Raw genomic sequence first — 115343 nt, 5'->3', positions numbered from 1 at the left:
CCGACGCTTGCGGGATCAATCACCGCGACGGTTTTGCGGATGATGCCCGATTGGCGAAGCTTCGCCACCCGACGCAAACAGGCTGAAGGCGAAAGCCCGATCCGGTCGGCCAGCTCGGCATTGGGGATATCGGCGTTTTCCTGTAATTGGCGCAGGATTTTGGTATCGATCCGATCCAGCTCGGGCATTTTGCGCAACTCCACAGCGTCATCTGGCAATATAACGCCGCCATATTGCACGAAGATGCACAAATACGCTGCACGAAAATCGAGAACCCGTGGCATGATCGCGCTCCTCGACAGACTTGGGCGGCCACGCTAGACGTTGCGACCAAGAGCTGCTTGGCCCCGGCGCCCCACGCCGTGTTGCCGATGAGAACCGACGATTTTAAAGACGCCAAAGACGGATTGCCGCCCCATGCTTCGCTATGCCTTTGATCTGATCAACCGCAGCCAGAAGCTTTTCATCACCCTGATCAAGGTGATGTTGCCGGTGATGGTGATCGCGCGGATTGCCGAGGAATTCGGGGCGGTTGATCTGGTGTCCGCTTGGCTGACCCCGGTGATGGCGCTGATCGGTTTGCCGCCCGAGGCCGGGCTGATCTGGGCGACCTGTATGCTAGTCAGCATGTACGGCGCGGTTGGCGCCTTTGTCGGGTTGGCAGCCCATCTTGATATGACGGCGGCACAGCTAAGCGCGCTGTGCGCAATGATGTTGTTTGCCCATGGACTTCCGGTCGAGCAGGCGATTGTCAAACGCGCCGGGGCGAGTTTCTGGGCAACCACCGCCCTTCGCGTGGGTGCGGCGATTGCCTATGGCGCGCTGGTGACCTGGATCAGTGACATGACCGGCTGGCTGTCCGAGCCGGTTGATTTTTCCTGGATGGTTGCTGGGGAACCCACCAGTGCCGCCAGCGGTCTGGCAGGATGGATCGACTGGTCGATGCAGATGGTCAAATCGCTGTTGGTGACGTTTGGCGTGATTGTCGGGTTGCTGGTCCTGCTGGATATCCTTGAGAAAACCGGGATCACCGCCCGCATCACACAGGCGATGATGCCGATGCTGCGCATTTCCGGGATCTCGCGCGATGTGGCACCGGTAACCACGATTGGGGTGTTACTCGGCATTACCTATGGCGGGGCGCTGATCATTGATGAGGCGCGCAAGAACAATTATCCGCCACGGACACTTTTCCTGTCGCTCAGCTGGTTGTCGCTATCGCATTCCCTGATCGAGGATACGGCGATAATGCTCGCCCTCGGGGCAGATATCTGGGTGGTGCTGGTGGGACGGGTGATCCTGACCCTGATCATCATCGCGCTGCTTGCCCGCCTGACGCTGCGCTGGGCGCCAGAGCGGGCGCAACTTGCCACAGAAAGTGCGGAGTAGGCAGCAGCCGTGGTTCCATTTTAGAAGCAGGCTTGTCGCGGTTCTTTGCATGTGTAGAGTATTCAAAGCTTTATCCATCAGGGTCGCATCACACAGCCATGCCGCATGACAGCTATATCCGCGCCATCCTGCCGGTCCAGACCGGCCACGCGCAGGGCATTATTCAGATGGCGGTGCCGGGCTTTGATATTGGGCCAAGCGGCGCGCTTGGGATGGATTTTGCGCGCTGTAAGGCCGCGATCCGCGACCTTCGCCATCATCAGGCGACTCACTATGTCTGCCTGATGACCGATGATGAGGTCGGGGCGGATGCAATTGTGGATATCGCCGAACTGGCCCGGCAATCAGACATCGCCTTTCATCATCTTGCCGTTGATGATTATGCCGAACCCGATGCCAATTTCCTGCGCGGTTGGGAAAAGATTTCGCCACAACTTCATGCCAGCCTTGACCAGGGCAACAGCATTGTTTTGCAATGTCTGGCTGGCTATGGGCGTAGTGGGACGATCGCAGCGCTCCTTCTGATCGAGCGTGGCATGGCAGCGGAGATCGCCATTGAGACCGTTCAGGCGATCAATAGTGAGTCCATTGAAAGTGATGAACAGAAACGTTTTTTGCTGGCGCGCGTTGAAAGCTAAGACGCCCTGCCCGACATCGACCTAGTGCCCGTCTTTGAGGTCCAACAGATCACAGAAGGTCAGAAGCGTTTCGGACTGCACCCGGAAGAATTCCTTGAAGTCGCCCTTTTCAATCGGATCGACCAGACGATCAAATTCTGTCCGGATCAGGCTGGTGGCGAGCTCCGGGAATTGTGCGGCCTGGCGGACCAGTCCGGGCACAGTGCGATAAAACAGCATGTCATCGGTGCGCTTAAGGACATCATCGGCGATCAGGCTTGCGGTCAGGTGATGGACATCGCGCAGGATGCTCCAGAATTTTTCCCGTCCTGCCCCGGCTGACAAGCGTGACACCCGGTAATAAAGCGGTGCGACGGAGGCCTCGATATCCGCGGGCGTTTCGGTGATGGCAAGATCATCGACAATACGATAAATGCCCGCGCGGATTTTAAGACCCTGCACTTGGGCTGCAAGCGGTTGGTCCTGCACCGTGGTGCCAACCCCCACCTTGACCACGGCGAGCTTTTCATAAGCGAGACGTTGAAGCACCTGACGGATCGGCGTGCGGCTGACCTCGAACTCCTTGCCCAGTTCCCCTTCATAGAGAACATCGCCACTGGCATAGACGCCAAGGCAAATGCGTTCACGGATGGCTTCGTAAATAATATCAACGCCGGATTTCTGTGAGGTGCTCATAGGTTCTGTTCTTGTTTTGGAAACCGGCAGAAACCGGAGTCGATGACCCAAAGTGCCGTAAATTTGGCACCCGTTCGGACGCAGACCGCCCGAAGGAGGTGTACATGTATGCATCCATAAAGGCAATGACAAGAGTTTTTATTTCCCGCCAGAACCGCTGATAACTGCGATTTTCCGTCCCACAACATCCCGCCACAGGTCCCTATCCCTGCGGAATGTCATAGAAAAGTCATTTACTGTATAGCTGTATACAAGCATACTGGTTGCAATGCACAAAACAATTGCATCAGGGAATGGATACACGCATGCGTGTTCTGAGATCACAGTTTTTCTGGCAGGCCGTCGTCGTCGGCACCCTCGTCTGGCTGGGCTATGTTCTTGCCAGCAATATCGAGGCGAACCTGGCGAAATCGAATATCAAACTGTCGTTTGATTTCCTGTCGGGTCAGGCCGGATTTGATATCAGCGAAAGCCTGCTGTCGGTGTCATCGGAAAGCAGCTATGCCAGCGTGATCCTTGCCGGGGTGATCAATACCGTAACGCTTGCGATCTGCTGCATTATCGGTGCGACAGTGATCGGGGTGCTGATGGGGATCCTGCGATCAAGCGGCCATTATCTTGGCGAGCGGGTCGCGGCCTTTTACATCGAGATCACGCGCAACCTGCCCAAACTTCTGATCCTGCTCGCCCTTTATCTGGCGATGGTGACGGCCCTGCCGGTAGTGCGCGAAAGCTGGTCGCTATTTGAGATTATCCATATTTCAAACCGGGCGATTTACTTTCCGATTATCACCCAAGGCGTCGGCCTTTACTGGTTGCTTCTGGTGATTGCTGCCTGGCCGATTGCCATTGTTCTGCTGGGTCAGGTGGCAACACGGGTGCAGGACAAAACCGGCAAACGTTTTCCCGTTTTCTGGCCAGTGACGTTGGGCGCAGTGCTTTTGATTGGCACCCCCGCCCTGCTGGGCACCACGAGCTATCCGCTGTCATGGCCAGAGCTTAAGGGATTTGACTTTGCCGGTGGTGGGCGGATTTCGGTGCAGTTCTGTGTATTGGTCCTGGCCCTTTCGATCTATCACGGTGGTCAGGTTGCCGACATCGTCCGCGGCGCGATCCAGTCGGTCCCGGTCGGGCAATTTGAAGCCGCCAAGGCATCGGGGCTCAGCTTTGCGCAGATGACGCGGCTGGTGATTTTGCCGCAAGCCATCCGGGCGGCGGTGCCATCCATGGGCAACCAGTATCTCAACATCACCAAGAACACATCGATCGCATTGGCTGTCGGTTATTCCGATCTGGTGTCGGTGATGACGACATCGATCAATCAGACCTTCCGCCCGATCGAACTGATGACGGTTTCGATGTGTGTGTATCTGGGCATCTGCCTGATCGTGTCGTGGCTGGTCAATGTCTATAACGCCCGCGTCATGGCAGTGAGGGCGTGAGCATGGAACAGACCGTCCTGACCCCGCAAAAATCACCGCCGAAAATCAGCCGGGTAAACAAGCTGCGCAATCGCCTGTTTGGCTCGGTCCGGGACAGTTTGCTGTCGGTGATTCTTCTGATCCTTATCGCCACGCTTGGCTGGATCGCGATTGACTGGTTGCTGCTAAGCGCCGTCGGACCATGGGGGAATCGCGATGCCTGCAATGCGGCAACCGGGGCCTGCTGGCCGTTTCTGGTCGAGAAACATCGTCTGATCCTGTTTGGCACCTATCCGTGGGACGAACAGTGGCGGCCGCTTGTTGCCAGCATGTTGTTGCTGGGCGGGGTTGGGGCATCGATGGTGCCGCGTTGGCAGGACACACGTCTAGTCTGGCTTTGGGTGGGGCTTTCGATTGCGTTTACGCTTTTGATGCGCGGCGGGGTGCCGGGGCTTGAATATGTGCAGCCGGAACGCTGGAACGGGCTGCCGGTCTTGCTGATGTTGTCGATCTTCGGGTTGGTCTTTGCCTTTCCGCTGGGCATCGTGCTTGCGCTTGCACGCCATCAGGATCAACTGCCGGCGGTGCGCGCGATTGCCGTTTTGTGGATCGAACTGGTGCGCGGTGTGCCGATGATCATGGTGCTGTTTCTGGGGTTGTTTGTTGTGCCCCTGACACTGCCCGATGACATCACGCTGAACCCGCTGATCACCACCATGATCGCGCTGGTGATTTTCCATTCTGCCTATTTTGCCGAGTCCATTCGTGGCGGTCTCCAGACCGTACCCACGGGACAATATGAGGCGGCGGACAGTCAGGGGCTTAACTGGCTGCAAAAGACGCGGCTGATCATTTTGCCGCCGGCGATCAAGGTCGCCATGCCCGAGATCCTGAACACGGTTCTTGGCGCATACAAGGACACCTCACTCGTCGTCATCATCGGCATTCACGACATCATGGCCACTGCGAAAATGTCATTCAGCGACCCTGTCTGGCAGCGCTACGGCCTGGAAGCACATCTGTTTGTAGGGGCTTGGTTCCTGGCGACCTGCTGGTGCCTGTCTGCCTATAGCAGATGGTTGGAGAGAAGAACTTCGTAGGGCATTTTAACAGGGAGCCTAACAATGAAAGTGCGTTTCGTCTTGCCGGCTGCGTTTGCAGTTCTCGCGGGTCTTGTGACCCAGGTTCATGCTGGTCCGGTCATGGACCAGATCAAAACCGATGACAGTCTTATCTGTCTGGTCAACACCAACTCGCCGGGCTTTTCGGTTCCGGACAGCCAGGGTGTCTATCAGGGCTTTAACACCGACTTCTGCCGCATGGCGGCGGCGGCCATTCTTGGTGACGCCGAAAAAGCCGACATTCGCGGCATCGGTTTTTCCGACAGCATGAAAACCATTGTGGCCGAAGGCGCGCATATCGCATCGCGCAGCATCACGCGCACCGGCACACGTGATGCCAACCCGGGCATGCGGTTTGTTGCCACGACCTTCTATGACGGTCAGGGCTTCATGATCCCAAAGAAACTTGGTGTCACGAGTGCGGCCGAGCTTAATGGTGCAACCGTTTGTGCCGAGGAAGGCTCGACCACGCTTTTGAACATTGCCGACTGGTTTGGTGATCGCGGCATCGAATACCGCGTTGAAAACATCGCCGACAAATCGGCCCGACTGCAGGCCTTCTTCTCGGGCAAGTGCGATGTGATGGCAAGCGACCGCACGGCACTAAGTTCCGACCGACTGCTTTCGGAAAATCCGGGTGATTACACCATCCTTCCGGAAGTAATTTCCAATGAGCCGCTGACCATCCTGTCGCGTCCGGACGCATCGCTTGAGACGGCAATTTATTGGGCCTTCCAGGTGATGCTCAATGCCGAGGCAATGGGCATTACCTCGGAAAATGTCGATGCCATCATGGCCGATCTTGAAAACCAGCCGAAGGGTGTTGTCCGCCTTCTCTCAGCTGAATCAGCTGCCGGTGAAATGGCTCAGCAGATCGGCCTTCCGGCGGATTGGAGCTATCAGGTGATCAAGCAGGTCGGCAACTATGCCGAGGTCTATGAGCGCCATCTGGGTACGGAAACCACCTTTGGCATGGATCGCAGCGGCACGGTGAATGCGCTGAGCAAGGATGGCGGTCTGCTGTACCCCGATCCGATCCGCTAAGCGCCTGTGGAACCGGCACGACGACAGTTGCCTCCCCGAAACTGTGTGCTGTGTGCGTGTCGGTTCCACATCACTCCCCAAAAAGATTAAAAGCCCGCCTGCCTTGGGCAAGCGCCAACAGGGATGAAAACGACTGTGAATGCGATAGCACACCCAAAAACAACCACCCATTCAGACATGATCGCCATCCGCGACATGAGCAAATGGTTTGGCGAGTTTCAGGTTCTTAAAGACATCTCGCTTTCGATCCCAGAAGGCGAACGTCTGGTGATTTGCGGCCCGTCGGGATCGGGAAAATCGACCTTGATACGTTGCATTAACGGGCTTGAACGCCATCAGGCAGGACATATCGAAATCGCTGGCACCCCGATCCGCGAGGATGGCAAGGGATTGGCTAAAATCCGCAAATCGACCGGCATGGTGTTTCAGCAATTCAATCTTTATCCGCATCTCAGCATTCTGGAGAACTGCGTTCTCGCACCGATGTGGGTGCACAAGATTGCGCGCAAACAGGCCGAGACCACCGCCCTGGAATATCTCGAGCGGGTCAATATCGCAGCCCAGGCCAACAAATATCCCCACCAGTTATCAGGCGGCCAGCAGCAGCGTGCAGCCATCGCCCGCACGCTCTGTATCGGCCCCAAGATCATGCTGTTTGATGAACCGACATCCGCCCTTGATCCGGAAATGATCAAGGAGGTGCTTGATGTCATGGTCGATCTCGCGGCCGAGCAGATCACCATGATCTGTGTCACCCATGAGATGGGCTTTGCCCGCCGGGTGGCTGATCGAGTGGTGTTCATGGATCGCGGCGAGATCGTCGAGGCGGCCGCCCCCGATGCCTTTTTCGATGATCCGCAATCCCCGCGCAGCAAGGCCTTTCTGGCCAAAGTGTTCAGTCACTAGAAAGGCCGATTGATGTTTACCGTTCTTTTTGCCTGTACGGGCAACACATGCCGATCCCCAATTGCCGCAGCTGTGGCGCGCCATTATGTGCGCCTGCATGGCCTGCCGGTACGTGTTTTGTCAGCGGGTATTCATGCCCGCGAAGGGGATGCGATCACCCCGGAAGCCGAAGTGGCGCTGGCGCAAATCGGCATTACCGACAGTCACGCCAGCCAAGGGGTCACGCGCGAGCTTCTGGAAAGCTGTAATCTGGTGTTTGTCATGGAAACCTGGCAGGGCGAAGCGATTGCCGAAAAGATCCTGCACTGGGCGCTTGAGACCCCGCCCGAGGTCATGATGCTTGATCCCGACGGCAACATTGCCGACCCGCTGGGTCATGGGCAGCAGGCTTATAACGAGCTGACTCACAAGATGCTGGGTCTGATCCCAAACCGCCTTGGCACAATCAGCGCGCCGTTTGCACCAGAAGCACAGTCGCGCGGTTAATCCTTTTTCGCCAGCCAGTCGGCGACCGGCTTCCAGGTGGATTTTTCCGCGCGCGATCCGACCATCATGCCGATATGCCCCGCGGACGGATGGAGTTCCTCGCGCACGTCTTCGGGGCAGGCATCAAACAGGGCCTGCGCACTTTCGGGCGGGACGATGCGATCATTTTCCGGGATCACGGTCAGCACCGGGCAGGACAAATCGGCCGGATTGATGTCTATGCCATCGATCTGCCACTGCCCCTTGGCTGGGCGGTTTTCGACATACCAGCCGATCAGACAGTCGACCGCAACCCGGCGCGGCAAGGGCACGCCATCATTGAGCCAGTCTTCAAGGGCGACGAAATCATGGGCCTTGGCGGAATCCATCGCCATGGCCTGAAACCGGCGGAACTTTTCGCCAATCATGAAGGGATCAAGGCTGGCAAACAGGCTTTGCAACACATCCACAGGCAGCGTGTCATGGATCGCCAGCATTTGCGGCAATGAAGGCGCGAAGGCGGCCGCAATACGCGACTGGGTCGGGCCGGCCGCCATGAAGTCCCATGGGGTTGCCAGCAGGACAAGCTTTGAAACCTGTGCGGGATCGAGAAGCGTTGCGGCAAGGGCCAAGACCCCGCCCATGCAATAGCCAACCACCGGCACCGGCCCGCCATTGATATCCGCCACGTCCTGAAGGATCGTCACCAGTCGACCGGCAACATAATCATCCAGACCAAAATTGGCCTCATCCATGCCGGGATAGCCCCACTCGACCAGAAGCGGGCGATAGCCAGATTTCGCGAGATAGCGCGCAAAGCTGCGTTTCTCATTGAGATCAAGGATGTAGCCGCGATTAACCAGCGACGGCACCAAAAGCACGACCTTGCCATCCTCATCAGCCTTGTCCCCGGCAGTCGGGCCATAATCATAAACCCGTGTTGAGCCCTCTTCCCATATGATCGGCAGGTCTTCGCGATCCTGATCGCGCGGGCGGCGATAGGGATGGCGTTGATACGACCGCACGCCGTCATGGAACCCGGCATGGCGATCAAAGGCGACACGGTCCAGCGCCTGGGCGACATCGTCTGGATGATAGGCTTCAAGTTCCGTCAGAAGACGTTCCGCCTGATCCTTCAGTTCCGGCTTCCAGGGCAGCAATTGTTTCAGAAAGATCGGCAATGCGGCGCGCGAGCTGAGCCAGCTCGTCATCTCGACTGCCATGTGCATCGGAAGCGGCCTTGGCCCCGCCCGCCTCTGATTTTCGCGTTTTGGCGGAAGCGGCTTTTGTTTTGGCGGACTGATCATTCTTCCCCTGCCCCTTTGCAGCATTTTTTGCAGCACGTTTGGTTTTGGAAGTCTTCTTTGGCTTGTCGGCCGTGGATGTTTCCGCGCCGTCTTTATCGGATGCGTCTGCGGCCGCCGCATCAGAACCCCCGGCCGCAGGCGCCTGTTTGGCTTTGGTGGCACCCGGCTTTGGCGCCATCCCGCTCATGCCGGCCATCGCCGACATATCGGGCGCGAACGGCATGCCGGCAAAGGGGGACGCCGGCAATTCACGCGCGGCCTTTGCCATCTGATCCATCATGGCTTGCAGCGGGTTGGCAGCGGCCATGGCATCACCCATCGGGTTGGTGACTGGATTTCCGGGGCTGGCAGCCGGGTGCTGGCCCATCGCCATCTGACCGATCAGCTTGCCCCAGGCTTCAAACCCCTCGCCCATGCGGGTGGTGTCCGCCCCGAGCGATGCATAAAGACGCCCGATGGCGCTGGCCGCGGTTGCGCCGTCGGCGGTCGCGGCGACCTGTTCACGCCAAAGCTCCAAGAACTGGCGGGCAAGCTGGTCGAGCCGTTCGTCATCGGCCTCTGATGACGCAGCACTTTCGTTTTCGGATAGGTCCGGGCCGTCTGTTCCGCCGTTCTTCCTTTGGGCCATCGGCGACACCTTTATTGTTCCCTGATGCAAAGCATTTGTCTTGCAGACCACTATAGAATGTTGGCGGGCCAGGGAAAACGAATTCCCGTGCTGTATTGCAGCAAACGACATCCGGAGTTGTTTTTCGCACTGCACTTCGCGTTGAATACTGGACACATTGGAAAAATCACGGCACTCTCTTGGTCTTCTGAGCGAATGCAAAATCGAAAATGCTGCGCAACATCGTAAATTCGATCACGTGATTTATCGGGGCGCAAAGCAGGTGGAAAGACACCACCGAATGTTCGCCAGACAAACGTCCGGGAAACAGGGAAGCAGGAAAGACGCCATGACCACCAAGAAATCAGATGATCAGGACCGCATCGTTATCAAGAAATATGCGAACCGCCGCCTGTATAACACGGCGACCAGTTCCTATGTGACGCTTGATCACCTTTCGCAGATGGTCAAAGACAATACCGACTTTGTTGTCTATGACGCGAAATCGGGCGAAGACATCACCCGTCCGGTCCTTACCCAGATTATCGTCGAGGAAGAAAACAAGGGGCAGAACCTTCTGCCTATCAGCTTCCTGCGGCAATTGATCGGCTTTTATGGCGACAGCCTTCAGGGGTTGGTGCCAAGCTATCTTGAACAGGCGATGCGCGCCTTTGGCCATAACCAGGAACAGATGCGCGAATATATGCAGGGTACCATGCAGGGCATGTTCCCGTTCGGCCAGTTCGAGGAAATGAACAAACAGAATATCGCGCTGTTTGAGCAGACGATGAAAATGTTCTCGCCCTTCATGCAGGATGAAAACGGCGAACCCACCGGCGAAGGCCCGCAAAAGCCGACTGCGCCAACAGGTGCGAAATCGGATGCCTCGCTCGATGAGCTTAAAAACCAGCTTGAAGCCATGCAGGCGCAGCTTAACAATCTTGCTGGCGGCGGCAAATCCGACAAAAAATAAGACAGCCCCGATCCACATCCCGGGGACAGGATCAAAAAGGCGAAGCGTAAAAATGCGCTTCGCCTTTTTTCATGCCTGCCTGCACCGCACAGACATTCGGGCAAATGATGCCCCAACGCCGCGGCACCAATCCTGCATAAACTTTTCGTTAACTCTTTTAGAACGCCCGGCACCGCCGAAAGGCGGCAATTTTTGCCGGGTTACTGCCATGACCAATGACCGAAACGCACGGAGTCCCGAAATACACAGGCAACAATGACCCAATAGACCGAAAAACACATGACCGCGATCACACCGATTTCCATGCTCCCGGCCCGCAGGACCGAGACTGCGAGCAGTGGAACCGATGGTCCTGCCGGGATCGGGATCGATCAACTTGCACAAATTTCGCCTGTGGAAAAAATTGTGCAGGATGGTGGCGCGTGGCTGCAACCCCATGATCTTGGGGGCAGTGCAGCATTTTGGACCCAGCTTCTGGGCCAACTCTTACCTCAGGAAAACCTTTTGCAACCACCGGTCATTCAGACAGTGCATGCCAGCTATGCACAACATCACAAACCATACAGCGTAGAAACGAACGTCTTTTTTTCGCCTTCTGCACTAGACAAAGACAGCTCGATTGACCTATATAGCTAGCTTCTGGCGGAAAGCTGCAATGATTATCTGACCAATGTTCAGGTACAAGCCATTAACTTGCGACGCTTGAAAGGTGTCGTGATCGATGGTTCATCGGGCAAAAACAACAAGCTCGACAGCATCCGAAGTGGGGAATAATAACTGGCGGTTGATAACGGATTATAACATGACTGAGAACACACAAACCGAAGAACCGAAGCGCGCAAACCGCGCGACAGACACTGACCGTTATGTTGGTCAGCGTATCCGTGAACGTCGCATCATGCTGGGCCTTTCCCAGCAGCAGATGGCAGACCTGATTGGCGTTACCTATCAGCAGGCTCACAAATATGAGCGCGGCATTAACCGCATCTCTGCTGGTCGCCTTTACGAGATCTCCCAGGTGCTGGGCGTTCCGGTAAGCTATTTCTATGAAGGCCTGGAAGGCAATCAGGAAACCGAGCTTAATGCGCGTCAGCGTATGTGCCTTGAACTTGCCCGTAACTTCGCAAGCATCAAGCATGAGAAGCATCAGGAAGCACTGAGCCAGATGGCCCGTGCCCTTGCCGATCAGGCTGCTTAAGTCCGCCTCACGGACCATAGTGCCACTTATAAAAGGCTGCTCTTCAATCCGAAGGGCGGCCTTTTTTAATGGCCGATCGTAACACGCATATCGCAGATGCGAAAAAGGGGACGCGAACGTCCCCTCAGAAATTCCATCCAATACAGGCCTGAGTGCGCTTAGCCTTCGGTCATCACCAGATCATCAGAATGAATGATGGCGTTGCCGCGCGTAAAGCCAAGGGTGGCTTCGATATCGCCCGAGGCATGGCCCATCAGAAGACGGGTTTCTTCCGCGCCATAGGCGGTGATGCCACGTGCGAGCTGCGCCCCGTCTGGACCAAGTACTCGCACGGCATCCCCATGTTTGAAACGGCCATCAACGCCGGTTATACCGGCCGCCAGAAGGTTCTTGCCTGCCGCCATGGCCTTGGCCGCCCCGGCATCGACCACAATCGCTCCTGACGCCTTGAGCGAGGTCGCAATCCAGTGACGACGTGCGGCAAGCGGGCTTTCACTTGGCAGGAAGACGGTATTGGGTGCGCCTTCGAGCTGGGCCTTGAGCGGATGATAGATGGTGCCGCGCGCAATGATCATGCGACAGCCAGCCTTCATGGCGATTTCGGCGGCCTGCAATTTGGTCACCATGCCGCCGGAGCTGTACATGGTCGGCGCGACACCGGCCATATCAAAGATGTCAGCGGTCAGCTCGCGCACTTCCGGAACCAGATCGGCATCCGGGTTCTTGCGCGGATCGGCGGTATAAAGACCATCGATGTCAGAGAGCAGCACCAGCGTGTCAGCCGAAATCATGTGCGCGACTTTGGCGCCCAAGCGGTCATTGTCGCCAAACCGGATTTCCTCGGTCGCGACCGTATCGTTTTCATTGATCAGCGGAATGGCGCCGCGGGCGAGAAGCGCATTCAATGTCCCGCGGGCATTCAGATACCGCCTGCGGCCTTCCATGTCCTCAAGGGTAACCAACACCTGCGCCATGGTCAGGCCATTGCGCCCAAGGGCCTCCTGCCAGACCTGTGACAGGCTGATCTGTCCGGTGGCGGCGGCGGCCTGTTTATCGGCCAGACTGATCGTGCGGTGATCAAGCCCCAGCAAACGGCGCCCAAGGGCGATGGCGCCACTTGAAACCACAATCACCTCGACCCCGCGTTCACGCAGAAGGGCGATGTCATCGGCCAGTGCTTCCAGCCAGGCACGACGCAGCTTGCCGGTATTTTCATCAACCAGCAGGGCCGAGCCCACCTTGATGATCAGGCGCTTTGCATCCGCCAGGGCGTGGTTTGTCACGGCTGGAAGCCCTCTTCTTCGCGGCCTTCCATGGCGCGGCGTTCACGTTCGCCCTCGATATGGGCACGGATCTCACGATGGATTTCCTTAAGCCCTTCGTGGGTGGCACCTGATACGACATAGACCTTTTTGCCGATACCCTTTTCAAGGATCTCACGCTGTTCCTCGACCATTTCCGGCAGGAGCTGATCGGCCTTGGACAGGGCGACGATTTCGGGCTTTTCGACAAGTTCCTCGGCATAGCCTTCGAGTTCTTCGCGCACCGTCTTATAGGTCGCGACAGGATCCTCTTCGGCGCAATCGATCAGATGGATCAGAACTTCGCAGCGCTCAATATGGCCAAGGAAACGGGTCCCGATGCCCTTGCCCTCGGATGCACCTTCGATCAGGCCGGGAATATCGGCCAGAACGAATTCGTGATCATCGACATTCACCACACCAAGCTGCGGATGCAGGGTGGTGAAGGGATAATCGGCAATTTTCGGACGCGCATGCGACGAAGCCGCCAGGAAGGTCGACTTGCCGGCATTCGGCAGGCCGACAAGACCGGCATCAGCGATCAGCTTCAGACGCAGCCAGACCCACATTTCTTCCGCCGGCCAGCCTTCTTCGGCACGACGCGGCGCCTGGTTGGTGGAGGATTTGAAATGCGTGTTGCCGCGTCCGCCATCGCCGCCGCGACAAATTATATAGGTCTGGCCCGGTTCGATCATATCGACAATCAGGGTTTCGCGGTCTTCGGCGAGCACTTGCGTTCCGACCGGGACCTTGATCGTGATGGATTTGCCCGAACGGCCGGTGCGCTGCCGACCCATGCCGTGCATGCCGACTTCGGCCTTGAAATGCTGCTGATAGCGGAAATCGATCAGGGTGTTGAGGTTTTCGACCGCCTCAAGAATGATGTCGCCACCCCGGCCGCCATCGCCACCGTCCGGTCCGCCATACTCGATATATTTTTCACGGCGGAAGCTGACCGAACCGGCACCGCCGCGGCCACTGCGCACATAAATCTTGGCTTCATCGAGAAACTTCATAACCGGTCCTTCGGGCGCACCCGTTTATCATTTTGTCTTGGTCCCCGGCGCGCGATCACCGCGCATCAACGAGGTCCGAAATTCTATATCACATAAAACAAGGGAGGAATGATTGCTCATTCCTCCCTTGCAGAATTCGGTACGTACAATCGTACCCGACGGGAGGCTTACGCCTCGGCCGGAACGACGGTTACGTAGGTACGACCCTTGAAGCCCGACTTGAACTGGACAGAACCGTTCACAGTCGCAAACAGGGTGTGGTCTTTGGCGAGGCCAACATTGTCACCGGCATGGAACTTGGTGCCACGCTGACGAACGAGGATGTTGCCTGCAACAACTGCCTGACCACCGAATTTTTTAACGCCGAGACGGCGACCTTCGGAGTCACGACCGTTACGCGAACTACCACCAGCTTTCTTATGAGCCATGAAACTCTCCTAAAACTGCATCTTGACCTGATAAATCAGGCTTTGATGTCCTTGATGCGCAGAACAGTCAGGTTCTGGCGATGACCATTTTTGCGACGGTAGTTATGCCGGCGCTTTTTCTTGAAAACGATCACCTTGTCGCCCTTGGCCTGCTCGAGAACTTCTGCGGTAACAGAAGCACCTTTGACCAACGGAGCACCAACCTTCGGCGCACCGTCGCCAGCAACCATGAGAACTTCTTCAAGTTTCACGGTTTCACCAGCCTGGGCAGCGATCTTTTCGACTTTGATAACGTCGTTGGCGGCAACTTTATACTGTTTGCCACCAGTTTTGATGATTGCGTACATCTAAAAGTTCCTGAAAAACATTCTGGAAACACAAACGCGCGCTTCGGTGCCGCTGCTAACAGATACCGAACCGCTGCGAAGAACGGGTGAATTACCGCTTTTGGCCCGCAGAGTCAACTACAGAGTGACCTTTTGCACCACCCGGACCCACATGCCAACACCGCCGTTTTGCCACCGCACACGCCCGTTTCAAAACCGGCCAATCCCCGCCCCGGGAAAGCGCACACAAAAACACAGACAAAAGAGTCCAATAAATTTGAGATTTCCCTCTTGCAATCTCGCGCTCATCCCGGTAAACACCGCCTCGAACGCCAAGACCACACATGCGGAGAGGTGCCGGAGTGGTCGAACGGGGCGGTCTCGAAAACCGTTGTACTAGCAATAGTACCGTGGGTTCGAATCCCACCCTCTCCGCCATTTTCCTAAGCAAATATTTTATCCACAAACCAAGTGTGTGACGCTTGGTCGAACTCGGCTACCCCGCCGAGCTCTCCTTCCAACGAACGACCTCGCCAGTAATCCTGTCGACTTCGTCAGAAGTTAGATACGGGTGTATCGGAAAACTAAGCACCTCATTGCTCGCCCGCAAGGAATGTTCAACCCCACTGGACACGACCGGATAATGGCAGAATCCAGTCTGAAGATTAAGTGGTTTGGGATAATACACCGCCGTCGGAATACCTGCCGAACGCATATGCTGCTGCAGAGAAGAACGCCTTTCAACATTCTCGAGACGAACTGTGTATTGCGCCCAACTTGATTGATTTTCCGGTCGAATTTTCGGTGTCTCGACTATCTCAGCCAACTGACGATCATAAGCTTGTGCGATCTGCTGGCGCACATCCAGTTCTTCCGCAAATATTTCAAGCTTGCACAACAGAACTGCCGCTTGAACGGTGTCAAGTCGGCTGTTCATACCAATCCGAATGTTATCGTATTTTTCCGAGCCTTTACCATGTTGAGCGATTGATTTAGCCAAGTCTGCTTGAGCCCCTGTACGACATAAAATTGCCCCACCGTCCCCATAGCACCCCAAAGGTTTTGCGGGAAAGAAACTTGTTGTAACCCAATCCGCAAAACCAAGCCTTGAACGTCTTCCAGCTTGGACCGCGCCAAAGGCCTGTGCAGCATCCGAAACGAGAACAAGATCATGCTTGTCGGCTATGGCACGCAGCTCTTGATATCGTGCCGGTTGACCAAACAAGTCAACAGCAACGATCATCGCAGGCTGCAAGCCTTGTTTAACAGCATCCTCTACCGCGACTTCCAAGCTCTTGGGGCATATATTAAAGTCGATTGGGTCTATATCGACGAAAAAGGGTGTTGCTCCAAGCAACGCCAAGGCACCGGCAGAAGCAACAAAAGTGAATGCCGGCACAAACACCGCTTTACCGGGGCCAACCCCCTCTGCCATACCAACAATAGTCAGGGCATCAGTGCCATTCGCGCACGCGACCGAAAACCCGCCCTCGTTGAATTCGGAGAGCGCACTCTCAACCTTTGCGACCTCTGCTCCCCCGATAAACTGCGCCTCGCCTAAAATTTCAAAGATGGCTTGAGCCACACGATCACCGAGCCGGACCCTTTGTCTTTCAAGATCAACAAATTCCATTCCTGATGCCCAAAATTTTGCTTACCACAGTTTTTCCGAGTTGGTTACTGGTAGCAAACCGGTTGACTGATAGACCTACTCGCCTTTCCCGCAAGCTTGCCCTCACACAAATATTCAGCAGCTATATCATTGTTATGCCTGCACATCGATTACTGGCGCTACATAGTAATACTCGTAGATTTCTGTAGTCGATCCTCTGGTCACCATCGCATTCAAGGGATCCGGTGTTCGGTTCATAAGTTTCCAGTCTGCAGGAACTGGATACTCAGTATTGATCAGAGAACTCTCTCCATTCTCGAACCGATACTTGTAAGCTTCGTGGTTCATATGCCAAAATGACTTTGCCCGTTTGCAGCATTCTTGTACAAAATACCGGGCTGTGTCTGGAGCCATTTCACCCAAACTATTCTTATTTATGAAAACATCAGCAAAGTTGATTGGTATTTTTTTCAACTCCCAACCAGGTATCAGTATTATGTCAGCTTCAGGCAAGAACTCGGTATCGGAGGCGTATTCACCGTACAGAAGCAAGCTGCGTTCTGGGAAACACTTCGCCAAGTAGTAAGCGCAGCAACAAAGAACCTCAGGCAAATCAATATCAATATAACGTTTAAACTGCTCACCTAATGCCCTGCTGATGAAGTAGAAAAGCTTTCCATAACCACCACCAACTTCTAGGATTTTCGGCTGATCAGAGTTTAAGTTGTTCGCGATGGTCCGGGCAAAATAGTCATTTCCCATCGACCCAAGCCCAAGAAAACAACCATCCACTCTCATTCCCGACTGGTTTCCAAAGCGAGGATAAGAAATGTCGGCGAAAGAGCGGTCATTCCTTTCGCACTTATCCCACCAATCTAGGTGCAACCCGAAATTATGCATTAATTGATGACGCGTGGAGGGGAACCTAGCAGCTCTCCGCAGCAAACTCCCGCTCTCAATTCCGATGTATTCAGGCCACCCGCCGAAATTGGTGAGAAAATATGAAAAGTCGGTTACATCATCTGCTTGCAATGAAGCTTGCAATGGGGCAAAGGATTTGTCCAACTGACGCTGCCACTCAGAAGAAGGCAAGAATATAGGATCCGCAGTCAGCTGATCTTTCTTCATCTTCTTAAATGAATTAAATATCCTCTCGAATAATTCCTTATCATCTGGGACTGGTTGCTGTTCTGGGGGAACATCTATTTTTATATCTATTTCTTGAGGCTCCAGTTTTTCTTCGAACAAACTGCGTACGACAGCATTATGAAAGCGACGTCCCCCAAGTAATAACGTCCCCGCAAAAGTTCTAGCAACAAAGTGGCAAATTCTGTCCTTAGCACCTACAGGTAACACGACCAACTAATCTCCAAACATCGTAATTTTTTCAGTCACCACTGTGAACGTAACAAAGTCTATATGCCAAACAGCAAACTTGCATCCACTAAATCTCGCTATCCGTTTTCAGGTTAGTGGTTTGCAACTTCTCATCCAACAGAAACTAATAAAAGATATCCTCCCAACTACGATAGCAGAGCACGCATCAGCAAGGCCTCTTGACGATCGCAAATAATTAAATGCGATAGCGACGTAAGGTCAGCAACAGTCGCCCCTTAGTCAAAAGTGCAATCTGCACATAATCTACGCCACATTTTCATTCTGAGGAGTTATGATTGATTTGATACTTTCCAACCTGCACAAACGAACTCACTCACTAGAAAATAGATTTCAAGTGTATGCATTGAACTAAAAACTGGGCCTTCACCAGCTTGCTTTTGACAACTTGCTTGACGACGGGGTTCCCACAACCGCGAATAGTCGGCCGCAAGGCCATCAAATGATCAAGCTAACTATTGTTATCGACACTTTTCCAGCCACGACCCTTCTCCTTCAACCGATTAGAGAGGAGAATCTATAGACGTCTACTGATCAGACCCCGTAGAAAAAGACTGCTAACATCAGGTAATTAGCTTGTTGGACCGATCGATAAGCTAACGAGAATTGTGTAACACATGCCCAACAATCCAACTGTCGCCTGTAAAAGCATAAAACATCTCGATAACTGCCCCTCAAAACAAGCCATAAGCTTTGCATAAGCAGCTTGGTTAGTCGTTTAGGATCTTGGAGCTTAGGCTTTCGCCTGAGTCTTAAGAGTCAGAAGACGGTCCTCGCACCCATATCTGATTGCGGGTGTCTGCTCTTGACCATGCAAGCTTAAAGTCCGCTTCGAGGAGCAACTTCTCACACAGCCTCTCGGTTTCTTTTTTGGGCGGCATTTCGATCACAATACTACGCAGCGCTTCGTTACCAAGCGTTTTAGCTCCACCAGAAAGTATCTTTCCTTCGTTTCCGTCAGTATCAATTTTGATGGCGTTTGGTACGACACCTAAACGTTCAACGATTGTATCAAGAGTTGAAGCAGCAACACCTTCTCGCCAAATAACTTCGTAACCCTCGTCAGTAAGATCAATATCAGCTTCGTTCTCCGAGTGGACAGCGGATCCCGGCGTCGTATCCTGGATATGCAACATGCTTAGTGCGTCAATATCACTGACCGCTACTGAATAGATACTCGCTTGGCCCATGAGTCCATTCGCAAGAATATTCTCTTTCAAGTAATGCAGGTTCGAATATTCTGGCTCAAAGCAGAACACCTTGAGATCACGGTGTTTTTTGCAGGCATATACTGAAAACACGCCAATATTTGCACCAATGTCAAAAAACACATCTCCGTCATTTACGTAGTTGTCAATGTACTCCCTTACCTCTACTTCCTTACTACGGAACAGATACCAACGGAAATGGGTGATCCAATTGTCGCAGGGAAGAGTAAAACTGATATTGCCAGAACGCACCTTCCTGCGACGTGTCAGTGTTCTTGCAATCCACCAAAAAACGGGCAGATAAATGTATCGCCAGTCACCACTGGAGCTTTTCCAGTAACGATAAAACGATGATGCAAAAAACTTTTTAGCGTAGGGTTTCAGGAACCCCTTTAAGGCGCTTTGATGGTCCAACACAGGCATCAGAAACTCTTCTTTATTTCATCGGGATCAGCAGGAGCGAAGAGGGTTTTTGCATATTCCCGCAACTTCGGCAATATTTGCGTGATTTGCTGAACCGGATCTTTTGAAAATTTATCAAGTAAACTCCTTAGATCTTCTGGACCTTCACATATAGGAATAGGCCCGAACAGATCGAAGCATGGGTTCATCAAAAATAGATCGTTCAAATCCGCGTAGGCCGCTGGACAACCCATTTGAATTGCCTCAATACCAGCGCTGGTTCCGCAGAATAAAGCAAGGTCACTTCTTTCAACGTCATCTGCAAGACTAGAGTTCGATACAATCAAGTCCCGTTTCAAGCTCCGAAGAAGCCTCATTTCAAGATCAAAAAATTCTTCTTCGACCGCTCTGTAAGGACGCACCAACAAAGTCCATCCATCTAGGCAACTTGGATCCAGTTGCAGCCAAGAACGAAATATCTTCAGCTCTTCAGGATGACTTAACAATAACAGCAAACTCAATTGCTGCCCTGCATTGTTTAAATACTTGTCGCGCCGGTCCACTGAAGCAAATCCGCCTTTCGCAGTTCCCCAAACTGAAATATTCACACTGCCCTTGCCGCATTCGTTTCGAAAGAACGGTATATAGGCAGGGCCACATACAGCATATTCGTTAGGTTTTGGGCAAGTGGACGACGCCAAATCGGTCAGACAAATTGCAAGTGAGTGCTGCGGGTGAGGAGTATAGCCTATAAGATTTAATTCGTGGTTTGCGGCCTCCATCGAGATAGCTCTCTCGATCCCTTTTTCTTCATAAGGAACCAAAACAGACCAGACGTCACAGTTCTTGGCCAACGATTTGATCGCTTTACGACAAATGTACGCGTACAAAACAAAGTTTCTGCCAATCCCGCTTTGGCGGAAATTTCGCCAAAAGCTCGGACAGGCTACGTGATCAACTTGTAAAGCTGGTACCGGGATCAAACGACACATCCAATCGAGCCACAAAGAGCGCAAGGCAAACCACACCTTCCATCCGCTACCGCAGAAGTCAATCGCAGCAACACCAGACACCGATCCGCCAGGCAAACGATCACCCAAATTTCGCGCACCACCTGGCACCCGACCATTTGCCAGAAAGAGTAAATTCGCGTCCTCTAAGCCATCAAACAACGTGGTAAAATAGTATCTGTAGCCATCCGTCAATCTGTCGCCATGCAACAAGTCATAGCAAATTACATGAACTGGCCTTGTTCTGCGTTCTGAACTCAGCACTGTTGAGTTATGAGAAATCCGTTTTCTAGGCTGGCTGTCCTTAACAGCATGAAACAACTGACGTGCTATCTCTGGAACACTCTTTACACAGCTGACAATCAAAGGCCATTTTCGAAACTTCTGGTCATCCCGCTTCCGAAAAGAGCATTCCAAACCTTCTGCACTGCTTATTTCACGTATGTAAGTAAAGAATTCTGGTGGACAGCCAACACAGTACACCTGATGACAATCAGGGTTTTGTTGTATCCATCTCCGAAAACCCAATGCAATCATTAGGGGCTTGATTACTTGAGCCTGAGCCCAAGGACGTGCGTCCAGTCGACTTAAAGGATGAAACCAGACAGAACGGTCAATTAAGTGCAGTCGGTTTATCCATTGAGCATGAGACACTGCCAAATCATTAAGCCATTGTACCTCATGCTGACGGCAAATCTCGCGGATGGGGATAACGTCATTTCGCGCAGCCCTGACCGCGCTATAATCATAGAATAGCCAACTGGAGGAACTATCTTCATTCTCGGGAAGTTCCGATGCATCGCATTCAATTAGGCGCATTTTAAATGTAGTCCAACTGAAAATATCGCCAGACCTCAGGCGAAAAGGACTGAGACAACTTCTCTATGGCTGCAGTCGAACCGTCAACACAAGCTATTCGCCCTTCATAAATTCCTACGTGAAGGTTCAACCTACACCACAACAATCTCATGAAATCCTGATCCGACAACTCTATCGAAAGGCTCAAAGCATCTTCCTTGTTGCCAACAGTCCACAATCCCAAACTTGGGGTCGCAATGCTGAGACTTAACTTTGACCTTTTGAGGCAGCGTTTAATCAACTGCTTAGGAGACAACGCGCTGGCCATGATGTTTGTTCGGCGTTGCCTACTCGTAAAACCAAGCTTAACAAACAAATCTTTTAGTGGGTCGTTCCCAGAAAACTGCACACGTAATTCTCCAAGCCCTCTCTTCTGAGCCGAAACTTCAACCGCTTCCAATAGCCTTTTAGCTGTTGAGTTGTCCGGCGCCGAGAACTCAAATAACTCATAGCGATCAATACCATCACGCATTGAAGTTTTCGCCAAAAACGCAAAAGCTAATATCGGCTCCTCTGGGCTGATGGCCCCTTCAGCATGAATAGCAAGAAGAATGTATTTGTCTATATCGTCGCGATAATAATGAAAACATGTGCTTCTCTGCCAAAAATGGTTATCTCTGGCGGGAAACCCGCCAACCAGTGCATGGCACCTTGCAAAACATTCTTGCAACCTGACGCCCATCGACCCTATTTGCTCAGAGTTCGAAGTCTCTATCCATTTATCAGTCGTTTGAAGCTGGTCAGATGAAATATCCTTTTTATATGCCAAAATCGGCATAAGGGGTACGTAGCCTTGGCGCGCATACCACCGATATGCTGGGCTTGTCTCGTCCTCCCGATAAACCATAAAGCCGTCGAGGTTACCAGCAAAAGCCTCGCGTGCCTTTGCGTCCAAACGTGAGCCTAGCCCCTTAGAACGATAGGCTTCGTCGACATGGGCTGCAGATATCCAACCCACCTTCCTTGTCTCTCCCGGTTTCACAAGGAAGTCACGGACTTCCATAGGTAACGCCCCTACGAGCTTCCCATTATCCCGGGCGAGAACCGCAGTCATCGGATTCCCCTGCCAGGTTTCCCCAGTTCTATTTGTCGAGATCGACCTTTCTATCAGTCGCAGCACATCTTCTTGATCAGAGGGAGTGAATATGCTGAACTCAACCATGGATCATACCGGACGTCCCGAAACAGTCCAGTCTTCAAGCGCGGCGAAAAACCGCGCCATCAGCCTAGAAGGTCCGATACTTATGCGAACGCAAGCATCCCAAGGCTCCTCGAAAGAACCACGGATATAGATTTTTCGATCTCTCATCCATTTTACGAGCGCCTTGGACTCATCTGCACTTTCAAGAAAGATGACCATACCATTGGTGTAATCACCACCATGGAACTCGTATCCGAGGGAGGCCAATTTTTGCTTGATCCAAGTTACCCCCTCTTTAACCTCTGCAACATGATCATCATGCAGATGTCGCGTCTGGATAGCGTATCGCGCGATCTCCATTGACATTGCATTGGTTTCAACAAGTGACCTAGTCTTTGAGAGGTACTCGATATTCTCAGCTTGGCTGATCATATAACCAAGTCGTATCGCAGGTAATCCCCATGCCTTAGAAAAAGTTCTCATCACGACAAGGTTTGAGTATTCCTCAACAAGGGGAAGGGCCGACCAAGAGCCGAAACCGTGATATGCCTCATCGACAACTAGGACGATATCTTTTTGCTGACAATAATCAGCAAGTTGACGAACGGCCTCCTCATCAAAGGCACTTTCGATTGGCAAGTTTGGGTTAGCTATGACAACCATCGACGTATTATCGTCGACATTACGATAAAGGCTCTGCCAATCAGGCAAGCGATTTCTACCGTATGTGAAGCGCCGATATTCCAACTGGAACATTTCCGCATATATCATATACATCGGATATGTCGGATCCAGAACAACAACATTTTGTCCCGGTAGAGTAAGCGTTTCGTATAAAAAACGGGAACACTCTGTTATACCCTGAGCGATGTAGAGTTGTTTTCGATCAATACCGTGATACTCAGCGATGTCTTCGTATAGTGGGCCAATATCCGGAGTGACATGCAAGATGTGCGGTGGCATTCGTTGCCACAACATATCTAAAAATGACTGCTCAGCATCCGCAACACGCTCATTTCTGTCAAGACGCAACCCAGCCTCAATATCTCGACCGGTTGATGTCTGATAACGCCGCATTTTTGAAATGTGGTCTTTGAAATGTGATTTCATCTAAAATTTACCGGAAGCTTGAATTGAGAATCAAATATCTGCCGCCTCGGGAGGAAGGTTCGCGTCAAATTCTTTTCCTTCTGGCCTGCGAGGTGGGCGCACTGGCAACTCAAGGTATTCATTGATCAGCCCCGCATAACTACAATTTGTGTTATTAATACAATTGTAGCAAATCGTATTCTCTGTATTGCCATCGAGATGCATCTGGCGGAAGTTTTGATAAACTTGGTTGTTCCACGCATCTTTCATGCTGGTTGTATTTAGATCAGCAACCACAAGTGCCTTGTGATAATCTAGCACACAAGCTGACATAAGACCTTCTGGCGTAACCGTAAAACTTGTAAAAGGCTGGAAACAAACATCGCTGTGATCGCGCCCTCGAATATTGTTTGCTTCAATTTCACCAATCTCATTGTTTTCGGGCATCGTCCCACAGGAATTGTTCAACAAATGTGGGTCCCATTCGTCGATATAGGGTTTGACCAAGTCATGCAGCATCTCGACCTCATTCACGGTCTCATCAGTCTGCACCATGGTCACATAAAGCTTGAACTTCTTCCCAGATTCAGCACGATAACCTGAAATCCATTTCAAGTTATCCATCACACGATGAAAATCATCTTTGCCATGCACGCGGAGATAGCTTTCCGATGTTGCGGCATGAACGGAAAACTTAATGCTGTCAATTCCGGCATCAATAACCGCTTTTGCCCGCTTGGGAACCGCGCCTGCACCGTTCGTCGTTATATATACATAGCGGTAACCGATGCGTTTGGCTTCGGCGACAAATTCGGGCAATTTTTTAGCGACGAATGGCTCGCCGGTCGCATAAAGGCCGACCTCTCTAGCACCGGCATCGAACCCCTCCTGTAGCAACCGAAACACCAATTCCGGTGGCATAATTGTCTTCGTAGCCATGCGAGTGTTGGAGCAAAATGTGCACGCATGATTGCAGTGAGAGGAAATATCCAGAAGGATTTCGTTCGGGAATGCTGGAGTGAGGGAATATTCCGCTTGTTTGGCTTCTTCTTTCCGCTCTTTGATTGATTTATCCATAATACCTTCCTGAACAAGGTTAGCCAATGCCAACCGGTACAAATTTGCTTACGCCTCGTATGCCAAATTTTATCGCTGAATACAACACGTGCCTTTATTCGCAATCGAGATGATTATCGCATCCAGTGAAAGCACACGCCATACCGCCCCAACACTTGAATGTTGTCTGAGAATACAGCACACAGGAACGGAGACCCTGATTAAGAATTTGAACGTGATTGTCGGTTGCAAACTTAGCATTAAGGTATTTGGACCACCAACTGCCAGCAGGACCAATAGGAGCAGCATACAACTTTGGGCGCTTTGGATGTATATGTTTTTTGCACGTTAAAGACCAACCTCCGCACACAACTTAACTAGAATGAATCCGATTAGAGTCCTGCGAGCTGATCATATACTTTTTATTTTCACCGAGCGGCATAATCTCTAAAAGGTTCTATTTAGTCACATAACTAAACCAAACAGCCTAACCTCGCTGGATTTTAGAAATCAAATTGCTCACTGAGTTACTCATTGTCAGATCAATTAAGCATGGGAATTATTGATGCCAACTCCATACGCAGCGGCGCTAAAGCAAACTTTGCAAAGAAAACAGCCAACGATCGGCTCTTGGCTGTCCCTTGGAGACTGCGATGTTTGTGAGATGATGTGCAAAGCTGGTTTCGACTGGCTGGTAATTGACCAAGAACATTCCGCAATTGGTCTCCGCGAAATGCGGAACTTGATACAGATTATTGATTTGGCAGGCTTACCGGCCTTAGTCCGAGTTGCCAATAACGATGCAACAATGATTAAGCAGGCTCTTGACTGTGGCGCATCCGGCATCATCATACCTATGATCAAGACAGTTCCCGAAGCGATGGCAGCTGTCTCTGCGGCTCTCTACCCGCCTGCAGGGAATCGTGGAGTTGGCTTATATCGAGCCCAGAGCTTTGGTCGCAGCTTTCCGAGTTACAGGAAGTCTGCAGAACAAAACACGGTTATTATTGTGCAAATCGAACACCATGAAGGTGTTAAAAACCTTAACGAGATTCTTGCTGTCCCCGGAGTAGACGGGTTTATTGCGGGCCCATATGATCTATCAGGATCTTATGGAAAACCGGGAGATTTTGAATCAGAAGAATTCACCTCTGCGATTTCTCAACTCGAAACCGTTGCGAAATCAGACACACATGTAGCAGGACTTCATGTTGTACATGGCAAGGATGATGCGTTGGCAAACGCAATGAACAAAGGCTATACCTTCATCGCCTATGGAAGTGACATGCTTTTCCTAAACGAAAAGCTTGAGCAAGAGAGCGAATTGGTCACTTTGATTAGAGAACAACAATCTGTTCCGAAAGCCTGAGATGAAAAAAATCTGTGTAATCCCTGCCCGTATGGCATCTAGCCGCTTTCCGGGGAAACCGATGAAGCCGGCCCTTGGAATGCCGATGATTGAACATATTTGGCGTCGCTGCAGTATCAACAATCTGTTTGACGAGGTTATTGTGGCGACCTGCGATGAGGAAATAAGAGACCACATTTCGACATGTGGCGGCACTGCAGTAATGACCGCCGACACACACGAACGTTGTACAGACAGAGTTTCCGAGGCAATCAATTTAAGTGAGCCCAACCTTTCGGATGACGACCTCGTTCTTATGGTCCAAGGCGACGAAATCCTCGTTAATCCTAGCCTACTTGCTGAAATGATCACAGTTTATGAGACGACCCGAGCTCCTGCGGTAAATCTAATCAGCCCAATAACGCAAGAATCAGATCACAATGATGCTAATGTCGTGAAAGCCGTAACAGCATTGGATGGTCGCATCATCTTTTTGTCCCGTGCCCCAATACCATCCTCTGGGAGAGGCCGCCATGATATGATGTTCCAACAAACCGGCGTTATCGCTTATTCAGCAAGTTTCTTGCGAGAATACAGTGAAATGGCGCAGACCCCGATGGAAATCATCGAGTCAGTCGACATGTTGCGCCTCATTGAGCACGGTTTACCGCTTTATTCTGTAAAATCAGGTAAAGAAACTATTGGTGTCGATACACTAGAAGAACTGAGTAAAGCAGAAACAATGCTTATTACAGATCCCGTGACATCTCTTTACATGTCAGTGGATCAAACCAAATGAAACAACAAAATCCGGCCTACAAAGTAGGCATCGCAGGATATGGAATGGTCGGCAAGCGTCGTCACGCCTTTATTGATCTGATTGATGGCTTTAAAGTTGTTGCAGTAAGCGACCGAAACCTCTCCTCTACCACCTTGGCTGAGGATGTCGCATTTCATGAGGACTACAAGGACCTGATATCATCTGAAGATCTTGATATCTTGTTCGTATGCTTACCCAATAACTACGCCCCAGACGCGACAATTCGCGGATTAAACAATAACCTTCACGTATTCTGTGAAAAGCCTCCTGGCCGAAATGTCGAAGACATTCAGTCGGTACTTGATTGTCACGCACTTAAGCCCGCCTTAAAGCTAAAGTACGGGTTTAATCATCGATATCACGAGAGCGTTCAGGAAGCACTCGTGCTCGTCCAGGCAGGCACAATGGGTCGCTTGGTGAACATGCGAGGCATTTATGGAAAATCCGTTTTGACGCCTGGCTTCACTGGTATGGAAGATACAAACGCGCCGTTATTGTGGAGAGCTAACCGTGAATTGGCAGGTGGCGGCATCCTACTTGATCAGGGCATTCACATGGTAGACTTGATGAGATGCTATGCTGGTGAGTTTGATGACATATCCTCAATTATCCAGAATGATTTCTGGAAACAAGATGTGGAAGACAACGCCTATGCTCTGATGCGAAGCAGGTCTGGAGTTGTTGCCATGCTACACTCGAGCGCAACGCAATGGCGACATAAGTTTTCATTGGAAATGAGCTTTGAAAAAGGAGGACTAATCCTTAGCGGGATCCTATCTAGCACCAAATCTTATGGGCAAGAAAGTCTGTCGATCGTATGGCGAGATGATCAATCTGGAGGCAACCCAAAAGAGACCACCACCACTTACATTTATGACAACTCATGGAAGCTGGAAATCGAAGACTTCGCTCGTTGCATCAAGGAGGATGTTCCCGTGGAGGTTGGCACTGGGCAGGACGCCTTGGAAACGATGAAACTTGTCTACAAAATTTATGGTGCAGACAAAGAGTGGCGGAATCAGTATAACCTGCCGGAGATTCACTGAGCAAAGAAACCTAGGAATACGATAATGAATGCTGTTGATAAGCTCTTCAAAGAGGCGAATGGCGACGTAGCCGTCTACACTAAGCTCTATGGCGAGTATCTCTCAAGCCTTCTGGAGGCTCTTGATACGGAAGCCGTAGCAAAGTTTGTCGCTATGATTATCGAAGCAAGAGATCATGGCAGCAAAATCATCTTCCTTGGCAATGGTGGAAGTGCGGCGACGGCGTCGCACTTTGCCAACGACATCGGTATTGGAACACGGCTATATAAGAAACCTTTTAAGGCGATAAGCCTCACCGACAACAACGCCGTAATGACTGCAATCGGTAACGATGATGGCTATGAAAACCTGTTTGTCCGCCAGATGCATGTTAACTTTGAACCGGGTGACCTCGTTGTCGGTATTTCCGCCTCAGGTAATTCAGAGAACGTCTTACGCGCATTGGACTACGCCAATGAGAATGGTGGAAAAACGGTAGCTATCCTAGGGTTTGATGGAGGCAAATGCCTTGATCGAGTGAACCACACAATTTTGATCAAAACCTCCAAAGGCGAGTTTGGGCCAGTTGAGGATATGCATATGATCCTTGATCACATGATTGGAAACTATCTTATGCGAGCAATTTCTGAGTAAATAACGAAGTTTCTTACCTATTTATTTTCTATATCTTTGCCAGCTCGGCGGGGGAGAGAGGCAAAAATCCCCGCCGCCCTTGAATGGCCTCTATCCGCCACATCTGTGAGCGCAACCGCCCTATTAGTTCTCAACACTTTACTCAAAATATCAGTAAAGAAATAATCTAGTTTTTCCAGTGGCAAACCAAAGACGTTCTTCAAGGTTAAAACAGCTTTTCCGTCAATTGAACACGGTTGCGGTTTAAAAATAATTAGCCAATCAGCAGCCTTCAGGCTTTCAACAGTCGCTGCCACAAACGGAAGCAACTTTGAACCATGCCTTCTCTCTTACCCCGAGATAGACCTGAACGAAAATTAACTGGTTCGATGGCTCCGTCGAGACCAGGGAGATGCTCGATTGAAAACGACGTATTGTCGATGACATACATTTCCTTCACTTCGCGATGCTGACTGAACCACTCTACAATCGCCCTAGCCATAAAATATGGACAAAAAAGAATCTCATTTGCCGTAGACTTCAGATCTAATCGCGTCGGCCAGCCGAACCACCAATGGCTGAACCCTTTAGCTAAGAGTGAAGACAATTCCTACTTCTTCCAATAGGCGTGGAAAGAACGTTTCGTCCCCCGAATACCGTCAAACAATCCGCGTAAATTCCCCCGGAGACGCTCACGAGCATTTTGATTTTGGGGACGTAATGCGGACAGACTTGTTTGCAAAATAAGTCCAGCGATGCTCCATCCAAACAAAATAGCAGAAAAGTCTCTCATAACCCGAAACATATAGAACCTGTTGTACACTTGCTGTCGTCCAAGCGCGTACATCTTCGCAGGGTCCATCTCTCCAGTATGATGCAATGTTCGAGCATTCACACAAACAAAAAGTCGGTACTTACGACCAACTCGGTAGGAATATTCGTAATCCTCCCCTAATCCATGCCCGGAGAACCACTCATCATAAGAATACTCTTCAATGACAGCACGTTTCCAGATTGTTGCACCGCCATAAAGCCATCGTGTTTCTATTGTTTCTGTTACTGTTGGAATGGGACATTGAAAGCCAGAAGCAGTAACCGACCCCGGCCTTCCTCCTGTCATTAAAAAGAACTTTTGCAAAAAGGAATGACGAACTTCAGGTTGATTGGTGATATTCATTGACACGCCACCAGTATCTTCCGTGGCACTTTCCCAAAACTTTACAATGCCACCTGTGGCATCTGGGTCAAGTTCCAGGTCATCATCCAAATACCCTGCATGCGTAATCTTATCATGAAGGGCAGCCATACCTGCGTTACGCTGTCTCGCTAGCGATGGCGGATAAACTCTGACATATGTTAGCTTGAGGTCTTGATAAGCACTACAAATATCTTCAATGCCTGGATCGCTACCATCAACGACAACAATTTGAGCAGGTTGAACAGTCTGAAGCCTGAGACTGTCAAAAAGCAACCTAAGATCATCAGGCCTATCTTTGGTTGGCACCACGTACGCAAGCTTGATCTCACTACTTGTGCCTGACGCCGGCTGAATACTCATTAACTACTCAATTCGAAAACATTTCCGGTTTAGAAGCTCTCACAAGACCTAGGTAAATTAGGCATCTCAGGCTTATAGACAGCTGAAGATCTAGTCAATCATCTCACGAAGCTGATCAGCATCACACCATTGATCATTGTTATCACTAGCATAAGAGAAGTCTTCAGCAACAGCATTTCCAAACTCTCCGCTATATGTATTCAATACTTTCGACGAGAAATCGTGAGATGGTCCCTGAATAATAAAGTAAGAACCGTATTCGCGGGTATTCCTTGCCTCATCAGAGGGAATCATGATTTCGTGTAATTTTTCACCTGGCCGGATTCCAATGATTTCCTGTTCGCACTCAGGCGCTATTGCTTTTGCTAATTCGGTGATTTTCATTGACGGAATCTTGGGGATGAAGACCTCGCCACCGCGCATGATATGAGCACTGCGCTCAACGAATTCCACGCCCTGAGAAAGAGTCAGCCAAAACCTCGTCATTCTCTCGTCAGTAATTGGCAGAACGCCTGTTTTCGATCGTTCCCGGAAAAATGGAATCACGCTGCCACGTGATCCTACGACGTTTCCGTAACGGACCACAGAAAAAATCGTCCCCTCCATAGGACTAAGGTTATTCGCGGCTACGAAAAGTTTGTCAGAGCACAGCTTCGTTGCCCCGTAGAGGTTCATGGGGTTAACTGCTTTGTCTGTCGAGAGCGCAACAACCCTCTTTACGCCGCTATCGATCGCAGCATTAATGACGTTTTCAGCACCGATAATATTGGTTTTGATACACTCAATTGGATTGTATTCAGCAGCAGGAACTTGCTTGAGTGCCGCTGCGTGAACGACAATATCTATATCCTGAAACGCGCGAACCAATCGTTGCTCGTCTCTCACATCGCCGAGAAAGTAACGAAGGTTTGGATGAGAAATTTTCTGCGCCATCTCAAATTGTTTCAACTCATCTCGAGAGAAAACGACCAGTCGACGCGGATTATATTTTTCAAGGATTTTTTGAACGAACGCCTGCCCGAAAGATCCTGTTCCCCCAGTTACCAGAATGGAACCATTTTGAAAAATATGGTCGTTGGAATTCACTTGTTCACCTTTCTGTAATGGCTCACCTTGTTTATCTTAAAGGGACCACATTCTAGATTTGACGCCCACCCTACATTGGAAAAGTGGGATGACAAAAAACATGCTTCGGCTATACCGAATAATCAGCGTGTGCGGCACGTATATTGCAGATGCCTATTACTTGTCATGCAGTTGGGATATTCATAAACGGACTTTCGCTCAAAGCCAACAAACAATGCACCCATTTTTGAGGAAAAGGCTCGGGCTCAAACGCATTAGTTATCTGGCTAACAGTCTATATAATGAATGCAAATCGCAAACAGTATGTTATCAAGCAACGTCAGACGCCCACGTCAAGCAACGGCACAAATAGTGGCTCTGAACCCCAGAAAACTCAGCGACAGGAATTCCGCATCATTTTGATAAATTCTATGCCAAGTTAGCGGTACATGGTTGACAACTCCAAGAGCACTCAAAAGATACTCTGCCGCCAGACATCCACCACATTTAATGCTCGCCCCCTCAAATTTGAATATTACACAAAAGTACTTCATCCTAAATCAACCGAGAAAATTGAAGATCTGTTAACAGCATGAAACAACGCCCGATCTATTCCGTCATTACAGAAGCATTCTCTTATCTAGATAGGGAAACGAAGATAAAATCAGCGTTTAGCGCTCTAATTTCGTTAGTAAATGCCATCTTGGAATTCGTCGCAACGTTAATGGCCTACCCGCTTGTTCTCTCAATCTCGAACGGCCATAGCCCTCAATTGGATAAATTTACTGACCAACTCCCTTACGAATTCAAACAATTTATCGACCAAGACCAAACAATATTCTGGGCTATATGCATCGTATTAACGCTTATAGTCAAAAACTCTTTTTTCCTATTTCAGAACTGGTGGAACTTTGGATTTACGAGAAAATCTGCTGCACGACTTTCAGAAGAACTCTTAACGGAATACATGAGAGCACCATATAGCTGGCATCTAAAAAAGAACCCGGCAGAGCTACATCGCAACACGAATTTGTCCGTCGACAGCATATTTGTAAATATAATAACTCCGACACTTAATATAAGTAATGAAGTTCTATTGATATTAATAATGTCTATTTTTGTAATTTCTGTTGAACCCACTATGTTCATTTACACTATATTATTCCTCGCCGTTTCGGGCGCAGGGTACACAATTTTCCTCGGGAACCTTGCCGCTCGCTATGGGGATAGGCAACAAGAAGCGGTTATGAAACTGACTAAGAGCCTGTTTCACGCACTTGGCGGCATTAAAGAAGCTCGTGTCTTGGGAAGACAGAATTTTCTTGTGAACGATTATGCAATCCTTAGATACAAACACGCACATATTGCTAGAGTTGTATCAATGATTGCTGTGATGCCGCGCGCTTTTCTTGAGATTTTACTGGCACTTGCCATGTTGGCTGGCATTCTATGGATTACGAGCAACAACAGCAGCGATCAAAGTATGGCTATTCTTGGCACTTTTGGAATTGCCTCTATACGCCTGATGCCTGCGATAGGGAGGATTCTCGGCTTTTTCCATATGGTTCGAATTGGAGAAGCGAGCCTATACAACATTGCTCCGCATTTAAAGTTGCTGCGATCAAGAACTACTTCGGCAGACAGAAATTCAGAAATTAAGCATTCCAAACGACCGGATTTTTCCGAAGATCTCAAACTCGATAACGTAACATTCTCCTATAGCGAAGAGAGCAACACCCCAAGCCTCAGGGATATCAATATTTCCATACGCAAAGGGCAATATATCGGCTTAGTTGGAGAGTCAGGAGCGGGAAAGTCGACCATCGTTGACATTATTTTGGGAGCGTTATCCCCTGACAACGGTGAAGTTTACCTTGATAGAAAGAAAATTTCTGGGAACCCTGACGTCTGGCAAGGCATGCTGGGTTATGTACCTCAATCTATTTATTTACTTGATGACACTATCGAGAAGAACATTGCTTTTGGATTACAACCTGACGAAGTAGATAAAGAACTCCTTCAAAATGCTCTTAAGAGCGCGCAATTGGAGGATTTTGTAGCCAGTCTTGAACTCGGCCTAAACACACTAGTCGGGGATCGGGGGGTTCGCCTTTCAGGTGGACAGATTCAACGTATAGGAATCGCAAGGGCACTTTACTGTAACCCAGATATCCTGATCATGGACGAAGGTACATCAGCGCTTGATGGTGCAACTGAAGCAAAACTTACAGCTGCCATTGACCAGCTGCGCGGAACCAAAACAATTATCCTTATCGCGCACCGGCTTAGTACGATCAGAAACTGCGATAGCATCGCGGTAATGGATAAAGGCAGGATTGTTGATATCGGCAGTTACGAAACATTGATGAAGCGCTGCGAACTTTTCATCAATATGGTAAGGCATGCAAACCTTGACTAATACAAGCGAGAAGGAGCTTACTTGCACCATGCGAATAGGCATTGGTACCGCTCAGTTTGGTTTGGACTATGGCGTAACAAATACCACCGGGCGGCCTGAAGAATCCAGTATTTTTCAGATCCTCAGACGAGCACATTCAGCCGGCATCACACTGCTAGATACAGCGCAAAAATACGGGAACAGCGAAGAAATTATTGGTCGGATGAAACCCAACGGAACTCATTTCGACGTTGTTTCAAAGCTGTCCCCGACTATTGCCAAGGACGAAAAATGGACTAAATCCACCGCAAAACTGATCTATCGCAGTATCATCCAATCTCTCGAAAGGTTGGGTACGGATCAGCTTTATGGTGTCCTTTTACATAATACGAACGCCCTATCATATCCAAACTCGCAGTACTTACTCGAGGGACTTGCCAAGGCAAAGCAGGATCAACTTGTTGGCCGCATCGGTTTCTCCGCCTATAACGCCGCTGAAATCGACCATTCGCTGGAAGTTCTGACCCCTGACCTAATTCAAGTGCCCGTCAGCATCTTTGATCAACGGCTACTCCATTCCGGCCACCTGATCAGACTCAAACAGCTAGGAACGGAAGTTCACTTGAGGAGCCTCTTTCTTCAAGGGTTAATCCTAATGAACCAGAACAGATTACCTAATTGGGCGGCGCCACTAACTCCAGCCTTTAAAGCTCTCGACAAGTTCTGTCTGGAGCAAGGGCATGGTATCAGCAGAAAACAGGCATGCGTAGCGTTTGGACTTAACCTTAAAACAGCTGACAAATGCATTGTTGGGATAAACAGCGTCGCAGAACTCGTCGAGTTACTGGGATGCGTCGAACTCAGCAACAAACTGGATCTCGATTTTTCTGATTTGGCTTGGCCCAGTGACGAGTTACTTGATCCGTCAAAATGGCCTAATTAATGCTAGAGGTCGAAGCCCCACAAACCGGGCTCTGAGCGCGACTGAACAAAACCACAACGAGAAAAAATACGCTGTGAGGCCACATTTTCAGATCCGATGACCGCATGCACCCTCTTAAGAAGCAGCTTGGTTCGAGCCAAGTTACAAACGGCATTTAGGGCATTGAAACCAACACCCTTACCCCAAAATTTTTTATTAAAGAGCGCTATACCAACGTAAGCCTCCCGGCTTACAGGACTCACGTCGTGTAAACGAACAGTACCGATAAGGTGCTGGCAAAAGAACACCCCAAACAACACTGAATATTTATCAGCGAAGTTTTCTGAAACATAAGAAGTTACACTCTCAATAGTTTGCGTCGTACGCTTGGACTGCCCTAAATATCTGCGCACCTCAGGATCATTTAGTCCATCAACATAAGACTGGCTTACATCTTCGGAAGAAATAGCTCTTAAGCAACAGTCTGCGCTAACGAAAATGCACTGCTGACCTGACTTGAACTCGCCGAGCTTCTGCTCGACACTTTGGTCACACATATTTTCGGAACACCGGTTGGATACTATCACCCGTTAACAACCCAGCCACCGAACGCTTGCTAATTGCATCCGCATATATTTCGCAACTGCGTTCAAATGCGTAGAGGGATTGGTCAAGAACATCCTGAACATGAGAAGGAGTAAAGAAAAACAATCCTTGGAATAGAACACCATGACGGAACATCTCCTGCATAAAGAGAGTCCTATAAGCATTATCAGCCTTACCATCACAATCGGAAAAATCCATCGACAAATAGCAAGGATATCCCTTTATTTGAATATACTTATTCAACCCTTTGTCATTTATAATTTTCTGTAGTTTTAACTTGAACTCCCTACCGACCGACCAGTTCTTCTCAACAACATTATCCCTTCGAAATACTTCCAGTGTTTTCTGCATTGCTGAAAGACCAACGGTTTCGGCACCGTGCGTACTAGAAAGGAGAAACATCTTCCTCTCTCCAGTTCGGTCAATACCGCCAAGCTCCATAATCTCGCGACGCCCGGTAAGAGCGGCAATACCAAAACCGTTACCTATACCCTTACCCCAGGTAGTCAAGTCACCCTTTACGCCAAAATAGCTGCTCGCACCCGGCATCCCCATTTTCAAACCGGACTGCATTTCGTCGAAGATCAATATGATATCTTCACGATTACAAAGCTCCCTCACGCCCTCCAAGAAGCCCGGTACCGGTTCATCAAATTTAACAGGCTCCATTATAATGCAGGCAACTTCACCGTGGTGCTGATCAACGAGTTCCTCAAGCCCAACCAAGTCGTTATAATGAAACTTGCGCGTGAGTGTCTTAAATTGATCCGGGATCCCGAAATCGGAGGGCGTCGCACCGATGAACCAATCATCAAATGAAAAGAATGGATGTTCTGCCGGCAGTAAAACAAGAGGGCGCCCCGTGAATGCCCGAGCGAGCTTAACTGCACCGGTCGTGACACACGACCCGTGACGTGCGAACTTCACCATCTCGTCGCCAGTCATATCAACCCATAACTGAGCTGTATCGAGCTCGATCTGCGATGGCCGACTGAAAGAAACACCATCTTTGATCGCGCTTGAAACAGCCTCTACCACTTCGGGATGACCATGGCCAAGAGAAACAGACATTAAAGCCATGCCCCAATCGATCAATCGATTCCCATCAGCATCCCAGACCCATGCCCCCTCACCTCGAACAATCCCCGAACCGCTCTCTTCTGGAAATTGATCTCGACCCTTAGAATAAGTGTGAGCTCCGCCAGGAATCAATGTTTCAATACGACGAGTAAATTGCTTTGATTTTTCAAACATACCGTAAACTCAGGTAAAATTACTTAGCAGATCGCTGGGGTTGGCCATCCCAAACGGGTTTATTGTCGACAAACTTTGCGACCAACTCTTTCAAATCGGGCCTTGTGTCCAAGAAAGCAATGATTCGTTCAAGCGGAATCAGCGGCGCCAAATCTGAAAACTCACGATAAACAGCCCTGCACAGAATCAAGTCTTCCGGGTAGTCAACGGTCAAGCGCAAATCCAATCTTTCTCTTCCAGGTGACGGCTTCAAAATGTCAACTTTGAACAAATACTGATTAAAACGCCCATAGTTTGAACAGAACTCACTACGATCTCCCGCTGTTCCTTCCCTATGTGATCTCTCCAGCATATCTAGTGTATAAATCTCGAACCCTGCACCTTCTGGCACATGGTCCAAGACTGTGACATCATTGTTAAGACTGCAATGACGCTGCCAAGCTTCTTCGAATTTGGAAAATTCGATAAAGGGACACTCTGTAGTAACTCGGAATATATCGGTTGCTCCAGCTATCCGTCCACCGAGAACCAACCGGGACAGTACGTCTTTTGCATCTCCCAGAACGTACTGGCAGTCGAGACGCTTAGCGATGTCTATAAACATCCTATTCTCGGGTTCTTCAGAAATCGCCAATACAATTCCTTCTATGAAGGAGAACTCTCTAACGGTTCGAACAATCTGTTCGAGGATTGTTACATCACCTTCCAGTCGTTGGACTGGTTTTCCATACAAACGAGTGCCATTCGCCCTGCACGCGAGCACCGCGACCAACTTGCGCGTCATACCGTATATTTCCAATTCCGAACTAGAATTCCAGCGTTTGTTCTGGCACTAATGCACAAATGGTTCAATGAGTAAAACAACGTTGGCATACGCCTTGCCATGATTCAGCGAGTTGGCAACTCTTTAAAAATGATGAGAACCGAACCGACACCGCGGCTGCTGAGTAGAAGATTATTCCGGCACGCATTAACTTTATGAGCTTCTAATTCTCTTCATTTACATGTCCAAATTTTGTCTGTCCCCAAGGTTAACGAAATGACTAAGAGAGCAATAATTGTTGAAGCCTCCAAAGAGATTGACAGGCGTGTGGATCCAAGAGATAGCGCCCCGATGTCAACGCGCCCAATAGACAATGGTGAGCATTCTTCTCTTTGGTGGATTTTGGACTCTCTATCAAAACACGGCATCGACGACGTAACTTATGTCGGCAGCTACCACATCGAAAAAATACTACACAGCTTCAAATACTTAACTTGTATATACTGCAGCCCTCATGAACAACGTGACGAAATAGATAAAATCTCCAACTCGTTTTCTCCCGAAGATGAGCTACTACTGATTGACGCCACTACGGTTATTGTTGCGCGCGCTGGAATGAACCTGAATCAGCGAGGGGTTGGCGTTTGCAACCTCTTCGGCAAAATTTCCCCCGTTGGTATCGTTTCTTTAAGAGCGGAAGAGTTCCGCGCATACAACGTTGAACTTGAGGCTTGGGACAGCATTAAATCGCTGGGCCACAGACTCGTGGAACGCGGGTTACCGCCAATTAATATGAATGACGTGGCTGCACCGGTATCCGACCGCCAAGCAGTTATAGGGCTCGTCTTCAAAGGAAAAGCACAAACACTGGAGAACCTATCGACCATCTGCAAAAACGCAGTTGTGCTAGAAAGTGTCAGGATCTCGGCAGTCGGTTGGCTTGAAAATCCGCTACCTTTGCTTGAAAAAATCAAAAAACACTTCCCAGACGCAGAGATCATAATTCGCAGCAGTGCGTCTTCCGAGGACGGAATACAAACTTCGGGTGCAGGCCAGTTCCTAACGATCGCCGGTATCAACACGAAAGAAAGTGATTCAGTCAAGAACGCCGTCGACGAGGTAATACAAAGCTATAGGAAAGATGGTCGATCTGTCTGCTCAAGCGATGAGGTACTGGTACAACTCCATATTTCCAACCTGAAGGCCTGCGGCGTACTGCTGACAAGGGATATCCGTAACGGCGCCCCATATTTTGTCCTCAATGTCGACTCTAAGAGCGGTAAAAGTGATGTCGTCACATCTGGCAGCGAGGGGCAACTAGAAACATATTACATTAGTTGGAATAGCGCAGCGAAATCGGAAGCAGAAAATCAATACTATAAGATACTGGACGCCGCGCGGGAAGTGATGGCGCTAACACGCCTTGACGCATTGGATATTGAATTTGGCTTCGATAATTCTGGCGAGTGCTACCTGTTTCAAGCTCGTCCAATGGCGGTTTCAGCACCATTAGAGAACCTGAACGACCAAGACGTCTTGTCAGCGGTAGAGCAAGGTAGTGAGTTTGTTTCAGCTTTAGCTCCTGTTGCTCTTAACACGGTCGGGCACAAGACACTGTACAGCAACATGGCGGACTGGAACCCGGCTGAAATGCTGGGTAGCCAGCCAAGAGTTCTGGATATCTCGTTGTATCAAAACTTGATTGGAAACAAAGTTTGGGCGACGGCCCGCGCGAAGATCAACTACAAAAATATGTCTGCAAGCCCCCTGATCTTAAACATCTGCGGGCGTCCCTATGTTGATGTACGGGCAAGTCTTAACTCGTTTCTGCCAAATGGCTTGGATAATGTAATAGCAGAAAAGTGGATTGATCACTGCCTTGACAAACTAGCGAACGATCCCCCACTTCACGACAAAGTTGAATTCGATGTTACGGCGACTTGCTGGCTCCCCGAATACCATTTCTCTCTTGCTCCATTTACAGAGGCTGGGTTAAGCGAAACTGAAGCAAAAGCGTTTGTTTCGGAACTGGCTTCGTTAACAGGCAACATGATTTCTGGACGAGAACTGTCAGCCCAAAACCTTTTGCAGATGCCAGCGGAACTTGTGACACATATCCCGAGCTCTCTAAACAGCGCGTCAGCCACCACGTTGGCTCGCTTCACTGCGAATATCATTGAGCGGTGTAAAACATTCGGGACCGAACCATTTTCGATAATGGCAAGATACGCATTTGTTTCTATGGCGATTCTTAAATCTTTGTTGAAAACCGGCATATTGAACAACGCGGATTACGACTCAATCTTGCATTCAATTCCCACCGTCTCCGGCGAGTTTTCAAAGGACGTGAAGGCTTGGGTGAATGGTGACCACGAAAGAAGTTATCTTGTTGAGAAATATGGTCACCTTCGTCCGCAGTCATACAACATATTGTCTCCCAACTATCGGGATGCGCCGGAATATTTTGAAGCCGCTCATTCAACAAAAAATGTAACCACGGAGCACTCCGCTGCCTCATTCGAGGAGCTCCTCAAATCAAAGTCCGAAGCTTTGCAGCCTCTATGCGATAGCCTTAACGTTAATATCGATCAATTGGTTCAGTTCATTCGATTTTCTATCTCCGGAAGAGAGCAATTGAAATTCGAATTCATGAAATCAGTCAGTGTAATCTTCGATCTAGTAGGAATGATCGGCAACCGTTTCGGCATGACAAAAGAACAAATGTCCCATATCCCTATTGGTGAAATCCTTCGCCTCACAACCGAGAGCACTTATGGAGAATTTGCGAGTCATTTGCGTAGAACCAGTGGGCAAAATGCAAAGCTGTGGAAGCTCTCCGGGCTTGTAAAACTTCCTGATCTAATAACTTCACCTTCTGACCTTTTCTCACAACGAAAAGAGGACTGGCGCCCGAACTTCATTACTAGAAAAACTGTTTGTGCCGAGACAGCTGTTGTAACCGAAATCACCAAACCACAAGACCTTAACGGAAAGATTGTTTTGATCGAGGCAGCAGATCCGGGCTTTGACTGGATTTTCGGCTGCGATATTGCCGGTTTAGCCACAAGATATGGTGGGGTCGCCTCACATATGTCAATCCGTGCAGCAGAATTCGACCTTCCGGCTGCTATTGGCTGCGGAGAAGACTTGTTTGAACAAATGTGCGCAGCGAACACGGTAGAACTTAGCTGCAGTCAGGAGAAAGTCCGATGCAGTTGATCCGTGCCGCCACATCTATGCGTAGTGCCCATAGCGCTTCATATGTGGAGGAAAGAGACGGCATAAGCCACGATTGGACACTCTATCTAGAACAAAAAGGTGTTTTACCTGTGCTAGTCCCGAACGTTTCGAGGGACCCAAAACTTTATGCAGAACTAACCGGCTGCACTGCGTTGCTTTTGACCGGGGGAGATGACCTAGATGAACCTTCTCGCTTGAAAACTGAGAAGGAGCTTATTGAATGGGCTATTTCGAATGACTTTCCGATTTTTGGGGTTTGTAGAGGCCTTCAAGTTATAAATCATTACTTTGGTGGAAGGATCCGACACTGTTCCGAGACAATCCATGTCGGAAATTTTCATAAAGTCTCGATTCTGCCACCGATAGATAACCAGACCGGTATCTCAGAAAGCCGCGTAAACAGCTTCCACAACCACTGCGTGCATCAAGATGATCTGGCCAAGGGTATTGTACCATTTGCCGTCACAGATCAGGGCATTGTAGAAGGCATCTACGTTCCATCAAAAAAAATTGCCGCAATCCAGTGGCATCCGGAACGAGAAGATATTGAAACTCCCATAAGTAAATGGATGATAGAACAATGGCTCAAGACAAGAATTTGGTAGTACTTGTTGCCGGAATGGGCACGAGATTGCGCCCAATAACGGATAATCTCCCCAAATGCCTTGTCCCCGTTGCTGGCAAGCCAATCCTTGAATGGACTTTGGAAGCCGCAAAAAGAGCCGGATTTGAAAAGATCATTTTGGTCGGTGGATACAAGCATGAGTTACTTGAGAAGTACGAATGCACCTTGGTTATCAACGAGCAGTTCGATAAAACGAACATGGTCGAGTCACTTTTTATGGCTTCATCTCATTTCGGAAATGGCTTCACCCTTTGCTACGGTGACATCATTTGTGAGGATACAGTTTTCCGAAAACTGATCGAAGCCAAAGGCGAGATCAAGGTTGTCACCGACTTGGACTGGCTTAGCTACTGGAACAAACGGTTTACAGATCCGCTTGACGATGCTGAGAGCTTCCGTTTTGGGCCAGGGGGAATCGTCTCGGAAATCGGGCAAAAAGCAAGAAGCATCTCGGAAATTGAAGGGCAATATATAGGTTTGCTTTCATTTGATGAGGTTGGCGTTGAAACTCTTGTCCGCACCTATGAGCAACAGAGGGACAAAGCCCTTAAGGATGGGCTTCAAGAGAAGTTCAATTCAATTTATATGACTGATTTGCTTCAGATGATAATCAAACAAGGTAAAATGGTGAAGGCAGTGCCGGTTCATGGGGGCTGGGTAGAAATCGACTCAATATCTGACCTGAACTTGGCAGAAGACTTGATCAAGCGGGGACGCTTGACTAAACATTCACGGAATCGAAATGAAAAAAGTATATCGCTTTGAAAACAATGCCGAATACTGGGATCGAAGATGGTCGGAATCTGGAACCGATGAAAAAACATTTACCAATCAAGAAATTTACTCTAGTCGCCGCTCCGAAGGCTATCAATTAAATGCGTTCGGCGTTTAATGTATAAATTGTGGTATAAGCTTTTCCCCTATCATTTTGCCAACGTAATGGTATTCATCGGTAGAAGCCAAAACAGGGACTACTAGGAAAAAGAAAATGATTATTTGGCTCGTAGGAATGGCAGGATCCGGTAAAACCACCATTGGAAAGGCATTGTATAAAATCCGTAAGATACAGAACCCAGCAACTGTATTTCTGGATGGCGACATGGTCAGAGATGTTCTCAGCAACGACCTTGGTCATGATATTGAAAGTCGAAGAACGAATGGTCAGCGCATCGTGAACCTTTGTAAATACTTAGACCGGCAAGGTATTGATGTCATAGCATGTGTTTTATCTATTTTCCCAGAGCACTTAAAATGGAATAGGCAAAACTATTCCGCATACTTCGAGATTTTTGTCGACGTTAACATGGACCTTCTAATGAAACGCGACCAAAAGGGACTCTATTCTGGAGCAGCTGCGGGTAAAATCCCAAATGTTGTCGGCTTTGATATTCCGTTCCCTCGGCCCAGTAATCCAGATTTGAAAATTGATAACAATAAACCTATTACTGATTGGAATTCTTTTGCCAACAACGTTAACAAGTTGATTATGGAATCCCAAAATGCAATATGATTATACTCGCACCGATTTATACGAAGGGGATCCTGAGCATTATCACTATTCAAAAATCCAGAATTTGGAATTTTTAGAAAGATATCTGCTTTCCCGAAAGATTTCTTTTAAGAAGCTAAACTTCCTAAATGCACAGTATAGCCCGAAAGAAGTAAAATATGCTCCCGCAAAAATCACCACATCCGATGATGGAAGTTACTCTATTGATACATTAAAATTTCTAGAAAAAAATTGCATTGAACATCTGAATACAAAAATTATTTCACCACAAACCCAAAAAAAACTGCAAATACTTCAGAAGAAATTTGAAGTCTCGAAACGGTTGCGCACCTCATACGGAAAGCAATGGCAATTACTCCATAGAGACAATGCCAAAATTGAGGCTTATGCTTATTTCTCGTACTTGTTAAGTGCAATGACCTCGGGGCCGCGATACCTAAAGGAACTGAACACTGTCATTAAGCTCAACGATTTAATAGTATCCACAACATACTTAGAGATGAAACCATTGGCTCGGCACTGCCTCGCCAAAAGTATCGAAACTGAAATTCGGTTAGTTGAAGAGCTATCCCGCTCTAAGGGATTGCAATTGGAACACGATGAAAATTCTTAAAGACATAGCGTTTTTCGGCGTAGATTCACTGCGCTCCAGAGCTTATCTTAGCTTACTAGTCGATAGCGAATTTCTCCCGTCTGCATTCTTTTTTTTGGACCTTGCAGGACCTCATAGCTCTCCCAAAAGTGAATGGTTTGACGCCGCAACGCCTGCGCGCTCATATGCTACCAAACATGGACTGCCTGTTATCGACATAGCTTCTTCGGAGCTAAACAGTGCTGAGACTGCAGCCGCGATTCGGAAAGCAAATCAATCGACCTTTATCTTCTCCGGCCCTCCGGGAGGGATACTCAAGAGCCCTATTTTCGAAACGGGGAAACGTTTCTTGCACATCCACCCAGGTCTACTACCCACACATCGGGGTAGCACGACCATATACTACTCACTCCTAGAGCAAGGTTTTGTGGGAGCATCTGCCCTTCTTCTGGATGCCAATATTGATGAAGGCCCGGTAATTGGATCGCAAACATTTGTAGCACCTAAAGCCGGGAGTGTTGATCTCGACCGTATATATGATCCTTGGGTTCGCGCAACACTACTGCGCAACGTTATCCAAACTTACGTCGACAAGAACGAATTTGAAACCACTACTCAAAGTGACAAGGATGCCCAGACGTTTTTTGTTATTCATCCTGTATTAAAAACTATCGCTATCCACTCGCTGGATAAAAGTTGAGACAAGGATCATGAGGCACTTTGTATCAAAATTTGCTGAAAACTGGCTATTACCTCCCTATGTAACCAAATTGCTGCGCAGAGAAAAAAAACTACCAAAGCTACAAAAATTCTGGATGGGGGAGCCGGTTAATCCGTCTTCGGATGATGGCCAATATTTTACTTCAGTTGGCCTTTCAAGCATGACGATAACGCGGCGAGATGACACTCGCACTGCAGCTAGAATATATGGAGAATACAACTTTCCTGTGGCCATTACGTCTGGCGGTTCTGCAATCGACTTTTCAATCGTATGCGATACTACTAATAATGCCGCAAGACTTATCGTTAAAACAGATATCGAGGAAATAGAAGTCACGGGGCTGAGGAAGCCTAGTTGGGGATACGCCCCCGGTCGCTGGATTGATGTCCGTGTTAAATGCAGCCAAGACTGTCGTAATATAGCGATAAATAGCAGCGATTCTGTTTTCATAACAAGGCCTCGGAGCACTGTTATAAGTACAGTTTCGGCAAATTGGTGCGATAACGCGCCTGCTCCCCACCACATAGTATGTCTGACTTTGGATGGACTGCCCTCGTGGGTCTTCGATAAGAACTTGTGCCTTGAGGATGGATCAGAAATTACTCCAAATATCTCTCAATACTTCAAAAAAGGCCTTCATAGCTACAACGGTTACTCTTCAGCAGAATGGACCCTCCCAACTATAGCCAGTATGTTCTCGGGGCTAAAGGCGTCAGAGCACAAAATGTTCCATCCAAGAGACAACATATACCATCGCGATGATGTGAAGTTACTTGCTGAAACGATGAAATCCGCCGATTACAAGACGATATGCATGTCGGCGGCGAGTAGAATAAACCCAGCTTTCGGATGTCATCGCGGCTTTGATCGTTTCATTTATCATTGGGCAGAGGAAGGCCGGTCAGAACTAGACTACTCGCCTTCAGAATGGATCAATGAACTAGTGGGCTTTATTTCTGCAAATAGACACCACAAAACCTTTAGTTATCTCCAGTTTCAGGACCCTCATCCGGCGTGGGACTACGGACCGCTACCCCAATCTCTGCAGTTAATGAGGCGCGGAAATAGATTAGCTTGGAATCTTTCAGCGATGAAGGGACAACAAGGAGCCTGCGAACAAGGTAGACAACTTCTACTGCTAAGACTGCACGAGCTTGATCGTATGCTCGGTTACCTATTCCACTTCCTTGAACAAACCTGTAAGAACACAGCAACTGTGATTCTAACATCCGATCATGGAACGCCTTGGAAGGACTTCCGCTCAAATAGGGCTGTCGACGAACCTACTTTGGTCGAAGATAGAACCAGAGTTCCATTTCTGGCGACAGGAGTGGGGATTCCGGAAAAAGAACTAAGTGGTTTAATTTCTCCGAATATTGATCTCTATCCAACAATTATGGCCGCCGCGAAAATAGACCCGCCAGCGCACTTAGCAGGCAAAGATCTTACGAAACAAGACTGTGTTTCGGATTACGTTGTCAGTGAATCTGCGTTTGCGGGAATTTACGAAATCGCACTTAACTTTGACTCCGGTGTTTGGATTGAGAAATTTCCTTACGATGATCGGTCTTGCAAAATCACCGGAGATGCTTTCTACAGCAACTGGTTCGAGAAACCGCAGTTAGATTACAACATTAAACATCAAGCACCTATTCCAAACATTTGTGAGTTAACAGCACAACATATCACTCGGGCAGGGCTGAGATAACGAAACAATATACGGTTACGTTAGTGTACCAGGTTCCACGAGAAACTGGTTAGCTACTTCCAATGTGTCTCCAATTGGAATGGAACCATTAAGAGGGTTAGAAAATGGTCGAGATCATAGCAGAGGCTGCACAGGGCTATTACAGGGACAACCTTAACATCGCCTTGACGTTGACCGACATGGCATCAGCAGCAGGCGCGGATGCTATTAAATTCCAGTTGGTATATGCCGACGAACTTTGCACACAGGACTACAAACATTTTGAGATATTCGACAGTCTCTACATGAGCAATGCGGAATGGCAAAAAATTGCAGACCGCTGCACTGAAAAAGGGATTAGCCTTTATCTTGATGTTTTCGGACTAAAGAGCCTTGAACTTGCCTTGAAATTAGGTGTTAAAGGCATAAAACTGCATAGTACAGACCTATTGAACCTGCCTCTGATCAAGGCATTGGCGAAAAGCAATGCAGAACGAGTTTTACTTGGAACCGGCGGCACACACGCGTCAGAAATAAGCCAAGCTATGAAGCTATTGGATGGAAAGGACATTGTGCTACTCCACGGTTTCCAAGGTTACCCAACAGCAAATAAAGATAATCAGATTTCCAGGCTTGCCCTTTTGGGTGATCTCTTCCCAGGCGCTACCATTGGGTTTGCCGACCATGTGCCGGAGGACGATCCTGCAAGACTGTGGTTATCTGCAGCCGCCATTGGAGCAGGTGCATCTGTTATTGAGAAACATATTACACGCAGCTTGGTCTTGCGAGACGAAGACTGCGAGGCAGCATTAAACCCCGATGACTTCAGTGCTTTTGTGGAGAACATGAGATTGACAGAAAAAGCTGTCGGACTTTCTCTAGAAACTGAAGATTTTGGGATGTCTAAGAGTGAGGATGTATACAGAAAAGCGATGAAAAAACAAGTTGTCGCGAAACAAGATCTAGAAGGTGGCCGCACCATTGACACAAAGGACATCACCATGATCCGTACGTCAGATCACGGTGACCTAATCTATGACTTGGATAGAGTACTCGGAAGAACCTTAACCTCATCAAAAACTGCTGGATCCGCATTTAAAGAAACAGATTTTTCATAGAATGAACAAAATACACACTTAAATAAAATTAGATAGAAAGATCATCCTCGAGGTCAACTTGGCTGCGACGAGTTTGTTCCTACTTTGCAATTTGCACATTTATCATCGACTGTGGTCTTGACCCACTCCTTCAGGAATTCAAAGCTATTAATATGCTCTATTCGGTCATATTGATTTCCCTCCTGTTCCAGATCACCGGTGGGATCATAGAATGCCGTAGGCTTTCTGAGATACCTAGCTATGAGTGACGTGCTTGTGAACGGCATTGAAATCGTTGCATCGCAGTGCTCCGCAACGCTCCTTGCAGACGTTCCATTCGGGAGAAGGATAACATTATCCTTACCCTCTAAAGACATCAGATAATTATAGTACAACGTAGCCGTCTTCCCATTACCCAACCTTTTCGGCTTCAAATAAAGAACCACATCTAATTCTGACACAGATCGAATGATATCTTCGTAGAATTTAATCACGTTTTTATCGGTGTAAAACCTCGAATAAGCGCCTATTTCGATTAGGGCATCATTTCCGACAGGTTTCACATCGAAGACCGCAATCTTGAAATTCTTTCTTTCATCTAAAGGAGTATTTCTTTCCTTTATAAAAGGTACATATGGGACCTTCGTAAAGCTACTTGCCTTATTCAACGGATTGAGGCGACTAATTACGTTACGTTGGTTATCGGACCAAACAAAAAAATGCTTCCAGTGCATCATTTCGGCTCCAAACCATGGATCCCTGACTCCATTTAATATAATTGGAAGAGAGTTCGACGAGTAATAAAGTAAACTTACTTTGCACCCTTTCCTCTCAACATAGAAAGTCCACAGCGGCTTATGTAACCAGTCAGCATTGTTAAATAAATATTCGGAAGAAAACGCGCTTGAAGGCAATGACTTCAGGTATGATATAAAAATAAGATCCTGACTTAATATTGCCGACCCCGAACGGCCACAAATAATACCAACAAACGCACTAAATATAACGAAAGAAGACCTAAACAGAAACATTAATAAGTTACGCATCCCTATCAACCTAGGAAACGGGTACTTCATTGATATGTAATTATATCGATTTTCTGGTAGATCCACTCCTGAAAAAACTAATTTCTCATCACTTTCAAGAAATTTGTCACAGTACCAAGTCGAGAAGCAGTCAAGAGAGACTTTTTCATCAATCTCAGCAATGGAACTCAGCGGAAAATTGCACGCAACGTGACAATTTTCCATATCAGACCAGTCAGCACATGAACTTCTTTTTTTGTTTTCAAGCGAGTACAGCATCAATCCCAAAAACTGACGACAGCCGCTTATAAGCATAGAACAGACGTCACGGGAAAAAGTCAACTTAGAGAATAAACCTTCCTTAAATCCCTGTTTCCCCACTAGATTTTTACGCCAAGCGCTCGGCAATCCAAGAACTGGCGAGGATTTTTTATAATTTCTGTGCAAAAAATGAGGGTAAAATTTCTTTAAGTATTTTCTTTTTACTGTATTTTCCACGATGATTTGCCGCATTCGGAAACGCGCCTCCTCCTCCCCCACCCATTTTTTGGCAATTCGAGGGCATGCAGCAAATTCGGTAAAAACAACATCAGAGAATAGCGGCTGAATACTATTGAGGCGATTTTCAAAGCTATCAGATTTTTCACAGGCTGAAATATCAGCACATTTTTTATCAACTACCATTCCGGTTCCATAATATTCTGGCTGACGAATTCAAAATACAAAATTGAAACTATTTACCCGATTGGCACTTAAACCGGCTCTCAGCATATGCCATGAAGCAAATGATATTCCCTTGTTAAATTTTGGGCACAAGGAGAAAATATGCGGCTCATTCTTCAAAATTTAGGCGAACGGGTATTTTTTCAGGGGAACCTTTTGCTGAAGATTCCAAACCAGAACACTTTGATACCACCAAGAAGAATTTTTCCGCTTCCCCTCAAGTTTCGAGAGAAGACAGACTTTCCAAAACTTCTCCGACGCAGTTTAACGGGCAACTGAACAACATCGTCGGGGAAAATACCAATGGCTCGTGCCGCCAGATACATGTTCAACGCGCGCCCGGCATCTCTAAAATACTCTCGGATAAAATCGGCCCTGAAGCACTTCAAACCGCAAAGGGGATCCTTCAAACCTGTTACGCTTCCAGCGATGCAACGAACAATGGATTCCGAAAGTCGAGGTATCCATGATCGAATTCCGACCACGGCGACGGCATCTCTTTCAATAGCGGCGCTAGCAACTGCCACCACGTCCTCAATCGCGAATTGACCATCGGCGTCAACGGTTATGCACCATCGACATCCTTCAAGTTCCGTTGCAGCACTAAGTCCGGTGCGGATTGCGTGCTCGTACCCAATATTCCGCTCATGCGAGCACAATTTATCAGCACCAGCAGCAAGCGCAATTTCCTTGGTTTTATCCAAAGAGCCGTCATCAACGACCAGAACAAGAAATCCCGCACGCTTTAATTCGTGAATAACCGCAGTGATACTCTCTTCTTCATTGTAAGCTGGAAGAACAGCCCAGATACCTCTTTCAACCTGCAACATCTGACTTTCTCAGATATTCCCCCGCAGGCAAATCCCTCTTTAGAGATAATCCGACCACAGACTCGATCTCATATGGCAGAACAGCGTCTTTCGGAGCAGGTCGCAACGCCGTCAGATCCTCCTCTTTCAGCACGTGACCGGCCTTCATGTCTTTGACGACACGCAGGCATCGGCGTTGCAAGATCGCAGTTTCAGACTCATTCTCAGCTACAAATTTTTCCTCGCTACCGAGAGCAGCCTCCAACTCTCTAGTACGATCGACCATGTCACGCCAAGTCACAGGATCCATGCTGAAGACGTGGTCTGGGCCTTCTCTACCCGTATTGTCAGTAAAATGTTTCTCCACAGCCCTCGCACCTAAAGCAACTGCACCAAGAACAGTAGCATGTCCTGGCGTATGATCAGAGAGTCCTAGTACGGTTCCTGGATACCTTGTAGCATAGGATTTCAGCACATTGAGATGGATGTGCCGCATATTCTCGAGGCTGCCAGTATAATTTGTATTGCACTGCATCAAGCAAATCGGCACATCAAAAGCACTCAGAACCTGCATAACCCTATCTACGTCTGAAAGATCAGACGCTCCTGTGGCCACGAATTGCGGTTTCCCGGTTCCAGCCATTACTTCGATTATCTCTGGCCAAGTGATATCGCCAGAGCCCATTTTATAGGCGGGCACGTTGTATCTTTCGAGTATTTGAACCGCCTCGATGTCGTAGGGTGTCGAGAAGAAATGAACACCTGCATCTTTCGCCGCCTCTACCAGCTCCCCCGTCCAATCTCGGTTCAATGATGCATCCTGATAGACCTCAAAGACGCTTTTCGTCCAGCCCGCTTGATGCGACTGCTGATTTCCCAAATTGCGGAAGCCATAATCACTGACAATCTTATCTGCTTTGAAATGCTGAAACTTTACCGCATCGGCACCTGCTTCAGCAGCCAAATAGACCAGCTCCTTCGCGCGCTTAAGGTCTCCATCGTGGTTTGCAGCAATATCAGCAATAAAATAAGTTGGATGATATAGCCCGATCTTGCGACCCAGCACTTCAAATTCCAAAGTCAAACTTTAATCCCCTGTAACAAACAGTCGGTATGATGCAACTAACTCGAGCCACACAAGACATATGTTTACACATCTTGAAGACACAGCGCCGACCTACAATAACTCAACACTTTCGGCCAAACTTGGCGCTTTCCAGCCAACAAGCCTCTCGATTTTCGACGTGTCAAGTGACATATCCAGCGGTCGCAAGACGTGCTGGTTATCAGCAATCAACTGCCCTTCCTGTATGCACCCATTTTCAATTCTCAGATGCTTCGCAATTGTACGCACAACAGCAAGCTTGGAAACTACTTCACCGCCAGCCACATGGAATATGCCTTCAGTGTTTGCTTGAAGAAGGGCAACCAAACCAGTGTAAAGGTAGTCAACGTGCAATGGCGTATGAATCACATTGCCATAGCCTGTAATTGTTTCACCTCTTTCCAAGCTTGAGATTACCCAGTCAGCGAAAGATTTTTGCCACGCCTCGCCTCTTGCCAGAAAATTCGTGCGCACAACCAAAGCTGATTGATAAGCTTCCAGCACCGCAAGCTCGCCAGCGCTCTTTGTTCTTCCATATGCGTTTAGTGGACAAGGTAATTGCTGCTCAGTCATTCTTGATGAACGACCGTCCCAAAGTTGATCCGTAGAGATATATACAAACTTGCTCCCGGCTCTAGCAGCCGCGAGAGCAAACTTCTCTGCATTAAATACATGCACCATCTCTGCAAGATCTTCATTTTTCTCACAAACCTCAATACTCGTGATTGCAGAGCAATAAATAATCAGATCGTAGCCCCGTAGATCAAGATTTCCCTCATCGACCGGCTTGGACAAATCAAGGCGTTGCTGCGATGCTACAACATCTGGAGCGAGATTATTGAAAACCACTCCGTCCACTTGCACCTTGTCTCGAAACAAGTTCTTGGCAAAAGCTGCTCCCAACAATCCACTAGCACCTACGATCAGGCATCTGGTTATACTATTCATAATATGAAGGCTCTTGGTTCTCGAGAACTTGAATCCTTGGATTAAGTACCCTCACCAAACAGGCAGGCAGAGTATCCGCGTTTGATGAGATATGGATCGACAAATTTTTACACTTTAAGCGCACAAAACCCAAAAACGGAAAACTAGTTAATCCTTTTGGACCTGCAAACGCTCATTCACCAGTTCATATGTTTCGCCCGTCCCTGGGCAAGTTAGGTCGTCAAGCAACTTATAACCCGCCCGACTCATCCACCCAGTTCGGCGAGCTGGTACACCCATCATTAAAGCATGAGCGGGCACGTCTTGCGTAACGACTGCACCAGCCGCGATAAAACACCATTCTCCAAGTTCATGACCGCAAACAATTGTCGCATTAGCGCCAATTGTCGTCCCGTTGCGTAGTACAGTACGGCGAAACTCATTTTTGCGTTCCAGGTTGGCCCGTGGATTATTCACATTGGTAAAGACGGCACTGGGACCACAAAAGACATTGTCTTCCAGAACCAGTCCTTTGTATAGGCTTACATTGTTTTGGATTTTACAGTTATCACCAATCTGAACATCTGGTCCTACGACAACATTTTGACCGAGATTGCAGTTACTTCCGATCTTCACATGCCCGAGCACATGACTAAAATGCCAGATTTTCGTGCCCGCACCGATGATTACATCGTTATCGACATAAGAACTTTCATGCACAAAGGCTGTCTCGTGAACCGAGGCGTTGGGAAATCGGTTAGTATTTGTAGGAATCATAGCAAGCGCGTCTTGGTGAAGGGATGGACCTCTGCCGGCTTTTGTTCAAGTTCGACATCACGAATTCGAGAAACTATCTCAATCGACGGTCGCACTTCTTCAATTGAATAGCCCCTCCCTTCAAGAATTTTTTGATATGAAACAGTATGTAAGTCGGCAAAACCGCCAGAGAACTCGACCTCTTTCCCGTTCAAAGTGATAGATCGCCAAGTGCTCTGGTTTTCAGGAGTTTCCGCAGGTAGATCACTGCGCTCAATTGATAAAAACCAACGAACTCGAGCCCTCTCAAACTCTAGGTAACCCGCATTCCGTATTACGTCACGCAAATGCACCTCAGAATGAGTACACTTACCAAACAGAAACCCCAGCATATCAAAAAAATGAACACCAATGTTGGTCGCAACACCGCCAGACTTACTCTGATCGCCCTTCCAAGATACGTGGTACCAGCCTCCGCGCGAAGTAATATAGGTCAAATCAACTTCGTGAACCTTTTCCGGCTCTGCGTCTACTTTCGCTTTTAAAGAGAGGATTGACGGGTGCAATCTCAACTGCAATATACAATTGATGGCTTTGCCAGACGACTGCTCCATTAATTGCAAACCATCAAGGTTATGTGGGTTGAGAACTAATGGCTTTTCACAAATTACATTTGCCCCAGCCCGAAGCCCAAACCGGCAATGTGCGTCATGAAGATAATTTGGAGAACATATAGAAACATAGTCAATTTGACGGTTTTCTCTCGTCAACTTGTCAATGTGCCGGTCAAACCGCTCGAACTCAGTAAAAAATCTTGCTTTCGGAAAGAAGCTGTCGATTATGCCTACGCTGTCATTAGGATCTAGGGCCGCGACAAGATCACCACCAGTGTCCTTGACTGCTCGCATATGTCTCGGTGCGATATAGCCGGCAGCACCTATTAGTGCGAAACGGGACGCAACTGAGCTCATATTTCATCCTTTTTGACCGCAATTATCAATTGTCCGAAGACGTTCCGACTTAATATCGACTATGATAATCTGGTACAAGCGAATTTGCTTCATGGGCCTGAATAGAAGCTGAACTCGAACCTGCCCTAATATACCTCAACCACACTCTTCTTATGATAGAATAAACCCCATGAGCACAACCTCTAAAACATTTATTCTCGCCTGCCTTTTAGCTGCATTCATTGGAAGCTGGGCTCTTTCCTCGGTTCATGTATTTTCATGGACTGGTCGTTTAACCGGTTTCGACATACTACAGTTCATTGGATCTGGCGCTGTTCTAGGTCCAAAAAAAATTACTTTAATTGACTCGATCGGACTCATTTTAACTTTCTCACTCGTATCATATTATTTATTTCTAATTACAATGGACGGACGGCTAATTCGGACAGCAGCACTTAGCATTACTCTTCCAATAATTTTAATTATTCCATATTGGACTGCCTCAGCTCCGCTTGGCAGCTATAGCCAATCGATTCAGACCGAAACACTTCTTGTCGACGAATACCAAAATATGTTTTCGCGCCCGTCAAAAGGCAGTCAGGCATTAAACAGCTACCAAACTTACCTTAAACACGTCGATCAACAGTACAAGAAGTACCGCTCACACCTGAGAGCGTCATGGCCAAACATAGACGAAACGCAAGGGTTTATTCTTTTTGCCCTCAATATTACGGCAAATCTATACTCATTTGGGAACAAGCACCCAGAAGCACCTGGAGGCTGCGCAATACAGAACGAGGCTTTCGGCTCAGGATTTCGTAATATTGAGAAAGACGGTTCCGATTTCTATCTGAAAACGCCAATCGGATGCTGTACCGATTATGCTGTAATGCTCAAGTTGATACTTGATCATGCAGGGTTGAAAAATAACATCGTATCTTTGGTTGTACATGGCCATGTGTTCAATGAGGTTGAAATCAATGGCCAATGGTACACTTTAGATGCAAATATTGGCGTTTTCTACGATGGTAGGTGGAATGACATCATTGACCAAGGAAAACCCTTCCGTGCAACAGTTTTTCCAGTTCTGTCAATGCAAGGAATGAACCCAGAAACCTACCGAGAGGGCTTTTTCCCATTCCGCCAAAAAACAATGATGATCCTTGCACGCGGAGCCGAACGAACAATAACCACCAATGGTCCCGCCTTGACGATTGAACGGATCGAACCGTAGTGACTTCATCCAAGAAATGCATGACAACAAAACTCGTTTATTTCAGCCCTGAGCCAGATCGAGAAGGACACGCGTCCTATACGCATGTTCATGAGATAATCAACAATCTGCGAGATATCGGATGGTCTATTGATTACTACAGCCCGCGCTATGCTTCTCGTAAACTGCCGGGTCCAATAACGCGACTTGGTGGGATTGCAAAAGCATTGTGGAAAGCTGTTTTTCGCAAACGCCCAGAAATCATTTATATGCGCTGGCATTTTGCTGCTTTCCCGCTTTCGCTATGGGCGCGCATATGGAATATACCTGTTATTATAGAGGTTAATGGGCCTATAAACGATCTATTTATAGCTTGGCCGTTTACGAGAAAGTTTAAGCATCTATTCGGTTGGCTTATGCGGTCACAACTGAAGTGGGCCGCAGGTATTGTAGCCGTTACCGAAGGATTGGCCGAACTTTGCCGAAGCATGACGTCCGAAAAAAAGACAATACGTGTTATCCCTAACGGTGCAAACACGGTTCATTTTCATCCTCATGCTGCAAACAGTCCCGTACCACTAACAAACCTTCCAGATAACTTCTGTCTGTTTTTTGGCACTATGGCACCATGGCAAGGTATTGACGACCTTCTTGCTGCTGTTGACAACGCGGAATGGCCAACAAACTGCCCTCTCTTGATTGCAGGAGATGGCGAACGCAGAATTGCTGCAGAAGCTATGGCAAACAAACATCCGCGAAAGATACGCTACCTTGGTCGCCTATCATACAAAGACTTACCTTCTCTGGTTGCTAGAAGCCGGTTTGCATTTGTTTGCACTCAAGACATTGATGGGCGTGCTACATCAGGAATGGCACCGCTGAAGCTATTCGAGAGTCTAGCTTGCGGTGTCCCTGTTATTGCAACGCGCATGCCGTTCCAGCAAGATGTTGTTCGCGATGCAAATGCAGGGATATTGGTCGACGAAAGCAGTCCCGATCAGATACTTAAAGCTGTACAGGAGCTATTGAAGTCCCGAGAAAAATGTATCGAAATGGGGAAAAGGGGACGCGACTTCGTTGACCTTCATCACTCTTGGCGTACCCGTGCCGAAGAAACGCACGAGCTTCTTATTCAGGTAACCACTTCAACCCGAACCGTTGATTAGTTCAGACACCAAAATTTAGTTCTGCTAGCCTTTGATGCGCCCAACTTGTCGGATAATTGACCATTCGTTGCAACCACATCCACGCACCAGTGTTCCAACGCTTGTCTGTTGTTTGCATAATTCTTGCCTGATTCAAACGTCACCCTACCACCTGCGGCGCGAACCAACGCTATTCCTGCGGCGACATCCCACAGTTGGATGCCTTGTTCCCAATAGGCATCCGCTCTGCCTGATGCCACAAACGCCAACGATAGAGCCGCACTCCCAATCATACGCACCTTCCGCCACCTCCCCAACTCCAAACCGAAATCAGCCAAATCCTGTTCGGCAAAGCTTCTGCCAGCAGGTAGGCCAGTCATCAATACAGCTGATTCCTTGTGCGCTGTTTTCGACACGGACATAGGCATTCCATTTGCCAAACAGCCTAAGCCAAAAGCACCACAAAACATCTCATCACTATTGAAGTTATAGATCACCCCAAGAATTGGCTCCTTGCCTCTCATCAAGGCAATAGAACAACAGCAAAGCGGAATAGCTTGCAGGTAGTTGACTGTCCCATCCAGCGGATCAACAACCCAGTAAATGTCTTGCTCAGGATCGAAAACGGGGCCTTGCCGACCACCTTCCTCACCAAGAATACCGTACGGACTGCCCGCAACTAGTTGCTCAACAATGTAAGATTCCGACCTTTGGTCGGCTTCGAGCTTGATATCCCGGCGGCTCTCGATAGCAACATTTGACCAATCGCCATTTACAGCAGCTTCTTTTAAAAGCTTACCTGCTTCCCGAGCGACGGCCTCCGCCAATTTCCACATCGACTTCAGCTGCTCTGAGGTTATTCCCGTGATATCGTCTTGCATGTGCGTCCTCGTGCTGTAAAAGCATTTGCAGTCCAATCGCCTGAACTGGCACTGTATGTCAAGAAGTAGCCCATGCCACAGCAACCAAAAATCGCAGTAACATCCCGCTCATTTTCCAGCGACAGCTATCTCAGAGCAAAGTTGCTTGATCGCTACGACAATGTCACCTTCAATGACAGCGGAGAGAGCTTAAGAGGTGACGAGTTAGTCGATTTTCTTGCCGGCCACGAAATGGCGATCATTGCACTTGAACCTGTTGACGATGCGCTGCTTTCCAAACTGCCTGAATTGAAGATCATATCAAAATACGGTGTGGGTTATGACAAAATCGATTTGGACGCACTTCATCGCCGAGGCGTTCTTTTTGGCTGGACTGGCGGGGTAAACCGCCGCTCGGTCTCGGAGCTAGCTCTTGCATTCGCAATCTCGATGCTTAGACATTTACCCTATGCCCACTCCGAAATCCTTGCTGATCGCTGGCGGCAACATGTTGGCAACCAGCTAACGGGCAAGACTTTTGGGATTGCAGGCCTTGGGCACGTTGGCAAAGATCTTGTGAAACTGCTGAATCCATTTAACTGCCGCATATTAGCCCATGACCTTGTGGAAGACAGAACATTCATCAAGGATTATGCGGTTACAATGGTTGATCGTGAAACTTTGTTTGCAGAAAGCGATGTCATCAGCCTTCATTTACCGTATGACAATTCAACCAAGGACTTTGTTTGTGCAAAAGAGTTCGAGTTGATGAAGAAAACGGCGGTGCTTGTTAACACTGCACGTGGTGGACTTGTGTCTGAAACTGATCTTGCCAACGCACTAGAATCCGGTGAAATCGCAGCTGCAGCGTTGGACGTATTTTCCAACGAGCCCCCGAAAAACAATGCACTATTGAGTTTGAACAACTTCTGGTGCTCGCCTCACCTCGGCGGATCGGCCATTGAGGCAATTCACGCGATGGGAGAGGCTGCTATCGACAATCTGTCAAAAGCCAAGCCTGCAGTGCCATCAAATTTTCGCTAGCCGCTTTCGCATCGACCTAACAAGACGCGCAACAAATGACCGATGGTGCGATCGGGTCCGAAAGTACTCTCTTTTCAAGCTCTGCGGAAAAGTGCTCGGACGGAAGCCCTTACTCCAACAAACGTAAGGCAGCGAGAGCTGATCTCGCTTACTTTGCTCATCAAGCTCCTGGAACCAGGCATCGCCAAGTTCTTTGACCTTGGTCTCATTGTGGCGGCGCAATATCAGATTGTTCTCGTAAAGCGGTGCAGGATCAGAGAGCCCTGCGGTGCGGTACTTTTCTTCCTGCCGGGCGAAGACATCAGGCGCATCATACCCCATGCGAGAACATTCACTGAATTCCTCGTAGAGATTATCGCGGAACGGATGTTCCGATACCGCAAAGTCAGGCCAGTTCAAAGCTTCGAGAAGTTCAGTCGGGTCGCGTTCAAACCTCGCATTCCCGTCAATATAAACCGAGTAGTCATAATCCGGGAAAAACAGATGTGGCTTAAGCTTGGGCAATCGTGAATAGCGTGTCAGATCAAGCCCCGGATTCTCAAAGACTCTGACTTGCCAACGAGAACGGCGTAGCAGTCGCTTCCAGAGAGGTGACCTCCTGTCCGTCAGCAGCACAAAGTCCCAGCCGGGGAATGGTGGCAAGGAACGAACGTCGTCATAACCGCCGACAATCACGGAGTAAATCACCTTGCGCATGAATGCCTTTCTGACTATTAGCCAAGATAGGTCCCGCCAAATTACCGGGCACAAACGGCGATTGTTATAGCCCGGCGAACACGCTGGCACAAGCCGGACCGACCAGTAAAACACTGTCTGAAAGCTTGAGAAAGCAGGAAACTATGTGTGGTTTTGCAGGCCTTTATCAGGCCAACACAGTGATGGATCGCAACCGACTTGTCGGGCAATTGCACGCGGCCGGAAATACGATCTTGCATCGTGGACCTGATGACGAAGGCTTCTGGACCGATGCCAGCGGCCATATTGGGCTGGCTTTTCGACGCCTTGCTATTCAAGACCTGAGCGAGGCAGGCCATCAACCAATGCAGTCACCTTGCGGTCGATATGTCATCGCCTTTAACGGTGAAATATACAATCACCTAGACCTGAGACGTGCTCTGGAGACCGAAGAGCCATCTTACCGGGATTGGCGCGGGCATTCTGACACAGAAACGCTAGTTTCAGCGATTGCCCATTGGGGATTGGACAAGACGCTATCGCTACTCGATGGGATGTTTGCATTTGCTATTTGGGACAAGAAGGATCAGGCACTGACTCTTGTTCGCGACCCATTTGGAGAAAAGCCTCTGTACTTTGCTGCGTTTGGCGATGCAGTGGCCTTTGCGTCAGAAATTAAGGCATTGCCCCCGCTTGGTGTTCCGAATGGCGAGATAGATGACAGCGCACTCGCGAGTTTCCTGCGCCATCGATATATCCCTGCACCAAGAACAATCTGGAAGCACGTCCGTAAACTTCGCGCGGGCGAATATGTTCGCTGGTCAATCAAAGCCGGCAACAACCCCAGTCACCACCAGTACTGGAATGGAGAACAGGAAGCGCTCAACGCCCAAGCAAATCCGTTCAATGGATCACGTGCAGACGCCAAGGCACTTATATCCGAGATGCTCGAAACACTCGCCCAAAGACGCCTGATTGCGGATACACCACTTGGCTGCTTCCTCTCAGGCGGCATTGATTCGTCTCTGGTCACTGCATTGGCTGCGAAAGCATCAACCGGGCAAGTCGGAAGCTACACAATACGATTTGACGACCCGCGCTATAACGAAGCAGATCATGCTCGTAAGGTTGCTGACCACCTTGGAACCGCCCATCACGAGGTTCTTGGATCAGCCGAGGAGGCTGCAAAACTGGTTCCTCAACTCGCCCATATCTGGGACGAACCTTTCGCCGACCCATCCCAGATCCCAACTCTGCTTCTTTGCCGAAAGACCCGAGATCATGTGACCGTCGCCCTCTCCGGGGACGGTGGCGACGAATTCTTCTTTGGCTACAGCCGCTACGCGACTGTTAAATTAGGCTGGGACAGCCGCACAGTTTCTAAACGCGGTTCTCGGCATAGGCTTTTCCCATGGAAACAGTTAGACAACGCAATGGGCCTTTTGCGTGGCAAACCAAGTGTCAAGGCTCGGCGAAGCTACACAAAAATGCTGCGCGACAACGCAGATACTCTGTCTGCCTACAATCATCATCACAGCAGCTTCTGGCGTCACAGCCTACCTCTCAACCCTGCTTACCTTAATGATACTATGGTCATCGATGATATCTGGCCGCTGTCATCAGAGACAGTCGCGTTGTTGCCTGTTGGAAATAGCCTGATGGTTGCTGACAGCCTTTGTTACCTGCCTGAAGATCTGATGGTAAAAGTCGATCGTGCTGCAATGAGTACATCTCTCGAAACGCGCACCCCGTTTCTCAACCGCGAACTTGCAAGACTTTGCTGGTCATTGCCGCAATCTTGGAACGAAGGGGATGGTGGCCGACTAAAAACTGTACTGCGCGATATCTTGTATGACCACGTGCCTACCGAACTGGTTGATCGCCCGAAACAGGGTTTTGATCCGCCAATCCGGGAATGGCTGCGTGGCGATCTTAGAAAGTGGGCAACAGAACAAATTGAAGAGATGCCCGCAACGCTTCGAAACCGGCTCGACATGACAGAAATAGAGAAAAGCTTTGAAGATCATCAGCGAGGTGCAAACCTTGAAGGTGAACTTTGGCCAATCCTGATGTTATCGGCCTGGGGACGGGAAAACCTGTCTATGTTTGAAGTCTGATATGGCAGTAACCTCTTAGTAAAGTGATTACAGCTCTCCTCTAGCAGGGTTTTCATGGCACGCATTTACGATCTGGTGTAAACAGCAGAGAAATTGGCGTCTTTGACCCTAACCAGTTGAATTATAGATGAAGCCTGAATTTGTTTCCTATTTGCGCTGCCCGAAAACGGGTAACTCACTTACAATCGAGATCACAGAAGAAGCAAATGGACGGGTCAAAACCGGAAGTTTGCACAATGGATCCGGTGATAGTTGGCCGATTATTAACTTCGTGCCACGGTTCGTGGAGGAAGGAAACTACGCTGATAATTTCGGGCTTGAATGGAAAATACACGCACGTACACAGTTTGATGCCGATGCAGGCCACAAGATGTCCGAAGACCGTGTCTTCGACGTAACGGGTTGGGACCGCGATCTCAAGGGAGATTTAATACTTGAAGCTGGGTCAGGCAGCGGTCGTTTTACAGAGCATTTGCTTGCCACAGGCGCAATAGTCATTTCTTTTGATTATAGCGATGCTGTTGCTTCCAACATGGCAAACAACGGTATGCACGAAAACCTCTTGCTCTTGCAGGCCAATATATACGAGATGCCGTTTGAGCCCGCGTCTTTCGACAAAGTATTCTGCTTTGGCGTTTTGCAACATACCCCAGATCCACAGGCCTCATTCAAAAGCCTGGTGAAAATGATCAAACCTGGCGGAAAAATCGCGACCGATGTCTATCTGAAATCCTTGATGCGGTTTTACTTGAACACGCGCTACTGGGTGAGACCGGTGACCCGGAAGGTTGCCCCTAAGAAGCTGTATCAATGGTGTAAAATCTACATAGATGTTATGTGGCCGTTGGCTCGATTGATACGCAAAGTCCCGGTAATTGGTGAAGCTTTAAACTGGCGTCTCTTAATAGCGGATTATGCCGTACAAATGCCGGATGCGGACGATGCAACACTCAAGGAGTGGGCATTGCTTGATACCTTTGACATGCTCTCACCTGCATTCGACATCCCACAAACGCCAGCGACCTATCAAGGTTGGCATGAAGCGGCATCATTAGAGAACATATGGGTCCGACGAGGACCGAATGGCTTGGTCGCAACAGCAGAAGCGCCAAGAGAAACCATCAACGATAAATCGGAAAAGGGCTGATCTATGTGCGGGTTCGCCGGTTTCGTAAACTACGACGGCATACCGAGTGACCATGCAAATCGAGTGGCCCATTCTATGGCCAACAGCATGCGGCGCCGTGGCCCAGATGCCCAAACAGCTTGGGCATCTGACACTGGCGAAATTGGTCTAGCACATGCGAGACTAGCGGTTATTGATCTTTCCGAAGCCGGTAGCCAACCCATGCATTCCAGCTGTGGGCGATACGTGATTGCATATAATGGGGAAGTCTATAACAGCGACGCCTTGAAGCAATTGCTTACGGGGAGTGATATTATTGACTGGAAAGGTCATTCGGACACAGAGGTCATTCTCGAATGTTGTGCGCGTTTGGGCGTTTATGAAACCGTCAGCCACCTGATCGGAATGTTCGCCTTCGCGTTCTGGGATAAGGCAACCAAAGAATGTTGGCTTGTTCGCGACCGATTGGGCATTAAGCCACTTTATTGGGGGCAACGCGGCGATCTTGTCTTGTTCGGATCCGAATTAAAGGCATTGAAAGCCTACCAAGACTGGAAGTTTGACATATGCCCTGATGCCCTTTCGTCATATTTGCGGTTCAATTATGTCCCAGCGCCAAACTCTATTTTCCAGGACATCAAAAAGTGCCGCCCTGGGCATATCATTCATGTATCCAAAGGCAAGGCCGTTAAGGAGCACTGCTACTGGGATATGCAACAGCATGCTCTCGATGGCACGAAAAATCCTTGGACGGAGGGTTATGCCGCTGCGAAAGATCACCTTGAAGGCTTGCTGCGTGATGCCATAGGCCGTCGAATGGTTGCGGATGTTCCGCTTGGTGCCTTTTTGTCAGGCGGCATAGACTCGTCACTTGTTGTAGCCCTTATGCAAAGCCAAAGTGATCGACCGGTGCGTAGCTTCTCAATCGGGATGGATGTTGAGGGTTATAACGAGGCGGAGCACGCTGCTGCTATCGCAAAACACCTCGGCACCGATCACACTGAGCTTTACATCACCCCGGAAGACGCCCGTTCCGTCATTCCCGACCTTGCGAATTTTTATGATGAACCGTTTGCTGATTCCTCACAGATCCCGACATTCCTGGTGTCTAGAATGGCGCGAGAGCACGTGACAGTAAGTTTGTCAGGTGATGGTGGCGACGAGCTTTTCACTGGCTACGAGCGATATTTCTGGGGCGATAAAATAAACCGAAAACGCAACCTGCTGCCCTCACCGCTGCGCTCGGTTATGGCAAAAGTGCTTAGTATGCCCAACGAAGATGTTTGGAGCAGTTTGTCAGCAGTTGCCAGAGTCCCTCACTTGGCAAAAAAGATAAAGAAGGTTGCCGAAATCCTTGAGCTTGAGGACGAGATGGCCTTGTTCCGCAGACTTGTATCGGTCTGGCATTCCCCAGATCAAATCGTTCGTGGTGCAAATGAACCAAATGGGCTCTTGTGGGATCAAGCATTGGTAGAGAGTATGCCAAACTTGATGGAGCGCATGCAGTTTCTCGACATGATGACTTACCTCGTTGACGACATACTGACGAAAGTTGATAGGGCAAGTATGGCTACCAGCCTCGAAGCAAGAGTTCCTCTTCTGGACCATCGGGTTGCAGAGTTCGCCTTCACCTTGCCGCGCGAGATGCGTGTTCACAACGGAAAAGGTAAACGAATTCTGCGAGATATTCTCTCCCGCTACGTACCACGTTCGCTATTTGAACGCCCAAAACAGGGTTTTGGAATTCCTATAGGACAGTGGTTGTCTGGTCCACTCAATGACTGGGTAGAGGATTTGTTATCTCCCGCCAAGCTGGGACATGATGGATTTATTGACCCCGGCCCTGTTCGAGCCGCATGGGATGAACATAAATCAGGAAAATCCAACAACGAAGTTAAGCTCTGGACAGTCTTGATGTATCAGGCGTGGAAAGACAGATGGGTGGAATGACCAAAAAGCATCGTCATTCTTTGCTAGTACTTGGCGCGGCTACAAGCCCGCATGTTCTTGCGCGAGCCAGGGTTTTCGCCACCCTAGGGTGGGATGTAACAATGGTGAGCCCGGTCGAGGCGAAGTCCCATCCAAACGACATCAAAATCATTTCAACTGCGAGGGGTAAAGGAGCATTCGGGAAAGTTCGTAGCCTGCTCGCCTGTGCACGATTACTGCTAACGCTCCGCGCAAACTTGGTTCACGCCCATTATGCCGCTGAATATGGGACTTGGCTTGCTGCCGTCTTAAACCGCAAACCGCTCGCCATCACTGTAATGGGCGGAGATGTTTTGTTTGCAGAGCAAGGATCTCTAGGGGGAGTGGGACGCTTTCTTACACGACTATCTCTGCGTCGTGCCGATTACATTACAGCCAAATCACAGCACCTTGCGGATACACTTAAAACATTCGGTGTCCGCCCGGATTGTGTCGATGTAATCTATTGGGGGGTAGAGCCCGACTTGTTTCACCCTTCTGTTCAGGCTGGTAAAGAATACCGCGACAGTTTGGGTATCCCGAACAAACGACGTGTCGTTTATTGTCCCCGGATGCTCAATCAACTGTACAATCAACATCTGATCATCAATGCATTGCCAGCCGTGCTTGCCAAATGCCCCGACGCGCATCTGATCCTTTCTGGGTTCGGTCGCGAAGAATCTTACGCAGCAAAGATCGAAGACCAAATTGATAGATTGGGGCTACGGGAGAATGTGAGTATTACCGGCCCCCTCCAAAGACACGAAATGGTCGGCGCCTATAATGCCGCTGACGTTGTGATCAGTATTCCTTCGTCAGATGGCATGCCTCAGTCTGTACTTGAGGCAATGGCCTGTGAGAAGCCCGTCATAGTAAGCGAGCTTGATCACTATCGTGAACTCTTTAGCGATGGAGAGACCGCCACATTCGTAAAATCCGATACCCAAGCAATTGCCGATAGCATAACTGAACTGCTAAATAATCCCAGAAAAGCTGAAAAAAATGCGCATGCTGGTGCTGCTCTCGTCAAAAAAACAGCTCACTTTCCAGTTCAGGCAAAGCAAGTGGCTGATAAATTTGAATCTCTGATTTCCGGGAACGAAATCTGATGTGCGGGATCGCAGGATATTGCCTTAAGCCCGACAGTCACGTCAGTGGCTGGCGCAGACAATTGCAGCAATTTGCTGCAAATTTGTCACATCGTGGACCGGATAATGCAGGGTATGCGATATGGGCCCAAAACACCGGTTTTAACCTGCACCTTAATGACAAGTCCCTAGAGGAAGCCCCTGAACCTGCGCCACAACTTGGTGTCATGCATCGCCGTCTCTCCATTATCGACACCGCTGCCCGATCCAATCAACCGATGCTCAGCTCAGATGGTCGATATCTTTTTATCTACAATGGCGAGATTTATAACTATCTGGAATTACGGAGGGAGTTAGAACAGGAAGGTTGCAAATTCCACACCGCTTCGGATACCGAAGTCCTGTTGCAAGCTCTGATAACTTGGGGTCCAAAAAAAGCATGCTATCGCGCAATTGGTATGTTCGCCTTTTGCCTGATTGATCAATACAGTCGGCAGGTCGTGCTCGGTCGTGATGCATTTGGCATAAAGCCTTTGTTTTATGCAACTCCTTCAAATGGCTTGGTCTTTGCCTCCGAAATTAAGGCTATGCTCAATTGGCCTGGAATTACACGCCAGGCTAACCTCAAAACGGTTCGCGATTACTTGGCGATGGGACTGGTAAACTGCGAGGACTCTAGTTTCTTTAAAGAGATTAACTCGGTTCCTCCGGGGCATTATCTGGAATTCGCGATTGATACGCCCCATCAACTAGAAGCCTATTCATTCCTCAAGCCTCAAGCTGATCGACTGAAACCTTCTGATATCTCTCGTGAAGAAGCAGTCTCTGAGCTGCGGAACCTTTTTCTGGAGTCTGTTCGAATTCACATGCGCAGTGACGTGGGTTACGGCGCATTACTATCGGGCGGCCTTGATTCCAGCGCAATTGTTGGCGCGATGCATACAGCGGGCTCCACCGACCCGATCCGTTGTTACAGTTTCGTAAGTCCCGGCGATAGTTGCGATGAGACCAAATGGGCCGACTTGGTAATTGATCGATACGGCTGTGTATCGCAAAAGATTAGCGCCTCACCTCAGGACCTATTTCGAGATCTGGAAACATTGGTTGGCCTACAGGATGAGCCATTTGGCAGCACAAGCATCTTTGCCCAGTTTTGCATATTCAATGCCATCCACGCAGACCGTCAGACAGTCGTACTTGATGGTCAGGGTGCCGACGAAATTTTCGCCGGTTATTTACCCTATTACGCCGCACGAATTGCAGGTCTTGTGAAGGTGGGGAAATTTAGCCAGGCAATCAGTTTGCTCAACGCACTTGGACACCATAACCAGGGCAGCAGGGTAAATATCGTTCTGCGAAGTCTGGCCCGACTGATACCTGAGACCATTGGGTCCCTGATTCATAAATATTACGCCCAAAACAATCAAAGAAAGGTCGTTGATTGGGATTGGTTTGACCGCGCTGGTGCGGTTGCTAACTACTCACCCATCAGCGGCCTTCAAGACAATCTTTCTGATGCCCTGCACCAGGATGTTGTGCGGAACAATTTGCCCGGACTACTGCGCTATGAAGACCGAAACAGCATGCATTTTTCGGTTGAAAGCCGTGTGCCATACCTGTCTCTGCCATTAGTGGAGTTTGCTCAAAAACTACCTGAAGAATGGTTGATTGATGCAAATGGCCGAAACAAGGCTATATTCCGCGACGCCGTGGCTGACCTTGTGCCCGAACCGATTCTTACAAGACGCGACAAAATCGGTTTTGCTACACCTGAAGACCGGTGGTTTGGTGAGAGCAAAAATATTGTTGATGAATTGCTGGAATCGGCAAGAGAACTCGAAATCCCTTTTTTTGACATCAAGGCTGCGCGAAAACAGTTTAAGCACGATATCGCTAAGGGGAAAGGGTTTAACCGGCAGGTCTGGCGCTGGCTTAATCTGGCCATGTGGAGCCGACAGAATTCAGTTGAGTATAACTGAACTACTCCAGCGCGACAGGTGGTCAGCCGGCACGGCCGCTGGAAACCTCTACAAACACCGCCAACGTCTCCTTACTCACATGATGCTCGATACCCTCGGCATCGAACTCTGCAATCTCGGGATCGACACCGATGGAAACGAGGAAGTTATAGACGATCTGGTGGCGTTCGCGACATTTTTTGGCGAGCGTTTCGCCTTTTTCTGTCAGGAAAATTGAGCGGTAGGGGCGCGAAGTGACGTAGCCGTCGCGTTCCAGTCGTTTAATCGTGTTATTGACCGTCGCTGCCGTCACGCCAAAGCGCTCGGCCAAGGCGACCGAGCGCGCTTCGCCCTGCTCGGCGATCAGATCACCGATCATTTCGACGTAGTCTTCGGTCACTTCGCGAGCATGTGCATCGCGCAAGCGTGCGAACACTTCGGCCTTGTTGTGACGCGGGTTAAGCGGCGTGTCTTCGCCCATTGATCTCTCCACTTCAGACTCCTGCATTCTTCATAACAAGTAAGCATGCAAATAGCAATTTAGCCTTGACTAACTTTAAAAGTCCGCACATAAATAGGGGATATTCACCAGAGTAATTCCAATTTGCTGCCGGATACCCTGATGCTGCATTTCTCCACCCTTCGCCATCTTACACTCTGCCTCGCCCTTCTTGCCGTCGCCGTGATTGCAGGGGCGAGTACGTCATATGCAAAACCGCTGAATGTGGTTGCGACAACTTCGATGATTGCCGATGCCGCCCGCCAGGTCGCCGGTGACCGGGCCGAGGTCAAGGCGCTGATGGGGCCGGGCGTGGATCCGCATTCCTATCGTCAGACCCGAAGCGATATCTCTGCTTTGGCGCGGGCCGATCTTGTGCTGTGGCATGGGTTGTATCTCGAAGCGCAGCTTGAAGAATTTTTCCTTGATCTTGAAAAGCGCCGCAATGTGATTGCGGTTGGCGAAGCTGTGGCGCGTGACAAGCTTTTGAGCCATGCCGACTATGATGGCCGGTTTGATCCACATGTCTGGATGGACCCGAAGCTTTGGGAAACGGTGGTTTCTACGGTGCGCGATGCGCTGATCAAAACCGATCCCGAGGGTGAAGCAACCTATTCCGCCAACGCTAGCGCGCACATTGCCGAGATCGAAAAGCTGATCGACTATATGTCAAAGGTCACCGCCACGGTGCCAAAGCAAAGCCGCGTGCTGTTGACGGCACATGATGCCTTTAGCTATTTCGGACGCGGCTATGATTTTAACGTACTGGGCATTCAGGGCATCTCAACGGAATCCGAAGCTGGCCTGCGCCGGGTGGAGGACCTGGTCAACACCATTGTCGAGCGCAAGATTTCAGCCGTGTTTGTTGAAAGCTCCGTCCCGGAGCGCAATGTCCGCGCCCTGATCGAAGGGGCCGAGGCCCGTGGCCAGGACGTTACGATTGGTGGTACACTTTATTCTGATGCGATGGGCGAACCGGGCACCTATGAAGGCACCTATATCGGCATGCTTGATCACAATGCAACATTGATCACCCGCGCCCTTGGTGGTGACGCCCCCGAAGGCGGTTTTCAGGGCAAGCTTGCCGCCGGATCATAAGGCCGGTTGGATTTAACCCGAGCGACACGACGCAAAACGAAACAGGACGATACCCATGAGCAGCGCCAAACTGGTTGCAGAGTCAGGCAAGATACTCGACGTCGCGGCAAAGGATGCACCGCTGACGGTACGTGGCCTGACCGTGTCTTATGGCAATAAGCCGGCTGTTTTCTCCGTTGATGCATCGATCCCGGCGGGTTCGATGACCGCCATTATTGGCCCCAATGGCGCCGGGAAATCGACTTTCCTCAAAGGTGCACTGGGTGTGGTGCCGCGCCTTTCCGGTGAAGTCCGCATTTTTGGCAAACTGTTTGAGGACGCCCGTGATCGCGTTGCTTATGTCCCGCAGCGCGCCAGTGTCGATTGGGATTTCCCGGCACGCGTGATTGATGTTGTCCTGATGGGGCTATACGGGTCGGTTGGGCTGTTTCGCCTGTGGCGGGCGCGCCACCGCGACCAGGCAATGGACTGCCTGAAACGTGTCGGCATGGCTGATTTCGCAGACCGCCAGATCGGTCAGCTTTCGGGCGGTCAGCAGCAACGCGTTTTCCTCGCCCGTGCTTTGGCCCAGAATGCGGAGTTCTATCTTCTGGATGAGCCGTTTGCCGGCGTTGATGCCGCAACCGAACGCGCGATTGTTTCCGTGCTGAAAGAGCTTAAAGCCGAAGGCCGCACGGTGGTCTGTGTACATCACGATCTTTCGACGGTGGCGGAATATTTTGATCGGGTTCTTCTGATCAATGTGCGCCGCATTGCCGAAGGCCCGGTTGATACGACCTTCACGGCCGAGAACCTTCAGGAAACCTATGGCGGGCGGCTTGCCACCACCCATATCGATGAACTGCATCTGGCCTGAGTGACATGGGGTTTGTTGATTATTTCATAAGCGCCCTTTTCCTGCAGGCGGGCTATAACAGCGCGCTGGTTGCGATTGGCGCGGGGCTGCTTGGCCTGTCGGCCGGGAGTGCCGGGGCGTTTATTTTCCTACGCAAGCGCGCGCTTGTTTCCGATGCCATCAGTCACGCCACCCTGCCCGGTGTCGGCCTTGCCTTTATCATCATGGTGGCGTTTGGCAGCGACGGGCGCTGGTTGCCGGGCCTTGTTCTGGGATCAGCAATTTCATCGGCCATCGGGCTTTTGATGGTCGAGTGGATCACACGCAAAACCCGCCTGACCGAGGATGCCGCGATTGGCGCCGTGCTGTCGGTTTTCTTTGGCTTTGGCATCGTTCTTCTGACCGTGATCCAGACCATGTCATCAGGCCGTCAGGCCGGGCTTGAGAACTTCCTGCTTGGCTCCACCGCTGGCATGCTGATTTCTGAAGCCACCACGATTGCAATTGCCGGGGCATTGGCGGCGGCATTTGTCTTCCTCCTTCGGCGCCCAATGACCCTGGTGGCGTTTGATCCGGAATATGCCGCGACCACCGGGGTTAATGTGCGCAATATCGACCTTGCCATGATGGGGCTTGCCCTGATTGTCACGGTGATTGGCCTTAAAATTGTCGGACTTATCCTGATTGTCGCACTTTTGATCATTCCCCCCGTGGCTGCGCGCTTCTGGACCAACCAGGTTGGCGAGATGATTGGCATCGCCGCCCTTGTCGGTGGTTTGTCCGGTTATATCGGGGCCGTGTTGTCGGCGGCCGAGGCGTCGCTTCCGACCGGGCCGATCATTGTTCTGGTCGCCTTTGGCTTCTTTTTGATTTCAGCCCTGTTTTCGCCGTTACGTGGCGGGCTGGCATCGGCCCTGCGTCATCAGCGTTTTCAGCGCCGCGTGCATCGCCGCCAAGGCTTACTGTCACTGGCACGACGTGAACCGATTTATGACGGGCTGACCATTCGCATCCTGCGCCGTGCGGGGATGATCCGTGCTGACGGGGTTGCCACCGCGCGCGGCCGGATTGCTGCGGGAAAGGCCGCGCGTGATGAAGCCCGCTGGGCGATGGCGCGCCGGATGCTGCCCGATGATTCCGCCATTGAACGTTATGACGGGCTGACCCCGATTGAACGGATGATGACACCGGATCAGATCGCCGAGATTGATCGCATGATTAACAGCCAGGAAGGAGCCAAGGCATGATCGATGATCTGATCACAGCCCTTGGCGCGGAGTTTGTACAGCTCAGCCTGACGCCAATCGTGATTGGCACATTGGCCGCCATCGCCTGTGCGCTTCCGGGCAATTTCCTGTTGCTGCGCCGGCAAGCCCTGATTGGCGATGCGATCAGCCATGTGGTGCTTCCCGGGATTGTTGCGGCCTTCCTGGTGACTGGCACGATTACCGCCGTGCCAATGATGATTGGCGCGGGTGCAGCCGCCATCGTTGCGGTGGTCATGATTGAAATCGTCAAACGGCTGGGCCGGGTTGAGCCGGGTGCGGCCATGGGGCTGGTTTTCACAACACTCTTTGCCGCGGGCGTTTTGTTCCTTGAAATCACCGATACCAGTTCGGTGCATATCGATGTGCAGCACGCGTTGCTGGGCAATCTTGAAAGCCTGATCTGGTTTGATGCCGAGGGTTGGGGATCGCTTCTTGATCCGGCAGCACTGGCCACCCTGCCCCCGCAATTGCCACGGCTGGCGATTGTTCTTGTCGGCATTGCCCTGTTCATTTTCCTGTTCTGGAAAGAATTGAAAATCTCGACCTTTGATGCGGCCTTTGCCGGTGCGGTTGGTATCCGTACCCGCGCCCTTGGCTTTGCGCTGGTTGTCGCGACAGCCGTGGCGGCAGTGGCAGCTTTTGATGCGGTCGGGTCGATCATTGTGATCGCGATGTTTGTCTGCCCACCCGCCAGCGCGCGTCTGATGACCAATCAATTGGGACGCCAGGTTGGCTGGTCGGTCGTTTTTGCGACCATCTCTGCCATTCTGGGGTATGTCTTTGCCGGCTATGGCCCCGGCTGGTTCGGATCGCCCTATGCGGTCAGTGCCGCGGGCATGATCGCCACGGTTTCGGGTGTAATCCTGATCCTGACCTGCCTGTTTGGTCCGCAACGCAAACGCACCGGCCAACACGCCGAAGCCTGATTGTTTCATCTGGCCCCGCTGCCCAAGCACAGGCATAGTGTGGGGATGAGTGGTCTCGCACGAACTTGCCTTAAATATTTGCTTCTGAGTGCTGTACTGGTCCTGACCATTGCGGCAGCAAGCCGTGCCCAGACAGAACAACTGGCAACGGAGCTACGCCAGTTCGGCGATATCGAACTGACCGTGTTTGACGGGCGTGCGGATTTTCTGAGCAAGATCGACACCGCACTCGGCCTTGGCAATATCAAGGATCCGGATCAGACCTTTGCCAAATTGCCCCGTTCGCCGTTTACGGTCACCGGGCGCAAGGATGACGCGGCACTGGCGACCTGCCGGATCTTTGTTCCGGCCAAGGTCACACCGGAAAACAATACCGAAATCTTTGCCGAACTGATGCGCAATTGGTTTGGCTCAAACCTTCATTATGCCAGCACGTCTGATCTGACCTTTCGTTGGCTGATCTTTCATGAGGTGCGCCACTGCCAGCCCGATCATTTCGGCGGCGACGTGCTAAAGGATTATCAGGACGAACATCAAGCCGATCTGTTCGCGTTTGAGGAACTGGCAACGCCGCAAAATCGCGATCAGCTGACGACCGACATCATCGCATTTAGGATGATCACGTCGGCCCTGATGGCCGAGCCCAGTCACATGACCGGCTTGTCGCTTAAGCGTGTCTTGGAAGGAAAGGCGCCGCTTGATGCCAAGACGGAAATAGCCGCCTTCAAACGCGTCCGCATGATGATCAGCCAACGGGCGAAATCAATTGCCACCGCGGTCAATCCGACCAACCGCGACCTGATCCGTGCCATTACCGAATTGCGTGGTGACGCCGATCAGGAAAATGATCCGCTCCTGCGCGAAATCCTGATCACGCTTGATGACGCGATTGCGCATTTCTCGCCTACCCTGCATCAATCGGTCGCGACGGTCCGCTAAAATGATCCGGATTGATCAGCCCTTGGCTGTCCGGCCTGCCTTGCGCCAGAAGGTCATGGCGATGCACTGTTCCCGATCCAGCCCAAGTTCCTTGCGCCAATAGGTGTGAATCGGTTTGTAATCCGCCTGTTCCACCCCGGCCCAGCAATAAACCCAATCAAGCTTAGTGGGCAGTTCAACAGATCGAATGGCATCCTGCAGCAGGCTGGGCTCGACCGATCCGGCTTCATCGCGAAACAGCCATGTGACCTGTATCTGACTTTCTGTTGGAACAGAAATGACATCGGATTTGCTGCCGACCTCAATAAAGGCATGGCCTGATACGTGACCCGGCATTTCCGCCAGATAACGCCCAATCGCCGGCAGGGCTGTTTCATCCCCCGCCAACAGCATCCAGTCGGCTTCTGGCAAGGCGGTTCCTAACGGGCCGGTCATGGCGACAACATCGCCTTCGCTCGCGTGCATGGCAAAGGCCGAACCCGGTCCGTTGTCGCCGTGCATGACGAAATCGACATCGATCCAGCCGGCCTTGGCATCCATGGCGCGGATGGTATAGACGCGCTGTTCGATGGTGTTTTCACCGCGGGGCCAGACGGGCATGCCGTTTTCGGCAAGGGTCGGCCATTGCGGATTTTCCTGCCCGCGCGGCGGGATCAGAAGACGCACATGAATGCTGTCACTGTCATAAGCCCCCAGATCATCAGCATGCAGACGCAAGCGGCGCATATGCGGTGACAGATCGGTGATTTCGCCAACACGCAGTTCACAGAAATTGGGAAGTTTGCCATTGCCCTTGCCCGCGCCCTGCCAGCGGCAATCAAGATTGGCATCGGGAACCGCGCCCTGCAGGACCGATATGATCGCCGACTTCATCTGCATGACATCGACTTCGGTGGTCGCCCCCACTTCGACCTCAAGCGTGGTGTCGGTGCCACTCAGCTGGATATGACCGATCGAGACCGATATGCGCGTTTGCGCCGCATCGCCCGTCACATCGCAATCGTGTTCACGATAGAAATCGGCAGTCTGTTTGATCAGAGCCGCACTGTCCGGAAGTGCGATGCGTGTCTTGGCCGTCAGAAGCGATGTCGACATGAGGTTCTCGGTTGGTGGGGCGGGAATGGAATGCACCCACCGTAATAGTAACAATGATAGGCATTCTCAATAAAAATTATCATTGATTTTCATCGCGCGTGATAGATGTTTGGCACATGCGCTTGCCTGCCCCTGCACGGCGAGCCCGAGATTGACCTGATTACCGGAAGTCTGAACAAAGCGATGCCTGACAAAATCCGCCGTCTTAAATCATTCGAGTTTCCCCTGGCCGTTGAATGGGCCGCCAAAGAGGGCTGGAACCCCGGCCTTAATGATGCGGAGGTGTTTTTCAATACCGATACCGACGGTTTCTGGGGCGCGTTTGACAAGCAGGGCCTGGCCGCTGCGATCTCGGCCGTTCAGTACAGCTCGGATTTCGGGTTTGTAGGATTTTATATCTGCCGTCCGGATCGTCGCGGATCCGGTCTTGGCTATCGCCTGTGGCAGACCGTGCTTGAGGACAGCGTGCTTAAGACCATTGGCCTTGATGGTGTGGTTGATCAGCAGGACAATTACCGTAAATCCGGCTTTGAATTTGCCCATCGCAATGTCCGCTATGGCGGTGTCGTCAAGGTGGATGTGGACACCCCGGATGATCTGTTCACCCTTGAAGTCAACGACATCGCGATTGTCGATGCGTTTGAGCAGACCTGCAACCTGTTTCCCGAAAGCCGGATCGAATTCCTGCGTGGCTGGATCGGCAATGAAAAGCATACGGCACTTGCCCTTAAGGGGCCGATGGGATTGCGCGCCTATGGCGTCATCCGCCCCTGTCAGGAAGGCCACAAGGTCGGCCCGCTTTTCGCCCCCGATGCCGAGGATGCCAAAACCCTGTTTGGCGCCCTTTTGCAAAGCCGCGATGATCAGAGCGGCAAGGTCTATCTCGACGTGCCCGAACCCAATCAGGCGGCGGTTGATCTGGCCACCGAGCATGGCATGGTGCCGGAATTTGAAACCGCCCGAATGTATAAGGGCCCGGCACCCGAACTTGATCTTGATATGATTTTCGGGATTTCTTCGTTCGAGCTTGGCTAGGGTCTGCCGCCAATTTGATCCAAACTTCTGCTTAAGACATTGCAAACATCAGAAAATGTAAGGATTGCGGTCCTGTTATTTGACGTGCGCCCGGTGTAAAATCGAACAATCCTGCCAAAGGAATATGATCCTATTATTCTTAGGTGGGGTTGAGGCATGCGAGAAAGTCTGGCAACAAACATTTAACGCCAAAAGTATAGCATCGGATAAACCAACGCCGTAATTTTACAATCTGGCGGGCCTGTTTGTGGGACGCTTTTCGCCTATTGAGGCAGGAAGTTATCGCAAGCATATGGAAAACGGGATACGCAAACCCAATTTCAGGAGTGTAGTGCGCGTTTCATTTCCATCTACTCACCGCCCATGCAGGGGAATTTTATCTATATGGTTGCCTGACCAATGATCACGTTATGACCCGCCAAGTGTTGTTTACCACCATGTAGCAGCACGTTTCAGGAAACTGTTTTTTAGAGCCGGATACCAAAAACCGACATGGATATAGCGACACTTATTGGCATTATCGCCGGAATGGGCGTTATTTTCGGCGCCATCTTGATGGGCGGCAGCCTTGATTCTTTTGTCGACGTTCCTTCCATCATGGTGGTGTTTGGCGGGACAGCAGCGGCAACCCTGATCAAATTCCCGATGCGCGATGTGATCAAGTCACTCAAGATCGGCATCGGCATTGCGTTCAAGAACCCCAAGGAAGATCCGCTTTCGATCTATGAAAAAGCCATCGAACTTGCCGGCATTGTGCGCAAGAACGGTCTTCTCGGCCTTGAAAGCGTCGAAATAGAAAATGAAATCATGGCACGCGGCATCCGCATGTGCGTTGACGGCCACAGTGGCGAGGTCATCAGAAGCTCCATCTCAAGCGAGGTAGAAAAATCAATCCAGAATGACGAGCTTGGCGAACTGATGTTCCGCGGTATCGGCGATACCGCCCCTGCCTTTGGCATGATCGGCACGCTTGTTGGTCTGGTGCAGATGCTGGCCAACCTTTCCGATCCGGATGCGATTGGTCCAGCCATGGCGATTGCTATGCTGACGACGTTTTATGGCGCCGTTCTGGCCAACCTGATTGCAATCCCGGTCGCAGACAAGCTTGCCTTGAAAGTCGACCGTCTGAAAAACACCAAACAGCTTGTTATTGAATCGGTCGTTCAGATCCAGGCCAGCCAGAGCCCGATGGTCATGAAAGAAATCCTCGGTCCCTATCTTCCGGGCGGTGTGCCGGCCGACGAAGAAGGCGGCGGAGAATGATCATGATGGCAGCGCGCAACCAGGCAACAGGCTGGGCATAAGCCATGGCAAAGAAACCCGCAGCAGGCGCACCGGCTTGGATGGCGACGTTCGCCGATCTGATGTCGTTGCTGCTTGTTCTGTTTGTGCTGTTGCTGACCTTCGCGGAGATGGATGTGATCCGCTACAAACAGATTGCCGGGTCCGTGAAGGCCGCATTCGGTTTTTCCCAACAGGATCAGTTGGCCGGGGTGATCGAGCTCGACGGGTCGATTGTCGGCAAGTCGCTTAAAGCACCAACACCCGATACCCCGCGCGTGGTTTCCGACATCCCGCCGGTCGACACGCCGGAAGTTGAAAGCAAGGAAACAGACAGCAAGGAAGAGAAGGCCGAGGCGCTTGAAGAAACGCTAAGCACGGTGCTTGAGAATATGGGACTTCAGGATCAGGTCGGGCTGGAGCGCATTGACGGCGAAGTGGTCATGCGCTTCCCCAATGAACTGGCCTTTCCGTCCGGCTCATCGGGCATGACCGAGGAATTTGCCGCCATCCTCAACCGCGTGGCGCCGGTCATCAACCAGACCGACGGCGAAATTCAGGTCGCCGGCCATACCGATGATATTCCGGTTTCGTCGTCCTCTCCCTATATATCAAACTGGGATCTGTCAGCGGCGCGCGCGACATCGGTTTTGCACTACATGATCAATCAGAACGGCACGGATCCGGGACGGATGGTCATTCAGGGTTACGGCGAAAGCCGCCCACTTATGAGCAATGACACCCCGGAAGGCCGTGCCACCAACCGCCGGGTCGAGATCACCATTGAAATGGTCGAGACCAACTATGACCGCGAAGGGGCGGCCCCAGGTGACGGAAATACCACAGGCGCGCCGACATCAGATGGCGGGGACGATATTGGGGATGGCGACATTGGCACAGGGGACAGCGGTGGCGCCGAAAACAATCAGACGCCGGAAAGACGGCGCACATTTAGCATTCCGGCCGGTCCCTGACGGGTATCTGTCAGCAGATCCGGGTCGGCCAGAATATGCGAGCGAAGGGGACAACACGCATCATGGCAAGCCATGACAACAAGAAAAAGACGATCCTGTATTCGGACTACAGCGAACGTAACATCACCGCAGCGCGCAAGGCTGTGGAACCCCTTGGCTTTGGCAAATTCATTGATTGCGACGACCGTGAACGCACGGTCGAACTGATTTCCGAGCTCAAGCCTGATCTGGTGTTGATCGGTCTTTATCTTGATGGCATTCGCGGGATCTCCACCATTCGCGCCATCCGCGAATCTGCATCGACAAGCAACCCGCACGGGCGCGATGTGCCGATCCTTCTGGGTGCGCCGAAACTGGACCGGCGTGGCATGCGCGATGCGGTCGATGCCGGGATCGAAGGCGTATTTCGCCAACCGGTCGACCCCGAACGTCTTGCCAAGATCATTGAAACGGTCCTGAAAAGTCCGCGCCGCTTCGTATTGGAAGAAAACTATTTCGGTCCGGCCCGCCCGCAGGACATTGCCAAAGCGGCCGGGGCAAAACCCGCCAAAAAGCCAACAGCAAGTGCAAGCCCCGTGGCAGCAGCACAGCCCGCCACCAAGACAAAGTCACCCACCCCTGCGGTAACCGTTCCGGAAAGTGCCGAGATCACCAAACAACCGGAAAATGATGGTGCGGGCCCGATCACCCGAACGAAAACATCAAAGGCATCGCCTGCGATTGGCATGACGACCAACCTTGATATCGCAGATACCAAACCGCGCCTTAATGGCGCCGGGCAGACATTTGGTGATGGCGAGCTTGTCGATGTCCCCAGCGCGCGCGACAAGAAGACCGGCACCCAGAACGTCGAAGCCGTGCAATCCGCGCGTAAGGCCCTAAGCCCGGCAACGGCGCGCAACGAAGACAAACCGTCTAAGCCTCCGGAAGACGAGATCGAAGCAGAAGAAGATTTTGAAGCCGAGGACGAAGACCTTGTTGAAATTGATCTGCACGAAGCCCTGATCAGTCACAAGCTTTGGGTCGATACCGGCGGGCGCGAAGGCACGGTGATGTCGATCGAGCATGCCGATCTACGCGAGGCAGAGCTTGAAGGCATTGACCTGAGCCGCTGTGGCCTGCCCTTTGCCAGCTTCCAGCGCGCCAATTGCAAGGATGCAGTATTGCGCCGCTGCAACCTGATTGCGGCTGACTTTGTTGAAAGCAACCTCGATAATGCCAATCTGGCGGCAAGTCGTCTGACCGGGGCACGGTTTAACAAAGCGATGGTGCGCAATACGGTGTTTTTGGGGTCTGACCTGTCAAACGCCAACTTCCGGGGCATGCAGCTGCCAAATTGCGATTTCAGTGGCACCAACCTGGCCGGGACAGACTTCCGGGATGCGGATCTGAGCGGCACGCGTGGCCTGTTTGCCGAACAAATCCAGCGGGCGCGTGTGAATGCCAACACCCGCCTGCCCCGCGATCTTAAGCTTCGCGATTAATCCAGCTCACAGACCATATGCAGGCTCGGAAAGCTGAAATCCGGGGCAAAGGGGGCGGCGAAATCGCCAATCATCCGAAAACCGCGGGATTCATAAAACCGTCTGGCGCTCAGCGTGGAATAGCATTCAAAGCGCGTGACGTTTTCAGACGCCTCGGCATCCTGCACACAGCGATCAAACAGCACGCTGGCAACGCCCATGCGCGCATAAGCCGGATCGACCGCGAAATGCCGGACATGCGCCAACCCGGATTGCACATCGCCTTCACCACTGCCCGGCCGGACCGGCGTCCAGCCACCAGCCCCAACGACATCGCCCGCTTCGGTTTTGGCGAGATAATAGGTGCCCGATGCCAGAAGGTCCGGGTTGGCCCGGGCCAGAAAGGCCATACCACGTTCGAGAATATCGGGTGCGTAGTCATCGACCAAAAATGTCGAATAGGACCGCTTAAACAGTGTGGTCACAGCATCCGCATCATTGGGCGTGGCAATGTGAAGCGTGATCGCAGACATATGCGTTTCTACCTGCGGCCAAACATCTTTTCGATGTCATTTAGTTTCAGTTCGACATAGGTCGGGCGGCCGTGGTTGCACTGGCCGGAATGCGGCGTTGCTTCCATCTGGCGCAAAAGCGCATTCATTTCATCGGCATTCAGCTTGCGCCCCGATCGCACTGATCCGTGGCACGCCATGGTCGCGCAGACATACATCAGCTGGTCTTTCAGCGCCATGCCCTGCCCCAGTTCGGCAATTTCATCGGCCATGTCGCGCACCAGTGCGCTGACATCGACCTTGCCCAGCATGGCGGGTACTTCGCGCACAATAATTGCGCCGGGCCCAAACGGCTCGATCACCAGACCAAGCTCGGCGAATTCTTCGGCGCGTTCGGCAATGCGATCTGCTGATGCCTCGTCAAGTTCGACGACCTCGGGCAGTAATAGCCCCTGGCGCTTCACACCGCTTTCGGCAAGGTCAGCCTTCATGCGTTCATAGACGATACGTTCGTGGGCAGCGTGCTGGTCGACAATCACCAGACCGTCACGCGTCTGGGCGATGATGTAGTTGGCATGGACCTGCCCGCGCGCCGCACCTAGTGGGTGATCGACAAACTTGCCATCATCGGCAATGTTATCAATGCGCGCAGACGGCGCAGCCGCGTCATATCCGCCCGAAAGGGCCGCCGCCGCGGCCGCAGCAAAACCGCCTTCGCCGCCCGCGATGTTAGCGCTACCACCGCCGCCGCCGAACTCACGGCCACGATCAAACAGACCGCCATAATTACCCTGGTTGTCCATCGGCGCCTGGGCGGCATAATCGCGTTCAATGGCAGCATGGCCCGGCACGCCTGGCTGATATTGACCAATGTTAAATCCTCCACCACTTCCAGTGCGCGCACCACCACCATAGGGAAGTGAGGGTCCCTCACCTTCGCGGCGCACAGCCCCCAGCGCCATATCGGCCACCGTCGTCGAGGCCCGATGGCCTGCCCCGGCCAGCGCATGTTTTAAGGCCCCGACAATCAGCCCGCGCACCAATCCGGGATCGCGGAAACGGACCTCGGTCTTTCCGGGATGGACGTTGACGTCGACATCGCGCGGCGTCAGTTCAAAGAAAAGGGCTAGCAACGGATGGCGATCACGCGCCAGGAAATCCTGATAGGCGCCGCGCACAGCCCCCTGCAACAGCCGATCCTTGACCGGGCGGCCATTGACGAACATGAACTGCATCTGGGCATTGCCACGGTTAAGGGTCGGCACCCCGGCATAGCCGGTCAGTCGAATGCCTTCGCGCTCTGCCTCGATCTGAAGGGCATTGTCCTGAAACTCGCGGCCCATCACGGCGCCCAGCCGTTTCAGGCGGGCATCAAACAAATCGCCTTCGCAGGCCGGGTAATTCAGGATCGTCTTGTTGTTATCACCACTCAGCGTAAAGCCGACATCTGGGCGCGCCATGGCCAGGCGATCCATGATCTCGCGCGCATACATCTGTTCTGTCCGGGCGGTTTTCAGGAACTTGAGGCGCGCAGGCGTCGCATAGAAAAGATCACGCACCTCAACCCGGGTGCCATAGGGATGGGCGGCCGGTTCCGGTTCGCCCTTGGCCCCACCTTCAACCGCCAGCGTCCAGGCATTTTCAGAGCCACGCACACGGCTGGTCAGGCGCATGCGCGAGACCGAACCGATGGATGGCAGTGCCTCACCGCGAAAGCCCATGAAGCCTATATTGAAAAGATCATCATCGGGCAGTTTCGAGGTCGCATGGCGTTCGACCGCCAGTCCCATTTCATCGGGCGTCATGCCCTTGCCGTCATCGGTAACTGACAGCAACGTGCGGCCACCATCACGCAGATTGACATCCACCTTGGTCGCCCCGGCATCAAGCGCGTTTTCCACCAGTTCCTTCAGCGCCGCCGCAGGACGTTCAACCACCTCACCGGCGGCAATCTGGTTGATCAGGTTCTGTGGCAGGACGCGCAGGGTCATGAAGGCGGTGCTCGTGATGTTCGAATGGGTATTGTTGTTTGAAATGAACCTACCAAAGCATAAAGCGCGGCGAAATGCCTTTCACCGCGCTTTGCAACTTTTAAGGCCCAAGTTCTGGTCTGCGATCAGAAGGCCAGTTCACCTTCGGGCTTGCCCACCACCGTAACCGTGACATTGGCCGGATCCATCAGATCAGCCGCAACCCGGTTGACGTCATCAAGGGTCACGGCATTGACCATGTCATTGCGGCGATCAAGGAAGTCCATACCCAGATCTTCCTTTTGCATACCGACCAGCATGCCCGACAGATTGCCAAGGCTTGTGAAGCGCAGCGGAAAGGCCCCGGTGAGGTAGGCCTTGGCATTATCAAGTTCTTCCTGATCAATGCCGTCCTGCTTCATCTTGCTCCATTCCGTGCTGATCAGAGACAGGCTTTGCCCGATCGCATCATTGCGCGTGGCAACCCCTCCCATCATCATTTCGGCATGGTCCAGATCGGCCAGGTAGCTATAAACGCCATAAGCCAGCCCACGTTTTTCACGGACTTCCTCGGTCAGGCGTGATGAGAAGCCACCACCGCCAAGGATGTAATTCATCACATAGGCGGCGTAGAAATTCGGGTCCTTGCGCTTGATGCCTTTCTGGCCCCAGATCGCCTGACTTTGCGGGATATCCTGTTCAACCACCTCGATATCGCCAAAGGTCGGCGTTACATCGGCGACCTTTGGCAGGTCGCTGTGATCAGGCAGTGCGCCGAAAGCTTCATCAAGCAGCGGACCAAGTTCCGCAGCCGTGATGTCACCAGCCACACCGACAATCAGATTGTCCTTGGCAAAGGCGCGGCGCACAAAGCCACGGAAATCATTCGCATTGAGCCCGGCCACCGTTTCAAGCGTGCCGGATGGCGGGCGCCCATAGGGATGGTCACCAAAGATCGAAGCAAAGAAGGTCCGGCTGGCGATATCACGCGGATTGTTTTCCGCCTGTTTGAGGCCCGAGACAATCTGGGCGCGGATGCGCTCAATAGCTTCGTCATCAAAGCGCGGTTCGGACAGGGCCAGACGCAACAGATCAATCGCGGTATCGCGTTCGCGCGTCAATGTTGTGAGGGAGCCAGAAAAATCATCACGCCCGGCATCAAAGGACAGGCTGATGGAACGGTTTTCCATCTCGCCCCGGAAGGTCTGGCTGTCCATGGCGCCGGCACCTTCGTCAATCAGGCCCGAGACCATATTGGCCAGACCAAGTTTGTCCTCCGGGTCAGTTGCCGCCCCGGCACCGGTAAAGGCAATATCCATGGTCATCAACGGGTTCATGTGATCTTCGATCAGCCAGGCACGAATACCGCCATCGGAAATCACTTCCTGAACCTCAACCGCCCAGGCCTGTTGTGCGAAGCCAAGGCCCAGTGTGGTTGCAAAGGCAACACCGGCAATCTGTTTAAACAGCTTGTTCATATCAGTGCACTCCTTCGCCAGAGGTGATCGGAAGGGCAGCACCAGCCCCCGTGACCGGGCCACCTTCGGGCGGCATCAGCCAGCCGGTGACAGATTTCTTGTCATCAAAGACCCTTTTGGCGGCGTCATTGACCTGCTCGACCGTCACGGCCGAAATCCGGTTTGGCCAGCTTTCGACCTGATCGACACTCAGGCCAACGGCAAGCGACTGGCCGAGCACACGTGCACCAGCCGACAGCGAATCACGGGCAAAAACCGCACTATCCAGCAGCTTCTGCTTGGCACGGTCGAGTTCATCCTGTGTAACACCTTCCGCAACGACCTTGGCGATTTCCCCGTCAATTGCCTGTTCCAGATCGGCAAGGTCAACATCGCCGCGCGGTACGCCATACACCCCGAATGTCGCCAGGTCGACGGCGACCGGGTTATAGAATGTGCCGACACTTGATGCGATTTGCTGATCAACCACGAGGGACTTGAAGAAACGGCTGGTCGTGCCCGAGCCGATGATCTCGGAAAGCACATCTAGCGGAGCAGCATCGGCCGCATCGTTGTTATAGGACGGCGCCAGATAATAGCGCGACCAGGAGGCCTGACCGACCTGCGGATCACGCATGGTGACCTTGCGCGGGGCGTGCTGGACCGGTTCCTGAACCCGGTTACGGGTCATGTCCTTGCCGCGCGGGATGACGCCATAATATTTTTTGGCCATCGGCAGCAGTTCATCCATCGTGATGTCACCGGCAACCACCAGAATGGCGTTATTGGGCGCGTACCAGTCGCGATAGAATTCAAGCGCATCTTCGGTGCTGAGCTGTTGCATTTCATTGAGCCAGCCAATGATCGAACGGCCATAGGGATGGGCCATATAAAGAGATGCCCGCATCTGTTCGCCCAGAAGCGCACCCGGGCTGGTATCGAGGCGCGAACGGCGTTCTTCAATGATCACATCACGTTCTGGCAAAACCACATCATCTGACAGTTTCAGATTGGTCATGCGGTCGGCTTCCATCTTCATCACCAAATCCAGCCGGTCCCGCGCGATGTTCTGGAAGTATCCGGTATAGTCCCAGCTGGTAAAGGCGTTGTCATTGCCGCCATTGCGCGCAACGATCTTGGAAAAGTCACCCGGCGCAATATCGTCGGTTCCCTTGAACATCAGGTGCTCAAGAAAATGGGCAATGCCCGACACACCTTGCGGTTCGTCGGCCGAGCCGACCTTGTACCAGACCATATGGGTGACAACCGGTGCCCGGTGGTTTTCCACCAGCACGACCTGCATCCCGTTATCAAGGGTTGCGGTTTGCGGATTGAACACCGCTGCGCGTGCCACACCGGGCACGATGGCAAGTGTCAGTGCGACGAGGGCGAGCACAGCCAATGAGCTGCGCGTCATGGATCGGAAAGTTCCGGAAATTCTCATTGTGGCGTCCCATTCCAATTCAGGCATGGTTAAGCAAACTGGGTGTTTCAACGGGCGTGGGCCAGAACAGCACACGCGCATCCAAGCGCATTTCTTAAAAACCGAATATGACAGAACAAGGGCGCGAAACCATCGCGCCCTTGTCTCAGGGTCCAAACTCATTCACATGACCGCCCCGGCAACTGATATGAGAGAAAAAACTAGGAAAAGCCCGCAGAGCGGGGTGATCCCCGGTCAAGGAATTTGACGCAGAGGCTTTCTCTCATATCAATTGTCCTCCGGATCACCCGGATTTGCACGGGCTACTTTGTCGCAAAACCTTGCAAGATCTAGATCTTCCTGCGGTTTTTCTTCGTGTATCCGCACAAATCCGGGCGACCGGGACGATTATGTGAATGAGTTTGGACCCTGACTCATCAAATTGTCGTGTGCTCGCGAAACAGGGCGATGCGGCTTAGAAGATATCTTCCAGCCAGCCTTTCTGTTTGCGTTCGATCACAGGGGTATCGGCACCGCCGGAAACATTGTCGCCCAGGGCCTGCTGATCGCGGATACGCTTGGCCTCAGCCGCCGGGTCAACAACGGATCCGAATTCCGGCTGATCCTGCCAGAACAGAAGGTCGTCAACGACACCTTCGCTTTCGGAAATAAAGATCGAGGTTTCACGATCCACCACGTTGCGGATTTCCGGATCGGCATATTGCGCCCCGGAGGCCGACAGAAGGGCAACCTGGCCTTTACTGCGTGTGCCTTCGGTGATGTCGCGCTTGACCTGATTGGGGTCTTCGCCCACCAGAATGCGACGGGCCTGATCGGTGGTCGAACCGGTCTGCGGGCGCGGTGCCCCCGGATCGGGAACACGCAGGGTAAAATCAGGCGGCAAGCTCAGCGGGGCGCGCGAGACAACGGCGAACTCGTCCGGGGACTGTTTGTTCAGGCCAAAGGTTTCGCGTGTTGATTCACAACCGGAAATGCCAAGCGCAAGTCCGCCCAGCAATGCAATTTTGAAAATATGGGTCGTCAGTTTCCGGGCCATGTGCGCCTCATTACCACGTCTGAACCGGGCTTTTGGGCCCGGCGAAAATTCATCAGGTAGATTTTTTACCGCCAAAAAGGGAATCGATCAACAGTAGCGCGGCACCAACCGTGATTGCGCTATCGGCAATATTGAATACCGGCCAGTGATAGCCCGCAACATGCAGATCAATGAAGTCGGTCACAGCCCCATGACGCAGGCGATCCACCAGATTGCCAACCGCGCCGCCAATGATCATCGCCAGCGCAAAACGCAGCATGGAATCGCGCGTGCGCCACATCCAGATGCCAAAGCCAATGGTGATGGCCGCCGTTACCGCGATCATGACCCAGGGTGCCTGCCCCTGAAACAGGCCGAACGAAACGCCCGGGTTCCAGGCCAGAACAAAGTTCAGGAATGGCGTGACTTCGATCTTGCGAAACGGGGCTGAGAGTTCATCAATCGCCAGCGCCTTGGTCCACTGGTCGACACCAAACACGATTGCAATGACGATCAGACCAAACACAAAGGCACGATGTTTCATCAACACTCTTTCTGACTTGCCGGGATGTGCCCTGCCAACTGGCAGGGCGTGCCCCGAACGCCACCTTACTGGGCGGCAATTCCCATTTCATCAACGGCATCCGCACAGCGGTTGCAAACGGTTTTATGCTCGGCGTGGCTGCCCACTTCCGGCAGGGTCTGCCAGCAGCGTTCGCATTTTTCACCGTCGGCCAAGGCCGGTACAACACCAACACCCGAAACATCTTCAAGGGTATAGGCCCCATCTGGTGCATCACCCGTGATCAGTTCGATGTCAGATGTAATGGCGATTTCGGCAAGATTAAGGCCGTTAAGCGCTTCAACATATTCGGCATCGGCATAAACCTTCGGTGCGGCATCAAGGCTTGCGCCAATGCGTTTTTCCGCACGTTCGAGTTCAAGCGCACCGGTGACAACACGGCGCAGCTTGCGGATTTTTGCCCACTTTTCAGCCAGTGCGTCGTCTTTCCAGCCATCAGAAACCGTGTTGAAGGTTTCCGCATGGACGGAGCTTTCGGCACCATACCGTGCACGCCATGCTTCATCTGCGGTAAAGCAAAGCACCGGCGCCAACCAGCGCACAAGGCAATCAAACACGCGATCCATGACGGTCCGGGCCGCACGGCGGCGCAGGCTGCTGGGCGCGTCGCAATAAAGCGCGTCCTTACGGATATCGAGATAGAAGGCCGACATATCGAGCGCGCAGAAGTTATGCAGCTCGATAAACATGCTGTGGAAATCATAATCTGCGGTCGTCTTGCGCACCATGTCGTCAAGGTGGCTCAGACGATGCAGAACCCAACGTTCGAGTTCCGGCAGTTCGTTGTCTGCAATTTTTTCTTCTTCGCTGAACTCGGCAAGGTTGCCCAGCAGGAAGCGCAGCGTGTTGCGCAGACGACGATAGATGTCGGAATGGCGCTGGATAATTTCATGGCTGATGCGAAGATCATCATGATAATCCGAGCTGACCACCCACAGACGCAGGATATCGGCACCCAGCTTGTTGATCACATCGTTCGGTGCAATCACGTTACCCAGCGACTTCGACATCTTGCGGCCTTCGCCATCCAGCACGAAACCATGGGTCAGAACCGCTTCATACGGTGCGCGACCACGGGTCCCGCAAGACTCAAGCAGCGAGCTGTGGAACCAGCCGCGATGCTGATCCGACCCTTCGAGATACAAATCAGCCGGCCATTTCAGGTCCTGACGTTCTTCAAGCACGAAGGCGTGGGTCGAACCGGAATCAAACCAGACGTCAAGGACATCGGTGACCTGTTCGAAATCATCAGCATTATATTTGTCGCCGAGGAAATACTGCGCATCGCGGGTGAACCATGCGTCCGCACCTTCTTCGCAGAAGGCGTCATAGACACGATCAAGGACTTCCTGATCACGCAACGGCTGACGGGTGCTTTTTTCAATAAACACCGTGATTGGCACACCCCATGCGCGCTGACGCGAAACGCACCAGTCCGGACGGTTGGCGATCATGGAATGCAGGCGGTTACGACCGGCTTCCGGTACGAAGCGGGTGTTATCAATTGCCTGAAGTGCCTTTTCACGCAGGTCATTGTCCTGCATGGAAATGAACCACTGCGGCGTGGTGCGATAGATCACCGGCGCCTTCGAACGCCAGGAGCACGGATAGGAGTGCTTGAGACGGCCACGCGACAGCAGCGCGCCAACTTCGACCAGCTTGGCAATGACCGCTTCATTCGCACCGGCTTCCTTGCCGTTTTCATCATAGATGCGCTCACCGGCAAATAGCGGCACGGTCTGATAATAGGCACCGTCGCCATCGACCATTTCCGGCACTTCCAGACCATATTTCAGACCGGTCTGGTAATCGTCCGGGCCGTGGGTCGGGGCGGTATGGACAAAGCCGGTACCGGTATCGGTCGTGACGTAATCAGCAGCGAGAAGCGGCACATCAAAATCATAACCCAGCCCGCGGAACGGATGGGCCGAAAGCGTGCCTTCAAGTTCAGAGCCCTTAAAAGTGCCGACAACCTTGTGCCCAGTCACACGGCCGTTCTTGCACAGGTCTTCAACAAGATCGGTACAAACCGCCATCTTCTCGCCAACCTTGGCCCATGCTTCTTCGGCGGTTTCGGTGACTTCGATGACGGAATATTCGATGTCTTCGCCATACGAAATTGCACGGTTGCCCGGAATGGTCCAAGGGGTGGTGGTCCAGATGACGATGGTCGCATCTTTCAGCAGATCAACCTTGGTTTCGGTGACCGGGAAGCGGACATAGATCGTCTTCGACGTATGGTCATGATATTCGACTTCGGCCTCGGCAAGTGCGGTTTTTTCAACCACCGACCACATGACCGGTTTGGAGCCCATATAGAGCGAACCGTTCATCAGGAACTTGCCAAGTTCACGTGCGATCGAGGCTTCTGCCTTGAAATCCATGGTGACATAGGGATTGTCCCAGTCACCCATTACGCCAAGGCGTTTGAATTCTTCACGCTGAACATCAAGCCATTTCTGAGCGAACTCGCGGCATTCCTTGCGGAATTCGGCAATCGGAACATCGTCCTTGTTCTTGCCCTTGGCGCGATACTGTTCTTCGATCTTCCATTCGATCGGAAGGCCATGGCAATCCCAGCCCGGAACGTAAACAGCGTTCTTGCCCAGCATCTGCTGGGAACGGGTGATGACGTCTTTCAGGATTTTGTTCAGTGCATGACCAATATGCAGGTGGCCGTTCGCATAGGGCGGGCCATCATGCAGGACAAACATTTCACGATCGGCCGAAATACCGCGAATTTTGCCGTAGAGGTCCTCGTTTTTCCACTGCTCGAGCAGGGTGGGCTCCATCTTTGGCAAACCCGCCCGCATCGGGAAATCGGTCTTGGGCAGGATAACGGTTTTCTTGTATTCGACACTCATCGTGACGGTCCTGTCGTCTTGAACAAATTAAAAGGGCGAACCCCCGGAGATCTCGCGAACGCCAATCTTGCGAAAAGCGCGCGGATCATAGCGGGTTCGTCAACAAATTCAAATCTTGCCGAGAATATCCTTGGCAGCGATCACATCTGCCGCAATCTGGGCCTTCAGGGCATCAAGCCCATCGAACTTCTGTTCCCCACGGATAAAGCCGTGCAGGCGCACGCGAACCCGTCGGTCATAGATGTCCTGATCAAAGTCAAAAAGGTGCGCTTCAAGTCCGGCTTCGTCATCGCCGCCAAAGCTTGGCCGCACACCGATATTGGCGACTCCGGGCACCCAGCGTTCCACAGTCGTGTCATCTTTTTCCGAAATCAGGCCAAGCTCGACGGCATAGACACCAAATTTCGGGCGCAGATGATTACCCAGTGCAACATTGGCGGTCGGGAAGCCAATCGTGCGACCACGCGCATCGCCATGGGCCACGACCCCGCCAATCTCCCACGGCCGACCGAGCAGATGTTTGGCATCTTCCGGGCGTCCATCACGCAGCGCCTGCCGGATCGCGGTCGAGGAATAGACAACCCCGTTATCATGGGTCACAGCGGTCACCGCCGTTACACCAAATCCGGATTTTTCCCCGATGGCGCGAAGCAATTCGACATCGCCTGCCCGGCCCTTGCCGAAACAGAAATCCCAGCCAACCACGACATGCTTGGCACCAAGTCCGCTGACCAGAACCCGTTCAATGAATTCCTCGGCGGTCATGGCAGCGAAATCGCGGTTGAATTCGACCTCATAGAACAGGTCGATATCAATGCTGCCAGCCGCGGTTTCGCGATCCTCGGCCGAGGTCAGGCGAAACGGCGGATCGTCGGCACGAAACAGCATGCGCGGATGGGGTTCAAAGGTCAGGATGGCAAGCGGCGCACCGAGATCGCGGGCAATCGCACGGGCCTGATCCAGAAGCGTCTGATGCCCCAGATGCAAACCATCGAAATTGCCGATCGCCACAACGGCGCCGCGCGCATCATCGGTCAGGTTCTCAAAAGATCGAAAAACGCGCATTCGCGCCGGTCTCTCTTTGCTGCGTTCCATGCCTGCCGACCTATTATCGGCAAATCCAGCAGGCAGCTATATAGGGCGCGGGGCCAAAGCGTAAAGACTTTTCCGACAAAAAAGCGGGGTTTGCCCACCTCTGCCTGTCTTAGTTGCGCGACGGCACCATCACTGTTGCCTCGCCCGAGATCACGCAACGATCCCCGACATAGCAATTGGTTTCCAGAATAGCGCATTTCTTTTCAGGCATGGTTTCACGAACCGTCACGCGTGCGGTGACGGTATCGCCAATCCGGACCGGTGCCTTAAACTGCAAATTCTGGGACAGATAAATCGTGCCCGGCCCCGGCAGGCGGGTGCCAAGAACGGTGGAAATAAACCCGGCAGAAAGCATGCCATGGGCAATGCGGCCTTCAAACATCGTGGTTTCGGCGTAATCCTGATTAAGGTGCACCGGATTGGTATCACCGGTAATGCCGGCAAACATCACAATGTCGGTTTCGGTGACTGTCTTGCCATAACTTGCTGACAAGCCGATCTCGAGATCTTCGAAATACAGCCCGTGAAGTCCGTCGCGTTCGTTCATTTCCTGGGAACCCTTTGCCTGTTGCGCACTCGCTTACACTGCAGATGTCGCGCTTATGATTATTTTGCAATGCAATATTTGTAATTTTATTGCGCATTTTTTGAAATGAGCAATGCCTATTTCGTCGAATGGCTATTTGTCATGCGGTTGAAATTGTCGGAAACGGCGACATATCAGTCATACCCACCTAAAATCAGACTAAAATAATTCAAAAAATCAAACCGTTAGGAAACGCTCCACATGAACAATACAATCGCCGACACCTATGAAATTGCCATGGGTCGATGGAGCCGCCGCCTGTCGCGGAGTTTCCTTGATTTTGTTGCTGCGCCGTCCTGCGGGGCGCTGATTGATGTCGGGTGTGGCACCGGCAGCCTGACACTGGCTGCGGCCAACCGTTATCCGGATGCAAGGATTGTCGGCATTGACCTGATCCCCGATTATCTGACCGATACCCTGCGCCAAGAAGCGAAAAACATAGACCTCAAGACCGGCGATGCCTCTGCCCTACCGTTTGACGACAACAGTTTTGATACCGCCTGTTCGCAGTTGTTGATCAATGATCTGGAAGACCCGAAACAGGCCCTTGGCGAAATGGTGCGCGTGACCAAGCCTGACGGCCGGGTTGCCGCATCAGTCTGGGACCGATCAGGCGGGTTGATGTTTATCCGCCTGTTTCTCGATGCCGCCGCCATTCTGGCCGGGGTGGAGGGCGAAAAACTCCGCGAGGAGATTTTTGACGTCCCCTACAAGGATGAAGATGATCTTTATGATCTTTGGTCGGAAGCGGGATTGCGCGATATCGACACGACGACGCTTGCCGTGCGCATGGATTTCATTGATTTCGATGATTACTGGCAATCGCTGATGGGCGCACACAGCCTGATCCGGAATTTCTTTAACCGGCAATATGCCGACATGGCCCATGAAATCCAGCAGGCGACACGACTGGCTTATCTTGGCGGCAAGACCGATGGGCGCCGGTCACTGGTGGCATCTGCCATGGCGGTTAGCGGGGTGGTTCCGGCGTAATCAGCGACGCCCGAACGGCATCCATAAAACACCCAGCAAGCTCTGACTGTCCTTGTCGCGGAATTCATCAAGGCCGATCTGCATGTCGTGATCATTGACCCTGGTGTGGTCAATGTAACTGACAAACAGGCGATCCCAGATCGACAGGATATTGCCATAGTTGCTGTTGGTTTCACGCATCACACTGGAATGGTGCACCCGGTGCATGTCAGGGGTTACAATCAACTTGCGCAAGGCGCGATCCAGGCTTTTGGGCAGATGCACGTTGCCATGATTAAACAGGGCAAAGCCGCTGAGCATGCTTTCATACACCACCACCGCCCAGGGATCGGCGCCGATCATGAGAACGAAGAAGGATTTATAAAGCGCGGATGCGACGATCTCGAACGGGTGAAAGCGCACAGCCGTCGAGACATCAAATTCGGTATCGCAATGATGCACCCGATGAAAACGCCAAAAGACCGGCACGATATGGGTCAGGCGATGCTGCCAGTAAACAGCGCAATCCAGAACGACGATTGTCACAAGCCCCGCCAGAACGCCCGGCAATCCAACAAGGTTATTCAGCCCGAGACCATTTGCCTGCGCCCAGATTGCGGTTGCAATCATCGCCGCACCGATGGTGAAGCGTGCAAGCGCGGCACTCAACAACAACAGGCCGAAATTGGTCAACCAGCGCATGGGTCGACGCACCGCTTCTTTGGGGCGATAGGGTGCGACCGCCTCCCACAGGGCCATCACCGCCAGAATGGCGGCAAAGATTGCCAAACGAAATAATCCGCTTTGATCCATTTCATCCTGCCTTGCGTGATGAGATCGGGTTCATACCTGTCATCTTGAAGTCATAACGGATATCGCAACATACAAACAATGTCTTGCACGTCGCGGTCTGATCACCTTTATGTTAGAGAAAGGCGATTCACACTGAAACGCCATCGTGCCGTGACCAAATTCGATAACAGGGGGCCTCATGCCAGAACGATCAGGATCTATTCGGACACTCTTTCTTTCGGTGTTCGCGACCCTGTCCTTTGGCAGTATCGCCCATGCAGATGGCCCGCCGTTTGATCTTCCTGTCGATTGTGCCGGCAATACCTGTGACATCGTGCATTACGTCGATCATGATCCGGGCCCGCAAATTCGCGATTACGCCTGCGGCACCACAACATATGACGGCCATCGCGGTACCGATTTCGCCATCCCGGATGAGGCCACCATGCTTGACGGTGTATCTGTGCGCGCCATTGCCGATGGTACAGTCAGAGCGCTCCGCGAAGGGGTCGAGGATATCGACTCTGGTCGCGTTTCATCCAGCAGCCTCGAAGGCATTGAATGCGGGAACGGCATCCTGATTGATCATGATGATGGCTGGCAAAGCCAGTATTGCCATCTGCGCCGCAGCTGGGTTGCGGTCAAACAGGGGGACCGGGTCAGCCGTGGACAGGTTATCGGCCGCATCGGCATTTCCGGCCAGGCCACCTTCCCGCACTTGCATTTCAACCTGCGCAAGAATGGCGAGCTTGTTGATCCGTTCAGCGGCACCACCATGGGCGCCAGCACGCCCAATGACTGCAATGTTGAAAATGCTGCCCTTTGGTCGACTGAGGCCCGCGCCCAGCTGAGCTATAACGAGATCACGCTTTATGGCCACGGATTTTCGATGGCGCGCCCGACCGCGTCCGACCTTAAACGCGGCTATGGCAAGGATCAGGAACTGCCAAGCACGAGCCCGGGTCTTTATTTCTGGGCCTATCTGATCGGTGCCAATGATGGTGATGTCATCCGCATGAGCCTGCAAACGCCAGACGGCAAAGGCGGCCACCGCGACTTTGCGATTGATCTGCCCAACGATGCCGGCCCGCGGGCAAAGTGGTTCTTCATCAATATGGACCGCCCCGGAAGCAATTGGCCCGCCGGAACCTATCACGGTGAGATCACCTTTACCCGGGGTGACAGCACCCCGCGCATGATCGGTGAAAGCGACGTCGTCATTCGCTAGGCATCCGCAATGACGCATCCGGATCGACTTGCCATATCCCGGCGGGGCATCGCCAGTGCAGGCGGAAAGCGCAAAGCCATCTTTGCCCTAAATCCGATTTGGGTTGCTTCGCGTACAAAGGCCGAATTAAAATTAGACCAGTAAAATGTGATAGTATTTGAAACTATTACATAAATTTTGAAATCGGCTCGTTGATGTACAGAATTTATGACTGCCTTGCCCACCAGCACGATATCGTTCTGGTCATTGTTGCCCTTCTGATCGGTCTTGGCGGCATTCATACCGCATTCAATCTGTACGCGCGGGCCTGCATCGGGCGCCTACGGCAGAAAATCGCCTGGTTGTTCCTGACCGGTGTTGTCACCGGAGGCGGAATTTGGGCCACCCATTTCATCGCGATGATGTCTTATGACCCGGTTGTGCCGGTCGGGTATGAGCCGGTTCTGACCGCCGCTTCGCTTGGCATTGCGATTGTAGCAACCACCATTGGTTTTGCAATTGCATCGGTTGGTGGGCCGCATCTTGTCCTGTCGCGGGTTGTCGGCGGGCTTGTTGTCGGGCTTGGCATTTCGGCCATGCACTTTACCGGCATGTCAGCCATCAGCCTGCCCGGTGTGATCAGCTGGCACATGGATATCGTCATTGCTGCCATCCTGATGGGGGCTATGTTCGGGATGATATCGCTTTGGCTGGCACGCTCGGCACAAACGGCACGCCAGAAGCTTCTGGGCAAGGCAAACCTGACCATCGCGGTTGCGACCATGCATTTCAGTGCGATGGGCGCATTGGTGATTACCCCTGATCCAACCGTTCCAGTCCCGGCCCAGCTTATTTCGCAGGAATATCTTGCAGTTGGCGTGGCCGTTGTTGCTGTCATCCTGATTGCGATCGGCTTTGTCACAGCCCTTGTTGATCGCCAGCTTCGCGATCATGTCAGCAACCGCATGCGCATTCTGGGGGATTCCGCGATCGAGGCGCTTGTCCTGACCCAGAATGGCCGGGTAATTGACGCCAATGACAGCTTCCTGAAACTGGGGGGTGTCAGCCGTGGCGACATCCTTGATCAGGATTTCATCGCCGAATGGCTTGCCGATACGCCGCCGGCGTTTAAGTCGGGCGAGGTCAGCTATGTCGAGACAAACCTGTCCTGGACCAACAACAGCGAAATACCGGTTGAAGTTGTCCGCCGTGAAATTCCCGCCGATGAAATATCCGATGCGACGGTGATCTTTGGGCTGCGTGATCTGCGCGAACGCTATGCCGCCGAACATCATATCCGGTTCCTCGCCGAACATGATTCCCTGACCAAGCTTTTGAACCGGACAACCTTCAATGACCGCCTGAGCGAAGCATTACAGGAATCCGATGAGACCGGTACGCCGGCGACAGTGATGTGTATCGATTTCGATCACTTCAAGGAACTTAATGACAGCTTCGGGCATATTGCCGGCGACCATGCGCTGCGTGAACTGGGCGAACGCCTGTCCAAGCTGTTTGCAGACGATGTCATCATCGCGCGCGTTGGCGGAGACGAATTCGTCGCCCTGCTCCATCATCAGACGCGGTCGGACATGGATGGTGTGATCGCACGGTCGCGCGAAGTTGCACAGCAGATCCTTGATTGCGTTGCCATCCCGATCTTTATCAACACCGAACACCGCGCAAAGCTGTCTGCCAGCATTGGCATCGCCCACTATCCGACGGACGGTAATGACGCTGAAAGCATCCTGTTCCACGCCGATCTTGCCATGTATCGGGTCAAGCAATCGGGCGGCAATGACTTGGTATTCTATTCGCCGGAAATGGATGAAGAATACCGCTTCAAGCGCCAGCTTTCCTCGAACCTGCGCAATGCGATGGAAAACGGCCAGCTCGAACTGCATTACCAGCCGCAATGCGATACCGGCGGGAAGGTGATCAATTCCTTCGAGGCCTTGCTGCGCTGGACCGATCCGGAAATGGGATCCATTCCGCCGGGTCGTTTCATCCCGATTGCCGAGGAAACAGGTCTGATCGTGCCGCTGGGTGAATGGGTACTGAGAACCGCCTGTCAGGAAGCCACCCGCTGGAAAAACCCGCTGGGCATCGGGGTGAACCTGTCGGCCGTGCAGCTTCAGAAACATGAACTGCCGGAACTGGTGGCTGAAATCCTGAGCGAAACCGGGTTGGACCCGAAACGTCTTGAGCTGGAAGTCACCGAAACCGCGCTTATTCACAACCCGGCGCGCTCGATGAAGATCCTGTCTGACATCAAGAGACTTGGTGTGCGGATTGCCATGGATGATTTTGGCACCGGCTATTCATCACTGGCCACATTGCAGAACTTCCCGGTCGACCGAATCAAGATCGATCAGTCCTTTATCAAGAAGCTGATCAGCAATGACCAGGCCATCGCGATCGTCCGTGCCGTGATCAATCTCGGCCGTGACCTTCATCTTGATGTAATTGCCGAAGGGGTGGAAACCGACGAGCAGGCAACCTTCCTGACCGATCATGATTGCCGCTCTGTTCAGGGCTACAAATACGGTCACCCCAAACCGATCAGCGATTACTGGCACGTCGTCAATCCAACGGAACCCGCGGAAATCCCGACGAATCGGGGACGCGGATTCGAAACGGTCTGATAAGCGAACGATACATGGCCGCAGAATGCCATCAGCAAATCCGACCCGTCGGAATTTGTGACAAAATAACGATCAAAAACGTGACCTTTTCCATGAGGTTGAAAGTTTTTTGACGTTTTTTGACTCAGAACCCTTGTAACGCGACCTTTTGCCTGCCTATATTTGACGTGTGCCGAGCCCGGCACAATGCCACTACCTGTCATAAGACGGAGTAAACATGATGAATAAGCGCAAAGCCGTTGCAATCGCCATTGCCCGTGAACAGCAGATCGCCCGTTCGATGGAAATTCTGTTCGCCGGTACCATTCTGGCCGTCATCGCATCGCTTCTGGTTCTCTGATCCAGCCTTCGCTTTCATCATTTGTGTCCCCTTTCAAACCAACCGGTTTTGAAAAGACCCTTGTTTAAATAGCTTCATGACACACCACAGCATTCTTTCGGTCATCATTGCGCGAATTATCAGCCCGGTTGTCTAAGGACACCGGGACGTATCTGTTCGCCTTTTTGATGCACTGAATATCTGTGAGCATTGTCATGACCGATCATGCATTTGCTGCGTCCACCCACGACGCACATACCCCAAAATCCGTTTACTGTTTTTCCGTTCACGCCGCTGCCGAGCCGGACGTGATGCCGCGCGTTCTGGAACTGTTTGCCAAACGCAACCTTGTTCCGGCCAGCTGGCATTCCACCGTTGCCGACGGGATGCGGGGTTACGAAGAATTGCAGATCGATATCCAGGTTCAGCAACTTGAAACCAAGGTCGCTGAACATATCGCCCGCTGCCTGCGCCAGATCATCCACGTCAATACGGTTCTGACCTCGGAAAAGGGCTATTCAAACTCCGCACTTAGCGCGTAGGCTGTCCGGGCACGCGGCGCTGCAGCACATCGCAGCGCCCTTGCCGACAGGAGTTCCGAATTGGCCTATCTTGATCACATCCACGCTTGCAACAACGCCAATCTGTCGCGCTATGCCCGCTTTCGCATTGGCAATCTTCCGGTCGGGGCGATCCGGTCAGAATTTGCCACCGCCCTGACCGGGCTGGGCGACAGCTTTATTCGCGATGAAAACGGCGAATATGGCTTTGGACCGCAGATCAAAACCATCGATCAGCGCAACCAGACACTGATCGACGCGACCGAGGCCCTGTGTGAACAGGGCGTGATCAAGCGTCTTCACGGCGAGAAATTTGATATCCGCAATCGCCTTGCCGATGATCCGCTCTGTCAGCTGGATCGGTTTGCCATGCCCTATTTCGGCTGCCGGTCGTGGGGGGTGCATATGAACGGCTTTGTGCGCAAGGCCGATGGCATTCACATTTGGATCGCCAAACGTGCGATGGACAAGCCGACGTATCCCGGCATGCTCGATAATATGGTCGCGGGTGGCCAGCCAACCGGGCTTGGCTTTCGCGACAACATGATCAAGGAATGCGCCGAAGAAGCCGGTATTCCAGCCGAGATCGCCAAAAACGTTCTGCCCATCGGCACTGTTTCATATCTTTATGAAACCAGCGAGGGGCTCAAACCCGACGTCATGGTCAATTTCGATCTGGAACTGCCAGCGGATTTCATCCCGCATTGCGCCGATGGCGAGGTCGAAGAATTTACCCTGCTTCCGATTGCGGACGTGGCCGAGATTGTCCGAAGCGGGTTTGACTTCAAATTCAATTGCGCCCTGGTGGTGATTGATTTCCTCATCCGCCATGGCTATCTGACGGCCGATAACGAGCCGTCCTATTGCGATCTTGTCACCGGACTTCATCGCAGCCTTGAGCCCTGAGCCCCCAAGCGACACCACGCAACAAAAAGGCACCGACCCGCCCCGGGTGGTGCCCACTGTTTCAGTTACAGTGTTTGTGTGATCGACCCGTTTACTGACGCGGTGTGTTTGGCCCGCCCATCAACGCGCCAACGGCCATCACCGTCAGTTTTGCACGCAGATCGGGATCAAGCTTGTCGAGATCGCCTTGCTTGCTGCGCATTGCCTTGACCGCCTCATTGATCAGCTCCTGACGGCGTTCGTCTTCGGGTGTTGCGATCTTGCTTTTCTTTTTGCCAAGTTTGGCATCGGCGGCATTAAGCGCTTTCATGATTTCGGTGTGCGGGGCGTCGGCCTGTTCGGTCAGGGTTTCCGCAAGCGCAAGGGCACGGGCCTCTTCAACCGACATGCCTTCGTCCTGATGGGCAAGGGCGCGGTCTTCGATACGGCGGGCCTGCCGCGCCTGGGCTGCTGTTTGCTCGGCCGTTGCGCTGTCGCGCACTTGCAGGGATTGTGCGTCGCTATAGGCCTGAATCGCATCCCGGCCTTTTTTGCCGACAAAGACGCGCATCAGCGTTTCCTTGAGCAATCCCATACATTCATCCCTTGATTAAACATCCCGCCTTGGGGTGCAACTATTATGCATCAGTATGCGCCCAAAGGGTTTCGAAAACATTGCGTCGCTTTTACGCGGATTTTATCAATGTTCTAAATATGTTGCGCGACCCGGCCTTCTTCAACTGCCAAAATGTAATCGATAAGCGCTTCACAATCGCTTGTCTGCAGATGTTCAAGATCGCAGACAAAATCGACATTACCCGCCGCCGGATCATCGGCATGGCCAACGATGCCGACTTTGACATATTCACCGTCCAGCGCATCAAGGGCGGCAATCAGATCGGCTACACTTACCCGATCTTCTGCCGTCAGGGATGTTCGGATCAGCACCAGCATATCTGCATCGCAATCAATGACCTGCCGGGCGATGGATTGCACATCGGAATGAGCAGGTGCGACATCGACATCAAACCCGCCATCGGCAAACAGGGTTGCGACATGCTTGTGGTGTTTTTCTTCAACGCTTGATGCCGTCGCCAGAAGAAGGCGCGGGTGACGGCCTTCCATTTCAGCAAATTTGGCCAGACTGCTCGCAAGTTGAGGAGACGTCATGTTACCTCGCTTGAAACTGCCCTTTGCCATCCAACACGGCAAACCGGGCCAGCGTAGAATTCCTACGCCCAGACCACAGTATCCCTGTCAAAACCTTGGCTGACAAGCCTTGCAATCAGAACCCGATCACCAACCCGCCATGATAAGCGGATCAACACCAATCACATGACCATGCCCGCCCAAAATCAGGACATAAAGAACAAGTCCCGCCAAAAGATCCCGCCCCCGGATCGCGCCGTGGAGCAAACCCGATGGTGCAAAACGACGGGTCGCGCCAAGCAAAACCGACTGTTGATCAGGTGAATGATCGCGCAGACGGATTTTCTCCATGCGCCAAAACCCGATCACGGCAAACGCTGCACTGCCGCCAAAGAACAGGACCGCGACCAGATCACCATTGGCAATCATGTGCCCCGCACCCCAGATCATCATGCCCAGCAAAAAGGGATGGCGGCAGAAACGATTGATCCCGGGTCTGGCCGGATCAAAGCCGGTTTTTCGCCCGATGGATAGCGGACAGGGTTGAAGAATGGCACAGGCCCACAAAATACAGGCAGGCAACATCACAATAACAAGAAGCTGCGCCTGCCAAGTTTGATGGCCCCAGAGCAAAAACGACTCCGCGACCAGGACCTCGTGCACCACCCAGCCAAACAGGAAAATCGACAGGATCGAGAAGCCGACAATATAGGGAAGACAGCCGAGACGCCTGACTAGCCTTTCGCGCAGCAGTCCCGGTATGATGTGACCGGCAAGGAAAACCGCGACGGCAAGGAAAAACCCGGTCAAAATACGATCCCCTCTTTACATTGTGGCTTCAACATGCAAATTGCCCTGTTCGCGCTCGGCGCAGGGGATGCGAATCTCCAAGCCCCTTGCGTTACACGATATTAGCGGATACCTCTGTATCGCTGTTTGACATCGAACAACAAGCCCTTGCCGTGGAATACTTCGACGGTAGACAAAGAAATACGGAATATACTCGAAATGAGCTGGACGCCGGAAAAGATTGAATTGCTGACCTCGCTCTGGAATCAGGGCTGGACCACGGCACGCATCGGAGAGGAACTTGGCGTCGGCAAAAATGCTGTCGTTGGCAAGGCGCACCGCCTTGGCCTGCCCAAGCGCCCGTCCCCGATCCAGCGCCGTGCCGAGGAAGCAGAACAGAAAAAGGCACCGGCCCCCAAACAGCAGACCAAAGGCATTTCAATCTTTGATCTGGGTCCGGGTATGTGCCGCTGGCCGTTCGGCGATCCGGGTGATGATGACTTCCATTTCTGTGGCAAGAAAATCATCCCGGGCAAGCCTTACTGTGACGAGCATTGCGCGCAGGCGTACCTGAACGGCAAAAACCCGCGCGAAGACAATCCCCCTGCACAGCAGGGTGGCGCTGGCGGCAAAGGCCCGCAGGCAGCCAACAAGAAATAAGTCGCATGCGCGCGACACGGCATCATCGGATGCCAAAAAAGATCAAAGGCCGCCCGATATCTGGGCGGCCTTTTTTGTTCATGGGCACAAGCCCTTCACTTCGCCTCAGGCGGGCTGAAGATGCGAAGACTTGTATCCCTTGACCACCTCATTGCCCGGCTCCGGATCGTGCGGCACATTGAACGCCAGAACGAGTGATACAAAGGCCATGGCAGCCCCTGCCAGGAACACAGCCCCCGGCGAAATCAGCCACAGCAACCCGAAGGCCGCCGGAATGAAGACAGCCGCGATATGGTTGATCGTAAAGCTGACCCCGGCGGTCGAGGAGATATCAGCCGGATCGGCGATCTTCTGGAAATAGGTCTTGATGGCAATGGCCAGCGCAAAGAACAGGTGATCAATCACATAAAGCCCACCGGCCAGAACATGGTTTTCGACAAATGCGTAGGAGACGAAAACGATAAACAGGCCAGCATATTCAAACACTAGTGCGCGGCGCTCCCCCCATTTGCCGATCATCTTGCCGATTTTTGGCGCGAGGAACATGTTGATCACGTGGTTGAGCAGATAAAGCAGCGTAATGGTCGCGGCGTCATAGCCGAACTTTTCGACCATCAGGAAGCCGGCAAAGACGGTAAAGATCTGACGCCGCGCACCGCTCATGAAGGTCAGCGCGTAATAAAGCCAATAGCGTTTGCGCAAGATCAGCTTTTTGGTTTGTGGATGGGCATCAGAAAACTTCGGGAAAGCCCCCCAGACAAACAGGGCAGCCAGGATCGTCAGCGCACCGCCAAACAGATAGACATAGCGATACTCAACGGCAAAGATTTCCAGCATCACCCAGACCATGCCAAACATCACCAGCGACGAGATTGACTTGGCAGAAAGCTGGCGGCCCATAACCATCGCGGTGCGGTCCTTGCGCACCCATTGCAGCGATAACGCCTGCTGCATGGTTTCGAAATAGTGGAAGCCGATCGACATTAAAACTGTCGTGCAATAAAGCCCGATCACGGTTGGGAAATAGCCCGAAATCGCAACGCCAATGCCAAGCACCAGCAACGAGATCACCGCAAATGTCTGTTCACGCAGGATCAGCAGGACAAAGATCGCGGTGAAGGCAAGGAAGCCCGGAATTTCACGCAAGGACTGCAAAATGCCGATCTCGCGCCCGGTGAAATCGGCCATCTCGACCGAAAAGTTATTCAAAAGCGCCATCCAGGTCGAAAAGGACAGCGGCATGGCCGACGCCATCACGATCAACAGGACTTCCGGATTGCGCCAGCCCTTATAGACCGGGGCTTTGGGACCGTTATTGGTATCACCAAGTGGGGCGGCGTGATTGCTGGCCTCCGGTATGATTTCCTTGGACATTTCAACTCCCGGGACAAGGTCGCTCTGGTGGCGATGACCATGTCACATCTTGTACGTTTTGGAATGCGACCAAGTTAAACCTGTCCGATCCGTCTGTCTTGCGGTAATCTGCCATCATATATCGCAATCAGGACATTTTGAGTCTTCCGCTGCATGGTTCATATCCTCAACACCTTTGACGGGCGTCCGGAACACCACAACAAGATCCCCCGCCCCCGCGAATTGCCACGTGCGGTTTATGTCCGGGTCAGTGACATGCCGGCTGGCTACCACGTTGCGGCACACAGCCACGACTGGAACCAGCTTTTATATGCGCTTGAAGGCACCATGACTGTGGTGACCGAGGCCGGGATGTGGATCGTGCCGCCACAACGCGCCGTCTGGGTACCACCCCATACGCAACATGCTGTGACCTGTGCCGGCTTTACCCGGGCGCGTCATCTTTATATCGGTCGGGATGTATCGGCGAACCTGCCGGATCGCTGCATGGTTCTGGAGGTCAGCCCGCTTTTGCGCGAACTGATCCGCGCGGCAACGGAAATTCCGGTGGAATATGATGAGGACGGCGAAGAAGGCCGCCTGATCCGTGTTTTGCTGGATCAGATCAAGGCACCGGAACAGGACAAGCTTCATCTGCCCGCGCCCAAAGATCCCCGACTGGCACGCATTTGTGATCATTTGCAGGGCGACCCGGCCGATAACCGCACGCTTGAAGACTGGGCAAAGATTTGTGGCGCATCCAGCCGCACTTTGGCCCGCCTGTTTCAGCGTGAAACCGGCATGCCGTTTCGCGAATGGCGGCAAAAACTTCGTCTGCTGCATGCCCTGGAAAAGCTTGCCAATGATCGCCCGGTGACCGAAATCGCCCTTGATCTGGGATACGAAACCCCGTCGGCCTTTATCGCGATGTTTCGCAAGGCCACCGGGCGTACGCCGGGCGGCTATTTCCGCTAAGGGCGGCTTGTTGCCGATCCAGCGCCTAGTTTTTGTATCTGGTCACCCGTGGTTCTGGCGGCAGGATTTCGTGTTCAGGTTCAAGATATATCCCGTAACTCTGTGTCACGTTGACATGATCAGGGCGCGGTTTCTGCCCTTTGGCGCACATGTTGTGAAGCTGAACCATCAATTCTGATGACCAACCGCTTTGCTGGTGCGGCGAGTTTTGGTCTTGCTGCTCGGAAGATGAGTCATGGCTGAGACGATCAAGGCGTTTATCGGTTTTGGCTGCAACCGGCCCGTCATGACGCATGACACGAAGACCTTCGATAAAGGCCATCATTTCCATCACTGACTTCAGCATTCTGAAACTGTCTTCGAAGGTGCGCGTTACCGCGACTGATGCTTCGTCAATATAGTCGGAAAACATGCCATCCATCGCCGTAGGAGCGGGCGCATCATCCTGTAGGTCGCTTTCGACCAGATATTTCCATGCCTGATGATTTGGCTCATTCACACGACGTCCGGGAAGAATATGGCTGTTCGGGCCCCAATCACGGCCCGTGCCGCTACAATTGACTTCTCCCTTCCGGCGTGCCGGATGCGGTACACAAGACATCATCTCTAACCCCAGAGAATAAAATTAAGCTTCACTGATATTCATGTCCTTACATGAACGCAGATCTTCCCACTCTGTGAACGGTCATGTGTCTTATTATTCCGCACAATTCTACCTAGGATTTTATTGGTGAAATGCACATTCCATCCAAATCGATATGCGAATCATCCAAAAAGTGGATAAAATGCATCTATTCGGCACCATGAACACGCCTTCTGGCGCCAGACATATGCATGCGCGCCCACGCGATCATACTATCAGGTTCGGGATACTGGGGGCAGGACCTAGCTTCGCCGGGTTTCCGAATGACCGTTTGAAGAGACTGTATCGTTCACCGGGAGGATGGTCGTGCCAAACAGCTTTGCACTGTGGTGTTTGATCGGTTCCGGCGTCCAGTCACGTTCGAACATGCTGTGCATTTCCGCCAGAACACCAAAAGCCCAACCTGTTTCGGCGCCAGACTGCGTCGGCGCAGCTTCGTTGGTACCCGTGATTTCATTGGTATCGCCCGGCACTGCTGACAAGGTTTTGTCATTGGCGCAGGACCGCATGCCCTCAAGCACAAGGATCATCCGTGCGAGCGGCGCAAGCGTTTCGCAATCGGGCCCATCAAATTCCGTATCGGGGATTTCAGGTAAACCGGTACTGCTGGCATTCGCTGCTTTGGCGTCTGGCACGTTTGACGGCCCGGCCCTTTTTGGGCGGTCGCAATCTTGGTTGTCCGTGCGTGATTTCACGCGCACTGACGGCATCTCAATCAGATCCATATTCTCCCCCAGAGAAGATATCACGTCACACTGATAGAACCCGTCCCCGTTATTTTGTTTTCATCAAAGGACGGTTGAATTTTGCATGTATCTAGCATGCGGATCAGAGGCCCAATGCACCACGCGTCCAAAAGAATATGCAAAGAGTCCAAATCATCAGACCAAGATATCATCAATCAGTGGTTTTACGTATGCGAACATGAACCAAAGGCACCTGACCTTTGTGACGTTACGGAATCCTCAGCGTTTGTGACCAATTGATAGGTATAGCTATACCTTTTGGGCTTTGACGCCTTGGTTGAAATAGATCTAATATAGAACGCATCTGGTATTCGTTGCGTTCCGCATGCATTGCCAGAATGACCGGCGCAGGTAGCGTTGTTTGCAAATATAGCAAAACCGGGGATCAGGAATGACAGATACACAAGCGAATACGCACACCTTTTTCACCGTCAATGACCTTCCAATGTCAGTGCGTTATGAGATCTGGAAAAGCAGCATTGACTGCATCTTTGATGTCGAAACCCTTCCGGATATCCGCAAGAACGATTTCCATGCAACAGTTGATGCTGACCTTTTGGGATCGATGATGCTGGCGCGGACTGTTAGCAAACATCAGTTCTGGTCACGCAGCCCATCAGGTATCGCTGCCGACGGCATGGACCATTACATGGTGCAGTATTTCTATGGCGGCGGGATGTCATCCGAAGAAGGAAAGGACGGCGAGACCCTTGCGCATGGCGGATTGCTGTTTCAGGACCTGTCACAGGTTGCCAATGCAGTCACCACCGACTTTGACAATCTCGTCATGATTTTTCCAAGGCAGCTTCTGGAAAATCGCCTGACTCTGCCGGAAGATCACAATATGCGGTTTTTAAGCCCGCGTGACCCGATGGTACGCATTCTTGCCAGCATGATGCTGTCATTCAAGGAAAACGCACATTTCTTTAGCCCGGAACAGGCAAGCGTTCTGGAAAACAGTTTTGTCGAAATGCTCGCCGCCTGTCTGAACGCGGCCCAGGGCGAAACGTCCGACACATCGCATAAGCGGCAAAACCTCGAAACCATGGCAATGGTGCGGCGCTACTTCCGAAAGAACTTCGCCCTGCCCGATCTGACGCCTGACCGTGCGGCGCGGGAACTTGGGATATCGCGGTCCAAACTTTATCAGTTGATGGAAGATCACGGTGGCGTCTATCGGTTTATCCGGGATTTGCGATTGCGCCACGCGATGGTGTTGCTCGCGTCCCCGACCGAGGGCAAGCGGTCACTTTATGACATTGCGCTTGAATGCGGTTTTTCCAGCGACACCAGCTTCATTCGCGCGTTTCGTGAAAAATACGACATCACCCCCGGTGATTTCAGGCGCAACGCCCAGGCCGGACGCATTGATCTGCCCGAGAGTAGTGATGGACAACGCGATACCCGATATGAAAAGTGGCTGCATTCCCTGTAATGCGACAGACTTCTGACTGAAGGCTTTGAAATATCATGCAGTCAGACATGAGAATTTATCAGTATTGCCCATTCTGAACTTGCGATATCCCTGAACGCAGGTCACATGACCGGCCACCATTCAGGAAAAACACGATGAACAGCTTCTGGTCTGGAATTGGGTTACGCCTTGCTGCGACCGGATTGTTCGGGGTCATGAACCTGTTTGTCCGGCTGGCCTCTTTCGAAGCCCCGACCGGCCAGATCGTCTTTTGGCGCAGCAGTGTCGCGCTGATCCCGATTGTGGCGTACCTGATGTGGCGCAATCAATTTCCCAGGGCGCTCCGCACCAAGCGCCCGTTCGGGCATCTCAAACGCAGCACCTATGGCTGTATTTCGATGTTTCTGGCGTTTGTGTCGCTGGCCTACCTGCCGCTGGCACTGGCCACCGCACTCGGCTTTCTGGCGCCACTGATCCTGATCCCGGTTGCCATCATCACGCTGAGGGAAAATCCCGGCTGGCTGGTGATTGGCGCAACCATTGGCGGGTTTGCTGGTGTGTTCCTGATGCTGTGGCCAACGCTATCGACCCCGGGACTTGATCATAACACCCTGATCGGGATCGGGGCCGGTGTGGCCTTTGCGGTTACCACCGCCTTTGCCAAGGTCCAGATCAAGGCACTGACGACAACCGAACCATCCGGCACGATTGCCTTCTACTTTGCCGTGATCTGTTCGATCGGCGGTCTTTTGACCATTCCGTTTGGCTGGGCGCCGCTTTCGGACAACAACATTGTTTTCCTGATTGGCGCGGGTCTGACGGGTGGATTGGCGCATATCGCCATGACCGAGGCACTCGCCCGCGCCCCGGCATCGACCCTTTCGGCGTTTGAATATACCGCCATGATCTGGGCGATCATCCTCGATATCATCGTGTTTGGCGTCTTGCCCGCCCCGATCAGCCTGATGGGCGGGGTCTTCATCGTTATCGCCGCCGCGCTCGTGATGTTTAACGACCAGATCGTCGCCACCATCACCCGCAAATTCAAACGCTCGCCCGAGAACCCCGAGGGCGCGACTGAACCCGCGAACTCCCCGGCAGAGTAATCAGGCAATTACACCGATTTGGTTTCCTGTAATTTGGTCAGGGCATGCAAGGTCAGATTGGTCGGGGTTGCGATCCCCAGTTCCGCCCCTTTGCGCACGATATAGCCGTTCAGAAAATCAATCTCGCTTGATTTGCCGCGCGCCAAATCCTGTGCGGTTGAGGAAAACTGACCAGGCATGGTTTCGGCGATTTTTTCAATCGCACCCCAGACATCGCCCGGCACCGTCACACCGCATCCCTTAGCAACCGCCAGACATTCATCCACCGCATTGCGCATGACACCCCAGACGCCAACACCTTGCACGACTTCGCCATAGGGCCGCTGGGTAATGGCCGAAAGCGCGTTATAGGCACAATTCAGGATCATCTTGGCCCACAGGGCACCGGCGGCATTTTCGGAAACCTCGACCGGGATTTTCGCCGGCACCAGCGTATCGACCACGGTCTGGCTTTGTGCGGACGGACCAATCACAAGTTCACCACGCCCATGGTGTTTGACATGGCCCGGTCCGCCCATGCTGGTCGCGACATAGACCACCACCGGAATAACCGGCTGGCCCAGAACACCCGTGAGGCGTTCAGCATTATCCACACCGTTTTGCAAGCTGAGCACGATGGTGTTGGCGGACAGGAACGGTTTGATCTGTTCACCCGCCTCGATCGTGTCAGTGGATTTGACACAGAACAGGATCATTTCCGCACCCGCGACACCGGCCGCAACGGTATCACCCGTAACAGTCACATATTCCTGCGACGACCCGAAATCGAGCAACAAGCCATCACGGTTCATGGTCTCAACATGGTTGGGGCGCCCGATCAGGGTGACGTCATGACCAGCCCGGGCCAGCATCGCCCCGTAGTAACATCCCACCGCCCCGGCACCCATTACCGCAATCTTCATGATGACTGTTCCTGATTTTGATTTCTGTCGCTTACGCAGGAAACATCATCTTTGAAGCGCCATGCAGATCAAGCAAAGATTTCGAGGTGTTCCCAAGCGGGAATTAGCCGAATTTATTGACGGAAACGTGGCCTGCCGTCCAGCCACCTGGCCAGACTTCGGCTTCGCCATTGCGCAAGTTGCGGATCAGGCCCACGGGCACATCCTTGGAAATCAGCAGTTCGCCATCGGCACCATCATCAAAGGTCGGCTCGGTTTCGGCAAATCGGCCGGTGTGGCCCAATTGCGGTTCGCACGGGGTAAAGATCGAACAGCCTGAATAGTTGGTCGGGTTGTTGGTGGTATTGATCGCAGCCCCGGTCGTCCCGCAGGCCCCGACCACTGTCATCAGTTCAACCGCGCGCGCCTTGGCACAACCAAACACCCGGTTATAGCCCGATGGCGTCAGGGTCATGGATGGCACGAGCAACAGATCAATATCAAGCGGCGCAAGAACGCACGACAAGGCCGGCATTTCAATATCAAGACAGATCAGCACAGCCACATTAAGCCCGCGCCATTTGATGACATTGAAATCCTTGCCCGGGGTAAGGTTCCAGTTTTCCGGCTCCTGCTCACCCGGGGTCAGCGACAGCTTGTCCTGAATGATCGCGTCTCCTTCGGGGGTGAAGATCATTGCACTGTTGGTCTGTCCGGCCGCCGGGTTTTCCGGATCAATGTGCCAGGGCATGCTGCCAGCAACCAGGAGCATGTCATGCTTCCTGGCAAGGTCGGCTGCGTATTTGCGCGCCTCGGGCGCAAGATCGGCCATCCAGGCAATTTCCTGACCGGTTTGCAGACCTTCGGGTTTGAAGGCCAACCATTGTTCGCTGGCATATTCCGGCAGAACGAAAATCTTGGCCCCTTGCTGGGCGGCCTCGGCCATTTTGGCATCAACATGGTCGGCCCATCCGGCCAAATCCGCGACCGGTCGACCAAGGTTTGTCGCCCAAAGGGCCAAAGTTACATATTCGGGGAAGGATGCCGGCGAAGTCATGATCAGCGTTCCTGAAATCAATATGGTGGTGGTCGCAAAAGTTGTGGGCAAAATAACATGATCCGGCCATCAGACGACAGCCGGATCACAAAGATGACACGTGGAACCGAACTTAGTTTTTAAGTTTGGTCCAGACACGGTTACGAAGATCACGCGCCTTGACCGAGCAGTTCTGCGACGGAATCAGAAGGTCAGCGTATTCTTCAGGCATGTTCACGGCCGGGTCGGAATTCAGCGACGGATCCATGAATTCGCCAGTGCCCTTGATCGAGTTCATGTAACCGGCATAGTTCGACGCAGCGGCTGCGTTTTCCGGTTTCATCATCCAGTTGATGAAGGTCTTGGCGTTCTCGAGGTTCGGCGCGCCATCCGGAATGACAAAGTGGTCAGCCCAGTAGGTCAGGCCTTCCTTCGGATAGACAAAGACCGCTTCCGGGATGCTTTCCTTGGTACGGTGGGCTGCACCGTTCCACTGCATGTGCATCTGAACTTCGCGGGCCGACATACGGTCGATGGTGCCCTCAGAGCTGTAAACAGCGATGTAGGGTTTCTGTTTCAACAGAACATCAAGAACCTTCTGCGCTTCGGCCGGGTCCTCGGTGCATTTTTCAACGCCCGCATAGTAGGACGCCGCATTGAACATTTCGACTTCGTCGTTCAGCGCGCCGATCTTGCCACGGAATTCTTCACGCGGTTCGAAGAATTCTTTCCAGCTGTTTTCAAGCTCGCCATCAACAACAGCACCGTCATAGGTAAAGCCGGTGGTCCCCCAGAGATAGGTCACGGAGTATTCGCGCTCCGGATCGTATTTCATGGTGTCATGCGGCTTGGCAACGTTGCCGAAGTTCTCAAGGCTTTTGGCATCAAACTTGGTTGCCAGACCTTCCTTGATCATCACGTCGACCATGTAGTCGGACGCAACGGCAATGTCATAGCCCGATGCGCCGGCCTGCAGCTTTGCCAGCATGGTTTCGTTGGAATCATACACATCAAGGGTCACCTTGATGCCGGTTTCTTCTTCGAACTTTTCCATCAGGTCCGGCGGAAAATAGTTCGACCAGTTATAGAAAAACAGATCGCCATCAGCCTGTGCCGAACCGGTCGACAACAAGGCGATCGCGGATGCTCCCAGAAGTACGGAACGTAGTTTCATCGTGAGACTCCCAAATAAGGACGGTGCGTTGTTTTGTTATTCGGATGGCCGGCCCGTCCGGTGAACCCGCCATCCCGTTTGGTATTTCAGTGACTAATAGCGAATACGATCAATCATGAACGAGATGCTGACAAACACGATTGAGACAATCAACATCATCGCAGAGATAGCATTCACCTCAGGCGTGATCCCGATCCGGATCATCCCAAAGATATAGATCGGCAATGTCGTGGACCCCGCCCCGCCAACGAAATAGGAAATCACAAAGTCATCAAGCGAGATGATGAAGGACAGCATCGCACCCGACAAAATCCCCGGCCACAACAACGGCAAGGTCACACGCCGGAAGGCTTTCCATTCATTGGCATAAAGATCGTTTGCTGCCTCGACCAATGCGGGGTCCATGCCCTCAAGCCGTGCGCGGATCGGCAGATAGGCAAACGGAATGCAAAAGACCGTATGGGCGATAATCACAGTCAGAAGGCCCAGCTTGATACCCAGCGCGACAAAGAACAGAAGTGTTGCAATCGCGGTTACGATTTCAGGCACCAGCAGCGGTAGAACCAGCATGGCTGACACTCCTGCCTCCCCCTTGAACCGACCACGCGACATGCCCATCGCAGCCAAAGTTGCCGCAATGGTCGCCAGAACCGTGGCCGAGATCGCTACAACGATGGAGTTCTGGGCTGCGCGCAGCATGTCATCGTTGGAAAGGGCCGTGACATACCAGTCCATGGTAAAGCCGGTCCAGATCGTCGCCAGACGGTTTTCGTTAAACGACAGCGCGATCAGAACGACAATCGGCAGATAGAGATAGGCAAAGAAGAACATTGCCGTTGAGGTGATCCCGCGGAAACGCCACAGCGGGTTGGAAGCATCGACTTTCATCGGCTTTCCTCCGGCAATGATTTGAACTTGAACGAATAGACCATCATCGAGATCAGGACGAGTGCCAGAAGCACAAAGCCAAGTCCTGCCCCAAGCGGCCAGTTACGTGCAGCACCAAACTGGCTGCCGATCAGGTTGGCAATCATCATGAACTTGCCACCGCCGAGAAGTTCCGGCGTCACATAAGCACCAAGACACGGAATAAAGACAAGGATACTACCCGCCGCAATCCCCGGTGCCGCAAGCGGGAGGATCACACGGCTCATGGCGCGACGCTTGTCCGCACCCAGATCAAAGGCCGCCTCGACCAGTCGATGATCCAGCTTTTCAAGGCTGGCATAGATCGGCAGAACCATGAACGGCAGATAGGTATAGGTCAGACCAATCGACACCGCATAGGGCGTGTACAGGACATCAAGCCCGCCGGTCTCGATCCCGATCCAGTTCAGCATGCCATCAATCAGGCCACCATTACGCAGTAACAGCATCCACGCATAGTTTCGCACCAGAATGTTGGTCCAGAACGGGATCGTCACCAGAAAGATCAGGAAGTTCCGCCGGCTTTGCGGTTGGGTCGAAATGTAAAACGCCGTCGGGAAGCCCAGCAAAAGAGCAAAGACGGTCGTCATTGCCGACAGGCCGAACGAACGGGCGAAAATCTGCAGGTAGTCGGTATTGACCACCAGATTGTCCATCAGGTCGCGTTCAAAGATGAAACTGATATAGGCATCCATCGAGAATGCCCCCCAGTTCACCCCGCCGTAATCGCCGCGTTCCAACATGGAAACATAGGCCATCTGCAACAGCGGCACGGCCATGAAGAAGCCGATATAAACCACTGCGGGTGCGACCAACCAAAATCGTTTGGATCGTATAATGCTGCCCATGATCAGTCTGCCAGTACCCGAACGGCATCGGGCGACATGGTGATGGCAACGCGGTCCCCCTCAGAGAAGTCAGCCTTGGCACCAGCCCCGTTCTGCATCCGGACGGTCAGCATGGCGTCATTGCCAAGATCAATCTGATAGGTGGTGTCTGTCCCGAAATAGATGACCGTAGCAACCGTGCCGGTCAGCTGATCGGCACCGGCATCATTTGCAGCAGCCAGTCCAAGACGTTCCGGACGGACCGAAACCGTGACTTCGCCACTGCGTTGATCAGAAACCTCTTGTGTCAGGGCAATCACCTGACCACCGCCAAGTTTCACTGCACGCTTGCCTGCACCGCCATCGACAAGTTCACCAATCAGGAAGTTACTGTCGCCGATAAAGTCCGCGACGAAGCGATGGGTTGGTGCTTCGTAAATTTCGCGCGGCGCACCGATTTGAAGAATTTCACCAGACTTCATCACAGCAATTCGATCCGACATGGCCAGGGCTTCTTCCTGATCGTGGGTCACGAACACAAAGGTAATCCCGGTTTCGGTCTGCAGGCGTTTGAGTTCGACCTGCATTTCCTTGCGCAATTTCAGATCAAGGGCCGACAGCGGTTCATCAAGAAGCAGGACCTTTGGCGCGGGGGCAAGTGCACGCGCCAAGGCAATACGCTGCTGCTGACCGCCGGAAAGCTGGCTTGGCACGCGGTCGCCATATTCTGCCAACCGCACAAGTTCGAGCATCTCTTCTGCCCGGCCATCGGCCTGTTTGCGGCTTGTGCCCTGCATTTCCAGACCAAAGGTGATGTTCTGTTTGACCGTCAGATGCGGGAACAGGGCATAGGACTGGAACACCGTATTGATCGGGCGCTTGAACGGCGGCAGGTCATTGAGTTCCTTGCCCTCAAGCAGGATCTGGCCCGATGTTGCCTGTTCAAAACCGCCAATCAGGCGTAGCAAAGTCGTTTTGCCGCAGCCCGACGGGCCCAACATAGTGAAAAACTCGTTCTGAAAGATATCAACCGACACCGAGTCCAGTGCGGTGACTTTGTCCGCCCCTGAGCCAAATGTTTTACCAACAGACTGCGCTGAAATGACTACTTCTGACATGCACTTCCCCGAATTTGTATTTTGCAAAATGATATAAAATCTACAGAGACTTGCAATCCGGAGGTCGCGAAAGCATCGCTATTTACAGAACTTCCGCAATATCCTCGTTAAAAGGGTATCCAAACTGGTGCAGATTGCGTCAGAACCACGCATTACAAAATAATGTGCAACGCACCATTCAACCAAAAGAGATGATTACCTGAAAAAGAACAATCACCAAGCGTTATTGCGAATGGCCTTTTCTGCCCGGATCAAACGATCCCCGCGTCCCGTAGCTTGGCAATCTGATCATCACTGAGATCGGCCACCTTGCGCAGGATTTCATCGCTGTGCTGCCCCAACATCGGCGGGGCTTTTTCATCCGTGATCGGCGTTTTGGAAAACTTGATCGGATTGGCAACCGTCGGAACGGTTCCGGCCGTCGGATGATCAAGCTGTTTGACCATGCCGCGATGCTGGACTTGCGGGTTTTCAAACACACGATCAAGGGTATTGATCGGCCCGCACGGCACATTGGCCTTTTCAAGCGCGTCAATCCATTCATCGGTGGTTTTCTCCACCATTGCCTGACGGATCAGCGGTACCAGATCTGTTCGATTGGCAACGCGTTTGCGGTTGCTGGCATAGCGTTCATCAAGCGGCAGCGCATCAAGCCCGGCGACCGCGCAGAAGCTTCTGAACTGGCTGTCATTGCCAACTGCGAGGATCAGATAACCATCCGCCGTCGGGAAGGCTTCGTAGGGCACAATATTGGGATGTGCATTGCCAAGGCGGCCGGGCGCATTGCCGGTCGCAAGATAGTTCATCGCCTGATTGGCAAGAACCGCTGTCTGAACATCCAGAAGTGCCAGATCGATATACTGGCCCTCGCCGGTGGCATCCCGATGGCGCAAGGCCGCCAGAATGCCAATCGTTGCATACAGCCCGGTAAAGATATCGGCGACCGCAACACCAACCTTCATCGGCTGCCCGCCCGGCGCGCTGTCCGGTGCACCGGTGATGCTCATCAGTCCGCCCATGCCCTGGATCATGAAGTCATAACCCGGCCGGTCCTTATAGGGGCCGTCCTGCCCGAACCCGGTGATCGAGCAATAGACAAGCTTCGGGTTCACCTTTGAAAGCGATGCGTAATCCAGATCGTATTTCTTCAGGCCACCGACCTTGAAGTTTTCGAGCACCACGTCACTTTCCGCAGCAAGATTGCGGACAATCTCCTGACCTTCGGGCTTGGTGATATCGATGGTAAGCGACTTTTTGCCACGGTTCGCCGTGAGGTAATAGGCCGCCTCGGTCGTGTCTTCACCATTGGCGTCCTTGGCAAAAGGAGGGCCCCAGCCACGGGTATCATCACCGGCACCGGGACGTTCGATCTTGATGACCTCTGCCCCCATATCAGCAAGGGTCTGACTGGCCCAGGGGCCCGCCAGCACGCGCGAAAGGTCAAGAACACGAAGCCCGGAAAGTGCGCCAGTCATCTGAATATCCCGAAATATCGACTTGTAAAAAGGCAGCTGGGAAAAAAGCAGCTGGAATCAAATAGGGCGACAACATTTCTGCCGTCGCCCGATCGAAATCTTTGGATCAGCCCTCGGTGGTGAAGGCCTGAAGTCCGGTCTGTGCACGGCCCAGGATCAGGGCGTGAACATCATGGGTACCTTCATAGGTATTGACCGCTTCAAGATTCATCGCATGACGAATGACATGGAATTCGTCGGCGATACCGTTACCGCCATGCATGTCACGGGCAACACGGGCAATATCAAGCGCCTTGCCACAGTTGTTACGCTTCATCAGCGAAATCGCTTCCGGTGCGCCTTTGCCTTCGTCAAGCAGACGGCCAAGCTGAAGCGCTCCCTGCAGGCCCAGAGTGATTTCGGTCTGCATGTTGGCCAGTTTCAGCTGGATCAGCTGGTTTGCCGCAAGCGGACGACCGAACTGTTTGCGATCCATGGTGTACTGACGTGCGGCATGCCAGCAGAATTCAGCAGCACCCATCGCACCCCATGCAATGCCGTAACGTGCCTTGTTCAGGCAACCGAACGGACCGCCAAGGCCCTTGGCATTCGGCAGCATGTTTTCTTCGGGCACAAAGACATTGTCCATGACGATTTCGCCCGTAATCGATGCACGCAGCGAGAACTTGCCTTCGATCTTCGGCGCGGTCAGACCCTTCATATCCTTTTCAAGGATGAAGCCGCGAATGACGCCTTCGTCATCCTTGGCCCAGACGACAAACACGTCTGCAATCGGGCTGTTGGTGATCCACATTTTGGCGCCCGACAGGTTGAAACCACCGTCGGTTTTACGGGCACGGGTTTTCATGCCGCCCGGATCGGAACCGTGATCCGGCTCGGTCAGGCCAAAGCAGCCAACCCATTCACCGGTTGCCAGTTTCGGCAGATACTTCTTGCGCTGTTCTTCGCTGCCATAAGCATAGATCGGATGCATCACGAGCGAGCTCTGAACCGACATGGCCGAACGATAACCGGAATCAACGCGCTCAACTTCGCGGGCGACAAGGCCATAGGCGACGTGGTTCACACCCGGTCCGCCATATTCCTCGGGGATGGTCGGGCCAAGCAGGCCAAGTTCACCCATCTCGGTCATGATTTCACGATGGAAAATCTCATGACGGTTGGCTTCAAGAACACGGGTCTGAAGGTTTTCCTGACAATATGCACGGGCCGCATCGCGGATCATGCGTTCGTCTTCGCTCAACAGCTCTTCAAGCAGGAGCGGATCTTCCCAATGAAACGGTGCGCGGCTTGCCATTCGCCTGGTCCTTTTATGAATTTTTGTACAGAAAGCAGGGGCAGCGCCATAGAAGGGCGAGATGACGCTACCCCTGAAAAGCTTACTTGCTTATGGGATAAAGCTAGGAATTGGCAGCGCAAGTTGCAAATGATAAAAGCGATATAGATTATGCAAAAAACTCATAAACTTGTTTCGCACCCCGACAACAGGATACCCGTTTGGCTCGCCGTATTCCCAGCCTGAAAGCACTTAGTTGCTTCGAACAGACCGCCCGGTTTGGCAGCGCATCGCGCGCTGCCGAGGAACTTTATCTGACACAAAGTGCGGTCAGCCGACAGATACAGGGACTTGAAACCTGGCTCGGGTGCAAGCTGTTTGCCCGCGAAAAGCAACGGCTTGTGCTCACGCCAGAAGGCGAAAGCTATATGCAATCCATTCGCCCGGCCCTTGATCAGCTTGAAAGTGCGACGCTTACCCTGTTGTCGGGCGGATCGGAAAGCGGGGTTCTGACGGTTGCGGCCCCGCCGACCTTCGGGTCGCGCTGCCTTATTCCATTATTGCCTGAGTTTCGCAGTAAATTTCCCGAAATTGCTATCAACTTTATCTCGCGGATCGGCATGCCTGATTTTGACCGCGAACAGATCGATATTGCCGTTCTGTTTGGCGAAGGACAGTGGTCGGAACTCGATGCCCATATTTTGCATGGCGAGGAAATGGTGCCGATCTGCAGCCCGGAGCTGGTTGCCAGCCTCGATCACCCGCCAAGGGCCGAGGATTTGCGGAACTTTCCATTACTGCATATCGCAACGCGTCCGCGCGGCTGGGCCGATTGGCTGTCGGCCAGTGGCTTGAGCGACATTGACGGTGAAAACGGGCCGAAGTTTGAACACTTCACCATGGCCATGCAGGCCGCCGCCGCCGGGCTTGGCGTGGCTCTGCTGCCGACCTTTGCGATTGAAGATGAACTGGCAAGCGGGCGGATTATTGCCCCGTTCGGGCAACCCAAGGCAAGCCCGTTTCACTATTATGCCTGCTGTCCGAAAAGTCGGGCGCGCCTTCCCAAAATCCGTGCCTTCATGAACTGGCTTGATCAACTCGATACGGCGGCACACCTGTCAAAAGCGACGAACGGAAAGCACGCTTAAACCGGTCAGCTTGCCTTCTGATCAGCCTCAAGCGCGCGCAGTGCAGACATCCCGCGACGACGCAACACATCGGCATCATCGGGCCCATCAACGATCTCAAGCAAACGCACGGTCGCAAACAGGTTGCGCTGTGCGTTGGGCACTTCTTCTGGCGTCAATCGACGCATGCTGTCCACACCCGCACGGCCAATCTGATTGAGCTTTTTCTTAAGCTCTACCACTGCTTTGGCCGCAGAACTCTGGGCGGCCAACACATCGGAAATGCGTGCGGTTTCGGCAATTGCCTCTGCCGATTTTTCGGCAGCCAGAACCTTCTCGTCATCAAATTCCTGGGAGAAGATCGGACGGGCAAGCCCGCCACGGCCCGACCCCGGGCCCTGTGCGGCTT

Annotated in this window: 107 protein-coding genes, 1 tRNA gene and 1 pseudogene (2 of these 109 cut by a window edge); 53 read left to right on the top strand and 56 right to left on the bottom strand. The window is 51.9% G+C overall.

Annotated elements, in window-relative coordinates; translation table 11 throughout:
* Positions 1–284, bottom strand: partial view of an Lrp/AsnC family transcriptional regulator gene (locus ACXAIA_RS12175; RefSeq protein WP_475349563.1) — the 5' portion only. The gene continues 274 nt to the left of window position 1, outside the view; the window shows 284 of its 558 coding nt (coding positions 1–284); its start codon is at positions 282–284; its stop codon lies off the left edge, out of view.
* Positions 285–417: 133 nt separating this feature from the next.
* On the opposite strand from ACXAIA_RS12175, the gene ACXAIA_RS12170 reads away from it, so the two are divergent.
* Positions 418–1389: a nucleoside recognition domain-containing protein gene (locus ACXAIA_RS12170; RefSeq protein WP_475349562.1), complete on the top strand. Its 972-nt coding sequence runs from the start codon at positions 418–420 to the stop codon at positions 1387–1389.
* Between the two features lie 98 nt (positions 1390–1487).
* Complete coding sequence (locus ACXAIA_RS12165) at positions 1488–2027, top strand: phosphatase domain-containing protein (protein WP_475349561.1); 540 nt, start codon at positions 1488–1490, stop codon at positions 2025–2027.
* 21 nt (positions 2028–2048) lie between these two features.
* On the opposite strand, the gene ACXAIA_RS12160 is transcribed toward ACXAIA_RS12165, so the two are convergent.
* Complete coding sequence (locus ACXAIA_RS12160; RefSeq protein WP_475349560.1) at positions 2049–2702, bottom strand: GntR family transcriptional regulator; 654 nt, start codon at positions 2700–2702, stop codon at positions 2049–2051.
* 305 nt (positions 2703–3007) lie between these two features.
* Between ACXAIA_RS12160 and ACXAIA_RS12155 the strand changes: the two genes are divergently transcribed.
* The 5 genes from ACXAIA_RS12155 (at position 3008) to ACXAIA_RS12135 (ending at position 7680) form a co-directional block, all read left to right on the top strand.
* Positions 3008–4144 carry an ABC transporter permease subunit gene (locus ACXAIA_RS12155; protein WP_475349559.1) on the top strand — a complete coding sequence of 379 codons (1137 nt, stop codon included), beginning with the start codon at positions 3008–3010 and terminating at the stop codon, positions 4142–4144.
* 2 nt (positions 4145–4146) lie between these two features.
* Entirely contained in the window at positions 4147–5223 is a 1077-nt protein-coding gene (locus ACXAIA_RS12150; protein ID WP_475349558.1) for an amino acid ABC transporter permease, read from the top strand.
* A 24-nt stretch (positions 5224–5247) separates the two neighbouring features.
* Positions 5248–6288 carry a type 2 periplasmic-binding domain-containing protein gene (locus ACXAIA_RS12145; RefSeq protein ID WP_475349557.1) on the top strand — a complete coding sequence of 347 codons (1041 nt, stop codon included), beginning with the start codon at positions 5248–5250 and terminating at the stop codon, positions 6286–6288.
* Positions 6289–6465: 177 nt separating this feature from the next.
* Positions 6466–7194 carry an amino acid ABC transporter ATP-binding protein gene (locus ACXAIA_RS12140; RefSeq protein ID WP_475349597.1) on the top strand — a complete coding sequence of 243 codons (729 nt, stop codon included), beginning with the start codon at positions 6466–6468 and terminating at the stop codon, positions 7192–7194.
* 12 nt (positions 7195–7206) lie between these two features.
* Complete coding sequence (locus ACXAIA_RS12135) at positions 7207–7680, top strand: arsenate reductase/protein-tyrosine-phosphatase family protein (RefSeq protein ID WP_475349556.1); 474 nt, start codon at positions 7207–7209, stop codon at positions 7678–7680.
* Here ACXAIA_RS12135 and ACXAIA_RS12130 read toward each other — a convergent pair.
* The gene (locus ACXAIA_RS12130; RefSeq protein ID WP_475349555.1) at positions 7677–8870 is read right to left on the bottom strand and encodes an alpha/beta fold hydrolase; all 1194 of its coding nucleotides are present in this window, start codon (positions 8868–8870) and stop codon (positions 7677–7679) included. The genes ACXAIA_RS12135 and ACXAIA_RS12130 overlap by 4 nt on opposite strands.
* On the bottom strand, positions 8761–9594 hold the full coding sequence (locus tag ACXAIA_RS12125) for a hypothetical protein (RefSeq protein ID WP_475349554.1): 834 nt from the start codon (positions 9592–9594) through the stop codon (positions 8761–8763). The genes ACXAIA_RS12130 and ACXAIA_RS12125 overlap by 110 nt, the downstream gene beginning before the upstream one ends.
* A 328-nt stretch (positions 9595–9922) precedes the next feature.
* Here ACXAIA_RS12125 and phaR point away from each other — a divergent pair, with 328 nt between their 5' ends.
* From phaR to ACXAIA_RS12110, 3 genes are all read left to right on the top strand, one after another.
* Complete coding sequence (phaR, locus tag ACXAIA_RS12120) at positions 9923–10546, top strand: polyhydroxyalkanoate synthesis repressor PhaR (RefSeq protein ID WP_475349553.1); 624 nt, start codon at positions 9923–9925, stop codon at positions 10544–10546.
* Positions 10547–10825: 279 nt separating this feature from the next.
* Entirely contained in the window at positions 10826–11182 is a 357-nt protein-coding gene (locus tag ACXAIA_RS12115; RefSeq protein WP_475347033.1) for a hypothetical protein, read from the top strand.
* A 166-nt stretch (positions 11183–11348) separates the two neighbouring features.
* A complete protein-coding gene (locus tag ACXAIA_RS12110) occupies positions 11349–11744 on the top strand; it encodes a helix-turn-helix domain-containing protein (RefSeq protein WP_008889412.1) in 396 nt (131 codons plus the stop codon).
* Positions 11745–11902: 158 nt separating this feature from the next.
* Here ACXAIA_RS12110 and proB read toward each other — a convergent pair whose 3' ends face one another.
* From proB to rplU, 4 genes are all read right to left on the bottom strand, one after another.
* On the bottom strand, positions 11903–13027 hold the full coding sequence (gene proB, locus ACXAIA_RS12105; protein WP_475349552.1) for a glutamate 5-kinase: 1125 nt from the start codon (positions 13025–13027) through the stop codon (positions 11903–11905).
* The gene (obgE, locus tag ACXAIA_RS12100) at positions 13024–14061 is read right to left on the bottom strand and encodes a GTPase ObgE (protein ID WP_475349551.1); all 1038 of its coding nucleotides are present in this window, start codon (positions 14059–14061) and stop codon (positions 13024–13026) included. Before obgE ends, proB begins: the two co-directional genes overlap by 4 nt.
* Before the next feature lie 167 nt (positions 14062–14228).
* A complete protein-coding gene (gene rpmA / locus ACXAIA_RS12095; RefSeq protein WP_008889409.1) occupies positions 14229–14489 on the bottom strand; it encodes a 50S ribosomal protein L27 in 261 nt (86 codons plus the stop codon).
* Between the two features lie 35 nt (positions 14490–14524).
* The gene (gene rplU / locus ACXAIA_RS12090; RefSeq protein WP_062956479.1) at positions 14525–14836 is read right to left on the bottom strand and encodes a 50S ribosomal protein L21; all 312 of its coding nucleotides are present in this window, start codon (positions 14834–14836) and stop codon (positions 14525–14527) included.
* Positions 14837–15163: 327 nt separating this feature from the next.
* Between rplU and ACXAIA_RS12085 the strand changes: the two genes are divergently transcribed.
* Positions 15164–15253: transfer RNA gene (locus ACXAIA_RS12085), tRNA-Ser, on the top strand.
* 58 nt (positions 15254–15311) lie between these two features.
* Here the strand turns inward: ACXAIA_RS12085 and ACXAIA_RS12080 are convergent.
* The 7 genes from ACXAIA_RS12080 to ACXAIA_RS12050 form a co-directional block, all read right to left on the bottom strand.
* The gene (locus ACXAIA_RS12080) at positions 15312–16448 is read right to left on the bottom strand and encodes a DegT/DnrJ/EryC1/StrS family aminotransferase (RefSeq protein ID WP_475349550.1); all 1137 of its coding nucleotides are present in this window, start codon (positions 16446–16448) and stop codon (positions 15312–15314) included.
* Between the two features lie 132 nt (positions 16449–16580).
* Positions 16581–17783, bottom strand: coding sequence for a putative sugar O-methyltransferase (locus tag ACXAIA_RS12075; protein ID WP_475349549.1), 1203 nt, complete (start codon positions 17781–17783; stop codon positions 16581–16583).
* A 791-nt stretch (positions 17784–18574) separates the two neighbouring features.
* Positions 18575–19453 (bottom strand): FkbM family methyltransferase, encoded by an 879-nt coding sequence (locus tag ACXAIA_RS12070; protein WP_475349548.1) that lies wholly within the window; start codon positions 19451–19453, stop codon positions 18575–18577.
* Positions 19453–21261, bottom strand: a complete 1809-nt coding sequence (locus tag ACXAIA_RS12065; protein WP_475349547.1) for a hypothetical protein — start codon at positions 21259–21261, stop codon at positions 19453–19455. Before ACXAIA_RS12065 ends, ACXAIA_RS12070 begins: the two co-directional genes overlap by 1 nt.
* Before the next feature lies 1 nt (position 21262).
* Positions 21263–22354 (bottom strand): GNAT family N-acetyltransferase, encoded by a 1092-nt coding sequence (locus ACXAIA_RS12060; protein WP_475349546.1) that lies wholly within the window; start codon positions 22352–22354, stop codon positions 21263–21265.
* A 111-nt stretch (positions 22355–22465) separates the two neighbouring features.
* Complete coding sequence (locus ACXAIA_RS12055) at positions 22466–23551, bottom strand: pyridoxal phosphate-dependent aminotransferase (RefSeq protein ID WP_475349545.1); 1086 nt, start codon at positions 23549–23551, stop codon at positions 22466–22468.
* A gap of 30 nt (positions 23552–23581) precedes the next feature.
* Positions 23582–24607, bottom strand: a complete 1026-nt coding sequence (locus ACXAIA_RS12050) for a radical SAM/SPASM domain-containing protein (protein ID WP_475349544.1) — start codon at positions 24605–24607, stop codon at positions 23582–23584.
* A gap of 544 nt (positions 24608–25151) precedes the next feature.
* Between ACXAIA_RS12050 and ACXAIA_RS12045 the strand changes: the two genes are divergently transcribed.
* The 4 genes from ACXAIA_RS12045 to ACXAIA_RS12030 are packed head-to-tail and all read left to right on the top strand — an operon-like array spanning position 25152 to position 28433.
* Positions 25152–25955, top strand: coding sequence for an HpcH/HpaI aldolase family protein (locus ACXAIA_RS12045; protein ID WP_475349543.1), 804 nt, complete (start codon positions 25152–25154; stop codon positions 25953–25955).
* 1 nt (position 25956) lies between these two features.
* Positions 25957–26733 (top strand): 3-deoxy-manno-octulosonate cytidylyltransferase, encoded by a 777-nt coding sequence (locus ACXAIA_RS12040; protein WP_475349542.1) that lies wholly within the window; start codon positions 25957–25959, stop codon positions 26731–26733.
* On the top strand, positions 26730–27800 hold the full coding sequence (locus tag ACXAIA_RS12035) for a Gfo/Idh/MocA family protein (RefSeq protein ID WP_475349541.1): 1071 nt from the start codon (positions 26730–26732) through the stop codon (positions 27798–27800). The genes ACXAIA_RS12040 and ACXAIA_RS12035 overlap by 4 nt, the downstream gene beginning before the upstream one ends.
* Before the next feature lie 24 nt (positions 27801–27824).
* Positions 27825–28433, top strand: a complete 609-nt coding sequence (locus tag ACXAIA_RS12030) for an SIS domain-containing protein (RefSeq protein WP_475349540.1) — start codon at positions 27825–27827, stop codon at positions 28431–28433.
* Between the two features lie 17 nt (positions 28434–28450).
* Here the strand turns inward: ACXAIA_RS12030 and ACXAIA_RS12025 are convergent, their stop codons facing one another.
* From ACXAIA_RS12025 to pseB, 3 genes are all read right to left on the bottom strand, one after another.
* The gene (locus ACXAIA_RS12025) at positions 28451–28729 is read right to left on the bottom strand and encodes a hypothetical protein (RefSeq protein ID WP_475349539.1); all 279 of its coding nucleotides are present in this window, start codon (positions 28727–28729) and stop codon (positions 28451–28453) included.
* A gap of 293 nt (positions 28730–29022) precedes the next feature.
* Positions 29023–29970, bottom strand: a complete 948-nt coding sequence (locus tag ACXAIA_RS12020; protein ID WP_475349538.1) for a glycosyltransferase family 2 protein — start codon at positions 29968–29970, stop codon at positions 29023–29025.
* 90 nt (positions 29971–30060) lie between these two features.
* Complete coding sequence (pseB, locus tag ACXAIA_RS12015) at positions 30061–31056, bottom strand: UDP-N-acetylglucosamine 4,6-dehydratase (inverting) (protein ID WP_475349537.1); 996 nt, start codon at positions 31054–31056, stop codon at positions 30061–30063.
* Between the two features lie 571 nt (positions 31057–31627).
* On the opposite strand from pseB, the gene ACXAIA_RS12010 reads away from it, so the two are divergent.
* Both ACXAIA_RS12010 and ACXAIA_RS12005 read left to right on the top strand, forming a co-directional pair.
* Positions 31628–33454, top strand: a complete 1827-nt coding sequence (locus tag ACXAIA_RS12010) for an ABC transporter ATP-binding protein (protein WP_475349536.1) — start codon at positions 31628–31630, stop codon at positions 33452–33454.
* Between the two features lie 28 nt (positions 33455–33482).
* Positions 33483–34376: an aldo/keto reductase gene (locus tag ACXAIA_RS12005; RefSeq protein ID WP_475349535.1), complete on the top strand. Its 894-nt coding sequence runs from the start codon at positions 33483–33485 to the stop codon at positions 34374–34376.
* A 2-nt stretch (positions 34377–34378) separates the two neighbouring features.
* Here ACXAIA_RS12005 and ACXAIA_RS12000 read toward each other — a convergent pair whose 3' ends face one another.
* Genes ACXAIA_RS12000 through ACXAIA_RS11990 form a run of 3 tightly spaced genes read right to left on the bottom strand, consistent with a single transcriptional unit; the run spans position 34379 to position 36999 of the window.
* The gene (locus ACXAIA_RS12000) at positions 34379–34912 is read right to left on the bottom strand and encodes a GNAT family N-acetyltransferase (RefSeq protein WP_475349534.1); all 534 of its coding nucleotides are present in this window, start codon (positions 34910–34912) and stop codon (positions 34379–34381) included.
* On the bottom strand, positions 34905–36215 hold the full coding sequence (locus ACXAIA_RS11995) for a glutamate-1-semialdehyde 2,1-aminomutase (protein ID WP_475349533.1): 1311 nt from the start codon (positions 36213–36215) through the stop codon (positions 34905–34907). Before ACXAIA_RS11995 ends, ACXAIA_RS12000 begins: the two co-directional genes overlap by 8 nt.
* A gap of 19 nt (positions 36216–36234) precedes the next feature.
* Positions 36235–36999 carry a hypothetical protein gene (locus ACXAIA_RS11990; RefSeq protein WP_475349532.1) on the bottom strand — a complete coding sequence of 255 codons (765 nt, stop codon included), beginning with the start codon at positions 36997–36999 and terminating at the stop codon, positions 36235–36237.
* 255 nt (positions 37000–37254) lie between these two features.
* On the opposite strand from ACXAIA_RS11990, the gene ACXAIA_RS11985 reads away from it, so the two are divergent.
* The 8 genes and pseudogenes from ACXAIA_RS11985 (at position 37255) to ACXAIA_RS11950 (ending at position 46471) form a co-directional block, all read left to right on the top strand.
* Positions 37255–40197 (top strand): PEP-utilizing enzyme, encoded by a 2943-nt coding sequence (locus ACXAIA_RS11985; RefSeq protein ID WP_475349531.1) that lies wholly within the window; start codon positions 37255–37257, stop codon positions 40195–40197.
* Positions 40188–40823 (top strand): gamma-glutamyl-gamma-aminobutyrate hydrolase family protein, encoded by a 636-nt coding sequence (locus ACXAIA_RS11980; protein WP_475349530.1) that lies wholly within the window; start codon positions 40188–40190, stop codon positions 40821–40823. Before ACXAIA_RS11985 ends, ACXAIA_RS11980 begins: the two co-directional genes overlap by 10 nt.
* Positions 40799–41608 carry a phosphocholine cytidylyltransferase family protein gene (locus ACXAIA_RS11975; protein WP_475349529.1) on the top strand — a complete coding sequence of 270 codons (810 nt, stop codon included), beginning with the start codon at positions 40799–40801 and terminating at the stop codon, positions 41606–41608. Before ACXAIA_RS11980 ends, ACXAIA_RS11975 begins: the two co-directional genes overlap by 25 nt.
* A gap of 220 nt (positions 41609–41828) precedes the next feature.
* A pseudogene (locus ACXAIA_RS11970) lies at positions 41829–42353 on the top strand (adenylyl-sulfate kinase); the annotation flags it as partial.
* Complete coding sequence (locus ACXAIA_RS11965) at positions 42343–42966, top strand: hypothetical protein (protein ID WP_475349528.1); 624 nt, start codon at positions 42343–42345, stop codon at positions 42964–42966. The pseudogene ACXAIA_RS11970 and the gene ACXAIA_RS11965, both read left to right, overlap by 11 nt.
* Positions 42953–43645: a hypothetical protein gene (locus ACXAIA_RS11960; protein ID WP_475349527.1), complete on the top strand. Its 693-nt coding sequence runs from the start codon at positions 42953–42955 to the stop codon at positions 43643–43645. The genes ACXAIA_RS11965 and ACXAIA_RS11960 overlap by 14 nt, the downstream gene beginning before the upstream one ends.
* A gap of 10 nt (positions 43646–43655) precedes the next feature.
* A complete protein-coding gene (locus tag ACXAIA_RS11955) occupies positions 43656–45374 on the top strand; it encodes a sulfatase-like hydrolase/transferase (RefSeq protein ID WP_475349526.1) in 1719 nt (572 codons plus the stop codon).
* A 104-nt stretch (positions 45375–45478) separates the two neighbouring features.
* Entirely contained in the window at positions 45479–46471 is a 993-nt protein-coding gene (locus ACXAIA_RS11950) for an N-acetylneuraminate synthase family protein (RefSeq protein ID WP_475349525.1), read from the top strand.
* Between the two features lie 53 nt (positions 46472–46524).
* On the opposite strand, the gene ACXAIA_RS11945 is transcribed toward ACXAIA_RS11950, so the two are convergent.
* From ACXAIA_RS11945 to ACXAIA_RS11920, 6 genes are all read right to left on the bottom strand, one after another.
* Entirely contained in the window at positions 46525–48159 is a 1635-nt protein-coding gene (locus ACXAIA_RS11945) for a polysaccharide biosynthesis PFTS motif protein (protein ID WP_475349524.1), read from the bottom strand.
* Positions 48160–48341: 182 nt separating this feature from the next.
* Positions 48342–49028, bottom strand: a complete 687-nt coding sequence (locus tag ACXAIA_RS11940) for a glycosyltransferase family 2 protein (protein ID WP_475349523.1) — start codon at positions 49026–49028, stop codon at positions 48342–48344.
* Positions 49015–50091 (bottom strand): N-acetylneuraminate synthase family protein, encoded by a 1077-nt coding sequence (locus tag ACXAIA_RS11935; RefSeq protein WP_475349522.1) that lies wholly within the window; start codon positions 50089–50091, stop codon positions 49015–49017. Before ACXAIA_RS11935 ends, ACXAIA_RS11940 begins: the two co-directional genes overlap by 14 nt.
* Before the next feature lie 93 nt (positions 50092–50184).
* Positions 50185–51060, bottom strand: coding sequence for an SDR family oxidoreductase (locus tag ACXAIA_RS11930; RefSeq protein WP_475349521.1), 876 nt, complete (start codon positions 51058–51060; stop codon positions 50185–50187).
* A gap of 147 nt (positions 51061–51207) precedes the next feature.
* A complete protein-coding gene (locus ACXAIA_RS11925) occupies positions 51208–51816 on the bottom strand; it encodes an acyltransferase (RefSeq protein WP_475349520.1) in 609 nt (202 codons plus the stop codon).
* The gene (locus ACXAIA_RS11920) at positions 51813–52766 is read right to left on the bottom strand and encodes a Gfo/Idh/MocA family oxidoreductase (RefSeq protein WP_475349519.1); all 954 of its coding nucleotides are present in this window, start codon (positions 52764–52766) and stop codon (positions 51813–51815) included. Before ACXAIA_RS11920 ends, ACXAIA_RS11925 begins: the two co-directional genes overlap by 4 nt.
* Before the next feature lie 169 nt (positions 52767–52935).
* On the opposite strand from ACXAIA_RS11920, the gene ACXAIA_RS11915 reads away from it, so the two are divergent.
* Together ACXAIA_RS11915 and ACXAIA_RS11910 are read left to right on the top strand one after the other, a co-directional pair.
* Positions 52936–53979: a transglutaminase-like domain-containing protein gene (locus tag ACXAIA_RS11915; protein WP_475349518.1), complete on the top strand. Its 1044-nt coding sequence runs from the start codon at positions 52936–52938 to the stop codon at positions 53977–53979.
* 20 nt (positions 53980–53999) lie between these two features.
* Positions 54000–55124, top strand: a complete 1125-nt coding sequence (locus tag ACXAIA_RS11910) for a glycosyltransferase family 4 protein (RefSeq protein ID WP_475349517.1) — start codon at positions 54000–54002, stop codon at positions 55122–55124.
* Here the strand turns inward: ACXAIA_RS11910 and ACXAIA_RS11905 are convergent.
* Positions 55121–55984, bottom strand: coding sequence for an inositol monophosphatase family protein (locus ACXAIA_RS11905; RefSeq protein ID WP_475349516.1), 864 nt, complete (start codon positions 55982–55984; stop codon positions 55121–55123). The genes ACXAIA_RS11910 and ACXAIA_RS11905 overlap by 4 nt on opposite strands.
* Before the next feature lie 72 nt (positions 55985–56056).
* On the opposite strand from ACXAIA_RS11905, the gene ACXAIA_RS11900 reads away from it, so the two are divergent.
* A complete protein-coding gene (locus ACXAIA_RS11900; protein ID WP_475349515.1) occupies positions 56057–57007 on the top strand; it encodes a phosphoglycerate dehydrogenase in 951 nt (316 codons plus the stop codon).
* Here ACXAIA_RS11900 and ACXAIA_RS11895 read toward each other — a convergent pair.
* Positions 56993–57703: a glycosyltransferase domain-containing protein gene (locus ACXAIA_RS11895; protein ID WP_475349514.1), complete on the bottom strand. Its 711-nt coding sequence runs from the start codon at positions 57701–57703 to the stop codon at positions 56993–56995. The two genes, ACXAIA_RS11900 and ACXAIA_RS11895, sit on opposite strands and share 15 nt — an antisense overlap.
* Positions 57704–57846: 143 nt before the next feature.
* Between ACXAIA_RS11895 and asnB (ACXAIA_RS11890) the strand changes: the two genes are divergently transcribed.
* From asnB (ACXAIA_RS11890) to asnB (ACXAIA_RS11870), 5 genes are all read left to right on the top strand, one after another.
* Positions 57847–59799 (top strand): asparagine synthase (glutamine-hydrolyzing), encoded by a 1953-nt coding sequence (gene asnB / locus ACXAIA_RS11890; protein WP_475349513.1) that lies wholly within the window; start codon positions 57847–57849, stop codon positions 59797–59799.
* Positions 59800–59926: 127 nt separating this feature from the next.
* On the top strand, positions 59927–60946 hold the full coding sequence (locus tag ACXAIA_RS11885) for a class I SAM-dependent methyltransferase (RefSeq protein WP_475349512.1): 1020 nt from the start codon (positions 59927–59929) through the stop codon (positions 60944–60946).
* Positions 60947–60949: 3 nt separating this feature from the next.
* A complete protein-coding gene (gene asnB, locus ACXAIA_RS11880; protein ID WP_475349511.1) occupies positions 60950–62875 on the top strand; it encodes an asparagine synthase (glutamine-hydrolyzing) in 1926 nt (641 codons plus the stop codon).
* Complete coding sequence (locus tag ACXAIA_RS11875; protein ID WP_475349510.1) at positions 62863–64002, top strand: glycosyltransferase family 4 protein; 1140 nt, start codon at positions 62863–62865, stop codon at positions 64000–64002. Before asnB (ACXAIA_RS11880) ends, ACXAIA_RS11875 begins: the two co-directional genes overlap by 13 nt.
* Entirely contained in the window at positions 64002–65960 is a 1959-nt protein-coding gene (asnB, locus tag ACXAIA_RS11870; RefSeq protein WP_475349509.1) for an asparagine synthase (glutamine-hydrolyzing), read from the top strand. The genes ACXAIA_RS11875 and asnB (ACXAIA_RS11870) overlap by 1 nt, the downstream gene beginning before the upstream one ends.
* Positions 65961–65982: 22 nt before the next feature.
* Here the strand turns inward: asnB (ACXAIA_RS11870) and mntR are convergent, their stop codons facing one another.
* Positions 65983–66447, bottom strand: coding sequence for a manganese-binding transcriptional regulator MntR (gene mntR / locus ACXAIA_RS11865; protein ID WP_475349508.1), 465 nt, complete (start codon positions 66445–66447; stop codon positions 65983–65985).
* Between the two features lie 114 nt (positions 66448–66561).
* Here mntR and ACXAIA_RS11860 point away from each other — a divergent pair, with 114 nt between their 5' ends.
* Genes ACXAIA_RS11860 through ACXAIA_RS11840 form a run of 5 tightly spaced genes read left to right on the top strand, consistent with a single transcriptional unit; the run spans position 66562 to position 71504 of the window.
* Positions 66562–67536 (top strand): metal ABC transporter solute-binding protein, Zn/Mn family, encoded by a 975-nt coding sequence (locus ACXAIA_RS11860; protein WP_475349507.1) that lies wholly within the window; start codon positions 66562–66564, stop codon positions 67534–67536.
* 55 nt (positions 67537–67591) lie between these two features.
* On the top strand, positions 67592–68392 hold the full coding sequence (locus ACXAIA_RS11855; protein ID WP_475349506.1) for a metal ABC transporter ATP-binding protein: 801 nt from the start codon (positions 67592–67594) through the stop codon (positions 68390–68392).
* A gap of 5 nt (positions 68393–68397) precedes the next feature.
* On the top strand, positions 68398–69618 hold the full coding sequence (locus ACXAIA_RS11850; protein WP_475349505.1) for a metal ABC transporter permease: 1221 nt from the start codon (positions 68398–68400) through the stop codon (positions 69616–69618).
* Positions 69615–70565 carry a metal ABC transporter permease gene (locus ACXAIA_RS11845; RefSeq protein ID WP_475349504.1) on the top strand — a complete coding sequence of 317 codons (951 nt, stop codon included), beginning with the start codon at positions 69615–69617 and terminating at the stop codon, positions 70563–70565. The genes ACXAIA_RS11850 and ACXAIA_RS11845 overlap by 4 nt, the downstream gene beginning before the upstream one ends.
* A 45-nt stretch (positions 70566–70610) precedes the next feature.
* Positions 70611–71504 (top strand): hypothetical protein, encoded by an 894-nt coding sequence (locus ACXAIA_RS11840; protein WP_475349503.1) that lies wholly within the window; start codon positions 70611–70613, stop codon positions 71502–71504.
* Between the two features lie 15 nt (positions 71505–71519).
* On the opposite strand, the gene ACXAIA_RS11835 is transcribed toward ACXAIA_RS11840, so the two are convergent.
* Positions 71520–72599 carry a siderophore-interacting protein gene (locus ACXAIA_RS11835; RefSeq protein ID WP_475349502.1) on the bottom strand — a complete coding sequence of 360 codons (1080 nt, stop codon included), beginning with the start codon at positions 72597–72599 and terminating at the stop codon, positions 71520–71522.
* A 183-nt stretch (positions 72600–72782) separates the two neighbouring features.
* Here ACXAIA_RS11835 and ACXAIA_RS11830 point away from each other — a divergent pair, with 183 nt between their 5' ends.
* From ACXAIA_RS11830 to ACXAIA_RS11815, 4 genes are all read left to right on the top strand, one after another.
* On the top strand, positions 72783–73634 hold the full coding sequence (locus tag ACXAIA_RS11830; protein WP_475349501.1) for a GNAT family N-acetyltransferase: 852 nt from the start codon (positions 72783–72785) through the stop codon (positions 73632–73634).
* A 492-nt stretch (positions 73635–74126) separates the two neighbouring features.
* Positions 74127–74897, top strand: coding sequence for a motility protein A (locus ACXAIA_RS11825; protein ID WP_475349500.1), 771 nt, complete (start codon positions 74127–74129; stop codon positions 74895–74897).
* A 44-nt stretch (positions 74898–74941) separates the two neighbouring features.
* Complete coding sequence (locus tag ACXAIA_RS11820) at positions 74942–75889, top strand: OmpA family protein (RefSeq protein WP_475349499.1); 948 nt, start codon at positions 74942–74944, stop codon at positions 75887–75889.
* A gap of 62 nt (positions 75890–75951) precedes the next feature.
* Positions 75952–77373 carry a pentapeptide repeat-containing protein gene (locus ACXAIA_RS11815; RefSeq protein ID WP_475349498.1) on the top strand — a complete coding sequence of 474 codons (1422 nt, stop codon included), beginning with the start codon at positions 75952–75954 and terminating at the stop codon, positions 77371–77373.
* Here ACXAIA_RS11815 and ACXAIA_RS11810 read toward each other — a convergent pair.
* The 9 genes from ACXAIA_RS11810 to ACXAIA_RS11770 all read right to left on the bottom strand — a co-directional run bounded on the left by ACXAIA_RS11810 (position 77370) and on the right by ACXAIA_RS11770 (position 88839).
* Entirely contained in the window at positions 77370–77885 is a 516-nt protein-coding gene (locus ACXAIA_RS11810) for a GNAT family N-acetyltransferase (protein WP_475349497.1), read from the bottom strand. The two genes, ACXAIA_RS11815 and ACXAIA_RS11810, sit on opposite strands and share 4 nt — an antisense overlap.
* An 8-nt stretch (positions 77886–77893) precedes the next feature.
* On the bottom strand, positions 77894–79855 hold the full coding sequence (mutL, locus tag ACXAIA_RS11805; RefSeq protein ID WP_475349496.1) for a DNA mismatch repair endonuclease MutL: 1962 nt from the start codon (positions 79853–79855) through the stop codon (positions 77894–77896).
* Positions 79856–79980: 125 nt separating this feature from the next.
* Positions 79981–81312 carry a M16 family metallopeptidase gene (locus ACXAIA_RS11800; protein WP_475349495.1) on the bottom strand — a complete coding sequence of 444 codons (1332 nt, stop codon included), beginning with the start codon at positions 81310–81312 and terminating at the stop codon, positions 79981–79983.
* 1 nt (position 81313) lies between these two features.
* Positions 81314–82708 carry a M16 family metallopeptidase gene (locus ACXAIA_RS11795; protein ID WP_475349494.1) on the bottom strand — a complete coding sequence of 465 codons (1395 nt, stop codon included), beginning with the start codon at positions 82706–82708 and terminating at the stop codon, positions 81314–81316.
* A 481-nt stretch (positions 82709–83189) separates the two neighbouring features.
* The gene (locus ACXAIA_RS11790; protein WP_475349493.1) at positions 83190–83771 is read right to left on the bottom strand and encodes a DUF3035 domain-containing protein; all 582 of its coding nucleotides are present in this window, start codon (positions 83769–83771) and stop codon (positions 83190–83192) included.
* Positions 83772–83823: 52 nt separating this feature from the next.
* Positions 83824–84294, bottom strand: a complete 471-nt coding sequence (gene lspA / locus ACXAIA_RS11785; RefSeq protein WP_475349492.1) for a signal peptidase II — start codon at positions 84292–84294, stop codon at positions 83824–83826.
* Positions 84295–84359: 65 nt separating this feature from the next.
* Positions 84360–87197 (bottom strand): isoleucine--tRNA ligase, encoded by a 2838-nt coding sequence (gene ileS, locus ACXAIA_RS11780; RefSeq protein WP_475349491.1) that lies wholly within the window; start codon positions 87195–87197, stop codon positions 84360–84362.
* 108 nt (positions 87198–87305) lie between these two features.
* Positions 87306–88262, bottom strand: a complete 957-nt coding sequence (locus ACXAIA_RS11775) for a bifunctional riboflavin kinase/FAD synthetase (protein ID WP_475349490.1) — start codon at positions 88260–88262, stop codon at positions 87306–87308.
* Between the two features lie 139 nt (positions 88263–88401).
* The gene (locus ACXAIA_RS11770; RefSeq protein ID WP_475349489.1) at positions 88402–88839 is read right to left on the bottom strand and encodes a MaoC family dehydratase; all 438 of its coding nucleotides are present in this window, start codon (positions 88837–88839) and stop codon (positions 88402–88404) included.
* 240 nt (positions 88840–89079) lie between these two features.
* Here ACXAIA_RS11770 and ACXAIA_RS11765 point away from each other — a divergent pair, with 240 nt between their 5' ends.
* Positions 89080–89871 carry a class I SAM-dependent methyltransferase gene (locus tag ACXAIA_RS11765; protein ID WP_475349488.1) on the top strand — a complete coding sequence of 264 codons (792 nt, stop codon included), beginning with the start codon at positions 89080–89082 and terminating at the stop codon, positions 89869–89871.
* On the opposite strand, the gene ACXAIA_RS11760 is transcribed toward ACXAIA_RS11765, so the two are convergent.
* A complete protein-coding gene (locus ACXAIA_RS11760; protein WP_475349487.1) occupies positions 89872–90639 on the bottom strand; it encodes a sterol desaturase family protein in 768 nt (255 codons plus the stop codon).
* 202 nt (positions 90640–90841) lie between these two features.
* On the opposite strand from ACXAIA_RS11760, the gene ACXAIA_RS11755 reads away from it, so the two are divergent.
* From ACXAIA_RS11755 to ACXAIA_RS11735, 5 genes are all read left to right on the top strand, one after another.
* Complete coding sequence (locus tag ACXAIA_RS11755; protein WP_475349486.1) at positions 90842–91870, top strand: M23 family metallopeptidase; 1029 nt, start codon at positions 90842–90844, stop codon at positions 91868–91870.
* 194 nt (positions 91871–92064) lie between these two features.
* Positions 92065–94494 (top strand): putative bifunctional diguanylate cyclase/phosphodiesterase, encoded by a 2430-nt coding sequence (locus tag ACXAIA_RS11750; protein ID WP_475349485.1) that lies wholly within the window; start codon positions 92065–92067, stop codon positions 94492–94494.
* Positions 94495–94711: 217 nt separating this feature from the next.
* Entirely contained in the window at positions 94712–94834 is a 123-nt protein-coding gene (locus tag ACXAIA_RS11745) for a hypothetical protein (protein ID WP_417828577.1), read from the top strand.
* A gap of 194 nt (positions 94835–95028) precedes the next feature.
* Entirely contained in the window at positions 95029–95355 is a 327-nt protein-coding gene (locus tag ACXAIA_RS11740; protein WP_297023748.1) for a hypothetical protein, read from the top strand.
* A gap of 60 nt (positions 95356–95415) precedes the next feature.
* On the top strand, positions 95416–96279 hold the full coding sequence (locus tag ACXAIA_RS11735; RefSeq protein WP_475349484.1) for an NUDIX hydrolase: 864 nt from the start codon (positions 95416–95418) through the stop codon (positions 96277–96279).
* Between the two features lie 91 nt (positions 96280–96370).
* Here ACXAIA_RS11735 and ACXAIA_RS11730 read toward each other — a convergent pair whose 3' ends face one another.
* The 3 genes from ACXAIA_RS11730 to ACXAIA_RS11720 form a co-directional block, all read right to left on the bottom strand.
* Entirely contained in the window at positions 96371–96853 is a 483-nt protein-coding gene (locus ACXAIA_RS11730; protein WP_475349482.1) for a hypothetical protein, read from the bottom strand.
* A 113-nt stretch (positions 96854–96966) separates the two neighbouring features.
* On the bottom strand, positions 96967–97428 hold the full coding sequence (locus ACXAIA_RS11725; RefSeq protein WP_475349481.1) for a methylmalonyl-CoA mutase: 462 nt from the start codon (positions 97426–97428) through the stop codon (positions 96967–96969).
* A 126-nt stretch (positions 97429–97554) separates the two neighbouring features.
* Positions 97555–98217: an NnrU family protein gene (locus tag ACXAIA_RS11720; RefSeq protein ID WP_475349480.1), complete on the bottom strand. Its 663-nt coding sequence runs from the start codon at positions 98215–98217 to the stop codon at positions 97555–97557.
* Positions 98218–98415: 198 nt separating this feature from the next.
* Between ACXAIA_RS11720 and ACXAIA_RS11715 the strand changes: the two genes are divergently transcribed.
* On the top strand, positions 98416–98856 hold the full coding sequence (locus ACXAIA_RS11715; protein WP_475346996.1) for a GcrA family cell cycle regulator: 441 nt from the start codon (positions 98416–98418) through the stop codon (positions 98854–98856).
* Between the two features lie 105 nt (positions 98857–98961).
* Here the strand turns inward: ACXAIA_RS11715 and ACXAIA_RS11710 are convergent, their stop codons facing one another.
* A complete protein-coding gene (locus ACXAIA_RS11710; protein ID WP_475349479.1) occupies positions 98962–100230 on the bottom strand; it encodes an MFS transporter in 1269 nt (422 codons plus the stop codon).
* 153 nt (positions 100231–100383) lie between these two features.
* Between ACXAIA_RS11710 and ACXAIA_RS11705 the strand changes: the two genes are divergently transcribed.
* Entirely contained in the window at positions 100384–101184 is an 801-nt protein-coding gene (locus ACXAIA_RS11705) for an AraC family transcriptional regulator (protein WP_475349478.1), read from the top strand.
* A gap of 25 nt (positions 101185–101209) precedes the next feature.
* Here the strand turns inward: ACXAIA_RS11705 and ACXAIA_RS11700 are convergent, their stop codons facing one another.
* Together ACXAIA_RS11700 and ACXAIA_RS11695 are read right to left on the bottom strand one after the other, a co-directional pair.
* The gene (locus ACXAIA_RS11700) at positions 101210–101788 is read right to left on the bottom strand and encodes a hypothetical protein (RefSeq protein ID WP_475349477.1); all 579 of its coding nucleotides are present in this window, start codon (positions 101786–101788) and stop codon (positions 101210–101212) included.
* A 281-nt stretch (positions 101789–102069) separates the two neighbouring features.
* Complete coding sequence (locus ACXAIA_RS11695) at positions 102070–102462, bottom strand: hypothetical protein (protein WP_475349476.1); 393 nt, start codon at positions 102460–102462, stop codon at positions 102070–102072.
* A 502-nt stretch (positions 102463–102964) separates the two neighbouring features.
* Here ACXAIA_RS11695 and ACXAIA_RS11690 point away from each other — a divergent pair.
* Positions 102965–104008, top strand: a complete 1044-nt coding sequence (locus ACXAIA_RS11690) for a helix-turn-helix domain-containing protein (RefSeq protein ID WP_475349475.1) — start codon at positions 102965–102967, stop codon at positions 104006–104008.
* Between the two features lie 134 nt (positions 104009–104142).
* Positions 104143–105093 carry a DMT family transporter gene (locus tag ACXAIA_RS11685; protein WP_475349474.1) on the top strand — a complete coding sequence of 317 codons (951 nt, stop codon included), beginning with the start codon at positions 104143–104145 and terminating at the stop codon, positions 105091–105093.
* 8 nt (positions 105094–105101) lie between these two features.
* Here the strand turns inward: ACXAIA_RS11685 and ACXAIA_RS11680 are convergent, their stop codons facing one another.
* The 8 genes from ACXAIA_RS11680 to ACXAIA_RS11645 all read right to left on the bottom strand — a co-directional run bounded on the left by ACXAIA_RS11680 (position 105102) and on the right by ACXAIA_RS11645 (position 113828).
* Positions 105102–105995, bottom strand: coding sequence for a ketopantoate reductase family protein (locus tag ACXAIA_RS11680; protein ID WP_475349473.1), 894 nt, complete (start codon positions 105993–105995; stop codon positions 105102–105104).
* 103 nt (positions 105996–106098) lie between these two features.
* Positions 106099–107031, bottom strand: a complete 933-nt coding sequence (locus tag ACXAIA_RS11675; protein ID WP_475349472.1) for a nitrilase-related carbon-nitrogen hydrolase — start codon at positions 107029–107031, stop codon at positions 106099–106101.
* A 112-nt stretch (positions 107032–107143) separates the two neighbouring features.
* Positions 107144–108184 (bottom strand): extracellular solute-binding protein, encoded by a 1041-nt coding sequence (locus tag ACXAIA_RS11670; protein ID WP_475349471.1) that lies wholly within the window; start codon positions 108182–108184, stop codon positions 107144–107146.
* Between the two features lie 93 nt (positions 108185–108277).
* Entirely contained in the window at positions 108278–109072 is a 795-nt protein-coding gene (locus tag ACXAIA_RS11665) for an ABC transporter permease (RefSeq protein WP_475346985.1), read from the bottom strand.
* Positions 109069–109959 carry an ABC transporter permease gene (locus ACXAIA_RS11660; protein WP_475349470.1) on the bottom strand — a complete coding sequence of 297 codons (891 nt, stop codon included), beginning with the start codon at positions 109957–109959 and terminating at the stop codon, positions 109069–109071. Before ACXAIA_RS11660 ends, ACXAIA_RS11665 begins: the two co-directional genes overlap by 4 nt.
* Before the next feature lie 2 nt (positions 109960–109961).
* Entirely contained in the window at positions 109962–111056 is a 1095-nt protein-coding gene (locus ACXAIA_RS11655; protein WP_475346983.1) for an ABC transporter ATP-binding protein, read from the bottom strand.
* Positions 111057–111307: 251 nt separating this feature from the next.
* Entirely contained in the window at positions 111308–112531 is a 1224-nt protein-coding gene (locus ACXAIA_RS11650) for a CaiB/BaiF CoA transferase family protein (RefSeq protein ID WP_475349469.1), read from the bottom strand.
* A 106-nt stretch (positions 112532–112637) separates the two neighbouring features.
* Entirely contained in the window at positions 112638–113828 is a 1191-nt protein-coding gene (locus ACXAIA_RS11645; protein ID WP_475349468.1) for an acyl-CoA dehydrogenase, read from the bottom strand.
* A 200-nt stretch (positions 113829–114028) separates the two neighbouring features.
* Between ACXAIA_RS11645 and gcvA the strand changes: the two genes are divergently transcribed.
* On the top strand, positions 114029–114955 hold the full coding sequence (gcvA, locus tag ACXAIA_RS11640; RefSeq protein WP_475349467.1) for a transcriptional regulator GcvA: 927 nt from the start codon (positions 114029–114031) through the stop codon (positions 114953–114955).
* A gap of 5 nt (positions 114956–114960) precedes the next feature.
* Here the strand turns inward: gcvA and ACXAIA_RS11635 are convergent, their stop codons facing one another.
* Positions 114961–115343: the 3' end of a hypothetical protein gene (locus ACXAIA_RS11635; protein WP_475349466.1), read on the bottom strand. It continues 1069 nt past the right edge of the window; the window shows 383 of its 1452 coding nt (coding positions 1070–1452); the start codon falls outside the window, past its right edge; the stop codon is at positions 114961–114963.

The organism is Thalassospira sp. ABL2_045 (assembly GCF_056161285.1).
The sequence above is the reverse complement of the archived record's forward strand: the minus strand, read 5'-3'. Positions and strand labels throughout refer to the sequence as shown.

Bases quoted from the DNA above. Each gene is read 5' to 3' on its own strand.
- ACXAIA_RS12170 (WP_475349562.1), top strand. From the start codon at position 418: ATGCTTCGCTATGCCTTTGATCTGATCAACCGCAGCCAGAAGCTTTTC.
- ACXAIA_RS12165 (WP_475349561.1), top strand. From the start codon at position 1,488: ATGCCGCATGACAGCTATATCCGCGCCATCCTGCCGGTCCAGACCGGC.
- ACXAIA_RS12160 (WP_475349560.1), bottom strand. From the start codon at position 2,702: ATGAGCACCTCACAGAAATCCGGCGTTGATATTATTTACGAAGCCATC.
- ACXAIA_RS12155 (WP_475349559.1), top strand. From the start codon at position 3,008: ATGCGTGTTCTGAGATCACAGTTTTTCTGGCAGGCCGTCGTCGTCGGC.
- ACXAIA_RS12150 (WP_475349558.1), top strand. From the start codon at position 4,147: ATGGAACAGACCGTCCTGACCCCGCAAAAATCACCGCCGAAAATCAGC.
- ACXAIA_RS12145 (WP_475349557.1), top strand. From the start codon at position 5,248: ATGAAAGTGCGTTTCGTCTTGCCGGCTGCGTTTGCAGTTCTCGCGGGT.
- ACXAIA_RS12140 (WP_475349597.1), top strand. From the start codon at position 6,466: ATGATCGCCATCCGCGACATGAGCAAATGGTTTGGCGAGTTTCAGGTT.
- ACXAIA_RS12135 (WP_475349556.1), top strand. From the start codon at position 7,207: ATGTTTACCGTTCTTTTTGCCTGTACGGGCAACACATGCCGATCCCCA.
- ACXAIA_RS12130 (WP_475349555.1), bottom strand. From the start codon at position 8,870: ATGACGAGCTGGCTCAGCTCGCGCGCCGCATTGCCGATCTTTCTGAAA.
- ACXAIA_RS12125 (WP_475349554.1), bottom strand. From the start codon at position 9,594: ATGGCCCAAAGGAAGAACGGCGGAACAGACGGCCCGGACCTATCCGAA.
- phaR (WP_475349553.1), top strand. From the start codon at position 9,923: ATGACCACCAAGAAATCAGATGATCAGGACCGCATCGTTATCAAGAAA.
- ACXAIA_RS12115 (WP_475347033.1), top strand. From the start codon at position 10,826: ATGACCGCGATCACACCGATTTCCATGCTCCCGGCCCGCAGGACCGAG.
- ACXAIA_RS12110 (WP_008889412.1), top strand. From the start codon at position 11,349: ATGACTGAGAACACACAAACCGAAGAACCGAAGCGCGCAAACCGCGCG.
- obgE (WP_475349551.1), bottom strand. From the start codon at position 14,061: ATGAAGTTTCTCGATGAAGCCAAGATTTATGTGCGCAGTGGCCGCGGC.
- rpmA (WP_008889409.1), bottom strand. From the start codon at position 14,489: ATGGCTCATAAGAAAGCTGGTGGTAGTTCGCGTAACGGTCGTGACTCC.
- rplU (WP_062956479.1), bottom strand. From the start codon at position 14,836: ATGTACGCAATCATCAAAACTGGTGGCAAACAGTATAAAGTTGCCGCC.
- ACXAIA_RS12080 (WP_475349550.1), bottom strand. From the start codon at position 16,448: ATGGAATTTGTTGATCTTGAAAGACAAAGGGTCCGGCTCGGTGATCGT.
- ACXAIA_RS12070 (WP_475349548.1), bottom strand. From the start codon at position 19,453: ATGCCTGTGTTGGACCATCAAAGCGCCTTAAAGGGGTTCCTGAAACCC.
- ACXAIA_RS12065 (WP_475349547.1), bottom strand. From the start codon at position 21,261: ATGCGCCTAATTGAATGCGATGCATCGGAACTTCCCGAGAATGAAGAT.
- ACXAIA_RS12060 (WP_475349546.1), bottom strand. From the start codon at position 22,354: ATGACTGCGGTTCTCGCCCGGGATAATGGGAAGCTCGTAGGGGCGTTA.
- ACXAIA_RS12055 (WP_475349545.1), bottom strand. From the start codon at position 23,551: ATGAAATCACATTTCAAAGACCACATTTCAAAAATGCGGCGTTATCAG.
- ACXAIA_RS12050 (WP_475349544.1), bottom strand. From the start codon at position 24,607: ATGGATAAATCAATCAAAGAGCGGAAAGAAGAAGCCAAACAAGCGGAA.
- ACXAIA_RS12045 (WP_475349543.1), top strand. From the start codon at position 25,152: ATGCCAACTCCATACGCAGCGGCGCTAAAGCAAACTTTGCAAAGAAAA.
- ACXAIA_RS12040 (WP_475349542.1), top strand. From the start codon at position 25,957: ATGAAAAAAATCTGTGTAATCCCTGCCCGTATGGCATCTAGCCGCTTT.
- ACXAIA_RS12035 (WP_475349541.1), top strand. From the start codon at position 26,730: ATGAAACAACAAAATCCGGCCTACAAAGTAGGCATCGCAGGATATGGA.
- ACXAIA_RS12030 (WP_475349540.1), top strand. From the start codon at position 27,825: ATGAATGCTGTTGATAAGCTCTTCAAAGAGGCGAATGGCGACGTAGCC.
- ACXAIA_RS12020 (WP_475349538.1), bottom strand. From the start codon at position 29,970: ATGAGTATTCAGCCGGCGTCAGGCACAAGTAGTGAGATCAAGCTTGCG.
- ACXAIA_RS12010 (WP_475349536.1), top strand. From the start codon at position 31,628: ATGAAACAACGCCCGATCTATTCCGTCATTACAGAAGCATTCTCTTAT.
- ACXAIA_RS12005 (WP_475349535.1), top strand. From the start codon at position 33,483: ATGCGAATAGGCATTGGTACCGCTCAGTTTGGTTTGGACTATGGCGTA.
- ACXAIA_RS12000 (WP_475349534.1), bottom strand. From the start codon at position 34,912: ATGTGTGACCAAAGTGTCGAGCAGAAGCTCGGCGAGTTCAAGTCAGGT.
- ACXAIA_RS11995 (WP_475349533.1), bottom strand. From the start codon at position 36,215: ATGTTTGAAAAATCAAAGCAATTTACTCGTCGTATTGAAACATTGATT.
- ACXAIA_RS11990 (WP_475349532.1), bottom strand. From the start codon at position 36,999: ATGACGCGCAAGTTGGTCGCGGTGCTCGCGTGCAGGGCGAATGGCACT.
- ACXAIA_RS11985 (WP_475349531.1), top strand. From the start codon at position 37,255: ATGACTAAGAGAGCAATAATTGTTGAAGCCTCCAAAGAGATTGACAGG.
- ACXAIA_RS11980 (WP_475349530.1), top strand. From the start codon at position 40,188: ATGCAGTTGATCCGTGCCGCCACATCTATGCGTAGTGCCCATAGCGCT.
- ACXAIA_RS11975 (WP_475349529.1), top strand. From the start codon at position 40,799: ATGGCTCAAGACAAGAATTTGGTAGTACTTGTTGCCGGAATGGGCACG.
- ACXAIA_RS11965 (WP_475349528.1), top strand. From the start codon at position 42,343: ATGCAATATGATTATACTCGCACCGATTTATACGAAGGGGATCCTGAG.
- ACXAIA_RS11960 (WP_475349527.1), top strand. From the start codon at position 42,953: ATGAAAATTCTTAAAGACATAGCGTTTTTCGGCGTAGATTCACTGCGC.
- ACXAIA_RS11955 (WP_475349526.1), top strand. From the start codon at position 43,656: ATGAGGCACTTTGTATCAAAATTTGCTGAAAACTGGCTATTACCTCCC.
- ACXAIA_RS11950 (WP_475349525.1), top strand. From the start codon at position 45,479: ATGGTCGAGATCATAGCAGAGGCTGCACAGGGCTATTACAGGGACAAC.
- ACXAIA_RS11945 (WP_475349524.1), bottom strand. From the start codon at position 48,159: ATGGTAGTTGATAAAAAATGTGCTGATATTTCAGCCTGTGAAAAATCT.
- ACXAIA_RS11940 (WP_475349523.1), bottom strand. From the start codon at position 49,028: ATGTTGCAGGTTGAAAGAGGTATCTGGGCTGTTCTTCCAGCTTACAAT.
- ACXAIA_RS11930 (WP_475349521.1), bottom strand. From the start codon at position 51,060: ATGAATAGTATAACCAGATGCCTGATCGTAGGTGCTAGTGGATTGTTG.
- ACXAIA_RS11925 (WP_475349520.1), bottom strand. From the start codon at position 51,816: ATGATTCCTACAAATACTAACCGATTTCCCAACGCCTCGGTTCACGAG.
- ACXAIA_RS11920 (WP_475349519.1), bottom strand. From the start codon at position 52,766: ATGAGCTCAGTTGCGTCCCGTTTCGCACTAATAGGTGCTGCCGGCTAT.
- ACXAIA_RS11915 (WP_475349518.1), top strand. From the start codon at position 52,936: ATGAGCACAACCTCTAAAACATTTATTCTCGCCTGCCTTTTAGCTGCA.
- ACXAIA_RS11910 (WP_475349517.1), top strand. From the start codon at position 54,000: ATGACAACAAAACTCGTTTATTTCAGCCCTGAGCCAGATCGAGAAGGA.
- ACXAIA_RS11905 (WP_475349516.1), bottom strand. From the start codon at position 55,984: ATGCAAGACGATATCACGGGAATAACCTCAGAGCAGCTGAAGTCGATG.
- ACXAIA_RS11900 (WP_475349515.1), top strand. From the start codon at position 56,057: ATGCCACAGCAACCAAAAATCGCAGTAACATCCCGCTCATTTTCCAGC.
- ACXAIA_RS11895 (WP_475349514.1), bottom strand. From the start codon at position 57,703: ATGCGCAAGGTGATTTACTCCGTGATTGTCGGCGGTTATGACGACGTT.
- asnB (WP_475349513.1), top strand. From the start codon at position 57,847: ATGTGTGGTTTTGCAGGCCTTTATCAGGCCAACACAGTGATGGATCGC.
- ACXAIA_RS11885 (WP_475349512.1), top strand. From the start codon at position 59,927: ATGAAGCCTGAATTTGTTTCCTATTTGCGCTGCCCGAAAACGGGTAAC.
- asnB (WP_475349511.1), top strand. From the start codon at position 60,950: ATGTGCGGGTTCGCCGGTTTCGTAAACTACGACGGCATACCGAGTGAC.
- ACXAIA_RS11875 (WP_475349510.1), top strand. From the start codon at position 62,863: ATGGGTGGAATGACCAAAAAGCATCGTCATTCTTTGCTAGTACTTGGC.
- asnB (WP_475349509.1), top strand. From the start codon at position 64,002: ATGTGCGGGATCGCAGGATATTGCCTTAAGCCCGACAGTCACGTCAGT.
- mntR (WP_475349508.1), bottom strand. From the start codon at position 66,447: ATGCAGGAGTCTGAAGTGGAGAGATCAATGGGCGAAGACACGCCGCTT.
- ACXAIA_RS11860 (WP_475349507.1), top strand. From the start codon at position 66,562: ATGCTGCATTTCTCCACCCTTCGCCATCTTACACTCTGCCTCGCCCTT.
- ACXAIA_RS11855 (WP_475349506.1), top strand. From the start codon at position 67,592: ATGAGCAGCGCCAAACTGGTTGCAGAGTCAGGCAAGATACTCGACGTC.
- ACXAIA_RS11850 (WP_475349505.1), top strand. From the start codon at position 68,398: ATGGGGTTTGTTGATTATTTCATAAGCGCCCTTTTCCTGCAGGCGGGC.
- ACXAIA_RS11845 (WP_475349504.1), top strand. From the start codon at position 69,615: ATGATCGATGATCTGATCACAGCCCTTGGCGCGGAGTTTGTACAGCTC.
- ACXAIA_RS11840 (WP_475349503.1), top strand. From the start codon at position 70,611: ATGAGTGGTCTCGCACGAACTTGCCTTAAATATTTGCTTCTGAGTGCT.
- ACXAIA_RS11835 (WP_475349502.1), bottom strand. From the start codon at position 72,599: ATGTCGACATCGCTTCTGACGGCCAAGACACGCATCGCACTTCCGGAC.
- ACXAIA_RS11830 (WP_475349501.1), top strand. From the start codon at position 72,783: ATGCCTGACAAAATCCGCCGTCTTAAATCATTCGAGTTTCCCCTGGCC.
- ACXAIA_RS11825 (WP_475349500.1), top strand. From the start codon at position 74,127: ATGGATATAGCGACACTTATTGGCATTATCGCCGGAATGGGCGTTATT.
- ACXAIA_RS11820 (WP_475349499.1), top strand. From the start codon at position 74,942: ATGGCAAAGAAACCCGCAGCAGGCGCACCGGCTTGGATGGCGACGTTC.
- ACXAIA_RS11815 (WP_475349498.1), top strand. From the start codon at position 75,952: ATGGCAAGCCATGACAACAAGAAAAAGACGATCCTGTATTCGGACTAC.
- ACXAIA_RS11810 (WP_475349497.1), bottom strand. From the start codon at position 77,885: ATGTCTGCGATCACGCTTCACATTGCCACGCCCAATGATGCGGATGCT.
- mutL (WP_475349496.1), bottom strand. From the start codon at position 79,855: ATGACCCTGCGCGTCCTGCCACAGAACCTGATCAACCAGATTGCCGCC.
- ACXAIA_RS11800 (WP_475349495.1), bottom strand. From the start codon at position 81,312: ATGAACAAGCTGTTTAAACAGATTGCCGGTGTTGCCTTTGCAACCACA.
- ACXAIA_RS11795 (WP_475349494.1), bottom strand. From the start codon at position 82,708: ATGACGCGCAGCTCATTGGCTGTGCTCGCCCTCGTCGCACTGACACTT.
- ACXAIA_RS11790 (WP_475349493.1), bottom strand. From the start codon at position 83,771: ATGGCCCGGAAACTGACGACCCATATTTTCAAAATTGCATTGCTGGGC.
- lspA (WP_475349492.1), bottom strand. From the start codon at position 84,294: ATGAAACATCGTGCCTTTGTGTTTGGTCTGATCGTCATTGCAATCGTG.
- ileS (WP_475349491.1), bottom strand. From the start codon at position 87,197: ATGAGTGTCGAATACAAGAAAACCGTTATCCTGCCCAAGACCGATTTC.
- ACXAIA_RS11775 (WP_475349490.1), bottom strand. From the start codon at position 88,262: ATGCGCGTTTTTCGATCTTTTGAGAACCTGACCGATGATGCGCGCGGC.
- ACXAIA_RS11770 (WP_475349489.1), bottom strand. From the start codon at position 88,839: ATGAACGAACGCGACGGACTTCACGGGCTGTATTTCGAAGATCTCGAG.
- ACXAIA_RS11765 (WP_475349488.1), top strand. From the start codon at position 89,080: ATGAACAATACAATCGCCGACACCTATGAAATTGCCATGGGTCGATGG.
- ACXAIA_RS11755 (WP_475349486.1), top strand. From the start codon at position 90,842: ATGCCAGAACGATCAGGATCTATTCGGACACTCTTTCTTTCGGTGTTC.
- ACXAIA_RS11750 (WP_475349485.1), top strand. From the start codon at position 92,065: ATGTACAGAATTTATGACTGCCTTGCCCACCAGCACGATATCGTTCTG.
- ACXAIA_RS11745 (WP_417828577.1), top strand. From the start codon at position 94,712: ATGATGAATAAGCGCAAAGCCGTTGCAATCGCCATTGCCCGTGAACAG.
- ACXAIA_RS11740 (WP_297023748.1), top strand. From the start codon at position 95,029: ATGACCGATCATGCATTTGCTGCGTCCACCCACGACGCACATACCCCA.
- ACXAIA_RS11730 (WP_475349482.1), bottom strand. From the start codon at position 96,853: ATGGGATTGCTCAAGGAAACGCTGATGCGCGTCTTTGTCGGCAAAAAA.
- ACXAIA_RS11725 (WP_475349481.1), bottom strand. From the start codon at position 97,428: ATGACGTCTCCTCAACTTGCGAGCAGTCTGGCCAAATTTGCTGAAATG.
- ACXAIA_RS11715 (WP_475346996.1), top strand. From the start codon at position 98,416: ATGAGCTGGACGCCGGAAAAGATTGAATTGCTGACCTCGCTCTGGAAT.
- ACXAIA_RS11710 (WP_475349479.1), bottom strand. From the start codon at position 100,230: ATGTCCAAGGAAATCATACCGGAGGCCAGCAATCACGCCGCCCCACTT.
- ACXAIA_RS11705 (WP_475349478.1), top strand. From the start codon at position 100,384: ATGGTTCATATCCTCAACACCTTTGACGGGCGTCCGGAACACCACAAC.
- ACXAIA_RS11700 (WP_475349477.1), bottom strand. From the start codon at position 101,788: ATGATGTCTTGTGTACCGCATCCGGCACGCCGGAAGGGAGAAGTCAAT.
- ACXAIA_RS11690 (WP_475349475.1), top strand. From the start codon at position 102,965: ATGACAGATACACAAGCGAATACGCACACCTTTTTCACCGTCAATGAC.
- ACXAIA_RS11685 (WP_475349474.1), top strand. From the start codon at position 104,143: ATGAACAGCTTCTGGTCTGGAATTGGGTTACGCCTTGCTGCGACCGGA.
- ACXAIA_RS11680 (WP_475349473.1), bottom strand. From the start codon at position 105,995: ATGAAGATTGCGGTAATGGGTGCCGGGGCGGTGGGATGTTACTACGGG.
- ACXAIA_RS11675 (WP_475349472.1), bottom strand. From the start codon at position 107,031: ATGACTTCGCCGGCATCCTTCCCCGAATATGTAACTTTGGCCCTTTGG.
- ACXAIA_RS11670 (WP_475349471.1), bottom strand. From the start codon at position 108,184: ATGAAACTACGTTCCGTACTTCTGGGAGCATCCGCGATCGCCTTGTTG.
- ACXAIA_RS11665 (WP_475346985.1), bottom strand. From the start codon at position 109,072: ATGAAAGTCGATGCTTCCAACCCGCTGTGGCGTTTCCGCGGGATCACC.
- ACXAIA_RS11660 (WP_475349470.1), bottom strand. From the start codon at position 109,959: ATGGGCAGCATTATACGATCCAAACGATTTTGGTTGGTCGCACCCGCA.
- ACXAIA_RS11655 (WP_475346983.1), bottom strand. From the start codon at position 111,056: ATGTCAGAAGTAGTCATTTCAGCGCAGTCTGTTGGTAAAACATTTGGC.
- ACXAIA_RS11650 (WP_475349469.1), bottom strand. From the start codon at position 112,531: ATGACTGGCGCACTTTCCGGGCTTCGTGTTCTTGACCTTTCGCGCGTG.
- ACXAIA_RS11645 (WP_475349468.1), bottom strand. From the start codon at position 113,828: ATGGCAAGCCGCGCACCGTTTCATTGGGAAGATCCGCTCCTGCTTGAA.